This window comes from Candidatus Clostridium stratigraminis (assembly GCF_045310675.1).
In the GTDB taxonomy this organism is placed as follows: domain Bacteria; phylum Bacillota; class Clostridia; order Clostridiales; family Clostridiaceae; genus Clostridium_AT; species Clostridium_AT stratigraminis.
In genome coordinates, this window is the sequence record NZ_JBJHZZ010000001.1 from 461,372 (window position 1) to 576,714 (window position 115,343).

Annotated in this window: 103 protein-coding genes, 2 pseudogenes and 2 other annotated features (2 of these 107 running past the window's edge); of the genes and pseudogenes, 86 read left to right on the forward strand and 19 right to left on the reverse strand. The window is 32.1% G+C overall.

Translation table 11 applies throughout. The annotated features are described in order from the left end of the window. The 15 genes from arcC to ACJDUG_RS02320 form a co-directional block, all read left to right on the forward strand. On the forward strand, positions 1-147 hold the end of the coding sequence (arcC, locus tag ACJDUG_RS02250) for a carbamate kinase (RefSeq protein WP_406768253.1). The gene continues 804 nt to the left of window position 1, outside the view; the window shows 147 of its 951 coding nt (coding positions 805-951); its start codon lies beyond the left edge, outside the window; the stop codon is at positions 145-147. Between the two features lie 34 nt (positions 148-181). Beyond that, complete coding sequence (locus ACJDUG_RS02255; protein WP_406768254.1) at positions 182-1,669, forward strand: pyridoxal-phosphate dependent enzyme; 1,488 nt, start codon at positions 182-184, stop codon at positions 1,667-1,669. Positions 1,670-2,136: 467 nt separating this feature from the next. Beyond that, positions 2,137-3,528 (forward strand): dihydropyrimidinase, encoded by a 1,392-nt coding sequence (gene hydA / locus ACJDUG_RS02260; protein ID WP_406768255.1) that lies wholly within the window; start codon positions 2,137-2,139, stop codon positions 3,526-3,528. A gap of 2 nt (positions 3,529-3,530) precedes the next feature. Next, a complete protein-coding gene (gene xdh / locus ACJDUG_RS02265) occupies positions 3,531-6,143 on the forward strand; it encodes a selenium-dependent xanthine dehydrogenase (RefSeq protein ID WP_406768257.1) in 2,613 nt (870 codons plus the stop codon). A 130-nt stretch (positions 6,144-6,273) separates the two neighbouring features. Beyond that, on the forward strand, positions 6,274-7,557 hold the full coding sequence (gene guaD / locus ACJDUG_RS02270; RefSeq protein ID WP_406768258.1) for a guanine deaminase: 1,284 nt from the start codon (positions 6,274-6,276) through the stop codon (positions 7,555-7,557). 62 nt (positions 7,558-7,619) lie between these two features. Continuing rightward, complete coding sequence (locus ACJDUG_RS02275) at positions 7,620-9,146, forward strand: NCS2 family permease (RefSeq protein WP_406768259.1); 1,527 nt, start codon at positions 7,620-7,622, stop codon at positions 9,144-9,146. Positions 9,147-9,341: 195 nt separating this feature from the next. After that, positions 9,342-10,871: a methyl-accepting chemotaxis protein gene (locus tag ACJDUG_RS02280; RefSeq protein ID WP_406768687.1), complete on the forward strand. Its 1,530-nt coding sequence runs from the start codon at positions 9,342-9,344 to the stop codon at positions 10,869-10,871. Between the two features lie 164 nt (positions 10,872-11,035). Then, positions 11,036-11,611, forward strand: coding sequence for a TetR/AcrR family transcriptional regulator (locus ACJDUG_RS02285; protein ID WP_406768260.1), 576 nt, complete (start codon positions 11,036-11,038; stop codon positions 11,609-11,611). Positions 11,612-11,838: 227 nt separating this feature from the next. Next, on the forward strand, positions 11,839-13,023 hold the full coding sequence (dpaL, locus tag ACJDUG_RS02290) for a diaminopropionate ammonia-lyase (protein ID WP_406768261.1): 1,185 nt from the start codon (positions 11,839-11,841) through the stop codon (positions 13,021-13,023). A 238-nt stretch (positions 13,024-13,261) separates the two neighbouring features. Continuing rightward, positions 13,262-14,104: an FAD binding domain-containing protein gene (locus ACJDUG_RS02295; protein WP_406768262.1), complete on the forward strand. Its 843-nt coding sequence runs from the start codon at positions 13,262-13,264 to the stop codon at positions 14,102-14,104. 36 nt (positions 14,105-14,140) lie between these two features. Continuing rightward, the gene (locus ACJDUG_RS02300) at positions 14,141-14,605 is read left to right on the forward strand and encodes a (2Fe-2S)-binding protein (protein WP_406768263.1); all 465 of its coding nucleotides are present in this window, start codon (positions 14,141-14,143) and stop codon (positions 14,603-14,605) included. 11 nt (positions 14,606-14,616) lie between these two features. After that, on the forward strand, positions 14,617-15,864 hold the full coding sequence (locus ACJDUG_RS02305; RefSeq protein ID WP_406768264.1) for a xanthine dehydrogenase family protein molybdopterin-binding subunit: 1,248 nt from the start codon (positions 14,617-14,619) through the stop codon (positions 15,862-15,864). A gap of 29 nt (positions 15,865-15,893) precedes the next feature. Then, a complete protein-coding gene (locus ACJDUG_RS02310; protein WP_406768265.1) occupies positions 15,894-16,832 on the forward strand; it encodes a xanthine dehydrogenase family protein molybdopterin-binding subunit in 939 nt (312 codons plus the stop codon). A 76-nt stretch (positions 16,833-16,908) separates the two neighbouring features. Then, complete coding sequence (locus tag ACJDUG_RS02315; protein ID WP_406768266.1) at positions 16,909-17,214, forward strand: hypothetical protein; 306 nt, start codon at positions 16,909-16,911, stop codon at positions 17,212-17,214. A 16-nt stretch (positions 17,215-17,230) separates the two neighbouring features. Beyond that, positions 17,231-18,184, forward strand: coding sequence for a substrate-binding domain-containing protein (locus tag ACJDUG_RS02320; RefSeq protein WP_406768267.1), 954 nt, complete (start codon positions 17,231-17,233; stop codon positions 18,182-18,184). A 78-nt stretch (positions 18,185-18,262) separates the two neighbouring features. On the opposite strand, the gene ACJDUG_RS02325 is transcribed toward ACJDUG_RS02320, so the two are convergent. From ACJDUG_RS02325 to modA, 3 genes are all read right to left on the reverse strand, one after another. Further along, on the reverse strand, positions 18,263-19,333 hold the full coding sequence (locus ACJDUG_RS02325) for a sulfate/molybdate ABC transporter ATP-binding protein (RefSeq protein ID WP_406768268.1): 1,071 nt from the start codon (positions 19,331-19,333) through the stop codon (positions 18,263-18,265). Beyond that, complete coding sequence (gene modB / locus ACJDUG_RS02330) at positions 19,333-20,019, reverse strand: molybdate ABC transporter permease subunit (protein WP_406768269.1); 687 nt, start codon at positions 20,017-20,019, stop codon at positions 19,333-19,335. Before modB ends, ACJDUG_RS02325 begins: the two co-directional genes overlap by 1 nt. A gap of 110 nt (positions 20,020-20,129) precedes the next feature. Beyond that, positions 20,130-20,948, reverse strand: coding sequence for a molybdate ABC transporter substrate-binding protein (gene modA / locus ACJDUG_RS02335; RefSeq protein WP_406768270.1), 819 nt, complete (start codon positions 20,946-20,948; stop codon positions 20,130-20,132). Positions 20,949-21,235: 287 nt separating this feature from the next. On the opposite strand from modA, the gene ACJDUG_RS02340 reads away from it, so the two are divergent. From ACJDUG_RS02340 to ACJDUG_RS02375, 8 genes and pseudogenes are all read left to right on the forward strand, one after another. Then, complete coding sequence (locus ACJDUG_RS02340) at positions 21,236-22,117, forward strand: sulfide/dihydroorotate dehydrogenase-like FAD/NAD-binding protein (RefSeq protein WP_406768271.1); 882 nt, start codon at positions 21,236-21,238, stop codon at positions 22,115-22,117. 17 nt (positions 22,118-22,134) lie between these two features. Beyond that, positions 22,135-23,517 (forward strand): NADPH-dependent glutamate synthase, encoded by a 1,383-nt coding sequence (gltA, locus tag ACJDUG_RS02345; protein ID WP_406768272.1) that lies wholly within the window; start codon positions 22,135-22,137, stop codon positions 23,515-23,517. Between the two features lie 96 nt (positions 23,518-23,613). Then, positions 23,614-25,227, forward strand: a complete 1,614-nt coding sequence (locus ACJDUG_RS02350; protein WP_406768273.1) for an N-acyl-D-amino-acid deacylase family protein — start codon at positions 23,614-23,616, stop codon at positions 25,225-25,227. 102 nt (positions 25,228-25,329) lie between these two features. After that, a pseudogene (locus tag ACJDUG_RS02355) lies at positions 25,330-25,656 on the forward strand (DUF1904 family protein). A 163-nt stretch (positions 25,657-25,819) separates the two neighbouring features. Continuing rightward, the gene (locus ACJDUG_RS02360) at positions 25,820-27,733 is read left to right on the forward strand and encodes a sensor domain-containing protein (protein WP_406768274.1); all 1,914 of its coding nucleotides are present in this window, start codon (positions 25,820-25,822) and stop codon (positions 27,731-27,733) included. Between the two features lie 70 nt (positions 27,734-27,803). After that, positions 27,804-28,871, forward strand: coding sequence for a mannose-1-phosphate guanylyltransferase (locus ACJDUG_RS02365; RefSeq protein ID WP_406768275.1), 1,068 nt, complete (start codon positions 27,804-27,806; stop codon positions 28,869-28,871). A 157-nt stretch (positions 28,872-29,028) separates the two neighbouring features. After that, positions 29,029-29,583 (forward strand): GNAT family N-acetyltransferase, encoded by a 555-nt coding sequence (locus ACJDUG_RS02370; RefSeq protein ID WP_406768276.1) that lies wholly within the window; start codon positions 29,029-29,031, stop codon positions 29,581-29,583. A gap of 63 nt (positions 29,584-29,646) precedes the next feature. After that, positions 29,647-30,312, forward strand: coding sequence for a YoaK family protein (locus ACJDUG_RS02375; protein WP_406768277.1), 666 nt, complete (start codon positions 29,647-29,649; stop codon positions 30,310-30,312). A 24-nt stretch (positions 30,313-30,336) separates the two neighbouring features. On the opposite strand, the gene ACJDUG_RS02380 is transcribed toward ACJDUG_RS02375, so the two are convergent. Then, the gene (locus ACJDUG_RS02380) at positions 30,337-30,735 is read right to left on the reverse strand and encodes a DUF6465 family protein (protein WP_406768278.1); all 399 of its coding nucleotides are present in this window, start codon (positions 30,733-30,735) and stop codon (positions 30,337-30,339) included. 268 nt (positions 30,736-31,003) lie between these two features. Further along, positions 31,004-31,252: a binding site (T-box leader), on the forward strand. A 224-nt stretch (positions 31,253-31,476) separates the two neighbouring features. Here ACJDUG_RS02380 and ACJDUG_RS02385 point away from each other — a divergent pair. From ACJDUG_RS02385 to ACJDUG_RS02400, 4 genes are all read left to right on the forward strand, one after another. Next, positions 31,477-32,472: an amino acid ABC transporter substrate-binding protein gene (locus ACJDUG_RS02385; protein ID WP_406768279.1), complete on the forward strand. Its 996-nt coding sequence runs from the start codon at positions 31,477-31,479 to the stop codon at positions 32,470-32,472. 12 nt (positions 32,473-32,484) lie between these two features. Further along, positions 32,485-33,168, forward strand: a complete 684-nt coding sequence (locus tag ACJDUG_RS02390) for an amino acid ABC transporter permease (RefSeq protein WP_406768280.1) — start codon at positions 32,485-32,487, stop codon at positions 33,166-33,168. A gap of 19 nt (positions 33,169-33,187) precedes the next feature. After that, the gene (locus tag ACJDUG_RS02395; RefSeq protein WP_406768281.1) at positions 33,188-33,931 is read left to right on the forward strand and encodes an amino acid ABC transporter ATP-binding protein; all 744 of its coding nucleotides are present in this window, start codon (positions 33,188-33,190) and stop codon (positions 33,929-33,931) included. 330 nt (positions 33,932-34,261) lie between these two features. Further along, the gene (locus ACJDUG_RS02400) at positions 34,262-34,942 is read left to right on the forward strand and encodes a LysE family translocator (protein WP_406768282.1); all 681 of its coding nucleotides are present in this window, start codon (positions 34,262-34,264) and stop codon (positions 34,940-34,942) included. 98 nt (positions 34,943-35,040) lie between these two features. Here ACJDUG_RS02400 and ACJDUG_RS02405 read toward each other — a convergent pair whose 3' ends face one another. Both ACJDUG_RS02405 and ACJDUG_RS02410 read right to left on the reverse strand, forming a co-directional pair. Then, complete coding sequence (locus ACJDUG_RS02405; RefSeq protein WP_406768283.1) at positions 35,041-35,754, reverse strand: SGNH/GDSL hydrolase family protein; 714 nt, start codon at positions 35,752-35,754, stop codon at positions 35,041-35,043. A 209-nt stretch (positions 35,755-35,963) separates the two neighbouring features. Further along, positions 35,964-36,149, reverse strand: a complete 186-nt coding sequence (locus ACJDUG_RS02410; RefSeq protein ID WP_406768284.1) for a hypothetical protein — start codon at positions 36,147-36,149, stop codon at positions 35,964-35,966. Between the two features lie 151 nt (positions 36,150-36,300). Here ACJDUG_RS02410 and larC point away from each other — a divergent pair, with 151 nt between their 5' ends. The 3 genes from larC to ACJDUG_RS02425 all read left to right on the forward strand — a co-directional run bounded on the left by larC (position 36,301) and on the right by ACJDUG_RS02425 (position 39,675). After that, complete coding sequence (gene larC, locus ACJDUG_RS02415) at positions 36,301-37,506, forward strand: nickel pincer cofactor biosynthesis protein LarC (RefSeq protein WP_406768285.1); 1,206 nt, start codon at positions 36,301-36,303, stop codon at positions 37,504-37,506. A 64-nt stretch (positions 37,507-37,570) separates the two neighbouring features. After that, a complete protein-coding gene (gene larB / locus ACJDUG_RS02420) occupies positions 37,571-38,317 on the forward strand; it encodes a nickel pincer cofactor biosynthesis protein LarB (RefSeq protein ID WP_406768286.1) in 747 nt (248 codons plus the stop codon). Between the two features lie 92 nt (positions 38,318-38,409). Next, complete coding sequence (locus ACJDUG_RS02425; protein ID WP_406768287.1) at positions 38,410-39,675, forward strand: ABC transporter substrate-binding protein; 1,266 nt, start codon at positions 38,410-38,412, stop codon at positions 39,673-39,675. Positions 39,676-39,761: 86 nt separating this feature from the next. Here ACJDUG_RS02425 and ACJDUG_RS02430 read toward each other — a convergent pair whose 3' ends face one another. Then, entirely contained in the window at positions 39,762-40,880 is a 1,119-nt protein-coding gene (locus ACJDUG_RS02430; protein ID WP_406768288.1) for a glycosyltransferase family 4 protein, read from the reverse strand. Between the two features lie 191 nt (positions 40,881-41,071). On the opposite strand from ACJDUG_RS02430, the gene ACJDUG_RS02435 reads away from it, so the two are divergent. The 4 genes from ACJDUG_RS02435 to ACJDUG_RS02450 are packed head-to-tail and all read left to right on the forward strand — an operon-like array spanning position 41,072 to position 44,148. Then, the gene (locus ACJDUG_RS02435; RefSeq protein WP_406768289.1) at positions 41,072-42,082 is read left to right on the forward strand and encodes a CotS family spore coat protein; all 1,011 of its coding nucleotides are present in this window, start codon (positions 41,072-41,074) and stop codon (positions 42,080-42,082) included. Between the two features lie 21 nt (positions 42,083-42,103). After that, positions 42,104-42,331, forward strand: a complete 228-nt coding sequence (locus ACJDUG_RS02440; protein ID WP_406768290.1) for a hypothetical protein — start codon at positions 42,104-42,106, stop codon at positions 42,329-42,331. 11 nt (positions 42,332-42,342) lie between these two features. Then, on the forward strand, positions 42,343-43,110 hold the full coding sequence (locus ACJDUG_RS02445; RefSeq protein ID WP_406768291.1) for a spore coat protein: 768 nt from the start codon (positions 42,343-42,345) through the stop codon (positions 43,108-43,110). Between the two features lie 12 nt (positions 43,111-43,122). Further along, the gene (locus ACJDUG_RS02450; RefSeq protein ID WP_406768292.1) at positions 43,123-44,148 is read left to right on the forward strand and encodes a CotS family spore coat protein; all 1,026 of its coding nucleotides are present in this window, start codon (positions 43,123-43,125) and stop codon (positions 44,146-44,148) included. Between the two features lie 49 nt (positions 44,149-44,197). On the opposite strand, the gene ACJDUG_RS02455 is transcribed toward ACJDUG_RS02450, so the two are convergent. Further along, positions 44,198-44,878: a Crp/Fnr family transcriptional regulator gene (locus tag ACJDUG_RS02455; RefSeq protein ID WP_406768293.1), complete on the reverse strand. Its 681-nt coding sequence runs from the start codon at positions 44,876-44,878 to the stop codon at positions 44,198-44,200. Positions 44,879-45,027: 149 nt separating this feature from the next. Between ACJDUG_RS02455 and ACJDUG_RS02460 the strand changes: the two genes are divergently transcribed. Further along, the gene (locus ACJDUG_RS02460) at positions 45,028-45,819 is read left to right on the forward strand and encodes an ATP-binding protein (RefSeq protein WP_406768294.1); all 792 of its coding nucleotides are present in this window, start codon (positions 45,028-45,030) and stop codon (positions 45,817-45,819) included. Between the two features lie 121 nt (positions 45,820-45,940). Here the strand turns inward: ACJDUG_RS02460 and ACJDUG_RS02465 are convergent, their stop codons facing one another. Together ACJDUG_RS02465 and ACJDUG_RS02470 are read right to left on the reverse strand one after the other, a co-directional pair. Further along, positions 45,941-46,684, reverse strand: a complete 744-nt coding sequence (locus ACJDUG_RS02465; RefSeq protein WP_406768295.1) for a TIGR03915 family putative DNA repair protein — start codon at positions 46,682-46,684, stop codon at positions 45,941-45,943. 2 nt (positions 46,685-46,686) lie between these two features. Next, a complete protein-coding gene (locus ACJDUG_RS02470) occupies positions 46,687-47,997 on the reverse strand; it encodes a putative DNA modification/repair radical SAM protein (protein ID WP_406768296.1) in 1,311 nt (436 codons plus the stop codon). 485 nt (positions 47,998-48,482) lie between these two features. Here ACJDUG_RS02470 and ACJDUG_RS02475 point away from each other — a divergent pair, with 485 nt between their 5' ends. Both ACJDUG_RS02475 and ACJDUG_RS02480 read left to right on the forward strand, forming a co-directional pair. Then, positions 48,483-49,259: a YdcF family protein gene (locus ACJDUG_RS02475; protein ID WP_406768297.1), complete on the forward strand. Its 777-nt coding sequence runs from the start codon at positions 48,483-48,485 to the stop codon at positions 49,257-49,259. A 102-nt stretch (positions 49,260-49,361) separates the two neighbouring features. Next, positions 49,362-50,741, forward strand: coding sequence for an MATE family efflux transporter (locus tag ACJDUG_RS02480; protein ID WP_406768298.1), 1,380 nt, complete (start codon positions 49,362-49,364; stop codon positions 50,739-50,741). Between the two features lie 94 nt (positions 50,742-50,835). Here the strand turns inward: ACJDUG_RS02480 and ACJDUG_RS02485 are convergent, their stop codons facing one another. After that, positions 50,836-51,960 carry a glycosyltransferase family 4 protein gene (locus tag ACJDUG_RS02485; RefSeq protein WP_406768299.1) on the reverse strand — a complete coding sequence of 375 codons (1,125 nt, stop codon included), beginning with the start codon at positions 51,958-51,960 and terminating at the stop codon, positions 50,836-50,838. A gap of 147 nt (positions 51,961-52,107) precedes the next feature. Here ACJDUG_RS02485 and ACJDUG_RS02490 point away from each other — a divergent pair, with 147 nt between their 5' ends. The 8 genes from ACJDUG_RS02490 to pepT all read left to right on the forward strand — a co-directional run bounded on the left by ACJDUG_RS02490 (position 52,108) and on the right by pepT (position 66,211). Continuing rightward, positions 52,108-53,112: a CotS family spore coat protein gene (locus tag ACJDUG_RS02490; protein WP_406768300.1), complete on the forward strand. Its 1,005-nt coding sequence runs from the start codon at positions 52,108-52,110 to the stop codon at positions 53,110-53,112. Positions 53,113-53,264: 152 nt separating this feature from the next. Further along, positions 53,265-54,125 (forward strand): sporulation peptidase YabG, encoded by an 861-nt coding sequence (gene yabG / locus ACJDUG_RS02495; RefSeq protein ID WP_406768301.1) that lies wholly within the window; start codon positions 53,265-53,267, stop codon positions 54,123-54,125. A gap of 264 nt (positions 54,126-54,389) precedes the next feature. Continuing rightward, positions 54,390-54,626 (forward strand): Veg family protein, encoded by a 237-nt coding sequence (locus ACJDUG_RS02500; RefSeq protein WP_406763754.1) that lies wholly within the window; start codon positions 54,390-54,392, stop codon positions 54,624-54,626. Between the two features lie 436 nt (positions 54,627-55,062). Continuing rightward, positions 55,063-56,628, forward strand: coding sequence for a DUF3794 and LysM peptidoglycan-binding domain-containing protein (locus ACJDUG_RS02505; RefSeq protein ID WP_406768302.1), 1,566 nt, complete (start codon positions 55,063-55,065; stop codon positions 56,626-56,628). 115 nt (positions 56,629-56,743) lie between these two features. Next, positions 56,744-60,181, forward strand: a complete 3,438-nt coding sequence (addB, locus tag ACJDUG_RS02510) for a helicase-exonuclease AddAB subunit AddB (RefSeq protein WP_406768303.1) — start codon at positions 56,744-56,746, stop codon at positions 60,179-60,181. 1 nt (position 60,182) lies between these two features. After that, complete coding sequence (addA, locus tag ACJDUG_RS02515) at positions 60,183-63,974, forward strand: helicase-exonuclease AddAB subunit AddA (protein WP_406768304.1); 3,792 nt, start codon at positions 60,183-60,185, stop codon at positions 63,972-63,974. A gap of 38 nt (positions 63,975-64,012) precedes the next feature. Then, on the forward strand, positions 64,013-64,963 hold the full coding sequence (locus ACJDUG_RS02520; protein WP_406768305.1) for a 3'-5' exoribonuclease YhaM family protein: 951 nt from the start codon (positions 64,013-64,015) through the stop codon (positions 64,961-64,963). Between the two features lie 30 nt (positions 64,964-64,993). Then, a complete protein-coding gene (gene pepT / locus ACJDUG_RS02525) occupies positions 64,994-66,211 on the forward strand; it encodes a peptidase T (RefSeq protein WP_406768306.1) in 1,218 nt (405 codons plus the stop codon). Positions 66,212-66,243: 32 nt separating this feature from the next. On the opposite strand, the gene ACJDUG_RS02530 is transcribed toward pepT, so the two are convergent. The 4 genes from ACJDUG_RS02530 to ACJDUG_RS02545 form a co-directional block, all read right to left on the reverse strand. Then, positions 66,244-66,537, reverse strand: coding sequence for a DUF7489 domain-containing protein (locus ACJDUG_RS02530; protein ID WP_406768307.1), 294 nt, complete (start codon positions 66,535-66,537; stop codon positions 66,244-66,246). 166 nt (positions 66,538-66,703) lie between these two features. Beyond that, positions 66,704-67,291 (reverse strand): rubrerythrin, encoded by a 588-nt coding sequence (gene rbr / locus ACJDUG_RS02535; protein WP_406768308.1) that lies wholly within the window; start codon positions 67,289-67,291, stop codon positions 66,704-66,706. Between the two features lie 71 nt (positions 67,292-67,362). After that, a complete protein-coding gene (locus ACJDUG_RS02540) occupies positions 67,363-68,028 on the reverse strand; it encodes an adenylate kinase (RefSeq protein ID WP_406768309.1) in 666 nt (221 codons plus the stop codon). A 90-nt stretch (positions 68,029-68,118) separates the two neighbouring features. Continuing rightward, positions 68,119-69,483 carry an MATE family efflux transporter gene (locus ACJDUG_RS02545; RefSeq protein ID WP_406768310.1) on the reverse strand — a complete coding sequence of 455 codons (1,365 nt, stop codon included), beginning with the start codon at positions 69,481-69,483 and terminating at the stop codon, positions 68,119-68,121. Between the two features lie 251 nt (positions 69,484-69,734). On the opposite strand from ACJDUG_RS02545, the gene ACJDUG_RS02550 reads away from it, so the two are divergent. Beyond that, positions 69,735-70,457, forward strand: coding sequence for a polysaccharide deacetylase family protein (locus tag ACJDUG_RS02550; RefSeq protein ID WP_406768311.1), 723 nt, complete (start codon positions 69,735-69,737; stop codon positions 70,455-70,457). Positions 70,458-70,491: 34 nt separating this feature from the next. On the opposite strand, the gene ACJDUG_RS02555 is transcribed toward ACJDUG_RS02550, so the two are convergent. Continuing rightward, the gene (locus ACJDUG_RS02555; protein ID WP_406768312.1) at positions 70,492-71,358 is read right to left on the reverse strand and encodes a radical SAM/SPASM domain-containing protein; all 867 of its coding nucleotides are present in this window, start codon (positions 71,356-71,358) and stop codon (positions 70,492-70,494) included. A 116-nt stretch (positions 71,359-71,474) separates the two neighbouring features. Between ACJDUG_RS02555 and ACJDUG_RS02560 the strand changes: the two genes are divergently transcribed. Both ACJDUG_RS02560 and ACJDUG_RS02565 read left to right on the forward strand, forming a co-directional pair. After that, positions 71,475-72,212, forward strand: coding sequence for a lysoplasmalogenase family protein (locus ACJDUG_RS02560; protein WP_406768313.1), 738 nt, complete (start codon positions 71,475-71,477; stop codon positions 72,210-72,212). A gap of 64 nt (positions 72,213-72,276) precedes the next feature. Continuing rightward, positions 72,277-72,483 (forward strand): heavy-metal-associated domain-containing protein, encoded by a 207-nt coding sequence (locus ACJDUG_RS02565; RefSeq protein WP_406768314.1) that lies wholly within the window; start codon positions 72,277-72,279, stop codon positions 72,481-72,483. Positions 72,484-72,510: 27 nt separating this feature from the next. Here ACJDUG_RS02565 and ACJDUG_RS02570 read toward each other — a convergent pair whose 3' ends face one another. Further along, a complete protein-coding gene (locus ACJDUG_RS02570; RefSeq protein WP_406768315.1) occupies positions 72,511-73,314 on the reverse strand; it encodes a carbon-nitrogen family hydrolase in 804 nt (267 codons plus the stop codon). A gap of 138 nt (positions 73,315-73,452) precedes the next feature. Between ACJDUG_RS02570 and ACJDUG_RS02575 the strand changes: the two genes are divergently transcribed. Further along, positions 73,453-74,658: an exonuclease SbcCD subunit D gene (locus ACJDUG_RS02575; protein ID WP_406768316.1), complete on the forward strand. Its 1,206-nt coding sequence runs from the start codon at positions 73,453-73,455 to the stop codon at positions 74,656-74,658. Beyond that, complete coding sequence (locus ACJDUG_RS02580) at positions 74,655-77,792, forward strand: AAA family ATPase (protein WP_406768317.1); 3,138 nt, start codon at positions 74,655-74,657, stop codon at positions 77,790-77,792. The genes ACJDUG_RS02575 and ACJDUG_RS02580 overlap by 4 nt, the downstream gene beginning before the upstream one ends. Here the strand turns inward: ACJDUG_RS02580 and ACJDUG_RS02585 are convergent. After that, positions 77,785-78,720: an AEC family transporter gene (locus ACJDUG_RS02585; protein ID WP_406768318.1), complete on the reverse strand. Its 936-nt coding sequence runs from the start codon at positions 78,718-78,720 to the stop codon at positions 77,785-77,787. The genes ACJDUG_RS02580 and ACJDUG_RS02585 overlap by 8 nt on opposite strands. A 230-nt stretch (positions 78,721-78,950) precedes the next feature. On the opposite strand from ACJDUG_RS02585, the gene ACJDUG_RS02590 reads away from it, so the two are divergent. From ACJDUG_RS02590 to rho, 17 genes and pseudogenes are all read left to right on the forward strand, one after another. After that, on the forward strand, positions 78,951-79,439 hold the full coding sequence (locus ACJDUG_RS02590; RefSeq protein ID WP_406768319.1) for a thioredoxin family protein: 489 nt from the start codon (positions 78,951-78,953) through the stop codon (positions 79,437-79,439). An 83-nt stretch (positions 79,440-79,522) separates the two neighbouring features. After that, positions 79,523-79,745, forward strand: a binding site (T-box leader). Between the two features lie 170 nt (positions 79,746-79,915). After that, a pseudogene (locus ACJDUG_RS02595) lies at positions 79,916-80,642 on the forward strand (amino acid--tRNA ligase-related protein). 199 nt (positions 80,643-80,841) lie between these two features. Beyond that, positions 80,842-81,681, forward strand: coding sequence for a cyanophycinase (locus tag ACJDUG_RS02600; RefSeq protein ID WP_406768320.1), 840 nt, complete (start codon positions 80,842-80,844; stop codon positions 81,679-81,681). After that, positions 81,662-84,277, forward strand: a complete 2,616-nt coding sequence (cphA, locus tag ACJDUG_RS02605; RefSeq protein WP_406768321.1) for a cyanophycin synthetase — start codon at positions 81,662-81,664, stop codon at positions 84,275-84,277. Before ACJDUG_RS02600 ends, cphA begins: the two co-directional genes overlap by 20 nt. 124 nt (positions 84,278-84,401) lie before the next feature. Then, positions 84,402-85,244 (forward strand): 4-(cytidine 5'-diphospho)-2-C-methyl-D-erythritol kinase, encoded by an 843-nt coding sequence (ispE, locus tag ACJDUG_RS02610; RefSeq protein ID WP_406768322.1) that lies wholly within the window; start codon positions 84,402-84,404, stop codon positions 85,242-85,244. Between the two features lie 119 nt (positions 85,245-85,363). Beyond that, positions 85,364-85,555, forward strand: a complete 192-nt coding sequence (locus ACJDUG_RS02615; RefSeq protein WP_406768323.1) for a CLC_0170 family protein — start codon at positions 85,364-85,366, stop codon at positions 85,553-85,555. A gap of 34 nt (positions 85,556-85,589) precedes the next feature. After that, the gene (locus ACJDUG_RS02620) at positions 85,590-87,050 is read left to right on the forward strand and encodes a spore germination protein (RefSeq protein ID WP_406768324.1); all 1,461 of its coding nucleotides are present in this window, start codon (positions 85,590-85,592) and stop codon (positions 87,048-87,050) included. A 45-nt stretch (positions 87,051-87,095) separates the two neighbouring features. Then, on the forward strand, positions 87,096-88,196 hold the full coding sequence (locus tag ACJDUG_RS02625) for a GerAB/ArcD/ProY family transporter (RefSeq protein WP_406768325.1): 1,101 nt from the start codon (positions 87,096-87,098) through the stop codon (positions 88,194-88,196). Beyond that, positions 88,186-89,364, forward strand: a complete 1,179-nt coding sequence (locus tag ACJDUG_RS02630) for a Ger(x)C family spore germination protein (RefSeq protein WP_406768326.1) — start codon at positions 88,186-88,188, stop codon at positions 89,362-89,364. The genes ACJDUG_RS02625 and ACJDUG_RS02630 overlap by 11 nt, the downstream gene beginning before the upstream one ends. A 67-nt stretch (positions 89,365-89,431) precedes the next feature. Continuing rightward, positions 89,432-90,166: a stage II sporulation protein R gene (spoIIR, locus tag ACJDUG_RS02635; protein ID WP_406768327.1), complete on the forward strand. Its 735-nt coding sequence runs from the start codon at positions 89,432-89,434 to the stop codon at positions 90,164-90,166. A 107-nt stretch (positions 90,167-90,273) separates the two neighbouring features. Next, complete coding sequence (gene ypeB / locus ACJDUG_RS02640) at positions 90,274-91,644, forward strand: germination protein YpeB (protein WP_406768328.1); 1,371 nt, start codon at positions 90,274-90,276, stop codon at positions 91,642-91,644. Positions 91,645-91,756: 112 nt separating this feature from the next. After that, positions 91,757-92,788 (forward strand): D-alanine--D-alanine ligase family protein, encoded by a 1,032-nt coding sequence (locus ACJDUG_RS02645; protein WP_406768329.1) that lies wholly within the window; start codon positions 91,757-91,759, stop codon positions 92,786-92,788. A gap of 21 nt (positions 92,789-92,809) precedes the next feature. Further along, on the forward strand, positions 92,810-93,223 hold the full coding sequence (locus ACJDUG_RS02650; protein ID WP_406768330.1) for a YwiB family protein: 414 nt from the start codon (positions 92,810-92,812) through the stop codon (positions 93,221-93,223). A 43-nt stretch (positions 93,224-93,266) separates the two neighbouring features. After that, positions 93,267-94,217 (forward strand): sigma-54 interaction domain-containing protein, encoded by a 951-nt coding sequence (locus tag ACJDUG_RS02655; RefSeq protein ID WP_406768331.1) that lies wholly within the window; start codon positions 93,267-93,269, stop codon positions 94,215-94,217. Between the two features lie 379 nt (positions 94,218-94,596). Then, positions 94,597-96,207 (forward strand): CTP synthase, encoded by a 1,611-nt coding sequence (locus ACJDUG_RS02660; RefSeq protein ID WP_406768332.1) that lies wholly within the window; start codon positions 94,597-94,599, stop codon positions 96,205-96,207. A 168-nt stretch (positions 96,208-96,375) separates the two neighbouring features. Further along, the gene (locus ACJDUG_RS02665; RefSeq protein ID WP_406768333.1) at positions 96,376-96,720 is read left to right on the forward strand and encodes a hypothetical protein; all 345 of its coding nucleotides are present in this window, start codon (positions 96,376-96,378) and stop codon (positions 96,718-96,720) included. Positions 96,721-96,873: 153 nt separating this feature from the next. Beyond that, positions 96,874-98,373, forward strand: coding sequence for a transcription termination factor Rho (rho, locus tag ACJDUG_RS02670; protein ID WP_406768334.1), 1,500 nt, complete (start codon positions 96,874-96,876; stop codon positions 98,371-98,373). A 16-nt stretch (positions 98,374-98,389) separates the two neighbouring features. Here the strand turns inward: rho and rpmE are convergent, their stop codons facing one another. Next, positions 98,390-98,596: a 50S ribosomal protein L31 gene (gene rpmE, locus ACJDUG_RS02675; RefSeq protein ID WP_406768335.1), complete on the reverse strand. Its 207-nt coding sequence runs from the start codon at positions 98,594-98,596 to the stop codon at positions 98,390-98,392. Between the two features lie 245 nt (positions 98,597-98,841). On the opposite strand from rpmE, the gene ACJDUG_RS02680 reads away from it, so the two are divergent. The 19 genes from ACJDUG_RS02680 to spoIIID all read left to right on the forward strand — a co-directional run. Further along, entirely contained in the window at positions 98,842-99,456 is a 615-nt protein-coding gene (locus tag ACJDUG_RS02680; protein WP_406768336.1) for a thymidine kinase, read from the forward strand. 13 nt (positions 99,457-99,469) lie between these two features. After that, complete coding sequence (locus tag ACJDUG_RS02685) at positions 99,470-100,375, forward strand: DUF1385 domain-containing protein (RefSeq protein WP_406768337.1); 906 nt, start codon at positions 99,470-99,472, stop codon at positions 100,373-100,375. 18 nt (positions 100,376-100,393) lie between these two features. After that, positions 100,394-101,242 (forward strand): peptide chain release factor N(5)-glutamine methyltransferase, encoded by an 849-nt coding sequence (gene prmC / locus ACJDUG_RS02690; protein ID WP_406768338.1) that lies wholly within the window; start codon positions 100,394-100,396, stop codon positions 101,240-101,242. A gap of 80 nt (positions 101,243-101,322) precedes the next feature. Next, positions 101,323-102,399 carry a peptide chain release factor 1 gene (gene prfA, locus ACJDUG_RS02695; RefSeq protein ID WP_406768339.1) on the forward strand — a complete coding sequence of 359 codons (1,077 nt, stop codon included), beginning with the start codon at positions 101,323-101,325 and terminating at the stop codon, positions 102,397-102,399. 31 nt (positions 102,400-102,430) lie between these two features. Continuing rightward, positions 102,431-103,018: a hypothetical protein gene (locus ACJDUG_RS02700; RefSeq protein ID WP_406768340.1), complete on the forward strand. Its 588-nt coding sequence runs from the start codon at positions 102,431-102,433 to the stop codon at positions 103,016-103,018. Between the two features lie 42 nt (positions 103,019-103,060). Then, positions 103,061-103,831, forward strand: a complete 771-nt coding sequence (locus ACJDUG_RS02705) for a ZIP family metal transporter (RefSeq protein ID WP_406768341.1) — start codon at positions 103,061-103,063, stop codon at positions 103,829-103,831. 29 nt (positions 103,832-103,860) lie between these two features. Beyond that, positions 103,861-104,910 (forward strand): L-threonylcarbamoyladenylate synthase, encoded by a 1,050-nt coding sequence (locus ACJDUG_RS02710; RefSeq protein WP_406768342.1) that lies wholly within the window; start codon positions 103,861-103,863, stop codon positions 104,908-104,910. Positions 104,911-104,931: 21 nt separating this feature from the next. Further along, the gene (locus tag ACJDUG_RS02715) at positions 104,932-105,384 is read left to right on the forward strand and encodes a low molecular weight protein arginine phosphatase (protein ID WP_406768343.1); all 453 of its coding nucleotides are present in this window, start codon (positions 104,932-104,934) and stop codon (positions 105,382-105,384) included. A gap of 82 nt (positions 105,385-105,466) precedes the next feature. Beyond that, positions 105,467-105,916 (forward strand): ribose 5-phosphate isomerase B, encoded by a 450-nt coding sequence (gene rpiB / locus ACJDUG_RS02720; protein WP_406768344.1) that lies wholly within the window; start codon positions 105,467-105,469, stop codon positions 105,914-105,916. 11 nt (positions 105,917-105,927) lie between these two features. Further along, positions 105,928-106,557: a uracil phosphoribosyltransferase gene (upp, locus tag ACJDUG_RS02725; protein ID WP_406768345.1), complete on the forward strand. Its 630-nt coding sequence runs from the start codon at positions 105,928-105,930 to the stop codon at positions 106,555-106,557. 232 nt (positions 106,558-106,789) lie between these two features. Beyond that, the gene (locus ACJDUG_RS02730; protein WP_406768346.1) at positions 106,790-107,278 is read left to right on the forward strand and encodes a deoxycytidylate deaminase; all 489 of its coding nucleotides are present in this window, start codon (positions 106,790-106,792) and stop codon (positions 107,276-107,278) included. 59 nt (positions 107,279-107,337) lie between these two features. Further along, on the forward strand, positions 107,338-108,360 hold the full coding sequence (locus ACJDUG_RS02735; protein WP_406768347.1) for a glycosyltransferase family 4 protein: 1,023 nt from the start codon (positions 107,338-107,340) through the stop codon (positions 108,358-108,360). A gap of 23 nt (positions 108,361-108,383) precedes the next feature. Next, on the forward strand, positions 108,384-109,547 hold the full coding sequence (gene wecB / locus ACJDUG_RS02740; RefSeq protein WP_406768348.1) for a non-hydrolyzing UDP-N-acetylglucosamine 2-epimerase: 1,164 nt from the start codon (positions 108,384-108,386) through the stop codon (positions 109,545-109,547). A gap of 137 nt (positions 109,548-109,684) precedes the next feature. Further along, on the forward strand, positions 109,685-110,863 hold the full coding sequence (locus ACJDUG_RS02745) for an acetyl-CoA C-acetyltransferase (protein WP_406768349.1): 1,179 nt from the start codon (positions 109,685-109,687) through the stop codon (positions 110,861-110,863). Positions 110,864-110,995: 132 nt separating this feature from the next. Then, positions 110,996-111,676 (forward strand): YwmB family TATA-box binding protein, encoded by a 681-nt coding sequence (locus tag ACJDUG_RS02750; RefSeq protein ID WP_406768350.1) that lies wholly within the window; start codon positions 110,996-110,998, stop codon positions 111,674-111,676. Positions 111,677-111,695: 19 nt separating this feature from the next. Further along, positions 111,696-112,955 carry a UDP-N-acetylglucosamine 1-carboxyvinyltransferase gene (murA, locus tag ACJDUG_RS02755; RefSeq protein WP_406768351.1) on the forward strand — a complete coding sequence of 420 codons (1,260 nt, stop codon included), beginning with the start codon at positions 111,696-111,698 and terminating at the stop codon, positions 112,953-112,955. A 131-nt stretch (positions 112,956-113,086) separates the two neighbouring features. Beyond that, positions 113,087-114,145, forward strand: coding sequence for a stage II sporulation protein D (gene spoIID / locus ACJDUG_RS02760; protein WP_406768352.1), 1,059 nt, complete (start codon positions 113,087-113,089; stop codon positions 114,143-114,145). Positions 114,146-114,294: 149 nt separating this feature from the next. Further along, positions 114,295-115,020 (forward strand): peptidoglycan DD-metalloendopeptidase family protein, encoded by a 726-nt coding sequence (locus ACJDUG_RS02765; protein ID WP_406768353.1) that lies wholly within the window; start codon positions 114,295-114,297, stop codon positions 115,018-115,020. 252 nt (positions 115,021-115,272) lie between these two features. Beyond that, on the forward strand, positions 115,273-115,343 hold the start of the coding sequence (spoIIID, locus tag ACJDUG_RS02770; RefSeq protein WP_406763808.1) for a sporulation transcriptional regulator SpoIIID. 184 nt of this gene lie beyond the right edge of the window; 71 of the gene's 255 nt are visible here — the first part of the coding sequence; the start codon lies at positions 115,273-115,275; its stop codon lies beyond the right edge, outside the window.

Below are 115,343 nucleotides of genomic sequence, written 5' to 3' on the forward strand. Positions count from 1 at the left end.
GCACCTGGTTCAATGCTTCCTAAAGTAAAAGCTGCAGTTATGTTTGCTAAGGCAAATCCAAAGCATAAGGCAATAATAACTTCACTTTACAATGCAGTGGATGCATTAGAAGGTAAGACTGGAACAGTTATAACTTTAGATAAATAATATTATTTAATAAATATAAAGGGGTGGTTTTTAAGTGCATAACTTAATAGATTTAAAAATCAATGAGGAACAACTTAATAAAACCGTAGAAAGTATTAAAGAGAGGAATATTGTTATTCCTACTTTAGCACAAATGAAGGATCCTAATAAGATTCCTGAAAAAGTAAAAGAAAAATTAAAGCATACTGGCTTAATGGATATCGATCCTATTAATTTGTTCAGAATATCCTGGAAGAATGAAGCTGTAAAAGAAGGAGGTCTATACAACGAACTGCCAAACTATGTTGAAATTCCTTCTGAAATAACAGGGGTAAAGGCTAGAATTTTTGCAATGGCTGGTAAGTTCTTCCCTATTGGGGCACATAAAGTTGGAGCAAGCTTTGCTTGTTTAGTACCTAGACTTGTAACTGGCCAATTTGATCCAAAATATCATGAAGCTGTATGGCCTTCAACAGGCAACTACTGCCGTGGTGGTGCTTACAATTCAACATTACTAGGCTGCAAATCTATAGCTATATTACCTGAAAACATGAGTAAGGAACGTTTTGAATGGCTTAGCAAGGTAGCTGGTGAAGTTATAGCAACTCCAGGCTGTGAAAGTAATGTAAAAGAAATATATGATAAAACTTGGGAACTTAGAAGAACTAGAGATAATGTAGTTATATTCAACCAATTTGGAGAGCTAGGAAACCACTTATGGCATTATGAAGTTACAGGTAATGCCATGAATGAAATATTCAAGGCTGAAGCTGGTCCTAATGGAAAGGTAGCAGGTGTATGCTTAACTTCTGGTTCTGGAGGAACATTAGGAAGCGCTGATTTCATTAAGGATCAGTATCCAAATGCTAAATTTGCGGTAGGAGAAGCTCTTCAATGTCCAACACTTCTTAGCAACGGTTTTGGAGATCATAGAATAGAAGGAATAGGTGATAAGCATGTTCCTTGGATTCACAATGTAAGAAATACAGATATGGTTATTGCAATCGATGATAATGATGCATTAGGTATGTTTAGACTATTTAATGAGCCAGCTGGACAGGAATACTTAAGAAAACTTGGTATTTCTGAAGAAGTTATTGAAAAGCTATCATGGGTTGGAATCTCAGGTGCAGCTAATATTATTTCCTGTATTAAGTTTGCAAAATACTATGAGTTAACAGAAAATGATATGGTAATGACAGTTCTTACTGACTCTGCAGAAATGTACAAGTCAAGGCTTGAAGAAATGGAAGCAGAAAGAGGCAGAAAGTATGAAATGCTTGATGCAGCTATAGATCATAATAGAAATGTTCTAGGAGTAAGAACAGACAGTATGGAAGAACTTACTTATCAAAGTAAAAAGCGTATTCATAATCTTAAGTATTATACTTGGATTGAGCAGCAGATGTATGATTTAGACGAATTAAATGCTCAGTGGTATGATTATGACAATTATTGGGGTAAGCTTCATACAATGGGACCAGAGTTAGATAAGCTTATTGAAGAATTCAATGAAAAAACTGGACTCACGAAAGATCTTTAAAATGTAACAATGTGCAAAGGCATTGCAAAGGGAAGTTTATTCAGTACACATAAATAATAAATGATTAACAATTTATAAAAATTAAATGTAATAATGATAAGGGATAAATGAAATCCAATTAACAATTAACAATTAACAATTAACAATTAACAATTACAATCAATAATGAAGAATGAAGGATGAAGAGTGAACAATGACTATTTTGGCCAAAGTAACAACTCTTCCTTCATCATTCATTGTTGTTCTTTCATGGCTCATTTTTATTAAAACTAAAAGTAAAGTATATTGCCCAAGTAATTTATCAACTTGTATCATTATAATAAGTAGATTATCATATTTTCAATGTAATTATTGTATCTATAATTATATTGAAAATATGATAAATTAATACACTTTGTAAATTTTATCAAAGTTAAGTACCATTAGCAAAGCAAACTACATAAAAGAATAAGGGAGGAATACATTTAATGGGTATAGTAATTAAAGGCGGTAAAATAGTAACAGCATCGGATATCTATGAAGCTGACATAAGAATTGAAGGAGAAAAAATTGTTTCTATAGGTACTAATCTTGAAAATCAAGGTGATGATATTGTAAATGCTAAGGGCTGTATTATTATGCCTGGTGGTATAGATACTCATACCCATTTCGATTTAGATGTAGGTGTAGTAACAGCAGATAACTTTCTAAGCGGAACTAAGGCAGCATTAATGGGCGGAACTACAACAATATTAGATTATGCTTGCCAAAATAAAGGACAAACCTTAGAAGAAGCACTGAAGGATGAACATAAAAAGGCCGACAACCTTTGCTATTGTGATTACGGTATTCATATGGGCATTACTGATTGGAATGAAAAGGTTTCAAATGAAATAGATAATATGATCAAAGAAGGAGTTACTTCTTTTAAATTATATATGGCTTATAAAAAGACACTACAGGTTGAAGATGGAGTTATTTTTAAAGCCTTAAAAAGATGCAAAGAAGTAAATGGACTTATAGGCTTTCATTGTGAAAATGGAGATATTATTGAAAACTTAGTAAATGAAGCGATTGAGTCAGGTAATACTAGTCCGTATTTTCATGCTGCCACACGACCAGCACTAGTTGAAAATGAAGCTATTACTAGAGTACTTCAGCTTGCGGAATTGGCAGAAGCTCCTGTATATGTGGTTCATTTGAGCACTGGAGAGGGACTTAAAACAATTATGGAAGCAAAGAAAAGAGGAGTAAAAGTTTTTACAGAAACCTGCCCTCAATATTTATTACTTGATGATTCATTATATGGTGATAAAGATAGCAAAAGCTTTGAAGGGGCAAAATATGTTATGTCTCCTCCTCTTAGGAAAAAAGAGGATCAGAAAGTTCTATGGGATGGAATTATGTCACATGAAATTTTAACCATAGGCACTGACCACTGCTCATTTAATTTTAAAGGACAAAAAGACTTAGGAAAAGATAACTTTAGTAAAATTCCAAATGGCTCACCTGGAGTTGAAAATAGAATGGCTCTTATGTATACCTATGGAGTTATGGAAGATAAAATTAACTTAAATGAAATGGTTGCCTTAACTTCCACCAATGCAGCAAAAATATTTGGTATGTTCCCACAGAAGGGAACCATAGCAGTCGGCAGTGATGCTGATTTAGTAATATGGGATCCAAGTTATACTACCATAATAACTGCTGAAAAGCAGACTCAAAATGTTGACTATAATCCATATGAAGGCTTTAAACAAATAGGAAGACCTTTACATGTGTTTTTAAGAGGAACTAAGATGGTTTCTAATGGAAAGCTTTTCACGGAAAAACCTGAAGGTAAATATCTATATAGAAAAACATTCAATGGGAGGGAATAGACATGTTTCATGTAAATATTAATGGCAAGGATTATCAATCAGACACTGATAAGGTATTAATGGATTTTTTAAGAGATGATTTAAAAATTACGTCTGTTAAGAATGGTTGTAAAGAAGGTGCCTGTGGAACTTGCAGCGTAATTGTTGATGGAAAGACAGTTCGTGCATGCATTCAAAGACTTTCAAAATTATCTGGTAAAAAAATACAAACTATTGAAGGTTTTACTGATAGAGAAAGAGAAGTATTTGTCTATGCTTTTGCTGCAGCTGGAGCTGTACAATGCGGCTTCTGCATTCCTGGAATGGTTATTTGCGGTAAATGTTTAATTGATCAAAATCCTAATCCAACTAGAGATGATGTCAAACAAGCTATACGTACTAATATATGCCGCTGCACTGGCTATGCTAAAATAGAAGAGGGAATTTTACTAGCTGCAAAAATGCTAAGAGAAAACTTAGAAATACCAGAGCTTAAACAAACAGGAAAAGTAGGAGAGAGAACCTGCAGAGTGGATTCCCCTAAAAAGACCCTTGGAACAGCAAAATATGCAGATGACTTTGAGTTTAGTGGCATGCTATATGGTAAAAATGTATTCAGTAAGTTTGCACGAGCAAAAGTACTCTCTATAGATATAGATGAAGCACTAAATATGCCGGGAGTTATTGCAGTATATACTGCAAAGGATATTCCAGGTAAGAGATATATCGGTCACTTAGCACAAGATTGGCCTGGTATGATTGATACGGGAGAAGAGACGAAATGCATTGGAGATACTCTTGCAATGGTTGTAGCAGAAACAAGAGAACAAGCAGCTGCAGCTGTAGGTAGTGTTAAAGTAGTATATGAAGAACTAGAACCAATAAAAACTCCACAGGAGGCTGCTCAGAATGGAGCGCATCAAGTACATGGTGAAGGCTTTATGCTTTTTGGAAAGTTTAGAATTCCAGAAAATAATTTATTTGACCATGAAGAGGTAAAGCGAGGGGATGCAGAAGCTGCTCTTAAAAATTGTAAATTTGTAGTAGAAGAAACATTCCATTTTCCTCCGACAGAACATGCCTTCATGGAAACAGAAACTGCTATTGGTATCCCAGATGGGGATGGTATTAAGGTTATAACAGGCGGTCAAGGTATTTATGATGAATACCATGAAATTAGTAATTATCTGGGGATTTCTTTAGATAAGGTAAGAATTCAAAGCGCAGTTGTTGGAGGGGGTTTTGGCGGAAAGGAAGATATGAGCGTTCAGCATCAAGCTGCATTGTGTGCATACCTTACGAAGAGGCCTGTTAAAGTATCCTTTACTCGTCAAGAGAGCATAAATTATCATCCAAAACGCCACGCTATGGATATTTACTGCAAAATTGGCTGTGATGAAAATGGTATAATTCAAGGAATTAAGGCTAGAATCACATCAGATACTGGGGCCTATGCCTCACTTGGAGGACCAGTTCTACAAAGAGCTTGTACACATGCCGGCGGTCCTTATAACTATCAAAACGTGGATATTGAAGGTAATGCTTACTATACAAATAACCCTCCGGCTGGGGCTTTTCGTGGATTTGGTGTAACTCAATCCTGCGCTGCTGTAGAATGTCTTATTAATCAGCTTGCAGGAAAATCAGGACTTTCAGGTTGGGAGTTTCGTTATAGAAATGCCATTAGGCCTGGACAGGTTCTTCCAAATGGACAAATAGCAGACAAAGGGACTGCAATGGCAGAGACTTTAGAAGCTGTAAAAGATGATTTTGAAAAATACGAAGCAGATCCAAATTATTATGTAGGAATTGCTTCAGCTATGAAAAATGCAGGTCTTGGAGTGGGTGTTATTGATGTAGGGCGCTGTAACCTAAAAGTAGTAGATGGAAAAGTTCATGCTAGATCCTCAGCTGCAGCTATAGGTCAAGGGGTACAAACTATACTTTTACAAATGGTATGTGAAACTACAGGCTTAAAACCGCAGGAGATAGTGATAGAACATCCTGACACAAACTATACCCCAGACTCTGGAACGACTACTGCTTCCCGTCAAACAGTATTTGCTGGAGAAGCAGCACGTAGATCCTCTAGCGAGTTAAAAGCTGATTTAAACAGCGGCTATACATTAAAGGATTTGGAAGGAAAAGAATATATTGGTGAATATGCACCTCAAACTGACCCTATTGGTTCTCCAAAACCTAATCCAGTAAGCCATGTTGCCTACGGATATGCAACACAACTTTTTATAATGGATAAGGAAGGAAAAGTTGTAAAGGTTATTGCAGCACATGATATAGGAAAAGCTATCAATCCTCTTTCTGCAGAAGGCCAAGTAGAAGGCGGAGTTGCAATGGCTCTTGGATATGCCTTAACTGAAGACTTTCCTCTAAAAAATGGTGTGCCTCAGGTAAAACTTGGAACCTTAGGTATATTTAAAGCACCTCAAATGCCAGAGGTTGATGTAAGGTTAATAGAAAAAAATACTTCTGATATAGCTGCTTATGGTGCTAAGGGGATTGGAGAAATTGTAGTTACAATGGGTGCTCCGGCATGTCAAAATGCATACTATAAAAAAGATGGTATCTTTAGATTAAATTATCCACTTGAAAATACTTACTACCGTAAGAAAAAATAATGAATATACAGAAAATACTAAATTTTGTTGAAATATTCCGTATTATAATATATAATAAAACTAACTGATTAGTTAGTTTTATTATTTTTTTGAATTTTATTAGATAGGTTTATTTAAAGGGGGATTTGTAATGAAAAATATGTTTGCTGTTAAAGGCAATATTATTTTTACAAAGGAATTTGGGGTTTACGAGGTTCTCGAAAACGGTTTCATAGTTGTTGAAGACAAGTATGTTAAGGGTGTCTATTCTAAATTAGGCAAAGAGTACGATAATATCAAAATTATTGATTACGGAAACTCAATTATAATACCTGGCTTTGTTGATATTCATTTACATGCACCGCAATTTGCAAACCTAGGTTTGGGACTAGATAAGGAATTAATGCCTTGGCTTGAATCCTATACTTTTCCTGAAGAGGCTAAATACTCAAATATTACCTATGCAAAAAAGGTCTATTCTAGATTAATAAAGGAACTTTGGAAATTTGGAACAACTAGAGCCTGTGTTTTTGCAACAATACACAAGAATTCAAGCAAACTGCTAATGGACATGTTTCATGAAAGTGGGTTAGGTGCTTTTGTGGGTAAGGTAAACATGGATAGAAATTCCCCAGATTATTTAGTAGAGACAACAGAAGCTTCACTTTTTGATACGGAAGAAATATTGAAGGAGTATTCTTCTAAATATAGCTTAGTCAAGCCAATAATTACCCCTAGATTTGTTCCAACCTGCAGCACTAAGCTGCTTAAAGGACTTGGGGTTTTAGCAGAAAAATATAAGGTTCCAGTGCAATCACACTTATCAGAGAACATTGGAGAAATAAGTTTTGTAAAAGAGCTGCATCCAGAGGCTAAAAATTATGCAAGCATCTATAATGATGCTGGTTTATTTGGTAATACTCAAACAATAATGGCTCACTGTGTTTTAGTTGATGATAATGAAATAGATTTAATGGTTAAAAACAAGGTTTTTGTTGCCCACTGTGCTAATTCAAACTCTAATTTGACAAGCGGCATAGCACCAGTTAGAAAGTTTATCAATAAGGGTATTCCAGTAGGCCTTGCGAGCGACGTATCTGGTGGACACAGCTTATCAATGATGGATGTTATTGTTAGTAGTGCTCAGGTATCAAATTTGAAATATATTGAAAGTGATAGAAATGATAAACCTCTTAATACAGCTGAATTGTTCTACTTAGCTACAAAGGGCGGTGGAAAATTCTTTGGCAAGGTAGGAAGCTTTGAGGAAGGCTATGAATTTGATGCATTAGTAATTGATGATAGCGATCTTCCAATCTTTAAAGCTTTAAGTATAGAAGAAAGATTGCAGAAGTTTATTTATACTGGGGATGACAGGAATATTAAGGAAAGATATGTGGCAGGCGATAATATTAGGGAGCCAAAGTTTATTTAGCCTAGAATTCCTAGAATTAACGGGTTTTAGGGATTAAAATATAATTTATAGGGGGTTATTTTATGAAAACAGACTTAAACGAAAGTCAAAATTCCTTCTTGGAAAAATTTTTCAAGTTAAAGCATTATGGTACTAACGTAAAAACCGAAATCGTAGCTGGTCTTACTACATTCTTTACTATGGCCTACATTATATTCGTAAATCCGAGTATTTTGAAGCTAGCAGGAACAGCAGACAACCCTTTTAACCCAGCAGGTATTTTCGTTGCAACAATTATATCAGCTGCTGTGGGTACACTTGTTATGGCTCTTTTTGCCAACGTACCTTATGCACTTGCACCGGGTATGGGACTAAACGCATTCTTCACATTTACTGTTTGTGGCATTATGGGCTTCAGATGGCAGGAAGCTTTGGCAATGGTATTTATTTGTGGTGTTGTAAACATCATCATAACTGTAACAGGTCTTCGTAAAATGATTATTCGTGCATTGCCACCAGTGCTGCAAAAAGCTATAGGTGGTGGTATTGGGCTTTTCATAGCTTATATTGGTATTAAGGATAGTGGTCTTTTAAAATTTACATCTGATCCTGGCACTTACCTTTTCCTAGGCAAAACTCCTGCAGATGCAACTGTAATTGCAAATTCATCTGCTGTTCCAGCACTTGTTAACTTCTCCAATCCGTCAGTACAATTAGCACTATTAGGAGTTATTATAATTGTTGTACTTATGATTTTAAGAGTTAGAACCGCAATTTTAATGGGTATTATATCTATAACTGTTATCTGTTATATTGAAATTTTAAGTGGTGTTAACCCTACAGTATTTGGTTTCCATGCACAAAACGCTCATGACTTTTTCTCATCAGCAAATATTACACTAAGTGGTATTGGAAATTCTATCGGGGCAGTTAAAGACACAGCTTTTAAAATGGATTTTACCGGATTATTTGCTAATGGCACTAAAACTCTTCTAGCAATAACTGCTATGGTTGCTTTTATACTTACTGATATTTTTGATGCTCTTGGAACATTTATTGGTACAGGCCGTCGTTCAGGTATATTTGATGCAGAAGATGAAAAGCTTATGCTTGAAGGCAAAGGAATTAAATCACGTTTGGATAAAGCTCTGTTTGCCGATCTTAGTGCAACAATTGTAGGTTCACTTTTCGGAACTTCTAATACTACTACTTATGTTGAAAGCTCAGCAGGTATTGCTGCTGGTGGTAGAACAGGCTTAACCTCAGTTGTAACAGCAATTATGTTTGTTGTATGCCTCATTTTGGCTCCTATAGTTGGTATTATTCCAACAGTAGCAACATCTCCTGCATTAATAGTTGTTGGTATTCTAATGATGTCTTCAGTTGGAGAAATTGATTGGAAGGACTTCAGTGTAGCAGCAGTTGCATTCTTAACAATGGCACTAATGCCATTTACTTATAGTATAACAACTGGTATTGCCTTTGGATTTATAAGCTATGTTTTAATAGCTGTCCTTAAAAAAGAAACAAAGGATGTCCATCCTGTCATTTATTTCTTTACTGCTCTGTTTATTTTGAACTTTATATTGTTGGCTGTTAGAAATATATAAAGAATTATTCAAAGACAGATGTAAGAACTGCATCCTATTATATATGTTTTAGCGATGTTGTTTACCTTAAGATTTATTACTATCGCTTGAATAGGTAAGTTCTATATATAATTTAAACTGTGGAGGGAATGCATCTCGCATGTCCCTCTATAGTTGTATCTAGGAAAATTAAAAGGGGGAGTCTACTTGGTAAGAATGCTAATTCTTATTGTATCCTTTGGAGTATCTTTTGCTATCACTTCACTGCTTAATTTAAAAGATACAAATGCTCTGCTAGTGTTTGGTATATTAAATTTTATTTTTTCTTTAATTTTAATGTATGCAAATGATAAAATCCTTAGTAAAACTAAAACTTTAAATGCAAGCAATACAACTCAAGACACTTCTTTCATGGAGGATAAGGAACTTAGAGAGCACTTTAAAATGATACTTCATAATAGTATTGATCTAAATAACGCTATGATAGGTATTAAAGCTGCATCAACTGAAGGTGGCAATGCAGCTGAGCAAATAGCAGAAAACACTTTAAGTATAGCTCATGAAAATAAAGAACAATTGATTATTGCAGATGAAACCTTGGACAATTCTAATAATATAGCGGAAATGATTTTATCTGTATCAGAATTTGCAAGTAATGCCAGCAAAGCTTTCGGCAATTCTACAAAATCTTCAGTTGAAGCTGGGACTTCAATAGAAAGATTAGTTAAAACTATGCAGGAAATTGAAAAAACCTCTAAACAAGCCTCAAATAAAATTAATACATTATCAGAAAAATCTCAAAGGATAGAAAATATTATTTCCTTCATTACAAGTATCGCAAGTCAAACAAACCTTTTATCTTTAAATGCAGCTATTGAAGCAGCAAGAGCAGGTGAACATGGAAAAGGTTTTGCTGTAGTAGCAGATGAGGTTCGTAAATTATCCGAACAATCAAATAAAGCAGCTATAGAAATCAGCGGCATTATTGAAGAGATTAAGAATGATATAAATTCCTCTACTATATCTTTTGAACAGGTTACAGACTATGTTTCAGAAGGAGTGGAGGCTACATATAAAACTGGAAGCTTATTAAAGGAAATGCTGAAAGATTTTAAAGATACTGGAAAACAGACGGAGGAGATGCAAAGCTTATTGCAGAATGCTGTTATGAGTAGTAAAACTGTTCAAGGCATTTCAAAGAAAAACAGAGAAATGGCACATACTACAGCAGAGGCAACCGAACAAATTGCAGCTGCATCAGAGGAACAAAACAGTTCCTTAGAGGAAATTAATAGCAATATTGAAGTCATTACACAATTATCAGAGGAAACAAAGCAGCATATTGCTTCTGCTGTAATGGATAAAATTATGTACAATAAGACTGTAGAATTTATGAAAAGAGTTAAAAATAAAAAGGATTTTGATGACTCGCTTTCAGGAATGCAGAAGCTTGCAGTAGAATTTGGAGTTGATGAAATAGATTACTCTGACACAAAAGGAGTTTTAATCTGTTCCAATCTTGCTTCTGGCGTTGGGCTTGATATCTATGATGTTTTATTAAAATATGAGAACTTTGATTTAGAAAAATATTTATTTAAAGACAGGAATCCCTATTCCGCAAGTGCCTTAAGAATTAGCGCAAATACAGGACAGTTATTTAAGTATATGATGGTTCCAGACTTTGATGAGAAAGTAATTTATCAGGTTGGATTATCCTATGAATCTCTGCTTAAACTTTTAAATTAGTATTAATAAAGTTAATGTATATTATACCAATAATATACATTAACTTTTGTTAAGTATATTGATATTTCTAACCACTTATTTTAAAATAGTTATTGAGACTGACCGATTAGTTAACGAAATGAATACATAGGACAATATAGAGACATATGGAAAAGGAGTTACTTATGCCAAAGGATATTGAGAAAAGAATATTAGATGCTGCTATGAAAGTAGTAGCCACGGAAAAAATAAGTGGTACACGAATGCATATTATTGCAAAAGAGGCTGAAATGAGCCAAGCAAATCTGCATTATCATTTTTCCTCTAAGAATGATATAATGATGGCCCTATTAGAGAACCTACAGGAGAGGTTTTCTGAAGAGCGTAAAAATTATATTGATATTGAGAATAAAACTGCAATTGAGAATATAAGAGGTTTTTTTAATCAAAAGAAAAATGAAATTTTAAATAAAAAAGAACTAGATTATGCACAGTTTGATTACTGGGTACAGGGAACCGTAAATGAGGAAGTAAGGGAAGAGTTTCAAAACACCTTTAATATATGGCGTAAATCTATTAGTGATGTTTTAGTAAAGGGAAATACAAAAGGTGAAATCTTCTTAAAAAATATAGACATGTTACCTTATATTATGTTGTCTTTGATGCTAGGCGCATCACTTCAATATCTTATTGATGAAGGGAAATTTGATTTAGATGAGTATTTTAAACTAGCTGAGAAACTTTTATTAGATGAAAATTAATTTAAAGTCTATTGCACTGAATAAACGTATACCATTATCAGCAAAGGGAGTGTTAAACTTTTATTAACTGATGTGTTATGGGTGTATTCAGTGTTTTTTATTTTTATAAATGTGAAAGGATTTATTGACAAAATAGATGTAAAAACTTAAAATATAATTAGATTAACTAGTCAATCAAATTTTAAGAATAAAGTGACTAGTTATACAAAATTACGGGGGTGGCATTAATGAAGTGGGTAGTAAATAAAAATAAAAGCAACAAAATAGAAAAGCCAATAATAAATGGAAATACTCTATTTGAGGTTAAAAGCTTTCATGAAAGTATTAAGGAATATGAGCAAACACCACTAGTTAGATTAAAGAAAATGGCTGGATATTTAGGCTTAGCTGAAGTGTTTGTTAAAGACGAATCCTTTCGCTTTGGGTTAAACTCTTTTAAGGTGCTTGGCGCATCCTATGCAATAGGGAAGCATTTGGCACAAAAATTAGGAAAAGATATTTTTGAAGTTCCTTTCCCAATATTAAAATCAGATGAAATAAGAGAGGAACTTGGGGAATTAACACTTACAACTACTACAGATGGAAATCACGGCAGAGGAGTTGCTTGGATGGCTAAGCAGCTTGGGTACAAATCAGTTGTTTTTATGCCTAAAGGAAGTACTCAAAACAGAGTAAATCATATAGCTGAAATGGGAGCAGAAGTAAGCATTACTGATTGGAATTATGATGATACTGTTAGATATACCTCAGAAGTTGCTCAAAAAAATGGCTGGGAAGTAATTCAAGATACTGCTTGGGAAGGCTACGAAGATGTTCCAAAGTGGATTATGCAGGGGTATTCTACAATAGCACAAGAAATCATTGAACAGCTACAAGGAGTAAGACCAACACATATATTCTTGCAGGCTGGTGTAGGAGCTTTTGCTTCAGTAATTGCAAGTATATTTATATCAATATTTAGTAAAAATCCACCTAAAATCATTATTGTAGAACCAGAAAAAGCTGATTGTTTCTATAAGTCAGCACTAGCTGGAAAGGTTGAGCCTGTAACTGGTGAACTTACAACCATAATGGCTGGTCTTGCTTGTGGAGAACCTAATCCATTAGGCTGGGAAATTCTAAAGGAATGTACTGATGTTTTTGTATCAGTTCCAGATTGGGTAACTGCAAGAGGAATGCGTATTCTAGGAAATCCTTTAAAAGGTGATGCAAGAATTATCTCAGGAGAATCTGGAGCAGTTACTGCAGGATTATTATCAGTTATTACAATTGATGATAAATATAAGGAGTTAAAAGAAGCAATAAATTTAACTAGTGATTCTAGAGTATTAGTAATAAATACAGAAGGAAACACAGATACAGAAGTATACAGAAGAATTGTATGGGATGGAGACTATCAAAGCATTCTATAATATTAAAATTAGACCTTTCTTAAAATAATAGATTTTGAGAAAGGTTTTTGTATATACATAATATATACAATTTATAAATTTTATAATGTTTAGAATATTGACTAAATTGCCTCATTATTATAGAATTAGATTGACTAGTTAATTAGGTGATAATTAGTGATAATAAAGGATACCGGCACATAATTTATATTAAGATAATAAAGGCTATTTAAAGTTTTTAAAGGGGGTAAGAATTAAGGTGCTTAATTTTTTAAAGCCAAATTCTATTGAAGATGCTAAAGCTATGCTTAATGAATATGCAAATTCTAAGCTTTTAGCAGGGGGCACAGATCTGACACTTGATCTAAAACGAGAAAAGCTTACCACAGAAAATATTATTGACTTAGGTAAGATTACTGAACTTAAGGCAATAACTGAGGATGCAGCTAGTATAACGCTTGGAAGTATGGTTACTTTTACAGAAGTTTTAGAAAGCAGTATTATTAAAAATAATTTTAATTCACTTATTGAATGCGCAAAAAATATGGGATCTCCTCAAATTAGAAATGTGGCAACTATAGGCGGAAATATAAGTAATGCGGGATCTGCTGCTGATGTAGTTCCATGTGTAATATGCCTTAATGGAATACTTGAAATAGAGTCTATAAATGGGACAAGGCGTATAAGCTGTGAAGACTATTTTAAAAATTATAAAACAGAAAAACTAAAGGGAAATGAAATATTAATAGCCATAAAAATTCCTAAAACAAAAGAATTAAGCGGATTTTATAAACTTGGTAAAAGAAACTCCTTAGCCATTGCAAGAGTAAGTGCAGCTTTGAGTTTAAAAATAGAAGAAAATACTATAAAAAACATTTCAATATGTCTTGGTGCGGTTGGAAGATATCCTTTTAGAGCGGCAGAGCTTGAAAGACAAGCTTTAGGGAAAAACAAGGAATGGTTATATTCTGAGGAACCTTTAAGTCTTCTTGAAAACGATGTCTTTGAGAGTATTAAAGGAAGGGCTACAATGCCCTTCAAAAGGGAAGCAATAAAAGGGGTATATAAAGAAGCACTTAGAACAGCACTTGAAAGCAAATAAGTATGCTTTTAATAATCCGAGTGGGGTGAAAATAATATGAAGGTAACTATAAAAGTTAATGGAAAAGATTATACTAGGGAAATTGATCCATTACTAAGGTTAATAGATTTTTTAAGAGATGAAATTAAGCTAAAGGGTACTAAGGAAGGCTGTGGAGAAGGTGAATGCGGAGCTTGTACTGTAATTTTAAACGGTAAAACAATAAATTCTTGTATTATACTAGCAGCAGCATGTGATGGTGCTGAAATTATTACAATTGAAGGAGTAAGTGAGGATGGCATGGATCCTATTCAACAAGCTTTTTTAGAGGTTAACGCTGTTCAATGCGGCTATTGTATTCCAGGAATGGTGCTAAGTACAAAGGCCCTACTGGATAAAAACCTAGATGCTGATGATGAGGAAATTAGAGAAGGTATAGCAGGAAACCTATGTAGATGTACGGGGTATGAGAAGATAGTAGAAGGCATTAAACTTGCCCAATTAAAGATTAAGAATAGTTAGGGGGGATTTCTTTGAGAGCTGTTGGAGAAGGTTTTATAAGGCCGGATGCCTTAGATAAGGTATTAGGAAAAGCTGTTTATCCTGATGATATAGAATTTGAAGATATGCTTTATGCTGGAGTTAAAAGAAGCACTATAGCCTATGGAAAGGTGCTTAGCATAAATATTGAAGAAATAAGAAAGCTACCAGGTGTAGAAGCTGTTATTGATTACAGCATGCTTCCTGGAGCAGATTCTCATGGGGTTATTTTTAAAGACATTCCAATTTTAGTAAAAGATACAGTTAAAAGAGTTGGAGATGCATTGCTCCTTGTTGTTGCAAAGGATAAGCAATCCTTAGCAGCTGCACTTAAAAGTGTGAAGGTTGAATATGAAGAATATAAAGGCATATTTACAATAGAGGATGCATTAAAAGAAGATGCGCCAATTCTTGGTGACGGTAGTAATATACTCTATGACATAAAGGTTAAAACTGGGGATGTTGAAGAAGGCTTTAAAGAAGCAGCATACATTGCTGAAAATTGGTACAGCACACAAATGGTGGAACATGCCTTCCTTCAGCCAGAGGCCTGTGTTGCAAAATATGATGAAGCTGGGGTTATGGAAATTTACGTAGCAACTCAGTATCCTCATTATGACAGAGAGGAAGTTTCTAGATGCCTTAAGCTTACAGAGGATAAGGTTAGAGTAATTAATACTTCTATAGGAGGAGCCTTTGGAGCGAGAGAGGATATTAATCCTCAGTGCCATGCAGCTGTGGCAGCTTACATTACAAAGAAGCCTGTTAAAATAGTTTATTCAAGAGAGGAATCTACAACGTCTCACAGTAAGCGCCACCCAGTTAAAATGTATTATAAAACTGGGGTAAGATCTGATGGAAAGCTTTGTGCCTTAAAGGCCAGAATATATGGAGACACAGGAGCTTATGCTTCCTGGGGCATGAATATATTAAGAAAATCTGCTATGCATGCCACAGGACCATATGTTATTCCTAATGTTGATATAGAAGCTATGGCAATATATACAAATAATCCATTTTGCGGTGCTATGAGAGGTTTTGGCGCAGCACAGGTCCCAATAGCCTATGAAGGCCAAATGGATATACTAGCAGAAAAGCTTGGCATGCACCCGCTTAAATTTAGACACATCAATGCCTTTGAGGTAGGAAGTATTACTGCTTCAGGGCAATGTTTAAAAAGCAGTGTAGCATTAAAGAAGTGTATAGAAAAAGTAGCTGAAATAGACGATATAGATTTGTAAGATATATTAATAAGAAGGGGGCAGTTAAATTGAAGAGAAGAGGAGTTGGATATGCTTCTGCTTTTTATGGAACTGGCTATGGTAATGGCTTTCCAGATGAATCAAGAGCTACAGCCGTTCTTAATAGTGATGGGAAAATAATAATATATGTAGAAGTATCAGATGTAGGTTCAGGCGGTATAAGCGTCATGTGGCAGATTGCAGTCGAAACCTTAAAGATAAGTGAGGACTTAGTTACAATTAAGTATAATGACACTAACTTAATGCATGATTCAGGAACAGCAGCTGCAAGCAGACAAACATATAATACTGGTAATGCAGTTTTAAACGCTTCAAGAAAGTTAAGGGAAAATATGGAGCTAGCTATTAAAGACAGTTCCATAAAGATAGAAAATACAAACTTAGGTTTAATTTACAAAGAAATGACAAAGAAGGGGATAGATACAAGAGCTGAGGGGTACTTTAAAGCAACTACTTCACAGGTAAACCTAGAAACGGGACAAGGTAATCCTTATTGGCCTTATAGCTTCGGAACTCAAAAGGTAGTTGTGGAGGTAGATGACGAAACTGGAAAGGTAGATGTAATAGAAGCTGTTGTTGTTAATGATGTAGGTAAGGTTGTAAATCCGGTATTAGCTGAAGGTCAAGCTATCGGGGGCCTAGCTATGGGTATTGGATATGCAATTATGGAAGAGGTTAATGTAAATAAAGGAGAAATTAAAAACAAGAATTTCTCAGATTACATTATACCTACCAGCAAGGATATTCCTAAAGTTAAATCTTATTTCGTAGAGGAAATAGAAGAAAGTGGACCTTATGGAGCTAAAGGATTAGGAGAACCTGCTATGATACCTACTGCACCTGCAGTTTTAAATGCTATATACGATGCTGTAGGTGTTAGGATATATGACATGCCTGCAACCTGCGATAAGTTATTGCTAGCTATAAAAAATAAAAACAATAAATAATGATGAAAGTGAATTAAAGGTTATGATACAATAGTTTCATAATCTTTATTTTTATTAACTATTATGAGGTAATTATATGTTTAAAATAGAAGATATCCTTATTGGTGATTTTACTTCCTATCCAGAAGAAACCAGAAAAATTATGGAAGAATATACTGAAAAGCTTAGAGAAGCCATTAAAGAAGAATTAACAAGGGATTTAGCCGACAAAATGCTGAAGGATGTAGATAAAAGTAATGAGACCTTTATGAATATTTTAACTGAGATTTTGGAAAAGGGCTGTAAGGGTTATAATAAAATGCCAACTAGAACACTTTTAAATCTGTTCTTAGAAAAGAAAAGCAATGAAGACTTTATGAGGCTTTTAGAAAATATTAATTAATTGGAGGCTGCTTGCTATGTTAGAGAATTCTGCATTAACACCTGTAGAAGTTGCTGAAATATTAAAAATATCAAAGAATACAGTTTATGAACTAATAAAAAGAGGGGAACTTAAGGGTTACAAAGTAGGAAAAAAAGTAAGAGTTGATTTAAAGGATGTAGAAGAATATAAAAACAGCACCAAAAATTCTTCTAGGAATAATACAATAGTCGGCAAGTCAGCTTATTTTCCGGAAAAAATAAATAACTATACCTCTAATGAAAATACAAGCCTTGTAATAAGCGGACAGGATATAATGCTCGATATTCTTGCAAGATACTTAGAAGGACATCCTAATGGATGCCAAGCATTAAGATCCTATGAAGGGAGCTACAACGGCCTATATGCACTTTATAATGGTAAGGTTTCAGCAGCTACTACTCATTTGTGGGATGGGGAAACGGGTATTTATAACATACCCTATGTTAAAAGAATGCTTCCTGGTACACCCGCTGTAATAATTCATTTAGCTGAAAGAATGCAGGGGTTTTATGTAGCAAAAGGAAATAGAAAGAGCATTATTGGCTGGGAAGATATTTCACGGTCTGATATTACAATTATAAATAGAGAAAAGGGCAGCGGAGTGAGAATACTTTTAGATGAGAAATTAAGAAAGCTAGGCATTAGTACTTCTGAGGTAAATGGATATACAAAGGAAGCTTCCTCCCACCTTGCCATCGCAAGTGCTGTATCTAGAGGTGCTGCAGACCTTGGAATAGGCTGCGAAAAAAGTAGTCTTCAGGTAAAGGATATAGATTTTATACCTCTTCAAAGTGAGAGATATGAAATGGTAATTAAAAAAGAAGATTTTATAAAGCCTCATCTTCAAGCTATATATGAAATTTTAAATTCTGCAGAGTTTAAAGCTGAAATAGAAGGTATTGGAGGCTATGACATTAAAGATATGGGGAAAATAGTTGGAGAGACATAAATGAAATCTAAAATTCCATAAATGTAAAAGTACTAATATTTATATGCTTTTTAAACATGTTTTAAATATTGGTACTTTTTAATTTTTTTCATTTATAAATATTATTTTACTTTCATCTAAGTGTATCTTCCATGGTTTAGACATGCTTCTAATATTTTCCCACTTATCTATTGGTACTTCCCACACTAGATGATAGTCACTATTTTCTGAGACCTTTTCATCAAAACTTAAGTATACAAGCACACTAAAAGGTGTTTCAGAAGTATACAAGGGCCAGCTGTAAAAATTATTATAATTCTCACCATTATAAAATTGAATAAGGTTTTCCTTAATTCCAATATGAGTTATGCTTTCATTAATATGATTAGGAACCTTTATTTTAAGGCCCCAATCCAAGGCAGCTATATAATCAGAGGATACTTTCTTTGCAGCTGAAATATTTTTGTAGCCTAATAGTTTTGCTGTCTCGGCACTGGGCGGCTTTTTAAATATTTCTTTCTTATTTCCAATTGCTGCAATAGAGCCTTTAGATATAATCATTATATCCTCACATAGCTGATAGGCCTCATCTAAATTATGAGTAACATATAATGTGACTCCTTTGTATCTTGACAGCGTATTGCTCATCTCCCTAAGCATTACCCCTTTTAAATGATTGTCTAGTGCTGATAAAGGTTCGTCTAGAAAAAGTGCTTCAGGGTTTACTGCTAACGCTCTTGCAATTGCAGCCCTTTGCTGCTGGCCACCAGAGATTTCATGAGGATATCTTTTTCTTAATTCTTCGATGTGCATTAAGCTTAACAGCTTATCTACAATATTATTTTGTTCTTCTTTAGTTTTCTTATATAGTGCATATTTTATATTATTTTCTACAGTCATATGAGGAAAAAGTGCATAGTTCTGAAAAAGGAAGCCTATCTTTCTATCTTTTATAGGAACATTAATGTTATTACTTGAATCAAATAAAGTTCTGCCATTTAGAATTATCCTACCTTCGTCAGGTGTTACAAGTCCAGAAATACATTTAAGAGTCATGCTTTTGCCAGAACCAGATTCCCCTAGTATACCTAATCTAGAATTTTTACATTCAAAATTAACATTGAGTTTAAAATCTGATAAGTTCTTTTTAATATCTACTATAAGTTCCATTAATTTTTAGCTCCTGTATTCATATGAGTTGTTCCATGATTTGACCAGTAGTTGGTAGAAAATATAACAGCCAGTGATAATAGAAAAATAATCAAAACCCAATACATAGCAGTTTTCATATCTCCACCTTCAACTGAAAAAAATATTGCAACAGGTATAGTTTGAGTTTTGCCAGGAATGTTTCCAGCCATCATAAGAGTAGCACCAAATTCCCCTAATGACCTAGCAAAGGAAAGTACAGTTCCAGCTGCTATTCCAGGCCATGCTAGAGGTACTATAATGGTCCAAAATATTCGACCTTCAGAAATTCCAAGAGTTCTAGCTGCATTAGATATATTCTTATCAAGCTGATGAAAGGCTCCTAAGGTGGTTTTATACATTAGAGGGAAAGAAACAACCGTTGCGGCAATAACTGTTGCAGGCCAGGAAAAAATAAGATGTATTCCAATTGAAAATAAAACTTTTCCTATTGGCCCATTTTTTCCAAAAATCAATAGTAAAAAAAAGCCTAGGACCGTGGGAGGAAGAACCATAGGAAGTGTAAAAAGGGCATCAAGAAAAACCTTGAATCCGCCTTTCCTCCTCGACATGAACCATGCTGTGCCAATACCTAAGAAAAAGGTTATTAATGTTGAAGCTACAGCAGTTTTACATGATATCCATAAAGGTGAAAGATCAAAATTCAAGGTTTATCCCCCCAGTATTCCTTAAAAGCACAGAACAATTATTAATTATTCTGCCCCCAGTATTCCTTTTAAGCACTCAAGGATTACCAATCATTGAGCCTCCAGTATTCTTATATGCCTGCTAATTTAAAACCGTATTTTTCAAATACAGCTTTAGCTTTATCATCACTTAAATATTTAAGGAAAGCTTTAGCTGCATCAATATTTTTACTATCTTTAATTACTGCTTCCGGATATACAATTTGAGAATGTAAATCTGAGGCTGCTTTTTCAACTACCTTAACCTTTGTTGAAGCCTTGGCATCAGTTGCATATACTAACCCTGCATCAGCATTTCCTGTTTCAACCCAGGATAGAACTTCTTTTACATCCTTACCGTATACAGTCTTTGCTTTAACTTTATCAAGAATTCCTAGCTTTGTAAATACTTCCTCAGCATATTGGCCAGCAGGTACACTTTTTGGTTCACCAAGTGCTATTTTCTTTACTTTATCTGTTGTTAAGTCCTTAAAGGAAGTAATATCAGTGCTGTCCTTTGGAGCAACTAATACCACATCATTTAATAGTAAGTTTTTCTTAGTATCTTTTAACAATAAATCCTTGCTGTCTAGAGCTTCCATCTGTTTAGTTGCAGCTGATAAAAATATATCTACAACTGCACCTTGTTCAATTTGCTGCTGTAGTGTTCCAGATGATCCATAGTTAATTGTTAATGTAACATTAGGATTTGCAGCAGTATATAGAGTTTTAACTTCATCTAGTGAGTCCTTTAAGCTGGCTGCTGCAGAAATTGTTAAATTTACCTTGGCTGCTTCCTTTGTATCTGCAGCTGGTGTTTTAGTGGTATCTGCATTTTTTGTGCATCCTGAAAATAAGAATATTGAAGCAGCAATAAGTGATGTTGTAATGATTTTTAGTGACTTATTCATATAATCCCCCGAATAGCTTATATTTACAAAACAACACAAAACACAATAAAACATTACATTGTATAACGTTTTATATTGTTATATCTATTTATATTTTCTCATAAATATGATTTTTGTCAATACTCATAATATTTTGTATTTACAATTTAAATATAATAAAAAGCTTTAGTATTATGAATTTGAATTATTGAAATATATATTTTTAATTTGATAAAAAACCATTTTAGCATTATTATATAATTAAGAATATTTCGTTATTTTTGATATTTAAGGGGGTTAATGTAGAAATGTATAAAATTATTGACAAAAGAATATTGGCACCTAATATTTATTTAATGGATGTACAAGCTGAAAGGATCTCCAAGTCTGCGAAGCCAGGACAATTCTTGATAATTAAAATGCATGAGAAAGGTGAGAGAATACCTCTTACAATCTGCGATTATGATGCCTCTCAGGGTACTGTTACTATTGTGTTCCAATCTATGGGAACGTCTACAAAGGAAATGGCGAACTTTGAAGTTGGAGATAGTTTTTCAGATGTTGTGGGACCACTAGGGCAACCATCTGAAATGGTACATGAAGATTTAAATGATTTAAGAAATAAAAGTATAATGTTTATTGCAGGTGGAGTCGGCACGGCTCCAGTATATCCACAAGTTAAATGGCTTCATGAGAGGGGCATAGATGCTGATGTTATTGTTGGAAGCAAAAATAAAGAAATGCTTATATTAGAAGATGAAATGAAATCAGTAGCTGGAAACTTATATGTAGGCACAGATGATGGATCATATGGCTTTAAGGGAATGGTTACTGATCTATTAAGGGATTTAGTTGAAAATAAAGGCAAGCATTATGATCTAGTAGTTGCTATAGGGCCAATGATAATGATGAAGTTTGTAGCAAGGCTTACAAAGGAACTTGGAATACATACTATAGTTAGCTTAAATCCAATAATGGTAGATGGAACTGGGATGTGCGGTGCCTGCAGAGTAACAGTAGAAGGTAAAACTAAGTTTGCCTGTGTTGATGGGCCAGAGTTTGATGGCCATTTAGTTGACTTTGATGAGGCAATGAGAAGACAAACTATGTATAAGACTGAAGAAGCACAAGCGCAATTTAGAGAAGAGCATCGTAATAATGGCGGCGGCTGTTGTGGATGTGAGAAATAACGGGGAGGATTAAACAGATGGATAAAATGAAGAAGACACCGATAGCTGAACAAGATGCGAAAGAAAGATCAAGAAACTTTAAAGAGGTTTGCTTAGGATATACAGCTGAAGAAGCTATGCAAGAGGCAAGCAGATGTTTAAATTGTAAGAAGCCAATGTGTGTTACTGATTGCCCGGTAACTATAGGAATACCAGAATTTATACAGCATGTTAAAAATGGTGAGTTTGAGGAAGCAGCGAAGGTTATAGCAAGGCAAAGTGCACTTCCAGCTGTATGTGGTAGAGTATGTCCACAAGAAACCCAATGTGAAGGAAAATGCATACTAGGAATAAAAGGTGAGAGTGTAGCTATAGGAAAGCTTGAAAGGTTTGTAGCAGATTGGTCTAGAGAAAATAATATAGACCTAACTGAAAGAGAAGAAAGTAAAGGTAAGAAAGTAGCAGTTATAGGAAGCGGCCCTGCAGGGCTTACTTGTGCAGGAGATCTTGCTAAGCTAGGTTACGAGGTAACTATTTTTGAGGCACTGCATGAACCGGGTGGAGTTTTGGTCTATGGGATTCCGGAATTTAGGCTGCCAAAAGACACTGTAGTTAAGCATGAAATTGAAAATGTTAAGAAGCTTGGAGTAAAAATAGAAACCAATGTTATAATAGGAAGAACAGTAACTATTGATGAGCTCTTAAATGATGAAAAATTTGATGCTGTATTCATTGGATCAGGTGCTGGGCTTCCAAAGTTTATGGGGATACCTGGAGAAAACTTTAATGGAGTCTTTTCAGCTAATGAGTTCTTAACAAGGAATAATCTAATGAAGGCTTTCAAGGAAGAATATGATACTCCTATAAAAGTTGGGCAAAAAGTAGCTGTAGTTGGAGGTGGAAACGTGGCTATGGACGCGGCTAGAACTGCACTTAGACTTGGCTCAGAAGTGCATATAGTTTATAGACGTTCTGAGTCTGAGCTTCCAGCTAGAGTTGAAGAAGTGCATCATGCTAAAGAAGAGGGAGTAATATTTGACCTTTTAACTAATCCGACAGAAATCCTTGCAGACGAAAAGGGATGGGTTAAAGGTATGAAGTGCATAAAGATGGAGCTTGGAGAGCCGGATGCCTCAGGAAGAAGAAAACCTGTTGAAATTAAAGACTCAGAATATATCATGGATGTTGATACAGTAATAATGTCATTAGGTACTTCTCCAAATCCATTAATATCTTCAACAACTAAAGGCTTAGAAGTGGATAAGAGAAAGTGTATCATTGCTGATGAAGAAACTGGCCTGACAACTAAGGGAAAAGTGTATGCTGGTGGAGATGCAGTGACAGGAGCTGCTACAGTTATACTTGCAATGGGAGCAGGTAAAAAGGCAGCAAAGGCTATACATGAATTCTTAAATGCCTAATTAAATGCATCAATTTATAAAGGGGTTAAATAGGGTTTTATTTGCTGCTGAAAAGGTTTATGATAGCATTGAGCTATACTTATAACCTATGAAAGGATGATGACCTTGATAGACCTTATAATTAGTAATGGAACAATTGTTGATGGAACGGGAAAGCCTTCTTATAAGGCTGATATAGCTATTTCAGAAGGTAAAATAGCAGCTATTTCAGAAAATATGAAGCTTGAAGCTAGAGAAACCATTGATGCAAGTGGTTTAATTGTAACTCCAGGTTTTATAGATGTTCATAGTCATAATGACCTTGTACCATTTATGGGAGATAGTCTAAAAGTTTTAAAGCTATATCAGGGAGTTACAACTGAGCTTGTAGGACAATGCGGACTTGGAGTTGTTCCTATTGCTGAAAATGAAAACAAAGTTTGGAAGGACTACGTAAGAGGTGTTGTGGGAGATCCTGATATTAAGTGGAATTTTAATAATATGCAGGACTATATGGATAAAATAAGTAATGAAGGACTTAAAAACAATTATGCTGTACTTATTTCCCATGGTGCTATTAGGACTAAAGTTTTAGGCTTTGATAATAGAACGCCTAATGAAGCTGAACTTAATAAGATGTGTTCAATACTTAAGGAAGCTATGGAAGATGGAGCCTATGGAATGTCTATTGGCCTACAGTATATGCCAGCTATTTTCAGCAATAAAGAAGAGTTAATAGCAATGTGCAAGATAGTGAAACAATATGATGGGATTATTATGGTTCACTTAAGAAATCATGATGACTCAATAATAAATGCACTTGATGAAATTATTGAAATTGCAGAGACTTCTTCAGTAAGACTTCATATTTCACATTTAAGGTCTTATGCATCAAAGGCTTTAGGCTGCAGTGCTGACACATTAATTGCAATTGTAAATAAGGCTTTTTACAGAGGTGTAGCTATTACCTATGATGAACATCTTTATCTTTCGGGAAGTACACTTATGACACAGCTTTTGCCTCCTTGGGTAACGAAGGGAGGAACTGAAGTCATGCTTCTTAGGCTTAAAGATAAAAATGTATTGGACAAGCTTAAAAAAGAACTTTTCAGTAGTAAAACCCATTATACTGGCTGGGATAATTACAGTTATATTACAGGCTTTGATGGAGTGCTTATTACCTCAGTAAATAAAAAAGAAAATTACAGATATATTGGCAGAACTGTTGGTGATCTAGCAAAAGAATTATCAATACATCCAGTAGATTTCTTAGCTAAGCTTTTAGTAGAAGAACAAACAGGTGTAGGAATAGTTACCATCAATGTGTTTTCCTATGAAGATACAGTTAAACTAATAAATCATCCTCTTCAAATGGTAGGATCAGACAGTATACCTGCTGGTGTGCCTCATCCTCGTCTTTATGGGAACTTCCCATTATATATAGGGAAATTTGTTAGAGATAGAAAGGCCTTAAGTTTAGAAGAAGCAATATACAAGTGTACGCTGCTTCCAGCTAAAACCTTGGGGCTTAAGGAAACTGGAGAGCTTTCCATATATAAGAAGGCGGATATTACAATATTTAATTACAATGAAATAAAAGCCTATGAAGATTATAATAATCCTACGAAAGCACCCAAGGGGATTAAATATGTTATTATTAATGGCAACATAGCACTTAAAAATGGTGAGGTTTGCAGGGAAAGCTATGGCAAGGTTCTTAAATATAACTAAATTATAAGAGGTTTAAGCCTTAAATGGGCTTAAACGAGTTGTTTGCGAAGGGGAATGAGTACGCTAAACAACTCTGCGTTCCGACTAAAGGAGGATATTTTTATGCCGCAATTAAAATTTAAAGCAATAGAGGCAGAAAAGCTGCGCAGTATAAGTAAGGAACTAATAGATGAATTAGAAGAGCTTCTTCAATGTCCTAGAAGCTACTTTTCACTAGAAATACCGCAAGTACTATTCATTAAGGATGGTGAGTATGATAACGGAAGTCCTGTAGTTGAGGTTTCATAGTTTGATAGGGGGCAGGAAGTTCAAGATAATGCTGCACAAATTATAACTAAGTATGTTAATAATATAGGCTATAGGGATGTTGATGTAATATTTACAAAGCTTAAAGAAAATAGATATTATGAAAATGGAGAGCATTTTTAGTTAAATGAAATAAGAAAAGCTATGTTTTAGTATAGGTATTAAATCTATCTAAACATAGCTTTTTTTATAAAAAATGAGATGTTTTAAAACAAAATAAATAAAGAGTTAAATTGTAAAAACGATAATAAGAACATAGTTGAATATGAGAGGATGTGTAGGTCGATTGAGTAAGATAAACAATTATTGTAATAATAATTACTTAAACAAGGATAATTTGATTGATAGTAACTTATGCAATCCAAAGCCTACTGAAGTTATTTTGAGCTGTGATAATGGGAATGAATTGGTATGTAAAGCTAGACAATTTTCTATAGATTTAGTTGATAATGGAGACCTATTCGTAAATATATGGAAACTAGATGGTACGTTAATAAAATTTAATAACTTTGCTCAAATGAAAACTGGATTTAGAGAAGAAGAAGTTTTAGGAAATAGATGGGTTAATACATTATTACATCAAAGTGATGCAGTGGAACTTTTAGAGATGTTTGATAAAGTGAAAAAAGGCTATATACCACCTTCAATAGAATGTGAGCTTTATTGCAAAACTGGTAATGCTCTAAAAATAATTTGGTCTAACTACATAATGAAGGATAAGTTTAATAAACCATTTCTAGCTGTATCAGTGGGAATGGATGTTACAGAGTTAAAAGAGACAACCAATAAACTAAAAATAAGTAATAGTAAGCTGAAAAATATGAACAATAAATTAGAATTATCACATAAGCAGTTAGAGAGACAACTAGTAGAACAAAAAAAGATTAAAGAATCTATTTATAGAATGGCATACTACGATGAGCTAACTGGCTTATTAAATAGGACTATGTTTTTAAAAGAACTTTCACTGGAGCTAACCTTGGCTAAAAAAAGCGGTGGTAAAGTTGCTTTATTATTTATGGATATTGATAACTTCAAGAATATAAATGATACTCTAGGACATAACAATGGAGATATATTATTAAAAGTTATTGGAGATAATATTGGATCTTTAACTAACGAGGATTTTATAGCTGCTAGATTTGGCGGTGACGAATTTGCTATACTAATTAAGAATATAAAAAGTAAAGAAGACATTCAAAATGCATGTACTAAAGTAATAAAAGAATTTAAGAGGCCCATAAATATTAAAAATAGAGAATTTAATATAACAATAAGTATTGGGGCTGCAATGTATTCTGATGACATTCAAGATGAATATACTTTGCTAAAAAATGCGGATATTGCTATGTATTATTCAAAAGAGCATGGTAGAAATGAATTTGCTTTGTATAATAATGATATGAAACTTCAAGTGTTAGAGAAATTAGAACTAGAAAACGGCCTAAAAAACGCATTAAAAAATAATGAATTTTGTATATATTATCAGCCTCAAATAGCAATAGATAAAAATGAAATTGTTGGAGTAGAGGCATTAGTAAGATGGGTCCACCCAGTGAAAGGGATAATTTCGCCTATAAAATTTATAAAAGTAGCAGAAGAGACAGATATAATAATACAAATGGGTGAGTTAGTACTTCTAAAGGCATGCGAGCAATTTACCGAATGGAAGAGAAATGGTATTGAACTGAAGCGGCTAGCTGTTAATGTTTCTGCAAGGCAGTTTGAACAAAGTAATTTCACAGCAATTATAAAAAAAATAATAGAAGAAACAAATATGAATGGTGAATATCTGGAATTGGAAATTACAGAAAGCATAGCAATGAAAAATTTAGATTACACTATAAATGTTATAAATGAACTCAAAAAACTAAATATTAAAGTATCATTAGATGATTTTGGAACCGGATATTCCTCCCTGAATTATTTAATGAGATTACCTATAAATACATTAAAAATAGATAAGTCCTTTATAGAAAATATTAAACTAAATTCTAATAAGGAGATTATTGCAAAAACAATAATTACTCTTGCAAGAAATATGAACTTAGATGTTATCGCTGAAGGTGTTGAAACTTATGAGCAATTAGAATTTCTCAAAAAAAATAAGTGTGATATTGCTCAGGGATATTTATTTAGCGAACCAATACCAGAAGATAATTTTATTAAAATGATTAAAAATAAGATAATACATTGGTAACAAAGTCTAGTAACCAATAACTCTAAATTTTCATACTATAACATTGTAACACTATTTGGAGTGATAGTTATTGATATATGCCTTAATATTAGCTGGTGGAAAAGGACTGCGATTGTATCCTTTATCTAGAGATAAAAAACCAAAGCAGTTTTTAAAAGTTATTAACAACAAAAGTTTTTTAAGGAACACCGTAGATAGAATTAAGCCTCTGATTAATAAAGAAAATATATATGTTGTTACAAATGAAGAATACTTAGATAAAATCTATGAAGAACTTCCTGAAATCTTGAAAGAAAATATTTTTGTGGAACCTGCAAATAAGGAGACATCTACCTGCATAGGGTTATCTGCTGTAAAACTTCTTAAAATGGACAAAGATGCCGTTATGGTTATACTACCTTCAGATCATTATATTGAGGGTGATAAATTATTTATTGATACACTTTCACAGGCTGTAGAAACTGCTGAGCATAGAAGGGGACTTATAACCATTGGAGTAACCCCAACAAGGCCTGAAACTGGCTATGGCTATATAGAAATGGGTGAAAGAATTAATGGTGATATTGCAACCTTTAAAGTAGAAAGATTTACAGAGAAACCTAACATTGAAGTAGCTAAAGACTTTCTTCTAAAAGGCACTTATCTTTGGAACAGTGGTATGTTTGTGTGGAGAGCAGATGTGTTCCTAAGAGAAATGGAAAAATATCTACCTAAAATGTATAGAAACATGATGAATATTTATCAAAGTATCGGCACAGAAAATGAAGCTATAACTATTAAGGAACAATACGATCTTATAGATGGAATTTCAGTGGATTTTGGAGTTATGCAGAAGACCAGAAGGGCTTATGTTATAAAATGTGAATTTGCCTGGGATGATATAGGTACCTTTGCTTCCATGGGTAGGTTTCTTAATATTTTTAGAGGTAATAATGTTTCAGGAACTACCTATATGGAACAATGTGAAAATTGTTTTGTTTTTGGGAGGGATAAGCTTATAATTGGTTTTGGAATTAAAGACTTAGTAATAGTTGACGCTGGAGATGTAATTTTGGTAATGGATAAAAACAAAGATCAGGAAATAAAACATCTTGTTAATGGCCTTAATGACCAGGAAGGCTTATCCGAATTTCTATAAAGTATTTAAAATTACAGGTGTTTTAATAATGCACCTGTTTTTTTGAATAATTAAGCAATGTAAGTAATTAAAATTATTATGAAAACGGTATGATAAATTGATAATTAAAACAATAATTTGTATAATTAAGTAAATAATATTTTTATAGGAGAATAGTATGGATACAAACTTATTTCATGAATTAAAAGGCCCAAAAGTCTATTTTAAACCATTAAATATTGGAGATGCTCAAGAAATACATAATTATGCTTCAGATGAAGATGTTTCACGCTTCATAGGGTGGAATTTAATGAATACCTTAGATGACACTTGTAAATATATTGAGATCATGTTAAAACGTGAATCAGTAGGTACTCATTTATATGCTTCCGTTGCTCTAAAAACAACTCATGAAATTATTGGCACAGCTATGATTTTTAATTTTGACAAAGAAGCAAACCAAGCAGAAATAGGTTATGTATTTCATAAAGACCATTGGGGTAAGGGTTATGGAAGGGAGTGCGTTGCTTTGATAAGCGATTTCGCCTTTGAATCACTTAAACTGCACAAACTACATGCCACTGTTGTTGATGTAAATATTGGTTCTTCTCGAATATTAGAAAAGAACGGATATTTGCTGGAAGGAAGATTAAAAGATCACTTTTTTATTGAAAATAAATATTATGATGCATTGTTATTTGGTAAAATTCAAAATATGAAGGATAGCAAATAAGAACTCTTTACTTTTAATTTTAGATCTGCATATTTAAATGACAATTGAATGGAGGTACTAGCTATGTTTAGAAGAAAATATGCACAGATGTCAGAATCATATTTCCTAGGAGTATTACTTACAATGGTAGGCGGATTTTTAGATGCTCATACATATATTTCACGAGGAAATGTTTTTGCCAATGCCCAAACTGGAAATATTATTTTGTGGGGCTTAAATCTAGCAGAAAAAAATTGGACTAAGGCATTTCATTATATGATTCCTATATTGGCATTTGTTTTTGGAGTTTTTATTTCAGAAAAGATTAAAAGTAAATTTAAACATAATTCTAGTATACATTGGAGACAAATTGTAGTTGGAATAGAAATTATAGTTTTAGCTATTGTTTCATTTATTCCACCAGGAAATATGAATATTATTGCAAATTCAGCTGTTTCTTTTGTCTGTTCTTTGCAATACGATAGTTTTCGAAGATATACAACAACCTTTTGCACCGGCAATCTTCGTATTGCAACAGAGCAGTTATTTATATACACACATACAAAAAATACTAATGCTAGAACTAAGAGTATACAAACCTATGGTATTATCTTCTTTTTTATTGTTGGAGTTGTTTTAGGAGCCTTTTTAACAAAAGTTTTTATTGAAAAAGCTCTGTTATTTAATTGTGCTTTATTAATTATTATATTTTGCATGATGTTTATTAAAGAAGATAATGTAAAAAAATAAGCCGCGAGTTACCCGCGGCTTTTTTTATAATTCTACTGTATAAGTCTCATTTTCATTAATTACACAATATACCTTATTATCTTCAGGTTTGTAATATAATTTTAAACTTTTAAGCTTTAGCATTTCTACTTTAGTTTCAAGTTCCGTATATATTTTTTCAAGTATTTTTTCGTAAGATACTTGTTTGCCATAAAATTCTATAAACAATTCTGGTTTTAAGGATTTCTTCTTTACTTTTTTAGTTGTTTCTAAAACTATTTTTTCCCCGTTGTCAACAATAGTTACAACCTTGTCTTTTAAGTCCCTTGTAGCTTTACTAACATTTTCCTTTGTAATAGTTTTTGTTACATCCTGGGCAGCTTTTTTAGCTGCGTCAGTAACATCGTTTATTACCTTGTTGATATCCTTTTTTTTACTTACCATTTTCATCCCTCCATATTTTTTATAATGATTATACCATAAATATCCATAATGTTTGGGAGAAGTTTCTAGAGACATCGTTTTCAATTTAAAATTTTTAACTTTCATTTTCATGTGAATAGTAAAAGTTTTGAGAATAACAAGCTATAATAATAAAATTATTATAGCTTGCAAAGGAGTTTCTTAATAATAATTAATAAAAAAGTTGACAGAAATAGTCGGATTATATATAATTAGCTCATCGAGATTGTTTCTTAAGTATTATGAAAATAAAAATGCTGTGATAAGAAATAGTAGCATAGGGTAAGCTGACAGAGAAGAATCCTCTTAGCTGAAAGGGATTCTAAGTGTAACTTGTGTGAATGCGTCTTTGAGCACTGCCTCGAACAAAGTAGACGGCAGCGTGTACGCACGTTAAAGCGTTAAGGTATGTTAGTACCTGATTATAAGATATCATTATATTTTATTTATGTTAATGATAATTAGAGTGGAACCGCGGAATATAACTCCTGCCTCTATGTATATAGAGGCAGGAGTTTTTTGTTTTTAATCCAGAATTTTCATTTTGATATTTGCTTAGGAATAAAATCTTTAAATTAATTTAATTTGGAGGTGTTATTTTGAAAATTGAATCATTATTAATTCATGGAGGAATAGATGGGGATGAGCATACTGGTACTGTTAATGTGCCAATATACCAGACCTCTACTTACAAATAGCCAAAGTTTGGAGTAAACAAGGGCTATGACACATGGCTCCTTACCATATGATTTAAGACAAAAGGTTGGAATTGTAGATAATTTAATAAGGTTATCTGTGGGCATAGAAAGCTCAGAGGATATAATTAAGGATTTGGAAAATGCATTTAAAAATAGTATTTTAAAAGAAACAATAAAAAAATATAATTTTGGAGGAATAGTAATGAAAAAAAGAAATTTATTTATTAGCGCAGCATTAGCATTAGCAGTAGTTTTAGGTGTTACAGGCTGCACAACAAATACACAAAGAAATAACGCAGCATCACAAAAAACACCAAGCAATTTATTAGAAACAATTAAGAGTAATGGTAAAATTCGAATAGGTACTGAAGGTACCTATGCTCCTTTTACTTTCCATGATAAAGATGGCAAGTTAACTGGTTTTGATGTAGATATAGCAAATGAGATTGCAGCTCGACTCGGAGTTAAGGCGGAATTTGTTGAGACAAAATGGGATGGAATGTTTGCTGGTCTTGATGCAAAGAGATTTGATGCGGTAATAAATGAAGTTTCAATTAGACCTGATCGTGAAGCTAAATATGATTTTTCAACTCCATATATAGTTTCAAGAGCAGTACTTGTTGTAAGAAATGATAATACTGATATTACAAAGTTTGAAGATTTAAAGGGTAAGAAATCTGCACAATCTTTAACAAGTAATCTTGCAGATATAGCAAAAAAATATGGTGCTCAAATCGTAACAAGTGATAGCTTTAATCAATCTGTGGACTTATTAACCTCAAAGAGAGTAGATGCTACTATTAATGATAGCTTATCTTACTTAGATCTTAAAAAGCAAAAGCCAGATGCTCCTATAAAGACTGTTGCTGATTACAACAATGCAGAGCAAAGTGCCATTTTATTTAATAAGGGCAACAAGGAACTAGTGGATGCTGTAAATAAGGCCCTTGCTGATATGAAGGCAGATGGAACCTACTTGAAGATATCAAATAAATGGTTTGGTACTGACGTTTCAAAATAAAGTGGTGATAAAATGAATTTCGATGATAATACCTTAAGAATTATAAATATACTAAAAGACTCCTTTTTTCCAATGTTAAAGGCGGGACTGCAGTTTACAGTTCCCCTTACCCTAGTATCTTTTATATTAGGATTAGTTCTTGCACTGCTTACAGCTCTAGCAAGATTATCAAAATTTAAGCCCCTTGCATTAATTGCTAGATTTTATGTTTGGATAATAAGAGGAACTCCATTATTAGTTCAATTATTTATTATATTTTATGGGCTTCCTATGGCTGGCATAACACTTAATGAATTAACAGCTGCTATAATAGGATTCACTCTAAGTGTAGGTGCATATAATTCTGAAGTTATAAGAGCAGCAATTTTATCTATTCCTAAGGGGCAGTGGGAAGCTGCTTATTCTATTGGTATGACAGATAATCAAGCACTTAGAAGAGTAATTTTACCTCAAGCAGCCAGAGTATCAATACCGCCCTTAGCAAATTCTTTTATTAGCCTTGTTAAAGATACCTCACTTGCAGCTGCCATTACTGTTGCTGAAATGTTTCAAATAGCACAGAGAATAACAGCTGCAACCTATGAGCCGCTTTGGATATATTGTGAAGTAGCAGTAATCTATCTTATATTCTGCAGCATATTATCAGCGCTTCAGAATAAATTGGAGAAAAGACTTGCACGTTATGTGACAAAGTAGTGGTAAAGGAGAGAGTTCTATGATAAATATAAAGAATCTGCATAAAAGCTTTGGAAGTAATGAAGTTTTAAAAGGGATAGATTTACAGATAAATAAAGGTGAGACTGCAGTTATAATAGGGCCTTCAGGCTCAGGAAAAACTACACTTCTTCGCTGCATAAATCTATTGGAAATTCCCAGTGAAGGATCCATTTCTATAGGTAAAAGCGAACTTGATTTTAATGGAAGCAAGAGGATACCAAATTCTGAGGTAATAGCACTTAGAAAGCAGACTGGAATGGTATTTCAAGGCTTTTATCTGTTTCCTCACATGACAGTTATTGAAAATATTATGGAGGGACAAGTTTCAGTATTGAAACTATCAAAGAGTGAAGCCTGTGAAAAAGGTTTTAAACTTCTTCAAAAGGTGGGACTAATAGAGAAAAGTGAATATTATCCTCATGAGCTTTCTGGAGGGCAGCAGCAAAGGGTAGCCATTGCTCGTGCCATGGCTATGGAGCCTGAGGTGCTGTTATTTGATGAACCAACCTCTGCCTTAGATCCAGAACTTGCTCAGGAAGTATTAAATGTTATGAAGGAACTTTCTAAAGAAGGAATGACTATGGTAGTAGTTACACATAAAATGAGCTTTGCAAGAGATGTTGCACACAAAGTAGTTTTTATGGAACAGGGAAAAATTGTTGAAAGCGGTGCCCCTAGTTTCGTATTTGAAAATACCAATAATGTTCGGTTAAAGAGCTTTTTAAGCTTGGTTGAGGATTAAAAATATAATATTTTTTATGAGGATAGTTTTTATTATATAAAAAAAGAAAAGCATTCATATTTTATTAAAATGCTCTTTGATTTTGAACTGAACCAGTTTATGTCTAAGAGTATTTTTTATTTTTAAATTATATTAGCAAACTAATTATAATTAGAATACTGTATATACTACCATTAAATAAATTTAACTTTTGTTTTAGTAATAAACGTGGTAATATAAGAGATATGTGTATCCATAGGAGTTTTATGGAAATATAATGGGTTGATTTATAACTTAGTTATCAATCAAATTAAATAGAGATTTTTATAATATGAATTAGAGGTTGTAATAATGAATATAAATTACGTGTTGTTAGTAAGGGCAATATATACAGGATTATTTACTGGAATTGTTATAGCTATTCCAATGGGACCAGCCGGTTTTGAATCTGTACGGTGGACAATTACTAAGGGCCTTAAGTTTGGAGTAGGAGTGGCGGCAGGGTCTTTAATAGCTGATGCTATAGATGTTATGCTAATAAATTTTGGACTCTTAGAGCTAATTGAAACTAATAAGCTTTTAGAAATATTTTTTTGGGAAATTTCAGGAATAATTATATTTTATATAGGTTATAGGGCCTTAAAAAATGGTAAAAAAGACTTAGCTGAGAGGGAAAGAGAAGAGAATAATAGAATCGAAGAGGATATAAAGAAATCTAAAGCCGTATTTACAGGTTTTTTAGTTAACATTTCTAATCCTATGACTCACTTTTTCTGGCTTACCTTAAGCAGCACTGTAATAAGAATATGGAGAAGCTACGGCAGATTAGTTTATTTTGTCTTTGCTGTTCTAATGCTTTGTGGTATGTTTTTAAGTCTCTTTGCAATTAATTATTTAGCTTCCCATGGCAAGAAATTTGCAGCACCAAAGGTATCAGGTAAACTTTCATCTGCCTTAAATTATGTGATATTAGCCTTCGGAATTGGCTTTTTTGCAAAAGGAATTTATACCTTAGTTATGTATTTAAAATAATATAGTAAATTTAATATGAAATTTTAGCTGCAGTGTATAAATAAATATATGCTGCAGCTTTTTATATTCCTTTTTATATATTCTTAGATTAGGATGTTTCATGAATTTATTAAAAATGAATAATTTTTTTCAATATAGGTTAGTATTTTGTCTGCTATGATTTTATGACCCTTTTCATTTGGATGAATCCCATCCTTACATAAATATGTTGTATAATTATCCGTATTTAAAAAGCTGCTGCGTACGTCAATAAGATTTGTCTTTGTTTCCTTAGCCAAGTTAATTATTGCAGTATTATAGCTTTCATGCCAAGAGTAAATTTTATTTACGCTGCCAAGCCAAGTAAGTATGTTTTTAGCATATACATCGCTTTTCTTGCTAATCCATTTATAATATTTTTCAGGATCTAAAGGCGGTAGTGTCATTAAAACAGGAACTATTTTTTTTGCATTTAGATTTTCTATAATATTTTTTAAGGTATTTTCAAAAACAGCTAAATTTGTATTTGGTTCATGTGAAGTATAAGGACTGTCAGCTACTTCTTCCCAATTAAAATCGCAGTCATTTCCGCCAAATTCTATAATTACTATATCCGGAGTAGTTTTAGTTAAATCCTCGTATAGCCTTTTGGAGCCTTTAATTATTGTGCTGCCAAATTTCCCTGCATTATTTACTACTCCCTTTAACTTTTCTCCAACTATATTACAAAAGCTATTTTTAATAATTACATATCTGCCTTTATCCTCGTCGTAAATAACACCTTTAGAAATGGAATCTCCTAATAAGGTAATATTGTATTTTTCTTTAACCATTTTATTCACCATCCTTGCTTATAAAAAATATATTGACAATTATTTTAGTAATATTTATTAAGATAGTTATGTAACGATACATAGTTTTAAAAACTATATTACGTTATATTATTATTTTAGTATATATAGTTTAATATATCAAGAGCATATTAAAAAATTTTTTATAAAAAAGAGGCTATCAAATTAATATAATTTGATAGCCAGCATAATTATCTATTATGGATTTTTTCAGGGTACATATCATGGTAGAAAAATCTTTTTTCTGCAAGCTGAGTCCATTTTGTATTTTCTTTCCCATAATTGCAATATGGATCTATTCTAATAATTATGTCTACTGATAAACCTCCAAGCATGTCAGGAATACCAAACCCACCCATCAGAATATTTCTAAGCATATTGCTTAAGCCTAATGGTAAAATGGCTGTGGTTTACTACAAGTATTATATTTGATAAAATTAAAAATGAATATATGAAAAATTTAAATAGAAGATAAATTTCTAATTTAATGTAACAATGAAAATAATAAGAAAGAAATAGGTGAAACAAATGAAAATTCTTTATTACGATTGCTTTTCCGGAATAAGTGGAGATATGAATTTAGGCGCATTAATAGATTTAGGAGTAAATAAGGATTATATTATAAATGAACTTTCTAAATTAAATATATCTGGATATAAAATTGAAGTTTCCATAGATAATAGGAAAGGTATTACAGGAACAAGGGTAGATGTGATGCTTGATATTGAAGAAGCACATCACCATCATGAACATAGAAATTTAAATGATGTAGAGACTATTATTGATAAAAGTTTTTTAAGTGATAATGTAAAAAGCTTATGTAAAAAAATATTTTTAAAAGTAGCTGCAGCAGAAGCTAAGATTCATGGAAAACCTATAAATGAAGTTCATTTTCATGAAGTAGGTGCCCTTGATTCCATTGTAGATATTGTAGGAGCAGCTATTTGCTTGGATTATTTAAAGGTTGATAAGATTTTATCTTCCCCTGTAGAGCTTGGAGGAGGCTTTGTAAAATGCGCTCATGGGATTTTTCCAGTGCCTGCACCTGCCACTGCAGAAATATTAAAAAACGTTCCTGTAAAAATGGGGGCTGTGAATTTTGAAACAACAACCCCTACAGGAGCAGCAATTTTAGCAGCATCCGTCACCGAATTTAATGAAAAAAAGGAATTTAAAATTAATAAAATAGCCTATGGTATAGGGCATAGAGATACAGAAATTCCGAATGTTTTAAGAGTATATCTTGGTGAAGTTAAAGCTGAAGATATTTCTAAAAAAGAAGAAAATACTTCAAGAGGAAAAGAAATAGAAGATGCAGTAATGATTGAATGTAACATAGATGATATGAATCCGGAACTTTATGATTTTACAATGGAAAGATTATTTAAAGCTGGAGCCATGGATGTATTTTTAACTCCAATCATAATGAAAAAGGGAAGACCTAGCATAAAATTAACGGTGCTTTCAAGCGAAGATTTAGAAGCGGAGCTCACTAGTATTATACTGAGAGAAACAACTACACTTGGGGTTAGAAAATATTTAGTTAAGAAAACAATGCTTAAAAGAGAGAGCTCAATTATTAATACTAGATTTGGAGAGATTAGAATAAAAACTTCCTTTTTAAATGGGGAAATCATTAAAATAAAGCCAGAATATGAAGACTGCAAAAGAATAGCTTATGAGAATAATATCCCAATAAGACTAGTATATGAAGAAGTAAATGATAATTTATAATTTAATTAAGAATGATGAATGAAAATTATAGTAGTTCACATTTAACATTAAAAGGAGCTTAAGCATGAATACTGAAGAATTAAAGAAGCTACTTGAAAATATAAAAAACGGTAAAGTATCAGTTGAGGAAGGCACAGCAAAACTCAGTGATTTGCCTTATAAGGATCTTGGTTTTGCGAAAATAGACAATCACAGAGAATTAAGGGTTGGATATCCTGAAGTAATTTATTGTGAAGGAAAGACGGTAGAGCAAGTTAAAAGTATAGTTGAATTTATGCTTACAAAAAATAATAATATTTTAGGTACAAGGGCAAGCGAGGAGATGTATAAGGCAGTTTTAGAAATATGCCCTGAGGCTGAGTATAACAAGCTTGGAAGAACAATAACTGTTAAGAAAAAAGATGTGCAGTTACCTGATACCTATATTGCAATAGTAACTGCTGGTACTTCAGATATACCTGTGGCTGAAGAAGCTGCAGTCACTTTAGAAGTTTTAGGTAATAAAGTTCTAAGGGTTTTTGATGTTGGAGTTGCAGGTATTCATAGATTATTTAATAGACTTGACATAATTCAAGGTGCAAAGGTAGTTATTGTTATAGCCGGCATGGAGGGTGCCCTTGCAAGTGTAGTTGGAGGCCTTATTGATAAACCAGTTATTGCTGTTCCTACCAGTGTTGGTTATGGAGCAAATTTTGGAGGATTAGCTGCTCTTTTAACAATGTTAAATAGCTGTGCCAGTGGTATAAGCGTTGTTAATATTGATAATGGTTTTGGAGCAGGTTACTTGGCTAGTATGATAAATAAGCTTTAGATACATTAAGTACATAAAGTGGTAAATTTTTTAAAATATGTTATACTAATATAGATAAGTAACAAATGTTTTCCTGAAATGAGGAGATATGGATGAATTTTAGAAAACTTACAGCCCTTGTTTTAAGTTTTTCTATGGTTTTTATAAGTGGATGTACGAATTTGAAAAATGAAGCTAAAAAGCCTGTTGATAATATACAAGGGAAGATTACGGTTTGGACAGATAAGAAAAATATAGAGGGCATGAATCTTTCCATTGGTGGTTTTAAAAAATTACACAATAAGGCAGTTATTCAAATAGTTGAAGTTAGTGACTCAGATTTAAACAAGAAGCTTTCTGATTCATTAAATTTACATTCCGGGGTGCCTGATATAGTTGTTGTGGAGGATGAAAATGCACAGCTATTTCTAAAGAACTTTTCAGCTGCTTTAGAAGATACTAGTGGTGATATTAAAAAGGATAATTATTTGAAATATAAAATTGACAACTTAACGAGAGATGGTAAATTACTAGGTATTCCTTTGAATTCTAAACCTGGAGTGCTCATATATAGGAAGGATTTGTTTCTATCTGCAGGTATTAACACTGAATATATTAAAACTTGGCAGGACTTTATAACAGCTGGAAAAGGTATTATTAGCAAGGATAAGGTTCCTATATTGCTACTACCACTAGAGAACGAAGAAACTTATAGGATTTACTTAAATCAGCTTGGAGGTTCTTATTTTGATAAAACCGGAAAAGCAGCAGTGAACTCTGCCACAGCTATAAAAACCTTTAATATGTTAAAAAATTTATATGCAGATGGGGGTATTGGGAATACTGAAAGCTTTGCAACTGCATTAGAATTGTTTTCTAAGGGTAAGGCAGCTAGTGCATTAGTAAGCATAGAAGATTTAAATAAACTTACTAGTAATCCAGAACTTAAAAATAAATTAGGTATTATGAACTTACCTGCTTTTGAAGAGGGAGGAAACGTGTCTGTCACTACGGGTGGTACTAATTTATGTATTTTAAATTCCAGTTCAAATAAAAGTTTAGCATTAGAGTTTTCAAAATACGAAGCTGAAAACAGAGATAATATAAAGTCCCTTCTAGAAAAAGGAATGATGTTCCCAGCCTATAATAATTTTTATACTGAAAATTGGTTTTTGAAGACTGATGCTGCTTTAGGTAATATTAAGTTATGGAAGTTATTATCTGATGAAGCAGATGATATTTATACCATAAATTACACTGATAAGTTTAATTCTGTAAGTTCGGCAATTATCCCAGTGCAGCAGTCAATCATATTAAAAGGAGCAGATAGTAAAAGCTCATTGGATGATTTACAAAAAAGACTTGAAACTTTAAAATAAATAACGCGAGAAAAGTGAAGTTCACCTGCAATATTTAGATAAAAAACTAAAATCAGAGGTGAACTTCACTTTTATTAAGTCCATTTTTAATTTTCATAAACAGCTTTATAGGCTTCTAAGGTTTTTTCAGCCGTTTTTGACCAGGAAAAATCTTTAGCTCTTATTAAGGCCTTATCACTATATTCTTTTCTTAATTCATCATTATTAACAAGCTTTATAATAGCTTCACTTAGCTCACCTTCAACATAAGGGTTTATGAGTATTCCTGCATCCTTTACTACTTCAGGAATTGAGGTTAAATTAGAAGTAATAACAGGGGCACCGCAGCTCATAGCTTCTAAAGGCGGAAGCCCAAAACCTTCATACAAAGATGGATAAACAAATACTTCACAGGCATTGTATAATAAAGGAAGATGTGCTTCTGGAGCAAATCCTGTAAAAATAATTTTAGAGGCTGCCTGAAGGTTACAGGAAAACTCATTTAATAATTGACCCTCATCTCGTTTCTCGCCTACAATTACTAAGTTTATATCACTATTAAATTCTTTATATATTTTAGAAAAAGTAGTAATTAAGGCCTTTACATTTTTCCTTGCACTAAAGCCTCCTATATATAGTATAAAGGGCTTTGTAATATTATAAACTGATGATAAAAGTTCTTTGCAGTAATTTTTATTTAAGGGCACATATTTACTGTCAGCAGCCAGTGGAGTGACAAAAACCTTTTTTTCATCAATAGGAAAAAATCTCAATATATCTCTTTTCGACCATTCTGAAACTGTTAAAATCCCATTACTCATATCCAAAACCTTTGGGACTTCCTTTAAAAATTTAAGCAGATAGCCTTTTCCTACTGTTTCAGGCATTATATATGGAATTAAATCATGAATGGTAACTATCCTTTTGCAGCTAATATTTTCACTTAAACCTATACCGTTTTGGGGGACATGAAAAATGTCCATTTGCTCCTCCTTAAGATTATGAGGAAAGTAATATTGCTCAAAGAATCTATGATGCTTTTTTGACGCCATTATAACATTTGTATTATTATATTGAAATTCAGAATAATTTTCTCCGGACCAATATATATGATAATAGTTTTCTTTATCTTGTTTTAGCAAATATCTTAATAATTTATCTGTATAAGTACCAATTCCAGTTCCGTTATACCAATTGATACCTCGAGCATCAATTGCAATCCTCATCAAACCCTCTCCCATAAATTGTTTAGAATCTATATAAAAAAGTATATATATTATAAATATTAATCTCCTATAAAAAGAGTTCCAAGTGACATAGCTTAATTTTTATTGAATAAATGAATTAAAAGCAGGTATCACACACTTAAATGTAAGCTCATATAATAAAATTAGAATACTATTTTGGAGGAACTTTTTTGAATATAGAAGAACTCAGGCAAACTATAGAAAATAGCTATGGACTGAGTATTAATGACATTGAAAAAATAAAAAATGTTTATAGAATCAGGACAGCTGACAATGTGTATTGTCTTAAAATGATTAAATACTGCTTCCCTCATTTTTGGTTTATTTTAAGTGCAATTAAACATCTGCAAAAAAATGGTTTTGAGAAAGTTCCAGACATTATTTGTAAGTTAGATGGTACTGATTATATTAGTCTTGATAACTACAATGCCTATTTAACAAAATGGATTAGTGCTAGAGAATGTAATTATGATAATCCCCTTGATGTAGCAAAGGCTTCAAGAAAATTAGCAGAACTTCATGACAAAAGTCAGGGATTTTGTGTAACGGATAAGATGCAGCCAAGAGTGTATTGGTATAAATGGATAGATAATTTTAAAACTAGGAAAAATGAAATACTGGATTTTAAAAAAAGAATTGAAGTTAAAGGAAAGAAAAGTGAGTTTGATTATATATATTTATCAAAAATGGAAAATGAATTAATAAAAGCAGATAGTTCTATAGAAAATTTACTTAAAAGTTCCTACTTTGAAAAGGTAAAGGAAGATGAGACTAAAAAAGGATTTTGTCATCATGATTACGCCCACCATAATTTACTAATTGAAGATTTAGGAGCTATAAATATTATTGATTTTGATTACTGTATATTGGACATTAACCTTCATGACTTATCAAGTCTTCTTTTAAGAAAGATGAAAAACGGAAAGTGGGACATTGCTGAAGCACTTTTTATTCTAGATAACTATAGCGATGTTAAAGAAATAAGTAATAATGACATTCCAATAATGAGTGCCTTTATGGAGTTTCCACAGGATTATTGGCAGACGGGAATCCAATATTATTGGGAAGAACAACCTTGGGGGGAAGACTTTTTTGTTAAGAAATTAAAAAAAATCTATGAGGATGAGGAAGAAAAGCAGGATTTTCTAGATGAGTTTTGTGATTTAAGTTATAATGTATAACACTTAAAATTGGAGGATTTTATGGAGAATGAGATTAGGGAAGAAATAAATAACGTAGATAACCTTATAGATAGAGATATTGATTTGGATGAATATGATTTTAGGCTTGATGAGCTGAAGAATTCAATTAAGAAGCTTAAGAAACTAAAGAAGAAACATGAAAAATATATTAAGCTTGAGGAAGAAAAGGAAAGTATACTGAGAAAACTTGAAAAAGAAAGTAAAAGTAATAAGCATAGACATAAGTAGAGGTGTTTATTTTGATAAGAGATGAGCTTTATAAATCATTTGTAGATTTTCTTTGCGTAAAAGATATTAGTGTATTAGAAAGTGAGAAAAGTGAGTTAAAGACTTTAATTAACATAAAGGAAGAGGAGCTATTAAATCAACTTTTTATAATTAGTGAATTTCATAAGAAAGCTATGGGATATAAGGGTTATATGGGACTTAGACTAGATAACAAAACAGGAAGTCAAGTTGAACAATATAAAGTTAGCACTAAAAGGTTAAAGAGATATCTAAAGAATATACGAATAAATTCTGCAAGCAGTGATTTTGAGAGAAAGCTTTTAAAAGTTGGTTTTGAATATATAAAAAGGTGTGATGGATGTATAAGTGAAATAATGAATGCAGGTTATATGGACCTTATTGAAAGAAGTATGAAACGGACTGAAATTTGTATAGGTAATCCTAATTTCAGTAATTTAAGCAAAAAGGATAATTTTATTGAAATCGTAACCTTAAGTAAATGCAGCTATAATAATGTTGAAATGGATTGCTTTTATCTTCTAAATAAGTTTAGAAAGAGAAATTTAAGTCTTGATTACAAAGCTTTAGTAAAAAAATTTTGCGAATATGAGGACTTAAATGAAAAAAGCTTAAGATTTATTTTAGCCCTTTTATCCTATCCATCTGAATTTATAAGATGTTGTAACAGATACAGGGAAAAGTCAAAGGATTGGAGTGAGGAAGAATATGGAGAAAGGCTTAATGCAGCAATATTAAAGGATGGGGAAGTGCTATTTTAGAGAGGTGTTATAATGCTAGAAACTAGATATAGAGATAAAGGCTTTTTATCAAAATATGATCTTTCCATAGAGCTTTTTAACAAGTTTAATTTAAGTGTAATCGATGTTGTACCCTTAAGAAATGTATATATTATCTCAACAGATAAAGGGGAGAAAGTCTTAAAAAAAATCGATTACTCCCTTGAAGATTTGGTATTTATTCAAGATGCATTAAAGCAAATAAAAAATAATTTCAAAAGAGTTATTGATTTTGATTTAAATAAAGATGGTAAACCCTATACTAGATGGAATAAGGACATATATTGTATAATGGACCTAGTACCAGGAAGGGAATGTGATTTCAACAATCTTATTGATTTAAGTGTTGCTTCAAAGGGACTAGGAGAACTTCATAATGCAGCAGCAGCAGTAGATAAAACTTTTCTTAGAAAAAATGCTGTAGGTAAATTAATAGACACTTTTAAAAGAAAGCTTCTTGAGCTAGAGCTTTTTAATTCAATAGCACAGATGCATGAATACAAAACAGATTTTGACAACACTTTTTTAGATAATTACCTATATTATATTAAACAAATAAAAGAAAGCATAAAGTTTTTAGAGTATTCGCCTTATAAAGAATTGTGCGGAGAAGAAAAAAACATAGTCCTGTGCCATCATGACTTAGCCTATCATAATATTATTATTAATGAAGAAGAGGCTTATTTCATAGATTTTGATTTTGCAGTTGTAGATCTAAAAATCCACGATGTATGTAATCTTATGAATAAAGCTATTAAAAATTTTGCCTTTGATATGGAAAGAGCCGAGTCCATTTTAAAAAATTATAACAATAGTAATTCCTTAGATGAAAAGGAGCTTAAAGTGTTATATGGGATGCTGCTTTTCCCTGAGGACTTTTACAGCATTTCTAAAGATTATTATACAAGGCGTAAGGATTGGGAGGAAGAAGTCTTTCTTGATAGACTTAATAGAAAGGTATCCTATAAAGAAGAAAGAGACGAATTTTTAGAAGAATATAAAGAAAAGTTTGCAATCTAACTAACGTGGCTGGTTCAAAGTATATATTTTGAACCAGCCACCTTCTAATTTAGCTTATTTCTAATAATGTGTCCAAGTTCTCAATAGTAATAATGTTCTTTTGAAAATTTATAATACCTTCTTCTTTCATCTTTATAAGTTCTCTTGATAAAGAGGGTCTTTGAACGCCGATTTTATCTGCCCAATCTTTTTTTGTCATGGTAAGTTTTATGCTTAAGGAATTTTGTTCTTTGTATTGCGAAATAAGATATTCACAAATTTTTTGTCTTATGGTTTTAAGTGTAACTTCTTTAAGCTTTAAGTTAAGAATCATGGCCTTATTAGAAATAATTCTTAAATATTCACTTAAGAAACTTTCACTTTTTTGACATAAGCTTATAACAGAGGCTTTACTTACAAGTAAGACAGTGGATTTAGTTTTAGATATTGCATTTATCGGTGCTGCATTCGAATCTGCAAATATGAGCATTTCTCCAAAAATATCTCCTCTTGTAAATTCAGCGATGGAGAGAACTTTTCCTGAAGCGTCTATTTTTTGAATCTCAATATTGCCTTCAAGTATTAAATTCAAGGTACTGCAGGTATCCTCCTCTGCTAAAATAACATCACCTTTTCCATATTGTTCAAGTTTATAAGGTATTGAGTTAAAGAGCCTTTCTAAGTCCTCCTCAGAAAAAGACTTAAATAAAGTTGCATTTTTTATAACCGCTATATAATCATGTATACTCATAAAATATCATCCTTTAGCAATGTTGTATAATAATTATAAACATAAAAGGATATTGTGGCAAGTATGCGTAACCTTGGTTACCGATTGTTTGTTAAAAATAGTCTATAATTAGATTATTAAATGAAAAAATGTTTTGGAGGGGTTTATTAATGGCAATTAGAAAGATTGTTTCTATAGATGAAAATAAGTGTAATGGCTGCGGGCTTTGCATTCCAAATTGTGCTGAAGGAGCTCTTGCAATAATTGACGGAAAGGCAAAGCTTATGAAAGAAATATATTGCGATGGTCTAGGAGCTTGCCTCGGACATTGTCCTCAAGATGCAATTACAATAATAGAAAGAGAAGCAGATGACTTTAATGAAGAAGCCGTAGAAGAAATGCTTAAGGCACAAGGTAAAACTTTAAATAACTCCCATCAGGATGTAAGCAGTGGGTGTCCAGGAAGTGCAGTAAGACAATTTGGTCATGCTGAGCCCCATAGTCATGAGGGAGGCTGCCCAGGAAGCAGAATGAGAATGATTCAAAGAAAAGAAGTAGTAGAGGATGACATGGTTAAATTGACTTCCAAGTTAAGACAGTGGCCAGTTCAGCTGCAGCTTGTACCAGCTTCAGCTCCATATTTAAAGCATGCTGACCTTTTAGTTACCGCTGATTGTGTTCCTTTTGCTTATGCAAATTATCACAATGATTTTCTTAAGGATAAGGCTGTTGTAGTTGGATGTCCTAAGCTTGATGACTCTATGTATTATGCAAAAAAACTTCAAGATATTATTAGCTTAAATGATTTAGAAAGTATTACAGTACTTAGGATGGAAGTCCCATGCTGCAGTGGAATTGCTCAGGCAACAAAAATAGGCAGAGATAATTCAGGAATAAACATCCCAATTAAGGTTGTAACAATCAGCATTGAAGGAGAAGTTCTTAGAAAAGAGTATATTTAAATTTAAAAAAAAGACAATCTCAAATTTAATTATGTTTGAGATTGTCTTTTATAATTCTAAAGGGAATTATAAAAAGCCAAGTCTAGGATAACTTTAAAAATAATCCATAGATTTTTTAATTCTACTTTTCAAATTCAGTTAAGTGCTTCCAGTATCTCTTTGGCATGTTTCTTTTTTGATAAGCTGGATTTGTTCTGTCAACAATAGCAATAGTATTAAAGAAATCCTTCCAAAGACTTTCATAAAGTTCAGATTCTTCTTTTATTGTTAAAGAATCAATATTTTTTGAAGTAAATGTCGTTAAAATCCACTCCTTTTTATTATAGAAAACTGCTAAATTTCTTTTGAGGTCATGAATAATCCACCTCTCTTTGGGGAGCCTTTCGGAAAAATGCGGTGCTATTAAACCTACAATATTATGATCAGGCTCAATAGAAGAGTAATATATATTGTCTATAAATTTAAATCTAACAAAACCAAGCATTCTATGACATTCATTGGTAACTTTATTGCTTATATTATGAATATTTAGTACAGTATCTTCATGTAAAAAGAGATTGATTTTACTTCCTAATTTAAAACCAAGCCTTACATAATTATAGATTAAACTGCAACAGCCATCTATTTCTGAAAGATAAACATGATATATTAGTTCTAAAGCCTTCGCAGAAATTTTATTCTTAATGGCAGCATATACTTTGGAGCTTTTTACTTCGTTAGTTTCTATATACTTAGGCTCTGTAAGAAGAGTCGGTTGAAACTCACTCGAAGGGACTATTTCTTCGATTCTTTCTTTAGTGTAATAGGCCTCATAAATAGAAGTTAATAGACCTTCAAAGCTTCCATCAAAAACATAACATATCATAACTAAATTTCTCCTGTAATACTAGAAAATGAGTCCTCAGTTTTATATATGGCAGGAACACCTGTAAAAAATGTTAACTGTTCATACTTAGGATTTTCTAAATAATTTAAATCAATCTTTGGAGCAAGTCTCTTTCTTATAAAATCTTCCTTAAAAGCTATATCTCCATAATATTTACCACTACAAGTAATGAAATATTGAGCCCTTTTAAGAACTACTCCTAATTTTCTTAAATCCTCAAAGGTCAAATTATGAACTTTCCTTGCTGCGGCAATCCTTTTTACAGATCTTACACCAATACCTGGTATCCTAAGCAGCAGTCTTTGAGAGGCAGAATTAATTTCTATAGGAAAATGTGATAAGTTATTTATGGCCCAATCAGTTTTTGGATCAAAATTTATATCTAAGTTTGGCTTATTGTCATTTAATAATTCTCCTGCAGAAAAGCCATAAAATCTTAAAAGCCAGTCTGCCTGATATAGCCGGTGCTCTCTTAAAAGTGGAGGATTTATTATGTAAGGAAGTTTTGGATTATTATTTACTGGAACATAAGCTGAATAATACACCCTTTTAAGATTATAATTATTATATAAGTTTTCAGACAGCTTCATTATTTTTAAATCTGAATCCTTAGTTGCACCAATTATAAGCTGAGTACTTTGACCAGCAGGTACAAAGCTTGGAGCATTCCTAAAAAACTTCTTTTCTTCAACATTAGAAATAATCTGGGAATCAATATAAGCCATTGGCTTTAAAATAGAATTGCTGCTTTTTTGTGGAGCTAAAAGCTTTAGACTTTCATTAGAGGGAAGCTCCACATTTACACTTATTCTGTCAGCCAGCTCCCCAGCCCTTTTAATAAGCAGCTCATCAGCACCTGGAATAGCCTTTAAATGTATATAACCATTAAAATTATAAGCTTCCCTTAGAAGGGTTACAGTTCTAACTAAAAGTTCCATTGTATAATTAGGATTTCTAAAAACCGCAGAGCTTAAAAATAAACCTTCAATATAATTTCTTTTATAAAAATTTATTGTTAAATCAGCTACTTCTTCAGGTGTGAAGGCGGCCCTAGAAACATCATTTGACCTTCTGTTAATGCAGTAAGTACAATCATATATACAATAATTTGTTAAAAGTATTTTAAGTAGAGAAATACATCTTCCATCTGCCGCGAAGCTGTGACAAATGCCGCTTTCACTTGCATTTCCTATTCCATTAGCCTTGTTCTTTCTGCTGCTTCCGCTAGAGGAACAGGAGACGTCATATTTAGCTGCTCCAGAAAGTATTTTTAATTTTTCACTAAGCTCCATACTTTTCATCCCTTAAAATTAATATAATACAAATAGTATAACAAACATGTGTTCGTGTGTAAAGATTATTCTATTTATAAATTTCGGTGAAGTAAAATGTAGGGTAAATTTCGGATGTAAGATTAAATTCTATTTAGATAATTAAGTTTCGTATTTAAGATAATTATCACATCTGTAAAAAAATATGGTAGTATTAGAATAAGCTTCATATAACTTTTATATAAATTAAGCTGTATATTAAATTTCACTTAAGAAATTAAATTATCTATGGGGCCAAACAATTGATAAATGTTTGGTTCAGTATAAGAAATGCTAGGGGCTCAAGCATTAATAATGCTTGAGTACAGGTAAAAGTCCTAAATGGACTTTTACGGGCAGTTTGCGAATGGAATGAGCAAGCTCAAACTGACCAGTACAAAAGGAATACAAGGGGCTCAAGCATTAATAATGCTTGAGTACAGTATAAGGAATACAAGGGGGTTAAAATGAAAAAGTTAACTTTTAAAAACATATCTGGTGTTTTATTAATTTTGCTTGGTATTTATAGTATTGTTTACTGCTTTAGTATTATGATTTATAGGGTGAATTTTTCGAAATTTTTCCTTTTACTTGGAGTGGCTCTGGTAATACTTGGATCAATCATAGTATTGTTTAAGGAAATATATTTACCTCAAAAGTTAAAATTCATAATTAAGCCAATTAAAACTTTTATTATATTTGTAATTGCGGTTTTCATCATTATTGAAGGCTTTATAATTTATAATGGAAGTAAAAAAGATACAGCAGCTGTGGATTATTTAGTTGTTTTAGGTGCCGGATTATGGGGAGATACCCCTTCCTTGGCTCTTCAAGAAAGATTAGATGAGAGCATTAAGTTTATTAAGGAAAATCCCAATATTAAGGTCGTCTTATCGGGTGGTAAAGGACCTGGAGAAACTATTACAGAAGCAGAAGGCATGAGAAGATACTTAATAAGAAAAGGCATTGATGATAAGCTTTTGATCAAAGAAGAGAAATCAACAAATACAAAAGAAAATATGCAGTTTACTAAAAGCCTTTTAAAGGAGATTGATGGTAGAGAAAATTTAAGAATTAAAATTGTAACCAATAACTTTCACATGTTCAGAGCAGAGCTTATTGCACGAAATAGCGGATTTACAGCTTTCGGAGAGCCAGCTGAATTATTTGCGCCACTTATTCCTATGTACTATACAAGGGAATGTTTAGCGGTTATTAAAACCTTGATTTTTGATTTAAGGTGAGTATAAATTTAGGAATTAGTTAAACTACTGCTTTCTGTAGTAAAGCATAAAATTCTATTGTATAATTATCTAGTTAAATACTCGGAAGTTGGGAGAACAGCAATGGGGGAAAATACTAATAAGAAAGCCTTGCAGGAAATACGAAAAAAGATTTACACGATGATCTTGCCGATAACTATAGCAAGCGTACTTGAAATGGCAACAGGACTTGTGTCAATGGCCATGATAGGAAGAATTGGATCAAATAGTTCTATTGCAGTAGATGCAATAGGTATTAGCTCAAGAATTACCCAGATTGTTTGGGCACTATTTAAGGGAATAACAACGGGTACGGCTGTATTCGTAGCTCAAGCCTATGGTGCCAATAATCATAGAAAGCTAAAACAGGTTATAAAACAGACAATAATTTCTTCAATTTTTTTAGTTATAATACTTCAGCTAATTATTTATTTTAATGCAAATCTATTATTGGGTATATTTAATCCAGGTGAGAATCTAATGCAAAATGCTGTATTATATTTAAAAACGATCTCTTTCGGATTACCATTTCTAACAATAATGCTTGCAGTAGCTGCAAGTCTTCAAGGGATGGGGAATGCAAAAACCCCAATGATAATAGGTTTTATAGTGAATATTATAAATATTATTCTTAGTTATTTATTAATATTTGGACACTTGGGAATACCTGCCTTAGGACTTAAAGGTGCAGCTATTGCTACTGTTTGTGCTCAAATTTGCGGTGCGTTATTAGGTCTTTATGTACTGCTAGGTAAAAATGGAGTCTTAAACTCTGAGATAAATAAGAATATTTTTATGGTGGACATAAAGCAAGTAATTGAAATTTATAAGGTAGGTATTCCAGCGTCTATGGAATCAATATTTTGGCAGATAGCAGCAATAATACTTACAAAGGCAATATTAACCTTTGGTGAAACCACCTTTGCAGCACATCAGTTTGGACTTCAGGCTGAATCTATATCTTATTTGCCTGCAGCTGGCTTTGGAGTAGCAGCCACCACCTTAATTGGACAGGCATTAGGTGCGAAAAATAAAGAACAAGGGAAATCCTACTTTAAAGAGACTCTTAAAGGAGCTGTTTTGATAACTTGCTTTTGTTCAGCAATTTTAGTTTTCTTTCCAAAAGTTTTAATGTCTATGCTGACACCTAATGAGGAAATTATTAATTTAGGAGCAAAATATCTATTTATAATGGGCTTAGTACAATTGCCTCAGAATATATCTGGTGTTATTAATGGTGCCTTAAGAGGGTCTGGTTATACTAGAATACCTATGTACATTGCAGCAGTAGGACTTTGGGGAATAAGAGTACCATTTACCTTGGCCTTTACTTATATATTTCATCTTTCTATAATAGTAATTTGGATTGTTATGGGCATAGATTTAATTTTTAGGTTTTTGTTAAGCCTAATTTTATATAGAAAGAAGGATATTTATAATAGAGAATTGGTTTTTAAAGAATAAAAGAGAATGCAGGAGTAGATTTTATATACTCCTGCATTCTTTTATATTATTTTATTTTTAATGGGAGAATAGATTAATATTTTGAAATTATAATTTAATTATTTATTATCTTATTATATGCAAGTAAGGTTTTCTCAGCAGTTTTATTCCAGCTTAACTCTGAGCTTCGTACAAGGCCTTTAATAATAAGGCTATCTCGAAGCTTTTCATCATAAAGCACTTTATACATTGAGCTGCATAAATCATCTACATTATAGGGATTAATAAATACTGCAGAGTCTTCTAAAACCTCTGGAATAGAAGTAACATTTGAAGTAATAACAGGTATACCACAAGCCATTGCCTCAACAGGAGGAAGTCCAAAGCCTTCATAAAAAGAAGGATAAGCCAGAAGTTTAGCAGCGTTATAGAGATAGGGAAGATGTTCAATTTCAATAAAGCCTGGGAAGAGTACCTTTTCTTCAAGGCCTAAATCGCTTGCTCTTTTTTTATATATGCTATAGGATTTGCCTTGTTTACCTGCTATAACAAGCTTTATATCCTGTTTATATTTAGTTACGAGCATACTAAAGGCTTCGATTAGTCCAACTATGTTTTTTCTTGGACTAAAGCCTCCTACGTATAATATATAATCACCAGTAATTCCATACTGAGTTTTGATAACATTATTTGATATATTCTTATCTATTGGAAAATATATATCTTCTGCAGCAAGATAGGTTACATAAATTTTCTCTCTAGGGAAGTTAAAGTAATCTGCAATATCATTTTTGGAATATTCAGAAACAGTTATTATTCCATCACATCTTTTGACTATATCAGGCATTTCTTCATTAAAGATCCTTAGATATGTGTCTCCAACAGTTTCAGGCATCTTATAGGGTATAATATCGTGTAAGGTGATAGCAAAAGGCAAAGTCTTTTCTGCTGGTAGTCCAACCCCATTTTGGGGTATATGATAAAGTTCCATATCTTTATCTACAAGTATATTTGGAATATTTACCTCATCCCAAAAGCTATTTTTATTTCCTTCACTTATATTTTTAATATGAAAATTATCTTTAAAAAGAATATCACAATTTGAACTCTTAGGCATAAAAAGCAAATATTCATTTACCTTTTTTAAAGAATTTAAAGCTGAAAGGAGCCTATAAGTATAAGTGCCGATTCCTGTTCCTCTATACCATTTAGCTGCCCTTCCATCTATTCCTATTTTCATATGAGTTTCCTTTCAAAATGATTATATTTTATTATATTAAGAACCTGTAAAAAGTGTTAATAATTGAGTAATAAGCTACATATAAATTATATAGAGGCTTTGATTTGAGATATAAATACAAAATGGAGAAGGAGGGCGGTGAGCAAAATGATGAGAGAATTTGAACTTGAGAGGCAGTTTAATATTGAAATTGAAAGCATTAAACCAAATAAGGGAGTATATTTGCTTAAAACTAATAAGGGAATAAAATGTTTAAAGAAAATAAACTATGGCACTCAAAAATTACTTTTTGTTTATGGTGCAAAAGAACACCTTATTCAAAATGGTTTTCCAAGAGTAGATAGATACTGTTTGAATATAGACGGCAATCCTTATGCCCTGGTTAATGAAGATATATATACTCTGTCAGAATGGATAGAAGGAAGAGAATGTGACTTTTATAATAAGGATGACTTAGTGATTGCTGCCAAAAACTTAGCATTAATGCATATAGCATCAAAAGGCTTCGATCCACCAGAAAATAGTAAGCTTAAAAGTGACTTAGGCAGATGGCCCCATCTAATGGATAAGAGAATAAAATCCTTTGAAAAAATGAGGGATATGGTTAGGAAAAAGAATAATAAAACAAACTTTGATATGAATTATATTAAATCCATGGACTTTTATAAAAATTTAAGTAAAAAGGCTATGAAGGTTCTTGATAATTCTGACTATATGGAATTATGCATAATCGCAGATGATGAAAAAGGCTTTTGTCATCATGATTATACCTACCACAATATAATAATGGATAATGAAAACAGTGTTCATGTTATAGATTTTGATTATTGCAAAAAAGAGATAAGGGTTTATGATCTTTCACTGTTTATAATTAAAGTACTGAAAAGGTTAGATTGGAATATAGAATATGCTCAGCTTATTATTAACGCCTATAATGAAATATACCCATTGAAGGATAATGAATACAGAGTATTATTTGCATTCTTGCTATTCCCTCAAAGGTATTGGAGGCTTGCTAACAGATATTATTATAATGAAGTAAACTGGGCACAAACAACCTTTAATAATAAAATAGAGGAGCTAATTTTAGAGCAGGAAAAGTATATTAATTTTATTGAAGAGTTCAAAGCACTATATGATCAAAAGGATTAATTTGAAAATAAGTACCGCCTAGCTGGACAAAGATTATTTAAGGTAGGTCTTTAGCAGCAGGGCGGTATTTTATGTTTTTATTTTATGCAGTGCACAACTACAGCCAGCATCTCATAATATATAGTATTAAGCTATAAAGTGGAGATGAAAGTATGGAAATAGGCGATACAGTGGTTAGAAAATCCTATGGTAAAGATATTACCTTTAAAATAATAGATATTAAAAAAGATGAAAACCAAATTATTTATACACTTAAGGGTATTAATTTAAGAGTAATTGCAGATGCTCCCTTAGAGGATCTAGAAGAAGTTATGGAAAATACACTAGGTGAAAAAGAAAAAGTTTTAAACCGAAGGGTAAATACTTCTATAAAAAACATAATGATTGGCAGAATGGACATAAGTAAGTCCTACAGAAGCCCCAAAATAGCTGTAAATAAGGAATTGACCTTTGGCAGGCCAGGTAAGATACTCCATATTGATGGTGATGCGGAATACCTAGAAGTCTGCCTTAAGGTTTATAAAAAGTTAGAATTAGAAGCAATCGGGACGGTTATAGCCGAGAAAGATCAGCCTACAGAAGTATTGCAGCTAGTAAAAAAAATAAGACCAGATATTGTAGTTATAACCGGTCATGATGCAATTACTAAGGGAAGTTTGGATTTTTCTGATATAAATAACTATAGAAATTCTAAGTTTTTCGTTGATACCGTAAGTGAACTTAGAAATTATGAACCAAATTATGATGATTTAGTCATTTTCGCTGGGGCTTGTCAAAGTCATTATGAAGCAATTTTGGATGCAGGTGCTAACTTTGCTAGTTCTCCTTCTAGAGTTCTAATCCATTGCCTTGACCCGGTATTCGTTTGTGAAAAGGTGGCCTACACAAATATTGAAAAGGTGGTTTCTATACAAGAGGCATTAGAAAATACAATAACAGGAACTAAGGGAATAGGGGGACTGCAAACTAGAGGAAAATATAGAGAGGGTTTTCCTAAATCTTCATATGCATAAAAAAGAATAAAAATCTTGCATATATCTGTAAATTGCGGAAATAATATTATTGTACTTATGTAATTTATTTTTGTAAAATTTACTTTAAGTCATAAGTACGGATGCTATTTAACTTATAGAATCCTTATGACTTGAAGTATTATTTTTTCTGTTTACAGAAATTTAATATTGACAAAACAGATTGCTAACTGCTAAAATATTTAGTTCATTTGACAAGTAATGTGTTTTACGGTATAATTACAATGTAGAAAGAGGGTGTTTAATGTGGAAAAAAGAAATGTGCTAGCTTCTATAAGAATGGACATTGAAAACCATATTGGCGAACAGGTTACTTTAAGAGCAAATGGCGGTAGAAGAAAGGTTTTAGTCAATAAGGGAACTATTGAAAAAACCTATCCAAACATCTTCGTCATTAGATTAGATCAGGACACCCAAAGGACAGTGACATATAGTTATTCAGATGTTTTGACAAAAACAGTTCAAATAGTGTTTGCAGGATGAGCGGGCTAATTAATTAGTACCGCTTAAATTTTATCTGTTACTTATTCTTTTAACAAATTGTTTTAATTGTGTATATATTTAGTTAATATGTAAGACTTATAATTAGAACATAAAAAAATACGAAATGCTTCCCCTATAGATTAGATATAAGCAGTTGGTTGCTCCCCCTTCCAGCTGCTTATATTTTTTATATGATATAAAAAAAGAAAGATGGTGGGTGCCCATCTTTCAACTATGGTATAAAAGGGTATTGAGAATTTATGAGAGGTTATATGGTCAATAACCAAGTAATATATTATGACAAAATAGATAGCTTGTCAATATTAATGAGTTGGAAAAGCAGGTAATTTATCATTAAATTATTTTTAATTGTCATATTTTTATTCTATAGTTTATATAAATTAATAGTAGGTATTTTATGGGAGGGATAATTTAAATGGCTATAGACCTTGTTAAGGAAAGCATAGAGTGTGAGCAGCTTCTGGGAGAGAATACTGCTGATACAGTCATAAAAGGAGAATATGTAATTCCTGATACGCATCCAGATGTATATCGAATATTAACGCTTGATGCTAATCCAAGCATTGTAACTAAAGAAGTAATGCAGGACAAGATATACCTTGAAGGACAGATGCAATATAATGTGCTTTATCTAGCAAAAGAGGACGAAAATAGAAGCGGTGTCCATAATGTTTCCTATACCTCAAAATTTTCAAACAGCATTGAACTTGATGGTGCAAACAGAGGTATGCCTTGTGAAGCAGAATGCTACATAGAGCATATGGAGCCGGTTATTATTAATGAAAGAAAGATTGGAGTAGAGGGAATAATTAAATTAAAATCATCTGTATACAAGAATTATAACTTTGAAATAGTAAAGGAATTAAGGGGACTTACAGATGTACAGGTATTAAAGGATACAGCTTCTGTGGACAAAATCGTAGGCAGTGTGGATGGCGAAATGGTAGCTAAATCCCACTTACAGATACCTATGGATAAGCCTCAAATTGGAACTGTTTTAAAGTGTGATGTTAACTTGCATAAGAAAGAAACAAAGTTATTAGAAGGAAAAGTTAATTTATCAGCCTTTGCTCGCTTTGAAATTCTATATAGGGGAAAGGATTCAGAGGATATTTTCAGCATTCAAGATGATGTCCTTGCAAGTAAAGAAGTAGAGCTTGAAGCTATAAATTCTTTTATGCAGAGTTTTACCGACTTTAATGTTGATGATATGATTTATGATATTAAAGAAGATGACTTAGGGGAAAAAAGAATAGTAGATATTGAAGCTTTACTAAAAACTAATACAAAGGTTATGAGTAAAGAGCATATGGATACTATTGAGGATGTTTATTCTCCATCCATGGTTATGAATATGGAAAAGAAGAATTACGACCTTAATGTTATGCATGGCCATGCCTCAAATGAAGCTATAGTTAAAGGAAACATAGAAATTCCAGATGACTATCCAAAGCCTGCTTCAATAGTACTAACTACAGGTAATGTGTGTGTAACAGATAAAAAACTGGTGGAAGATAAGGTTATTGTGGAAGGCCTTTTAAATGTGGAAGTACTGTATCGAACAAATGAAGATGAAAAAGCTGTCTTTGTAATAAAGGATGAGATCCCTTTTACCACTTCAGTTGATGTCCCAGGGACTAAAATAGATATGCAGTGCATGGCTAAGGCAGGTCTTGAGAATATTGAATCTCAAATTGAAGCAAATACAATTGGAGTTAAAGCTATAGTTAGTGTTTATGGAAGAGTAAATTACTTAGCTAATAAAGAGTTTCTTGTTAATGTTATTCCAAACGAAGCTGAAAAACCAGTAAAGAGAGCTAGTATTACTATATATGTTATACAAAACGGGGATAACCTTTGGAAAATAGCAAAGAAATATAATACTACCGTTGATGCTCTTATCCAAATAAATGAGCTTGAAAATTTAGATAGTTTAAAGATTGGTATGAAGCTCATTATTCCAGGAAGAGCTCTAATATAAAATTTATAAAACTAGGCTTTAGATATACAATATTATGTTATAATATAGATAAATTATAATAACCTTCTTTGATAAACGAAGAAGGTTATTTATTTTTAAGTAGAGGGTGGAAATTATGAGTCTACAATTTATTTTTGGCCGGTCTGGATATGGCAAGAGTACATATTGTCTTAAAAGCATAAAAGCAAAGCTTGTAAGTTTACCAGAAGATAAAAAATTTATTTACTTAGTTCCAGAGCAATTCACACTAGAAGCAGATAGAGAACTAGTGGAAATAATTGGAGAAAAGGGCTTGCAAAGAATACAGGTACTAAGTTTTACAAGGCTTGCCTATGTGGTATTAAGTGAAGTTGGTGGAATTACTAGACCTCACATGAATGCCTCAGGTAAAAATATGCTTTTATATAAGGTTATTGAAGAGGTAAAAGATGACCTAAATGTGTTATCAAGGGCAAGTAAACAGACAGGCTTCATAAAAATAATTTCAAATCTAATTACTGAGTTTAAAAGATATAATATTAATCCGGATATTTTAAGTGAGGCTTATATCAAAATACATGAGGAGAATATACTTAGTAATAAGCTTCAAGACATTACTTCTATATACAGCAGGTTTGAGACTTATCTGCATAAAAATTATATAGACACAGAAGATCAGCTTTATATGCTCTATGATAAACTAGATGACTATCATAGCCTTAAGAATACGGAAATTTGGATAGACGAATTTTCTACTTTCACTCCAGTACAATATAAAGTTATTGAAAAACTTATGAAAAAGTCAATTAGAGTACATATTGCCTTAACTTCGGATTGTACTATAAGCGGCACAACTATAGACAATATAGATATTTTTTCTCCTATAAAAAATTCAGAGGAAAAATTATTAAAGCTTGCTAAATTAAATAATATTTTATATGAAAAACCTGTTAATTTAAATGACAAGGAAGCTGTGAGATTAAAAGGCGATTCAGAATTAAAGCATCTTGAAAAAAATTTCTTTAGCTATCCTTACAAAACATACCAAGGAAATATAGAAAATATTAAAATATTTAAGTGTTTAAGTGTCTATAGTGAGGTTCAAAATACAGCAAGGGAAATAATAAGGCTGTGCAGGGATGAAAAGCTTAGATTTAAAGATATTGCTGTAATAACTAGAGATCTTATAAGCTATGAAAAGTTAATAGAAGTAATTTTTTCTGAATTTGATATTCCGTATTTTATTGATAGAAGAAGAGATATAAACAGCAATCCATTAATTATATTGCTAAATTCGGTTCTTGAAATATTTACTAAAAACTGGTCCTATGAAGCTATGTTTAGATACTTAAAAACAGGCCTTGTAAATATTGAAAGAGATAGCTTAGATTTAATTGAAAACTATGTACTGGCTAATGGCATTAAAGGTAAGAAGTGGCTTGAGGATAAATGGCAGTATAGTTTAACTTATACCTATGAAAATTCAGATGAAGACGAAAAGTTAGAAAAAATAAATGAAATAAGAAGTATTATAACTAAGCCGCTTATAAATCTATCTAAAAAAATAAAAGGTAAAAAGAAGATAAAAGAAATATGTACAGCTTTATATGAATTTTTAATTGAAATAAACGCTGGAGTAAAAGTAGAACATTGGGTCCTGGATTTTAAAGATAGGGGGGAATTGGATACTTCCAATGAATACAGCCAGGTTTGGAATATTGTAATTGACTTTTTTGATCAGATGGTTGAGGTATTGGGAGAAGAAGAGGTAAAGCTTGAAGAATTCATTAAGCTATTTTCTATTGGGATAGGTGAATTTGAAATAGGTGTCATACCTCCTAGCTTAGATCAGGTTTTAATTGGAGATATAGAAAGATTTAAAAGCCATGAAGTTTCTGCAGTTTTTATTATAGGAGTAAACGATGGCATATTTCCAAAAAGCTCTGATGAAGAGGGAATTTTAAATGATAAAGATAGAGAGCTATTAAAGAATCTAGGAATCGAACTGGCGGAAGATACGAAAGCTAAGGCTTTTGAAGAACAGTATTTAATATATAAAAGCTTAAGCATTGCGGGGAAATATTTAAATTTAAGCTACCCAATTGCAAATTTTGAAGGAAAGAGTCTAAGACCTTCTTTTATAATTTCAAGATTAAAAAAACTTTTTCCTAAGGTAGTAGAAAAAAGTGATATTGCAAATGAAGATGAAGATCTAGGAAAAATCTCCGGCGAAAAATCCAGCTTTAATGAGCTAATAGCTGCTGTCAGAAATAAAGTAGATGGCAAGGAAGTAAGCTCGCTTTGGAAGTATACCTATAATTGGTACATAGAAAAACCAGAGTGGAAAGAAAAGTGCCAAAGAGCTTTTTCAGGAATAAATTTTAATAATCAAACACAAGAAGTAGGTACTGAAAAAATAAAGAACCTCTATGGGATGCCCCTTAAACTTAACATCTCCAGGCTAGAAAAATATGTGGAATGTCCATTTGCGTACTATGTTCAATATGGTTTAAAAGCAAATGATAGAAAAGTTTATGAGTTTAGTATGCCGGAACTAGGTACATTTATTCATGAGGTATTAGATGATTTTTCTACCGTCCTAGAAAAAGAAAAATTAACCTTCAGAGATATAGATAATAATTGGGCAAAGGATGCAGTATCCATATTGGTAGACGAGAAAATAAAGGAGAAAACTGGTTTTGTTTTAAACAGCTCTTCAAGGTACAAATATATGGCAGTAAGGTTAAAGAGAATATTAACTAGAGCTGTGGATATAATAGCTACCCAAATGAAAATGAGTTCTTTTAACCAGGTTGGGCATGAAATTGAATTTGGAGTTAAAGGAGATTACCCTCCTATTACTATAAGTTTACCTTCTGGAGATAAGATTGATTTAATTGGCAGAATAGATAGAATTGATGAACTTGAAACTGAAGAGGGTACATATATAAGGATAATTGACTATAAATCTGGTAACAAAAGCTTTAACCTTACAGATGTTTATTATGGCCTTCAGCTTCAGCTGCTAGTTTACTTAGATGCTATATTAGCGAATAAAGAGAAATACTCAGAAAAGAAAGTATTCCCTGGGGCTATATTCTACTTTAGAGTGGAGGATCCCATAATAAATGGAAATGGAGAGCTTTCAGATGAAATTGTAGAAAAGAAAATATTAAAAGAATTAAAACTTAGAGGGCTTCTGCTTAAGGATATTAAGGTTATAAAAGGGATGGATCGCGAGCTTGATAATGGTTATTCCCTGATAATACCTGCACAAATTGTTAAAGGAAATGAGATAGGTGATAAAACCTCAGGAGCTACTTTAGAGCAATTTGAGCTTTTACGTAAGTATGTAAGAAAGGTTGTTATTGCTCTTTGTGAAGATATGCTTAATGGGAATATAAGCATTGTTCCCTATAAAAAAAAGAAGAATACACCTTGCGAGCATTGCAAGTTTGCGGCAATATGTCAGTTTGATCCAAGTATTAAAGATAATAGTTATAAGTATTTAGAGGATAAAAATAAGGAAGAGGTTTGGAGGCTAATAGAAACAGAAGTGAAAGGAGTTAAGTAGAATGGGAGATACAAAATGGACCAAGGAACAAGAACAGGCTATAACTACAAAAAATTGTAATCTTCTAGTTGCGGCTGCTGCAGGCTCAGGTAAAACTGCTGTTTTAGTTGAAAGAATTATAAGAATAATAACTTCTGAAGAAAGACCTGTAGATATTGATAAGCTTTTAGTAGTTACCTTTACAAATGCTGCAGCAGCAGAAATGAGAGAAAGAATAGGGGAAGCTATTAGTAAGGCAATAGACAGCAATCCAAATTCAAAGGCTCTTCAAAGGCAGCTTATACTATTAAATAAAGCAAACATCACTACTATGCATTCCTTCTGCTTAAATATTATTAAAAACAACTTTCATAATATTGATTTAGATCCAAACTTTCGAATAGCAGATGGAACAGAAGAGATACTTTTAAAAGGTGAAACCCTGCAGGAGCTTTTTGAAGAATGCTATGAGGATAGTGAAAAAAGCCATAATAAGGAATTTCTAGATTTAGTAGAAAGTTATGGCGGCGGAAGAGATGATATAAAGCTTCAAGAGCTAATATTAAACCTTTATGAGTTTGTTATCAGCAGCCCATGGCCTGAAAACTGGCTTAAAGGTATGTGGTCAGAATTTATGGTAAGTGAGGATTTTGATTTTGGAGAATCAAAATGGGGACATGTAATTATAGAAAGCATAAAAATTGAACTAAATGGAATTGCAGCCATTATTAATAAGTGTATTAATACCCTGCATGGAGTTTATGGATTAGAGCCCTATGAGGAAACTTTTAAGCAGGATTTGAAGCTTATTTTGAAATTGCTTTCTGCGAGTGACAGTACATGGAATAACCTCTATGAAGAGTTTATAAATAACAAGTTTACAACTATTGGAAGATTAAATAAAAAATCAGATTATGATAAGGAGCTCTCTGAAAACATAAAAGCCATTAGGGATAACAAGATTAAGAAGGGACTTACTGCTTTAAGAGATGAGATATGTAGATTTAAGCCAGAGCAGATTAGAGAGAATTTAATAAACCTTCATCCATTAATGAAGGAATTAGGTGGGCTTGTAATTAAGTTCATGGATAAATATGAAATTAAAAAGAGAGAGAGAGGAATATTGGATTTTAGTGACTTAGAGCATTTTGCTTTAAATATATTAACTGAGGTTAACGATAAAGGTGAAAGAGTTCCATCTGAGACCGCTGTGAAACTTAGAGAAAATTTTCATGAAGTATTGGTAGATGAATATCAAGACAGCAATATGGTACAAGAAGTAATAATAAATATGGTATCGAAAAAGTATTCAGAAACCCCAAATGTGTTTATGGTAGGAGATATAAAGCAGAGTATTTATAGATTTAGGCAGGCTGAACCTATGCTTTTTTTAGGTAAATACGAAAGCTATTCTTTAAAAGAAGGCTCTCAGGAAAGACTTATAAAGCTTTTTAAAAATTTCAGAAGCCGCGGTGAAATTATAAATGGAGTAAATTATATCTTTAAATGTGTGATGTCTAAAACTGTAGGTGAGCTAGAGTACAATGAAGATGAGGCTCTTAACTTAGGAGCTAGCTATAAGCTGCCAGAGTATGAAGATACTATAGTTGGTGGCCCATTAGAGCTTCATTTAATTGAAAAAGTTGAAGCTTTGAAGGATGATGAGGAGGAAGACGAGACTTACGAAGGGGAGATTTCAAAGGAATCATTTGAAGAGGAGAATATAGATAATATCCAGTTAGAAGCAAGGGTTACAGCTAGACTTATAAAAGATTTAATGGAAACTAAAGAAGGAAAAACATTTAAGGTTTTCGATAAAAACATTGCTTCATATAGAAAATTGGAATATAGGGATATTGTAATACTTATGAGGGCAACCAAAGAATATGCTCCTGCTTTTGTACAGGAACTAGGGAAACAGGATATACCAGTATATGCAGACGTGGTGGGAGGGTATTTTGAAACTATTGAAATTAAAACTATAATGTCCCTGCTTCAGATAATTGATAATCCTTTGCAGGACATTCCAATTCTAGCTGTACTTAGATCACCAATTTTTTCTTTTACCCCTGAAGAATTAATAGACATTAGGCTCATAGATAAAAATATACCTTTTTATGAGGCTATTAAATTATGCAGCGAGAGTAACGAAAATTTAGAAATGAAAACAAAGCTTTTATCCTTTTTAAATTCTTTTGATATCTGGAGAGAAAAATCCTTGCATATGCCTATAGATGAGCTTATTTGGTATTTATACAGTAATACAGGTTATTTTGCTTATGCAGGAGCCATGCCTCAAGGATCCCAAAGACAGGCAAACTTAAGAATTTTATTTGAAAGAGCAAGGCAGTTTGAGCAAACAAGTTATAAAGGACTCTTTAATTTTGTAAACTTTATCAACAGGCTGAAAAGCAGCAGTGGGGATATGGGCAGTGCTAAAATATTAGGAGAAAATGAAAATGTTGTTCGAATAATGAGTATTCATAAGAGCAAGGGGCTTGAATTTCCAGTAGTTATACTTTCCGGAACGGGAAAAAACTTTAACCTCATGGACATTAATAAAAATATTTTATTTCATGAAAGTTTAGGCATAGGACCTGAATTTGTTGATACAAAACGAAGAATATCATACCCTACTATGCTTAAGTTTGCCCTAAAGAAAAAAATTAAATTAGAAACCCTTTCAGAAGAAATGCGTATTTTATACGTTGCCTTTACAAGGGCAAAAGAAAAACTAATTATAACAGGAACAGTAAAAAGTCTAAAGGAAAGCTGCAGGAAATGGTGCGAAGCTATTGAAGATAAAGGAGAAAAGATTCCCGAATATTCAATACTTAAGGGTAAAAATTATCTTGATTGGATTGGACCTGCTGTTGCAAAGCATGTAGATGGTGAAATTATTAGAGATATTTCAGATATAGAAGCCTTTAGTGAGAAAAATATAAATACTGATGCTTCAAATTGGTTTGTTAAAACCTGGACTAAAAATGATGTCATTGATGTTATTATGGATGAAGCTGATTTAACTTATAGTAATATTAATACTATTTTATTTGAAAAGTTAAGTAAGGAAAATCAGGATAGTAAAATGAAAGAGGAAGTAGAAAGAAGGCTTAACTGGAGGTATTTACAAAAGGAGGCTTCTAAAATACCTGCAAAATTAACTGTAACAGAACTTAAAAGATCTCAAAATCAACTATTCTCAGATGAAAATACTGTAAATATATTTACTTCAAGGCTTTTAAAGAAACCCATGTTTCTAGAAGAAAAAAAAGGCCTTTCTGGTGCAGAGAAGGGAACTATAATGCATTTTGTAATGCAGCATATAGATTTTAATAGAGTTAATTCTTATGAGGCAGTAAAAGATCAGCTTTTAGAAATGATTCAAAAGGAACTATTAACAAAAGAACATGCCATGTCAGTAAATGTGAAAAAGATTACTAGTTTTTTCAGTTCAGAAATAGGAAAGAGAATGCTTGCACTTAATAATATAGAAAAAGACATTAAAAAAGAAACTCCGTTTTTTATGAAATTAAAGGCTTCTGAGGTTATAGAAAATCTGTCTGAGAAAGTTTATATGGATGAAGTTATTATTTTGCAGGGTGTTATTGATGTTTACTTTTTGGAAGAGGATGGTATAGTATTATTAGACTATAAAACTGATTTCGCAACTGAAGAAAACATGATGGATATAAAGAATAGATATGAGAGTCAGCTTTATTACTACACTGAAGCTCTTGAAAGAATGACAGGACTTCCTGTAAAAGAAAAATATATTTATCTTTTTAGTAACGGAAAGATAATAAAATATTAGTTGTTAAAGGTAAGCTTTAATTAATTAAGGAGAGACGAATGGAATTTAAAAAAATTAATGAAATTAATGCAGGTGAAAAGATAGAGGGTTTTTTTCTACTAAAATCAATAGATCTTAAGACATCTTCTAATAATAAAAAGTACTTAGATTTAAACTTATGCGACAAAACAGGTGAGATGAATGCAAAACTTTGGGAATACGAAGAAGGGGATGAAACAAAGTTTTCTTCAAGCAGCCTTGTAAAGGTTAGAGGCAGCGTAAGCCTTTGGAATAATACTCTTCAGTTAAAAATAGAAAAAATAAGGGAGAGCAATAATCAAGATAATGTTAACGTAGAAGATTTCGTACCTGTGGCACCGCTTCAAGCGGATTTTATGTATAATGAAATACTTAAATATGCTGATAATATGACAAATATGTCTATTAAAAATATAGTTATAGCAATATTACAGGAAAAACAAAGCAAGCTGATGCACTATCCAGCAGCTAAAAAAAATCATCATGCAATTAAATCAGGGCTTTTATTTCATGTTCTTACAATGCTTCATGCCGGTGAAAAGCTTAGTGAGATTTATTCCTTTTTAAATAAGGATTTACTTTATGCAGGTATAATGCTCCATGACATAGCCAAGCTTGAGGAAATGGAAGCTAACGAGCTTGGCATAGTAAGTGAATATACTGTGGAAGGGCAGCTCCTAGGACATATTACCCAGGGAATAAAAAAGATAGAGCTTGTAGCTGAGGCTGTAGGAGCAGATAAGGAGTCTGTGATGTTATTACAACATATGCTTTTATCCCATCATTATGAGCCAGAATATGGAAGCCCAATAAAACCTATGTTTCCTGAAGCAGAACTTCTTCATCATCTTGACATAATTGATGCTAGGATGTATGATATGAAAAGGGTTACAGGTGAAGTGGAGGCTGGGAGCTTCTCTGAGAAGGTATATTCACTTGATAACAGAAAGATATATAAACCTTCAATTTAACAAAATTTTTATCTTAAAGGAGGACAAAATATGTCTAGTGTAGTTGAAAGATTAATAAAATACGTAAAATTTGACACAAAGGCAGATGAAAATTCAAGCACTGTACCAAGTACAGCCGGTCAATTAGTATTAGCAAAGGAGCTTGGTAAAGAATTAGAGGAACTAGGATTAATAGATATATCCGTTGATTCAAATGGCTATGTTATGGCAACTCTGCCAGCTAATATTGATAAAAAGGTTCCTGTTATGGGTTTAATTGCACATATGGACACAAGTCCAGATATGAGCGGAACAAATGTTAATCCTAAGTTTATTGAAAATTATGATGGAAATGATATAAAACTTAATGATGAGGTAACCCTATCTACAGAAGATTTTCCAGAACTTAAAGATTACATAGGAGAAACTTTAATAACAACAGATGGTACTACTCTTCTTGGAGCTGATGATAAGGCTGGAATAGCAGAGATACTTACAGCAGTTGAATATCTTGTAAATCATCCAGAGATGCCTCATGGAACTATTAAAATAGGTTTTACTCCTGATGAAGAAGTAGGGCGTGGACCAGATCACTTTGATGTTAAAAAATTCAACGCTGATTTCGCCTATACAATGGATGGTGGAGCAGTTGGTGAACTTGAATATGAAAACTTCAATGCTGCAGCGGCAAAGGTTACTATAAGCGGGAGAAATGTTCATCCTGGTTATGCAAAAAATAAGATGGTCAATTCAATGCTTATAGCAAATGAATTTATTTCAATGATGCCAGAAGATGAAACTCCACAAGCAACAGAAGGCTATGAGGGTTTTTATCATCTAAATACTATGGAAGGTAATGTAGAAAAATCAGTACTAAACTATATTATTAGAGATTTTGACATGGACTCTTTTGAAAATAGAAAGAAGTTTGTGAAAGATGCAGCTGAGAAATTAAACAAGAAATATGGCAACAGGGTTACTATTGAAATAAGAGATCAGTATAGAAACATGAAGGAAAAAATAGAGCCTGTTAAATATGTAGTAGACAATGCTATAAAAGCTATGGAAGCAGCTAATGTTAAGCCACTTGTTAGGCCAATAAGAGGAGGAACTGATGGAGCTCAGCTTTCATTTAAGGGACTTCCTACTCCTAATATTTTTGCAGGTGGACTAAATTTCCACGGTAAATACGAATATGTTCCTGTATCTTCAATGGAAAAGGCTGTTGAAGTAATACTGAAGCTAGTAGAATTAAATGTAAATAAGTAAAAATAAAGGAGCGTTTAAGACGCTCCTTTGTATTAAATTAATTTTGATGGATAATAACTTCCCTTTTCCTTAGTAACTCTATCACCGACATTAATACTCTCGTAAACGGTTTCATCAACGTCAAATGTCAATTTCTCACCATCATCCTTAGTTACATAGAGGATATAAACGCTGCTGTGATATCCTTTGTAGAAATAATCTGAGATTGCTTTATTTTCAATGGTTCCCGCCCAAGTGCAATTTTTCTTGCGATTCTCTGTGTAATAAGTTAAAAATGTTAAAAATACCACTAAAATAAGAATTAATAAGAAAGTAAAAGAATGCATTTAAATACCCCCTTCATTATATTTTAGTACTGTTAATGGGGTAAACTCATAAGTTTTCATATGATTGACATCTTTCCCATACATTTATTATAACATAACAATGTTTGATATTATAAATTAATATTTATTAAGTATATAAATATTAATTTTCAAGTAAGACATAATGTTATGGAATATAATCGTAAGCTATTTGAAACCAGCCTTGTGGATATTTACAAGCTGGGCATACTTTAGGGGCTTCAAGACCTTCAAATATAAAACCGCAGTTCATGCATTTCCAATATTGATTATTATTCTTTTTATACAATGTACCATTCTTTAAAGCATTCATTAGATCTAAGTATCTTTTTTCATGCCAGGTTTCTATTGCTACTATTTTTTTTAATGCAAATTCAATATCAGCAAAACCTTCTTCCTTAGCTACAGTAGAAAATTGGGGGTATAAGGTGCCCCATTCTGCTTTTTCTCCTTCTGCTGCATATTGAAGGTTTTGCTCTGTGTTTCCAAGACCAATAGGGTAATCTGCATCTACCTTGATGTCGGTTTTACCAAGCCCCTGTGTTAAAAAGTCAAAGAAAATTTTAGCATGTGCTCTTTCTTCATCTGCAGTTTCTCTAAAGATTTCTGCAATATACTGATGTCCTTCATCTTCTGCAACCATGGCATATATGGTATACCTATTTCTCGCCTGTGATTCACCAGCGAAAGCCTTTGACAGGTTTTCTGCTGTTTTAGTACCCTGTAAACTTCTCATATTTCACGCCTCCAAAATATTATTCAACAAATAATATTATTAACAAAATTTACATGAAATATGTATTAAATTTAAGCTCCTTTTTTAGATGAATCACTTTCTAACAAATTATTAACCACCTTGAAAACACTTTCAATGGCTAAAGTGCCATCAATTGCTGTTAAGAGGTTTTTGCCTCTATAATAATCTATTAGAGGCAGCGTTTCTCTTTTATAAAGCTCTAATCTATTGCTAATTGTCACCTCAGTATCATCAACTCTTTGAGTTAGTGCACCACCGCAGCTGTCGCAGATATTTATAATATGTGGTGGATTATAGCTAATGTGATAGCTAGCACCGCAGCCTAAGCAGATACGTCTGCCGGTTCCCCTTTCAATAATGACCTCTTTAGGCACTTTAAACAAAATAACATTATCAATTGATTTATTATCTGATTCCAATAATTTTTGAAAGGCTTCAGCCTGCTTTAAAGTTCGAGGGAATCCATCTAATAAATAGCATTTTCGGCAATCTATTTCCTTTAGTCTGTCATAAACGATTCTTAAGGTTAGCTCATCTGGTACGAGCATGCCCTTATCCATATATGACTTAGCCTCAATTCCAAGTGAGGTGTTTTCTCTTATGTTTTTTCTAAAAATATCCCCAGTTGAAATATGGGGAATATTGAATTTTTCAGATAAAAGCTTTGCCTGAGTTCCTTTTCCTGCTCCAGGCGGCCCAATTAGTATAACTCTCATAGAAAAAACCTCCATTTAATATATGATATTTAATAAGTGTGCTATACTATATAATTTATTTTATATAATATTATATGAAAAATCAATATGTTAATCTACAAATCTTGTAAAATGCAAATTTATATTTTTAAATCTATTTTCAAACATTATAAACATTAAAATACCATCTATACACCATTGAAGATTTGTTATCCACCAAACATAAACAACTGGCAGTTTAATGATATATATAAAATAAAACATAAGCGGCAGCCTAATGAACCAGCTAGTGATAAAAGATATATAAAATGGTGACTTTGTATCACCTGACCCTTTCATGGCAGCAGCAAATACAAGTGATAATCCTATAAAAGGCTGTTCCACAGCGGCGGTCCTCAAGCATTGAGTAGCATAAATTACAACTTCCACTTCGGTTTTATCTACAAAAAAGCTTATTAAAACTTCTGGAATAACTAAAAAACAAATGGAGCAAATAATCATTGAAATTGCACCAAAAGAAGCACATAAATAGGCATATTTTTTTGCTGTTTTATAATTTCTTTCTCCAACCTTGATGCCTACCAGAGTGGTTGCTGCTACAGAAAAGCCATAACCTAGCATAAAGGATATATTTTCAACTGTGGTAGCAAGTTGATTTGAAGCAAAGGCTATTGTGCCGTTATGCATTATTATAAAAAGAGATAACAGCCTGCTGATGTTAAAGGAGGCATCTTCTAAAGAGGTAGGAATACATAAGGCTAAAAACTCTTTTAATTTATGTATTGAAATAAATAGCATATATTTTAGTCTAATTTTAATTTTCGATTTTTGGATAATGTATGTAAGCAAAAATAAGAAACCAAAGATTTGAGCATAGTTATAAGCAATTCCTGAACCTCTTATTCCAAGCTCCTTAAAGCCAAGTTTTCCAAAAATAAAAAGCCAATCAAAAAATAAGTTTATCATAAGTACAATAAGTGCAGTATATAGAGGTATTATAGTATTTCCATAACCTCTTAAAATGCCGCTTAATATACCAGAAAGCATTTTAAAAAATAACCCTACACTAATAACTCTGATATATATATTTCCTAATGCAATTACATCAGAACTTGCACCTGCAAAATTCAATATTTCTGAATTAAACTTAAATAACATAAAACATACTATTATAGAAACCAAAAAGCCTAAATAAAAACCTATAGCAGCATATTCTTCGGCGGCTTTAATGTTTTTTTCTCCAAGCATTCTTGCAATAAAAGAAGTTACAGCTACTGCAATGCCTACATCTATAATTATACCGCTGATAGAATAAATAATTTCTGAACTTAAACCAACTGTACTAACTGCTATGTGACCACCATATATAGAGACCATTGCTGTGTCTAACAGTAATATAATCATATAAAGAAGCATTTCAGCAATAACAGGCAAAGAAATAGAAAATACTTCTATAATTTCTTTTTTATTAAGCATATTCACCTCATTTAAAGGGTTTTATTTGTTAAACTTAACTTATACATGCCATAAAATAGGCAGCTTAAGCCTTTTTAGGACATGTAAAAGTTATTAGTTGAACTTAAAACCCTATAACCTTGCTTAAGTTTATTTTATGCATTAATTTTTAAAGTAAGAATATATAAAAAATAAAAATTACTTTTTAGGGTAAAATATTAAATAGTTAAATTAAAATTCTCAATAATAAGAAACTGAGGTGAAAAACTTAGATGAGAAAACATAAGATGTTCTTAACATTCTTAGTTGTTTTGTTTTTGTGTTCACTAGAAACAGCTAAAGTAAGTGCAAAAGGTCAATGTAAAATTAATGAAGAAGAAAAAAGTATCTTTCTTACCTTTGACGACGGACCTAGTTTCATTGTTACTAATAAGATACTAGATATATTAAAGGAAAAAGGAGTTAAAGCTACATTTTTTGTTGTGGGAAATAAAATACAAGGAAGAGAAGATATTTTAACAAGAATAGACAGAGAAGGACATTCTATAGGGTTGCATACTTATACACATGTGTATAAAAAAATATACTCAAGTCATGATAGCTTTATAAATGAAATGGATGAAACCCAAAAGGAAGTAAACCGGGTTTTAGGCTATAATCCCAAAGCCATAAGATTTCCCACAGGAAGTAAACCGCATTTAAATAGTTCACTTTTAGAAAAGCTTCATAATAAAAATTATAAGATATATGATTGGAACGCATGCCTTTCAGATGGGTTAAATTACAATACTCCAACCGATAGATTAGTAAGGGAAGCACATAAAATTATTGGCAAAGGGAATTCAAGAATATTTATGCTGCTGCATTGTGATCAGACAAATAAGAATACTGCAAAAGCCCTACCCTTTATTATAGACTATTATAAGGATTTAGGTTATCAATTTAAAACTATTACAGAAGATACTCCTGAATATTACTTTAGATTTAAGAAATAAGCCCTAGGTTATCCTAAGGCTTTTTCTAGTAAAGTTAACTATTAAATTTCCTTCTATAATCACATTTCTTGCACAAATCTTCAATTACCTGCCTATTAGAAAAACCATCATATATGGTTGCTGCTCTAGAGCCTTTAATAATATCTTTAAAGTTTGTAGTGTGAATATTACCTAAGTTTATAATCCCTTCGCCATCAAGGCAACAAGGCACTACTGTTCCATCTGCAAGTATTGCTATTTGATCTCTAAGACCATAACAAAAGCCAGTGGTGTCGCTTTGCTCTAAGTCATTTTGAGGCCAATTAAACCTAGAAGCTGCATTTAAATATACATTTTCTAAGAGTTTAACTCCTCTGCTTTCCAAAAGCTTTTCTTCAATTTTATAATCCAAATGGAAAGCTTCTTCAATAATATTAAGAATGTGTCTGTTCTTTTCAAGGCTTTTAACCTCTTCCTCTAAGTTCCATAATCTATAGGAGACTATAATGTTATTCTTAACAGCCTCCAAGGTAAAGGATATAATAGAGTTAAGATAAGCTTCTAATGTAAAATCCGTTTCATTGGCGTCAAAGCTGTGAAGTGAAAAGTTTATTTGCCTTAGGGCCTTCTTATTAATTATTTTATTTTTAACCTTACCAATTAAGGTACCATTGGTAGTAAGGTTTACCTTAAACCCGTAGGCCTCAGATATTTGCAAAAATTCATCTATTTTAGGATGTAAAAGAGGCTCTCCTTTTACATGTAAATAAATAAAAGTTGAATAGGGTTTAATGTCAATTAGTATTTTTTCAAAGGTTTCAAGGCTCATAAACTCTGGTTTTCTCTCAGTTACTGGACAAAAATCACAGCTTAAGTTACATACATTTGTAATTTCTATATAAATTTTCTTGAATCTCTTCATGCTTATCTCCTTAAGGCTTCTACTTATATATATGGTAGTATTATAGCAGAGAATAATTAATAAAGGAAAGGAATACAATTAGAAAAGAAATTAAAATTGTTGTAGGTGGCGCAATTATGGTTATAGTAAGTAAAAAGAACATAATAAGAATATTAATAGCTATACAAATAGTTATTTTTCTTTTATTTCTATATACAGATCTTTATTTTATAAATAGGTATAATAAAATTTCCGTAAACTTAAAATTTAGCACAATCGTGCTATGCTTTATATTTACGCTTTTAATTGGGAAAGACTGCTATAATAAAAGAGATAGATGCCTAGTTCAACTTGCAAGATTTTTTACAATTATAGCAGATTACTTTCTTTTAATAAAAGAGGATTTTAAATTAGGCGTTATATGCTTTTGTATTGTGCAAATAACATACATAATAAGGCATAGCCTTATGGAAATAGAGGCTTATAAGAATCTAATTTTTTTATTTTTCTTTTTATTAATTTCTATATTTACTTTAACAGTAATTAATATTAATAACTTTGACAGAAAGCTTTTAGCTTTAGGTATTATATATGCAGTTTTTCTTATTACTAGCGTTTACTGCGGAGTAAGTACATTAAAAAGAGGAAAGTTCCCTAAGGAAGGAGCTTTACTTATTTCTATTGGAATAATATTATTTCTTTTTTGTGATATAAATGTAGGGCTATTTAATATAGTTGACTTTATAGGATTTGCCCAATACGAAAAATTAACTGGCTTTTTAATCTGGGTTTTTTACTTTCCCTCCCAGTTATTGCTATCCCTTAGCGGTTTTAATTTAAAATATCTAAAAGAGCTATTTAAAGAATATATATAAGGTATGGATAAAAAATATATTTTCTTTCAATACTATTATTGTATAAAAAGAAAGGGGATATGTCATGAAAACTGTTCATTATAATATTTCAGGAATGGCAAGCCGTAAAAATAAGGCACAGGTTCTAAATGCATTAGATAAAATAAAAGGGGTTCAAGAAGTAGCTGTAGATGTGGCAAGAGGTACTATCGAAGTTCAATATAATGAACCAGCAGAGGAAGCTGCCATAATGGGATGTATCGAAAATACAGGGTTTAAAATTCAGCAGTAGAAAAATGAGCAAAATAGCTTTAGTTTTTTAACTATTTTGCTCCATGCATTTTTTTGCAGTAATATTTTTATATAATTCTTCTCGTCTATCTTTTTTTATTGGAAAGTGGTCTCTAAATCGTAAAACTGTATCTATATCTATTTCTCCAATTAATAACTCTTCTTTTTCTTCTACTTTTGCTATAACCCTTCCTATTGGATCTATAATAAGTGAGTCTCCGGAATATTCATAGCCATTAATCATCCCTACTACATTTACACCAGCCACATAGCATTGGTTTTCAATTGCCCTTGCTTTTAAAAGTGTAATCCAATTATCTCTACGGGATTTTGGCCAATTAGCAGCTACTGTTATTAAGTGGCACTCTTTAGAGGCTATTTGAAAAATCTCTGGGAATCTTAAATCATAGCAAATAAAGGGAGATATCATAAAGCCACTGATTCTAGTTAATAATATAGAATTACCGCCTTTATAATACTTATCTTCAAGGCTGTAGGAAAATGGATGGATTTTAGCATAGCTTAGAATTTCCTTATTATCTGGAGAAACTATTGTAAATCTATTTTCGCACTTTTCGTTCATTCTAACTACATGGCCAAAACCAATATATAGTCCATAATTTATGGCCTTATTTTTAAACCAATCTATAGTATCATTATTATCTTCAGCAATTTCTTTAGTATTCATAGAAAAACCGGTTAGTGTCATCTCAGGAAATATAATTAAATCACAGGCCTTATCTTTAGCCTCTTTTATAAAGCTCCTGCACTTTTCTTTATTTTTTTCTTTATTTTCAAATTCAACGCTCATTTGAGCTAGGGCAATCTTCATTACACACCTCCTAGGAAATCTCTATTTCCATTATATCAATTTATATGGGATATTTATATCACTTTCATTTCCTCTAAAAAGGATTTATGATATAAATAACGAACATATAATCTATAATGGATATGGAGAGTGAGCCTTATGAAAATAATTCACACAGGGGATTGGCATATAGGAAAGATCGTTAATGAATTTAGTATGATAGAGGATCAAAAATTCATATTAAAAGAATTAATTGAAATAGTAAAGCAAGAAAAGCCAGATGCATTAATAATTTCAGGGGATTTATATGATAGAAGTATACCTCCGGTAGAAGCAGTTGAGCTTTTAAATGATGTGCTAAACAGGATATTACTAGAACTTAAAGTACCAATATTAGCTATAGCAGGCAACCATGATAGCTCTGAAAGGCTATCCTTTGCCAGTGAGATACTAAGTAAAAATGGACTATATATTGCTGGATTATTTGATGAGAATATTAAATCCGTAACTATAGAGAAGGAAGATGAAAAAATAAATTTCTTTTTACTGCCCTATGCTGATCCAAAGGCAATCAAGCATATTTACAAGGATGAAGAAATTCAAACTCATGATGATGCAATGAGAAAAGTTATGGAAACTATTAATGAAAAGCTAAATAAGGATGAAAATAATATTCTAGTTGCCCATGGATACGTAACTTTTATGAGTGAGGCAGCATTTGATACAGAAAATTACGAGGAAAATAAAAGAGCTGGCCTAGAAATTTCTAGCTCTGAAAGACCCTTAAGCATAGGAGGAACAGATTTAATAAATGGAAGGCACTTTAACGTCTTTAATTATACTGCTCTTGGACATTTACATGGACCGCAAAAGGTGGGCAGTGATAAAATGCGATATTCTGGCTCTATATTAAAATACTCCTTTTCAGAGGTTAATCATAAAAAAAGTGTAGCTGTTGTGGAAATAAATAAATCTGGTGAGGTTGCAGTAAAAAATAGGGAGCTTAAACCTAGACGAGATATGAGAATTATAAAGGGACCAATTAATGAGTTAATTAATCCAAATGTTTATATGAGAGACAACGTGGAAGATTATATTTATGCTATTTTAACTGATGAAGAAGAATTAATTGACCCTATAGCTAAGCTTAGAGCAGTGTACCCCAATATTATGGGTCTGCATAGAGAAGAAGGAAGAGAAAAGGAAGAGAGTAAAACCTCTGCAGCTATAGGCTTTCAAAATAAATCTAAGGTTAAGCTATTTGAAGAGTTTTATGAATCAATAACAGGAAGAAAGCTAACGGAAAACAAACTGAGCTTAATAATAGAAATTATTGAAGATGCTGATAAGGAGGTAAATAAATGAGACCAATTAAATTAACCTTAAGTGCATTTGGACCCTATTCTGGGGTTCAGGTTATTGACTTTACTAAGCTTCAGTATAAAAATATATTTTTAATTACCGGTCCTACAGGTGCAGGGAAAACAACAATTTTTGATGCAATAAGCTTTGCACTTTTTGGAGAGGCTTCAGGAAGCAGCAGGGATAAGGATAGCCTTAGAAGTGATTTTGCATCTATAGAAACTCCCACCTTTGTAGAGCTTGAATTTGAACTTAGGGGAAAGAGATATACTGTAACCAGATTTCCTTCACAGGAGAGAAAAAAGCAAAAGGGTGAAGGAACAGTATTTAAAAATGCTGAAGCCACACTAATCACTCCAGAAAGAGAGATTATTACTAAGACAAATGCGGTAGATGAAAAAATTAATAATATTATGGGAATAAATAAAAATCAATTTAGACAAATTATAATGCTTCCTCAAGGGGAATTTAGAAAGCTCCTTGAAGCTGAAAGCAAGGAAAGGGAAGTAATCTTTAGAAAAATATTTGGAACTGAAGCTTTTCAGCTAATTCAACAAAAACTTGATAATATGCAAAAGGATTTTTATAAAAAAATAAAGGAAGAGGAAACAAAAAGAGCAGTTCACATAAAAAATATTGATCCAGGCATGGTTGAGGACTTAATAAAATTAGTTAATGCTGATTACTTAAATATTATTGAAATAATAAATAAAACTAAAGAGCTTATTGCACTTGATAATGAGGAAGATAAAAAATTAAATGAGAATATAAATCTCATAAAACAAGAAGAGATTAATTTTCAGCAAAAAATAAATAAAGGAGAGGAAATAAATAATAAATTAAAAGAAAAGCAGGAAGCCTATAATTCCTACATAATTCTTAATTCACAAGAAAAGGATTATAAACTAAAGGAAGTAAAATTAACTAAAGCAAGAAAAGCTTCTCAAGTTAATTTGGTAGAAAACACCTTGTTAGATAGAGAGAATAACTTAAGGATAAGAGAGAATGATTATAGAAAATCAGAAAACAACTTAAAGGAAGCAGAGAAAAAGGCTGCAATATTAGAAGAGAAACTAAAGCTTGAGGAAGACAAACAGAAGGATAGAACAAGTATTAGTGAAGAAATAGTAAAGCTTAATGATAGGGAAGGAAAGGTTAAAGATTATGAAACAAAGTGCTTTAACATTAATAATATAAAAAAAGAATTAGCTTTAAAAGAAGGCACTCTAGACAAGTTTAAGCAGGAATTAAATAAAAATAAGCTGGAATTAGAGAGCTTAAATAAAAATTTATTAGAAATTAATAATTGTGAAATAGAAAAAGCAGAAAGCTCAAAATTAGTAGATGAAAAAAAAGCAGTTATGGATAAACTTAGAGACCTTAGGAATAAAATAAATGAATTTGCATCAAACGAGAAAGAGCATAAAGCTGAAGCAGAAAGCTATAATAGCTTTGAAGCAAAGTTTTTAAAATACAAGGAAAATTATGAAACAATGCAGGATAAGTATTTTAAGGCTCAAGCAGGCATTTTAGCGAAAGACCTTAAGGAAGGTAATGAATGTCCAGTCTGTGGTTCTACTCGACATCCAAGACCAGCTGTACTTATTTCAGAGGTTCCTTCTTCTGAAGGTTTAAAAGAAGTTAAAAGTATTTATGAGAGTAAACAGCAGGAAAAACACGAAAAACTTAAAAAGCTTGCTACCTTATATGGAAAACTTGAGTCCAGCCTAAAAGAATTAAATGAAACTAAGGAGAATCTAAAAAATATTTTTCTTAAGAATATATTTGAATTTACAAATGAGGAAATAAAGAAAGAAATTAATGATAAAGGTCCAAAATTGAAATTTGAAATTGAGAAGCTAGAAAATAGAATTATAGAATTAAAGACCAAAATAGATAAAAAGGCAAAAACTGAAGATAGTATTGCAAAACTAATGGAAGGTGTTAAGCTTAGTGAGAAAAAACTTCCAGAGCTTGAGGAGGATTACAAATTTTTATTTGTAAAAGCTTCAAGTGAACAGGAGCTTATCAATAATCTAGAAAGGGAAATTCCTTCAGAGCTTCGTTCCAGCAAAAGATTAACTATAAAGGTTGATGAATTAAAATTACAATTAGAAAGCTTAGAAAAGTCCTATAAGGCAGCTCAAGAAAGGCTTAATGAATCAAAAAATATATATCATTCATGCAAAGCTGATATGGAAGGAAAAGCAAATAACATAGAGCAAGCTAATGAAGATGTATTAAAATGGAGAAAAATACTTAATGAAAAATTGCTGGAATATGATTTTTCCTCCTATGAAAAATATAAAGAGTATAAAATTTCAGAAAAGGAAATAGATCTATTAGAAAATGATATAAATAATTTTTATAAAAAGTTGCAGTCTGCAGGTGATACATATAAAAATTATGAATTAGTATGTAAGGATCTTCCTGAGGTCGATGTTAATTCCTTAAAGAAAGCATTTAGTGAGCTTACCGAAAAGGAACGTAACATAGCAGATACTGAAAAGAAAATATATGCAAGAATAAAGAATAATAAAGGCGCTCTTATGGAAATCGAAGAAATAACAAATAATATTAGCAAAGACGAAGAAAGATGCAGCATAATAAGTGATGTATCAAGAACTGCCAATGGCTTTAATGAAGAGAGAATTACCTTTGAAAGATATGTACTCGCTGCATATTTCGATGAAATAGTTTCCGCGGCTAATATTAGGCTTAATAAAATGGCTGGTGGAAGATTTATTCTTAAAAGAAAAGAGGAGAAAGGTAAGGGAACTAAGCAAGAAGGACTTGAATTAGAAGTCTTTGATAACTATACTGGTAAGTCACGTCATGTAAAAACTCTTTCGGGAGGTGAAAGCTTTAAGGCTTCCTTGGCACTAGCCTTAGGCCTGGCAGATGTAGTTCAGGCACATGCGGGAGGAATAAGTCTAGATACTATGTTTGTAGATGAAGGCTTTGGAACCTTAGATCCAGAGTCCTTAGATAATGCTATAGAGTGTCTTATAGACCTGCAAAAGGGCGGCAGATTAGTTGGAGTAATATCCCATGTCCCTGAACTGAAGGAAAGAATAGATGTTAGACTAGAAATTACCCCAGCTAAAGAAGGAAGCAAGGCTGAATTTATTATATAAGAACTCTGTAAATTGGTATAAAAATCAGGCTTAAAATAGTTGTAATGGCAATCATAACTGCAGCATATTCATAATCGGCACCATATTCATTTGTGACTATAGCTGCATTTGCCATTACAGGAAGTGCTGCTTGAATTGTAAATACATCCTTCATTATAAGGGGAGCAGAAAAAAGCAGGGTAAAGCCATAAGTAACTATAGGAGAAACTAAAAATCTTCCTAATATTATAAACAGCATATCTTTATCAAATTTAAAGCTTTTAAAACTAATTGAGCTTATAACAATACCAATAAATAGCATGGATAATGGTGTAGTTAAGCTCCCTAGATACTTACAGCTGTCAATTATAAATTTTGGCAGGTGAATATTTAAAATTATAAGTATTAGAGCAGAAATAAATCCAATCAGGGGTGGAGTAAGAATTCTTTTAAGAGTTTCTTTGTTAAAAAGAGACTCTTTCCTAGCTCCTCCATCCTTACTTATTAGATTTACACCTAAAGTCCAGAATATTGTTGTATTGGAGAAGTAATAATAGAGAACATATGGAACACTTTGTTCTCCAAAAAGAGCAAGGTTTACTGGAAGACCAATAAAAATAGTATTAGAAAGAAAGAACATGCATTGAAAGGTGCCTCTTCTTTCAGGCGCTACTCTTAAAAGCTTTGTAAACACAATGCTTATTAGAAAACACACAATCATTGAAACAAAAGGTATAATAAAACCTTTTCCTGCATGAGTTATATTTTCCTTTGTGAAGTTATCCAGCATATTTGAAAGCATAAGCGCTGGTAATGAAAGATTAATTACAATCTTTGAAAAAAGTTTTGAGTCTTCTTCCTTAAACCAGCCTTTTAAGGCTAAAATATAACCAATGCTTATCATTAGTAAAATACTTAAAATACTCTGCATAGCATTTAATAAAACCATGTTAGTTACCCCCTAACATATTAAGTAAAAAGTTTATAAGGATTTCCTTTTTATACGTTGCGTCCACATTCATTATGTCATAGTTTTAGGCTTATTGTACAGTAAAAATAAGGAACTGAATTATAGCTTCATTTATTGGAAGTAGTTAAATTAGATAAAAAAACATTGATAAATTATCTTAATTGTAATACATTTTATATATAGAAATTAAGTTATTGGGAGTGATAAAAATGATAGAATTATCAAATGGTATGGATTTTAATGGATACTTAAATAAAAATTCAAAAGAGGAAAGTGAAAAACTTATTAATAATTTAGATAAAATTGAGCTTTCAAAGGAAGGTTATGAAGCAGCAAAGGAAATTAAGGAAAATGTAAATGTTGTGGTCTTTTCTGAGGGCTACTGTCCTGATTGCATAGCTGCTCTTCCTTTTATAAAGAAACTAAGTGATGCAAATGATAAGATTAAAGTTTTTTATTACGGCTTAAAGGGCAATGAGGGGCTCTTAGAAGAATATACTGGAACCTCTAGAATACCTACAATAATGACTTTTACTGAAAATATGGAACCAAAAGGAGCTTACGTAGAAGTACCAGCAGAACTTTCTGAAAAAATGGCTAGACTTACTAATGAAAAACAAAAGGAAATTGTAACAGAATACAGACAGGGTAAATATAATGATCTTATAGAAAAAGAGCTTATAGGAATTTTAAAATAATATGATAATTAAAAACTAATTTATAATCATAGTTTTATTGACAAATAGTATTTCAGATGATAGAATATTTTAAAAATAACAATAAAGCAATGATGATAGGAAAAGTAGTGTACCAAATCTCAAAAGCGAGCTGATGAGGGTGAAAGATCAGCAGAGGAAGTATAATGAAAGACATCCTTGAGTTGATTATCTGAAAATCCATTGGATAACTAGGATAAAACGGAAATCCACCGTTAAAAGGATTAAAGCGAATCTATTTAATGATTAAGCAGGATGGTACCGTGGGTATTTGCACTCACTCCTACATGGAGTGGGTGCTTTTTAATATTCAATTCTGCTTATAATTAAAGATTAAGAAGGGTGGCACCGCGGATTTATTCGTCCCTAAGCATTATGCTTAGGGACTTTTTTTTATTTCTTCTTGGCCAAGAGTAATAAAAAATAACAGCCTAAAAAAATGAAAGGAAGGATTAATAATGGAAAGAATCTTAATAAAGGAATTAAGAAATTATGATGACAAAATAGTTATGGTATCTGGGTGGGTTCATAGAATAAGAAAATTAGGGAAACTTGCCTTTATTATTATTAGAGATAGAACTGGAATAGTTCAATGTGTTATTGATACTAAAACCATTGATATTAAAAGTTTAAAATTAGAAAGTGTTGTAGGCATAACAGGAGTGGTACAAAAGAAAACCGGAATTGGTGAGGATGTGGAACTTTGGACACATTCCTTAGTGATTTATTCAGAGGTCAAACAAGATTTGCCAATTGAAATAAATAAAGAAAATCTGGAAGCAAATATTGATACCATTTTAAATAATAGGGTCCTAGCTTTAAGAAATTTAAAAGCAAATGCAATATTTAAGGTTCAGGCTGTTTTAGCACAAGCCTTAAAGACCAATGTATGCCATGCCTGCAGAAGAAAACTTAACTCATAGCTTTGACCTTTTATTTAGAGGTCTTGAGATAACCACTGGAGGGCAAAGAATTCACAATTATGAACAACTTAAAGAAAGTATTGCTTCAAGAGGATTAAAGGTAGAGAGTTTTAAAGATTATCTTCAAGTTTTTAAGTTTGGAATGCCGCCTCATGGTGGCCTGGCAATCGGTTTAGAAAGGCTTACAGCACAGCTTTTAGGAATTAAAAATATTAGAGAGGTAACACTTTTTCCTAGAGATAGGGATAGAATTAGACCTTAAAAGATATAAAATTTAAAGTGTTAAATTTAATTACCGTGATATATCTAGTATTTATATATTGGATATATCTTTTTATTTTTTGCATATTTTTTAAAAAAAATATGCAAAATAAATGAGTAATGTAAAAAAAAATAATTTGAATAATGTGTAAATTGGTGGAAAGAATAACAGATACATGTGATTGGGGAAGTGGTTATGTTTGGATGAAGTTATAAAAGGTAATCTAATAATAATCGGAGGAGCTGAAGATAAAAAAGGCGGGAAAAACATTTTAAAAGAAGTTTGCAGCAAGATTGATAAGGAAAAGGATGAATTAGTTATTGCTACCATTGCAACACAATTTCCGATGGAAGTTGGAGCAGAATACAGAAATATCTTTGAGAGTCTTGGAGTAACTAATATTAATATTCTCGATATACAAGACAGAAAAGATGCCTGTGAAAGAAACAATATTGATATTATGCAAAAGGCGTCTCTAGTTTTTTTCACTGGTGGTGATCAGCTTCGTATTACCAGCTTATTAGGGGGTACACCTTTATTTAAGGTAATACATGAAAGACATGAAGATGGTTGTGTATTCGTTGGCACCTCTGCAGGAGCATCTGTAATGAGTGACACTATGATTATTACTGGCGTGGATGAAGAGGCCCCTAAAAAATGTACATTAAAAATGGCACCAGGACTTGGCCTTTTAAAAAATGTTGTTATTGACCAGCATTTTTCACAAAGAGGAAGAACAGGAAGGATTTTGGTTTCTATAGCTGAAAATCCTGAAAGTTTAGGTATTGGTATAGATGAAGATACTGCTATTATGGTAAGCAGTAAAGGCGAATTCCAAGTTATAGGTTCTGGAGCAGTTTATGTTTTCGACGGAAGTTCAATTACATATACCAATGCGTCAGAACAATACCCTGATGAAATACTATCCATGTTTGATGTAAAAATGCATGTTCTTAAAAACGGCGATAAATATATCATAAATGCAAAACAGCCTATTAAGGAGGAAATACAGCGTAAAAATGAAAATAGCAGACGTTAACATTTTTGAAGGGAGAAATATATATTCTCATAAAAAATGTATAAGAATGGATTTGGACTTAGAAGGCTATTGTGAGATTCCCAGTAATAAAATTGAAGGCTTTAATGAAGGCTTGCTAAAACTGCTCCCTGAGCTACTCACTCATAGATGCGGAATCGATGAAGAAGGAGGCTTTGTGAAGAGACTTTATGAAGGAACCTATTTAGCTCATATATGCGAACATTGCATTATTGCTCTTCAAAATAAAGTTGGATTAGATGTGGTTTATGGCAAAGCAAGAGAAATAGAAAAGGATAATTATTATGTAATATATCAATATGAATATAAAAATACAGCCATAGAGGCTGGGAAAATAACTGTAGATATGATTAATTCACTTGTTAAAGGAAAAGACTTTAACTTTGATTTTAGACTTCAATCCTTAACTGATATCCTGTCAAAGGAACAATTAGGACCGAGTACCTTAGCAATTTGTGATGAGGCAAGAAAATTAGGAATACCTGTACTTAGGCTTGGTGAAAAAAGCATGTTTCAACTTGGATATGGTAAGTACAGTAAAATGGTGGAAGCAACTATTTGTAACGAAACTAGTGGTATTGCTATTGATATAGCTTGTGATAAACTTCTTACCAAAGAAATTTTACTGAACCAATGTATTCCTGTAGCTAGAGGTGGTAAAGTTGAAAATACTTTAGATTTGCTTTTAAAAGCAGATATTATTGGTTATCCAATAGTTGTTAAGCCTAGATTTGGAAATCAAGGTAAAGGTGTTTTTGTTAATATTAGAAATGAGAAGCAGGCATTAGAAGCCTATAACTTACTAAGTACAGATTATGAAGATATAATAATTGAAAAACACATTACTGGTAGAGATTACAGAGCCTGTGTTGTTGATGGAGAAGTTGTGGCTGTAGCTGAAAGAATTCCACCATTCATTATTGGAGACGGAATTAGTACTATTAAAAAACTCATTAATGAGATGAATCGAGACGAAAGAAGAGGCATCGGGCATGAAAAACCACTAACAAAAATTAAGATAGATGATGCTCTTATTAGCTATATCTCCAAAGAGAATTATGAATTGGGTTCGGTATTAGAAATAGGCAAAAAGCTTGTTCTTAGGGAAAATGCTAATCTTTCAACTGGTGGTAATTCAATTGATTGTACAGATGCAATATGTGAAGAGAATATTGATATATGTAAAAGGGTAGCTCAGGCTATTGGATTAAATATTTGCGGCATAGATTTATGCTGTAAGGATATTAGTTCACCTCTTACCTTGGAAGATGCTGTAATTGAGGTTAATGCAGCACCTGGCATCAGGATGCATCATTATCCATGCAATGGTGATGGAAAGAATGTTGCTAAAGCAATAGTTGAAATGATGTTTAAGAATAATAAAAGGAGTATTCCAATTATCTCGATTACGGGAACAAATGGGAAAACTACTACAACAAGATTAATTGCACATACACTTTCACTTATAGGAAACAGTGTTGGTATGACCACTACAGGTGGAATATACATAAACAATAAATGTATATATAAAGGTGATACAACAGGATATACAAGTGCAATGACACTTTTAACTAATAAGGAAATTGATGTTGCTGTTTTGGAAACTGCTAGAGGCGGCATTATTAGAAAAGGTCTAGCTTATGATTTGGCAGATGTTGCTGTAATTACAAATATTACAGAGGATCATTTAGGCATTGATGAAATCAATACTTTAGAAGATTTAGCATATGTAAAATCCCTTGTAGGAGAGGCAGTTAAACAAAATGGATATGTTATTCTAAATGCGGATGATGAAATAAGCAAAACTATAGTAAATAGAATGAAAAGTAATATTATTTTTATATCAAAAGATAAAGATAATGAACTTTTAAGAGAGAATATTTCAAAAGGTGGTTATGGTGTATATACACATAATGGATATATTTATATTGAAAAGGATGATAATGCTGTCCCATTAATAAAAATAAACAAAATTAATATAACCATAAATGGCAAGCTGAAGTATAATATTGAAAACTCAATGTGTGCCTGCGCTGCGCTTATTGGTTTAAATGTAAATTATACCACTATTCGAAAGGGGTTATCTACCTTTTATTGTAATGAAGAGCAGAATCCAGGAAGATTCAATATGTATTCTGTTAATGGTGCTACAGTTATTCTTGATTATGGACACAATATAGAAGGCTACAAGGCTGTATTAGAGGGAATAAAGGCAATAAAGCATAATAGACTTATTGGAGTAATTGGAGTACCTGGTGATAGACTTGATAGTAACGTTCTTCAAGTAGGAAATATTTCTGGAAGCTATTTTGACTTCATATACATAAAAGAGGACATAGATAAAAGAGGAAGGAGAAATGGCGAAATTGCTAAGCTCCTTGAAAAGGGTGTGTTAAGTTCCGAGTTTAATCATAAAAATTTAGAGATTATTCTAGACGAAGTAGAGGCATTAGAAAAAGCTATTGATAAATCAAAGCCTGGAGATATTATTATTATCTTCTTTGAAAAATATGAACCATTATTAAATTTAGTAAAAGAAAGAATAAATATAACAGAAAAAGAGGAAAGTGCTAATTAAATTATTTTAGGATAAAGCTAGAAAATACCTAGCTTTATTTTTTTTATTATATTATACTAAATAAGAATATTGAAGTGGGTTACTAAAATATGACCTAAGTTTTGAATTGGAAGGAAGAATATAAATGCTTATTAAGGCTTATGCTAAAATTAATTTATCCTTAGATGTTATAGGCAAAAGAGAGGACGGATATCATTTGTTAGCAATGCTTATGCAGACAATTGATCTTTACGATATTATAAATATTAATAAGGCTTCTAAAGGAATTAATTTAACGTCAAATAAGGCCTATCTTCCTAATGATGATAGAAATCTCTGTTACAAGGCAGCAAAACTATTTATAGAAAAATATGAAATAAAAGAAGGAATTGATATTTATATCAAGAAAAATATACCTGTAGCAGCAGGCCTTGCCGGTGGCAGCACCGATGCGGCGGCTGTACTAAAAGCCATGAATGATATTTATGAGGTTAACGCAAGTAATGAAGAACTAATGGAGCTTGCTTTAAAAATAGGAGCTGATGTACCCTACTGTATTATTGGGGGGACTGCTCTTTGTGAGGGAATAGGAGAAAAAGTTAAAAAGCTTCATAGTTTTAAAAATCATATTATTGTTATAATTAAACCACCTTTTGGGGTTTCTACTAAAGAGGTTTATCAAAACTTAGATTTAAGTAAAGTTTTTAAACATCCTGATACTGAACATCTTATGGCAGCCATAGAAAATGATGATTTGAATTATATTAGCAAAAACATGAAAAATATTTTAGAAAATGTAACTTTAAGAAAACATAATATACTGAAGGATATTAAAAATAGCATGTTAAAATATGGAGCATTAGGTGCAATGATGAGTGGCAGCGGCCCTACCATATTTGCCTTCTTTGAAGATATGCTTAAAGCTCAATATTGTTTTGAAAAATTAAAACTAAAATATAATGAAGTATTCATTACCAGAACAATATAATATTTAATTAGACAGGTTATAATCTCTTATTTAGAGGGTATACCTGTCTTTTTTATATGCATATTTTGACTTATATATGAGAAAAATATGTCAGTAATAAAGAATACTGGAGGCAGATTATGCTTATTGTTGGTTTATTTACAAAGTATTTTTTAATATTGATGTTAGTGGAAGGCTACATAGTTGGTATATTGGATGCAAGATTTTTTTATAAAAACAATATGAAAAAGACTGCCATGAAAGCTAGAATACTGGGTGTTGGTTTTATGGTTTTAGGCATAGCATTATTTGCTTTAAGTGAAATGATGTGAAATATAAGGTGTAGAAGGTAGAAGGTGTTATAATTTGAAGGAAATAATTAGAGACTTAATTTCTCCAAAGGTTGATGAGAATGTTGCCTATATTAAAGATCTATTAAAGGATACATCAGACATAGTTTATAGAGAATTTAATATAGCAGATTGGAAGGCAGCTATTATTTATATAGATGGAATGGCAGACAAGGTTATTTTAGATAATTTTGTGCTTGAATCTGTAATGCTTAAAAGTGAAAGAGTAGAAAATATAATGCAAATAAAAGATAAGATACTTACAGTGTCTGATATGAAGCAGGTAATGAAGCTTTCTGAAGGTCTAAACGCTGTACTTTCAGGTGATTCAATAATGTTTATTGAAGGTTTGTCTGCTTTATATGTTATTTCAACTAGAGCTTGGCCAACTAGAGGAGTAAGTGAACCTTCTGGTGAAAGTGTTATTAGAGGAGGACGAGATGGCTTTACAGAAACTATAAGATTTAATACTGCTTTAATTAGAAGAAGAATAAGGGATACCAGACTTAAGATAGAGTCTAAAACTGTAGGTACTAGATCCAAAACAGATGTGGCCATTCTTTATATAGATGATGTAGTTAACAAAGATGTTCTGGAAAAGGTTAAATCAAGAATTCAAAACATAAAAATTGATGCAATTTTAGATAGCGGATATATTGAGGAATTTATTGAAGACAATAAACTGTCTCCTTTTCCCCAATTACAAAGTACTGAAAAACCAGATGTTATTGCTGCAGGTTTGTATGAAGGCAGAGTAGCTATATTAGTTGACAACTCTCCATTTTGTATACTTGCACCAGCAACTTTGCCTAGTCTTTTTCAAACACCCGATGATTACTATCAAAGATGGATAAATTCATCAATACTAAGACTTGTAAGATTTACTGCAATTGTTTTATCTATGCTTTTGCCATCACTTTATATTGCAGTGACATCTTTTCATACATCTATTATACCTACAAAGCTAGCATATTCCATTGCAGCATCTAGAGAGGGAGTTCCTTTTCCGGCCTTTATTGAAACCATAATCATGGAAATGGCCTTAGCTTTTATATTAGAAGCAGTTGTAAGATTACCAAAGGCAATAGGTTCAACAATTGGTATTGTAGGAGGACTAATATTAGGGCAGGCCGCAGTCAGTGCTGGGATTGTAAGTCCTATAATGATTATTATTGTGTCCATTACTTCTATTTCTAGCTTTATTACACCTAATTATGAGGTTAGCTCAGCTTTAAGATTATCTAGATTTTTTCTTATAATATGTTCATCAATAATTGGTCTGTATGGTATAGCTATTGGTTCAATAATTATAATAGTACATTTAGTAAAACTTAAAAGCTTTGGAATCCCATATTTATCACCACTAGTTCATCCTCATAAAAGAGATATGAAAGATACCTTCATTAGAGCTCCTATAAATCTATTTAAAAGAAGACCTGAATTTATGGAAACTAAAGATAAAATAAGGCAAGAATAATTTATTGCTTATACTAAAGATACAGGAAAGTGAGGACTACTCTATATGAATGAAAAAAGGCTAGTTGGCAAATATGGATTATTTTCAACTATAGTAGTAACGGTAATAGGCGTAGGGGTGTTTTCCTATCCTAGTTCTATGGCTGAAGAAGTTGGAACTGATGGATGGATTGTAACAATAGCTGCAGGTTTTATATGCATGGCTTTGTTATTTATAATTTATAAAATAGTAAATAAAAATGGTTTCATATCTTTTTATGATCTTACTATAAATACACTAGGTAAACTATTTGGAAATGTCATAATATTATTACTTTGTTTTTATTTTATTTTTTCAATCTCAATTGGCATGAGAATATTTGTTGAAGTAATAAAAATGAACTTATTATTAAAAACTCCAACAGAATTTATATTATTGGTAATGATTTTTACTGGGCTCTACATAGTACGTACAGATATTTCTGTATTAGTTAAATTTAATGAAATATCCTTTATAATTATGTTTGTACCAATGATAATCCTTTTATTGTTTTCAACTAAAAATGGTGACATAACTAATGTGCTGCCTATATTGCAGCACTCTCCAAAAGAATATTTAAGTGCACTAATAACTTCCACTTATGCTTTTGGAGGATTTCAAATAGCATTTTTAATTTTGCCATTCATGAAAGATGTAAAGGAAATTAAAAAAACACTCATCAGCAGTATATCATTTATAACAATATTTTATGTTGCGGTTGTAATCTTATGCTTAATGTTTTTTACAAAGGAGCATACTAAAGAGCTTATTTGGCCTACTATTGCATTGGTAAGAGCTATAATGATACCAGGATCATTTATTGAGAGATGGGAAGGCATAGTAATGGCATTGTGGGTTTTTTATTATTATACAACCTTTGTAAACGTATTTTATTTTTCGGCAGAATTAATTAAAAAGAGCTTTAAGCTTGATGAAATAAAATTAACTGCTTTAATACTCTCACCAATTATATATTTAATAGCCTTATATCCTGAAAATATTGCCGAAATTAATGATATATCTAATAAGACCACCTTGTTTTTTGTTGTTTTGAGTTTCATAATTCTACCTTTTGTTTTATTGATATTTAAAGGAGGCAGAAAAAGAGGTGAGAAAAGTGAAGTATAAAAGAATACTGCCTATAATCTTGTGCAGTTTATTCTTAAGCGGATGTTGGGATAAAGTTGAAATTGATAGAAAGTTATTTATAACAACTATAGGAATTGATCCAGGTAAGGATGCGGGCAATAATAAGGAAGCAAAGGAAATTAAGCCAAATGACCCATTTCAAGATAGAATTTCTGAAAGAAAACTTTCAATAACCTATAGTTTTCCTAATATAAGTGCCCTTGGGCCTGGAATAACTAGTACTGCTGAGGACAAATATATTAACGTGGATGCTTCATCTATGGAAGACGGAATAATGGAGGCTACTGGGCGAAGCAGCAGAAGTATATATTTAGGACAGACAAAGCTTATAATGCTAAATAGTGCGATTTTGGAACAGCCAGATATTTTCAAAGAAATATTAGATTATTTGGAAAGACACCCTTATTTGAACAAAATGATGAGGATTGTAGTTTCCGAAGGAAAGGCCGAGGAATTTGTAAAATTTAAACCTACCATGGAAAAAAGTATAGAGAATTATTTAACTGGACTTATGGAAAGCAGTGAAAGTAATGCCTCAATTTTACCAATTACCTTAAATGAAGTAATAATCCTTCTAGACCAGAATGGAAATGCAATTATACCTAAAGTTAGCATGGATAAAGAAAAAGATGATATTGTGCTTTCAGGGGTAGCAGTTATTAAAAATTATAAATTAAAAGGCTTTTTAACACCTGTAGAGGTTGCAGATTTAGAAATAATGAGGGGTAAAATCAAAGGTGGAAAAAGAGTGATTTATATGGATGGCCACCCAATTGATATAGAAATAAGTGATATTCAAAGAAAAATAAAATTAAGTGGTGATAAAAATAAACTTTTCTTTAATATTAATTGTAGGTTGGAAGCTCAGCTTATGGAAGATTTTAAAGGAAAAGAGATACTATCAAAGACAGAACTTAATTCTATTGAAAAAAATTTTAGCGAATCTATTTCTAAAGAATGTAATATTATAGCTAAACTGATGCAGACTGAGTTTCAGGTAGATCCCATAAATTTAAGGGAATATGTGGAGGAATATAAGCCATCTCTTTGGAAGGGAATTAAGGATAATTGGGATGAAGCTTTTAAAAGTGCAGAAATTACAGTTAATGTTGATGTAAAAATTAGAAGAATCGGCATTACTAAATAAATATTTATGTATAATTAGGGAATTAATGGATATAATTACAGACAAATAAACAATCAGGGGGATAAAAATGAAAAAATTTATATGTGTTGTTATTTGTCTATGTATAGGATATTCAATATTCTGGAGTGGTTTTTCGGTTAAAGGTCTGAAAGCTAATAATGTAAATAATATGTCACTCCAAAATTCAATTGAAAATAAAATTATACGATTTCATGTTATAGCAAATAGTGACAATGCTGAAGATCAAGCTTTGAAACTAAAGGTAAGAGACAAAGTGCTTGAATATATTGCTCCAAAGTTAAAGACATCTAAAAGCATAGGTGAATCCAGGCAAATTCTTATGCAAAACGATAAAGATATTCATGAAATAGCTGATAAAGTTATAAAGGATAATGGATACCCTTATAAATCAGTTACAATGTTGTCAAAGGAAAACTTTCCAGTTAAGACTTATGGAAATATAACTCTTCCCCAAGGTGAGTATGAAGCCTATAGAATTATTATTGGGAATGGTTCTGGTCAAAACTGGTGGTGTGTGATGTTTCCACCCCTCTGTTTTATAGATATAACTAAAGGTGAAGTTTCCTACAAGGATACAGAAAAAGCTATGAAAGAGGTACTTACACAAAATGAATTTGAGGAAGTTGACAATACAAATTCACTTTCTAAGTCTGGAAACCTAGGTAAAAAGACAAAAGAAGATTTAGGAAAAGCTACCACTGAAAGTTCAGGAAAAGATAGCACAGAAAAGTTGGAAATAAGATTTAAAATTTTTGATGAACTTAAAAAATTATTTTCATAGGTAATTATAAAACTCGACATTACATGTCGAGTTTTTCTTTTCTTGGATGAATAATAAGAATATAACTACAAATACTATGTGAAGAAATTTATGGGAGGTAAAGCTCTATGCAAATGACAAAAAAAAGAATTATATATACTATTGCTGTAACCCTAATTGTTGTATTCTCTACAACATTTGCTATTTTAATGACCTTAGAGAGGACTGATTATAGAAACTATCTTCAAAGCGAGTATAGTAAGAATATGCATGAATTAATAACTTCAGTAGAGAATATTAGAGTAGATTTAAGTAAAGCAGCTATAACAAATTCCAGGGAAAAAAAAATAATAACCTTTGAAGAAATTTTTAGATATAGTGCTACAGCTAATGATAAGCTGCATTCATTGCCAATTCCACAGCAAAATATTGAGAGTACCAGTAAGTTTTTGTCTCAAGTAGGAGATTTCTGTTACAGTCTAGTTAAGGCTTCCTCTGAGGGAAAAGATTTAAGCGATAAGGATTATAGCAATATTGACAATTTGAAACAAGAGGCCTTAAAACTACAAAATGATTTAAATGTGGTGTTAGCTGATATAAGTGAAGGCAGGGTAAAATGGGGAGAAATTAGGCAAAAGGCAACAGGCGTATTAGCAAGCCAAAATGCAGAAGCAGTTTCCACCCAATTTGCAAATATACAAAAGCAAATTGCTGCATATCCATCATTAATCTACGATGGCCCATTTTCTGATAATATTATGAATATAAAACCTAAAATAACTGCTCAAGCAGAAGTTTCTTTATCAGATGCCACTAATGTTGTTTATAAGGTTATAGGAAAAGAGAATATTGAAAAGATTGATAATGTTTCTAATGAAGGGAAAACAAAGATTCCTTCCTATCGCTTTAATGTTACAATGAAAAATAGAAATGCAAAACAGAATATAGTTATTTGCGAAATTAGTAAAAACGGAGGCAGGGTTGTTTATCTATTAGATAATAGATTAATTAATAATCCAACAATAGATTTAAAAAAAGCTGCAGACATAGGTGCTAAATATTTGCTTAATTTAGGCTATAAGAATATGGTTACTGCTTATACTTTAAAATATGATAACACTGCTATTATAAACTATGTATTCAAACAAAATGATATAGCAATTTATCCAGATCAAATTAAGCTAAAAATTGCTTTAGATAATGGAAATATAATAGGAATTGAATCCGAAAAATATTTAGTTTCTCATGAAGAAAATAGAAAACTTAATACCCCTAAAATTTCTGAGGCAGAAGCTGAAGCTAAAGTTAGCAAAAGATTAAGCATTTCTACCAAAAGGCTTGCAGTAATTCCAACAGAAACTAATACAGAAATTCTTTGTTATGAGTTTACGGGAAGTTATCAAAAAGATAAATTCATAGTATACATAAATGCCCAAACAGGTTATGAACAAAGAATATTACAGATAATTAATACCCCAAACGGAGAACTTGCAATGTGAGATATGATGAGCCACGGGGACGTTTCTCGTGGCTATTTTTATGTAGCAATCTACTTGTATTATGATATAATAATTAATGAATAAATATTAAGACATACAAGGAGCTGAAAATATGAAGAAAAAGATTGCAGTATTATTTGGTGGTCAATCTACTGAACATGAGGTTTCAAGAGTTTCTGCTGCTTCTGTAATTAGAAATATTGATGTGGCTAAATATGATATATATCCAATTGGAATATCAAAAGAAGGAAAATGGTTTGAATATAATGGAAAAGTAGATTATATAGAAAATGGTAAATGGGAAAGCGATGAATTTTACAAAGTCCCAGAAGGACAAAAAATATTATTTAATAATGAAGTTGATGTAGTATTTCCTGTATTGCATGGATTATATGGAGAAGATGGAACTATTCAAGGTATGAGTAAACTGTTAAATATACCATGTGTTGGGCCTGGAGTTATGTCTTCCGCTATTTGCATGGACAAGATTTACACAAAATACCTTTTAGAGGGGTTTGGAGTAAGGCAGGCTGAATATGTTGTTGTGAATGCCTATGAGTATGAGGTAGATAATAAGAAAATATTAAGTAAAATTGAAGATAGACTAAAATTCCCTGTATTTATTAAACCTTCTAACAGTGGATCTTCTGTTGGTATAACAAAGGCACATAGCTTGGAAGAATTAAAGGAAGGTATTATGCTTGCATTAAAACATGATAGGAAGGTTCTAGTTGAAAGAGGGATAAATGCAAGGGAGGTAGAAGTTGCTGTATTGGGTAACGATTACCCTGAAGCGGCTGTTCCTGGAGAAATTATTCCAGCAAAAGAATTTTATGATTATGAGGCAAAATATAATAATGTGGCTTCAAAACTTTTAATACCTGCAGATTTAGAAGAAGCAAAATTAGAAGAAATAAAAACAGCAGCTATAAATATATATAAAATATTAGATTGTGCTGGAATGGCAAGAGTGGATTTTCTTGTGGATAAAGATACAAAGGAAATTTATTTAAATGAAGTTAATACTATACCTGGTTTTACTAGCATTAGTATGTATCCTAAAATGTGGCAGGCTGCTGGTAAAAGCTATAGTAAGCTTATTGATGAATTAATAGAATTAGCAGTAGCTAGGAATAACTGTTAGTAAAAGGGAGGTAGTAAAATATTGAATAAAAAGGCCATAATAACCATTTCAAGTCAGCAAAATAATGTGGAAGACAGTAGAATTGAAGTAGTTTCTCCTGGTGAATTTTATAAAGAAAAGGAAGCTTATTGTGCGGAGTATAATGAAACTGAGATTTCTGGCATGGAGGGCACAAGGACTACTTTAAAAGTTAGTCCTGAAAAATTTACATTATTAAGAGTTGGTACTACAAATGCAGAGATGAATTTTGAAAAGGATGGTAATGCATTAACTATATATAATACTCCATATGGTGTTATTGAAATGAAAATTGAAACTTTAGATTTAAAAGTCAATATAGATGAATTTGGTGGAGATATATTAGTTAATTACAATCTAATTATTGGTGGAGAAAAACCTCAAAGCACAATATTGAAGGTAAATATTAAGGCGTAAAGTTACACAAAGTATTATTTAGAATATGCAAAGGGGGGAGCACATGAGGACAATAACTACTGCCAAATACAATTTTCACCATATTATAGGAAATAGCGAAAATTTAATATGTTGCAAGGATAAGGCAGTAAGAGCCTCTAAAACTTCTTCCCCTATACTTATTTATGGAGAAACAGGTACAGGAAAAGAATTATTTGTACAAGCTATACATAATAATTCATATAGAAGTAATAAGCCCTTTATAGCTCAAAATTGTGCAGCTATTCCTAGCAGTTTACTTGAAGGAATACTTTTTGGAATAACAAAAGGGGCATTTACAGGTGCAGAGGACAAAAAAGGTATATTTGAATTAGCAACTGGCGGTACCTTATATTTAGATGAACTTAATTCAATGCCTATTGAACTTCAAGGAAAACTTTTACGAGTATTACAGGATGGTACTGTTAGAAGATTAGGCAGTTCTATAAATAAAAGCGTAGATACTAGATTAATAGTATCATTAAATGAATGGCCAGAGCTATTAATTGAAGAAGGAAAGCTTAGAAAGGATCTATATTATAGGCTAAACGTAGTAAGAATTGATTTACCCCCCTTAAGATATAGAAAAGAAGATATACCTTTAATTACTGAATACTTTATTAAAAAATTCAACAAAAAATTTCATGCCTCTATTGATGGAATAGATGGATCCTCTTTGGAAAAATTAATCTACTTAGAGTGGCAGGGAAATGTAAGGGAGCTTGAACATGTAATTGAAGGTATTTTTAACCTAAAGCAAAAGGGCAAAATAAATGAAAATGATTTAGAGTATGTTGGACTCAACATAGTAAATAAAAATATATCCCTTAAAAGTAAAATGGAAGAAATAGAAAAATCCTATATTAAAGAAGCACTTATTATTAATAAATATAACATTTCTAGGGCTGCTGATTTTTTACAAGTACCGCGGCAAACCTTACAGAGCAAGATAAAAAAATATAATATTCTTACTTAGGGAAGAAAGCAACTTCCTTTTTTGTTTTTAAATTTTCAATTAATTCGAATTTTAATATTTTCATAGTTTATTGGTGAATAGGGTATATTATTTGATGATAATAAAATGAATAATAAGAAATATTAATAATTCTAGAAACATATAAAGAGCTGTTAAAAGAATTGATAGTAGGCTTTAAAAAAATTTGACGAAAAGCAAAAAAAATATAGCATAAAATGAAAAGATGTGCTATCATATTATAGTGTTTTAAAAAAGAAAACAATAATTCCATTTTATAGGGTAATTTCTATTATAATATGTGAAAAAGAACTTGTCAACAAATTTTTAAAAAATATTAGGGGGTGAATATTACTTCAAAATACATTTGAAGTAATAGCTTATGAAAAATACAAAATATATATTCGTCACTGGTGGAGTAGTTTCATCACTTGGAAAAGGGATAACTGCAGCATCCTTAGGAAGACTTCTTAAAAATAGAGGAATAAAAGTTTCAATTCAAAAGTTTGATCCATATTTAAATGTTGATCCGGGAACCATGAGTCCTTATCAGCATGGTGAGGTTTTTGTAACAGATGATGGAGCTGAAACAGATTTGGATTTAGGGCATTATGAAAGATTTATCGATGAAAATTTAAGTAAAAATAGCAACGTTACAACAGGAAAGGTGTATTGGTCAGTTATTTCTAAGGAAAGAAAAGGAGATTATCTAGGTGGTACAGTACAAGTAATTCCACATATAACAAATGAAATAAAACAAAGGGTGTATAGAGTTGCTAAGGAAAGAGAAATAGATGTAGTTATTACTGAAATTGGTGGAACTGTTGGCGACATAGAATCACTTCCTTTTTTAGAAGCAATTAGACAGATTAAATATGAAGTAGGAAGAGAAAATGTATGCTTTATTCATGTTACTCTTGTTCCATTCTTAGGAAAGGCCGGAGAACTTAAAACTAAACCAACCCAACATTCTGTTAAGGAATTAAGAGGCATAGGTATTCAACCTGATATTATTGTTTGTCGTTCTGAAAAACCTCTATCTGAAGATTTAAAAGGCAAAATAGGATTGTTCTGTAATATTGATGGTAGATCGGTAATTCAAAATCTTGATGCAGAAAATTTGTATGAAGTACCTCTAATGCTTCATGAGGAAGGTTTAGATACTCTCGTTTGTGAAAAGCTTAGTCTTCCATGTGGCGATATAGATAACAATGAATGGACAGCTATGGTAAAGAAGTTAAAGAACCTTTCTAGCACTGTAAATATCGCATTAGTTGGAAAATATGTAGAGCTTCACGATGCTTACATATCAGTTGTAGAAGCACTAAATCACGGCGGATTAAGTAATGATGCAAATGTAAATATAAAATGGATAAATTCAGTAGATTTAGATAAGGAAAATGTAGGTAACTTACTAGCAGATGTAGATGGAATTTTGGTTCCTGGTGGTTTTGGAGATAGAGGCATTGAAGGAAAAATAGAAGCCATAAAGTATGCTCGTGAAAATAAAGTACCTTTTCTTGGGATATGTCTTGGAATGCAGTGTGCAGTAATTGAATTTGCAAGAAATGTATTAGGCTTTAAAGATGCACATAGCTCAGAAATAAATCCAGAGACAAACTACCCAGTTATAGATTTAATGCCAGATCAGAAGGACATAGATGAAATGGGAGGAACTATGAGACTTGGTTTATACCCATGTAAACTATCTAAGGAAAGCTTTGCTTTTGAAGCATATAATGAAGACTTAATTTATGAAAGACATAGACATAGATATGAATTTAATAATGAATATAGAAAACCTCTTACTGAAGCTGGTCTAGTACTTTCAGGAACAAGTCCTGATGGAAGACTTGTGGAAATAGTAGAACTAAAAGATCATCCTTGGTTTGTGGGCGTTCAATTTCACCCTGAACTAAAATCAAGACCAAATAGACCCCACGCACTTTTTAAAGATTTTATAGAAGCTGCTATGAAAACTAAGGTAAAATAATAGGAAAAAGATTCACCTGGGTGAATCTTTTTTTAAAAAATTTCAAAATTACATGTCGAATTAAAAATATGCCTTTTGGAAAAGTGCGGTTTTATTTTTGAAGGAATTCTTTAAGATTTATAGAATAATAATATTAAAATAAATATAAAATATTTGGAGGCGAGAAAGGTGCTGATTAATTCTAAAATAAGCATTGCATTAAAGAACGCCTATGAGCAATATGAAATTAAAGAAATATCTATTTTCGAAATTGAGAAGCTGAAAATGGCTTTCCCGTGCATTCATATTAATTCTAAAGGACATAAGCAATTAAGTTTTACAATTAAGTGCCCATTATGTGGAGAGGTACACTATTATAAATATAATATAAATGATTTTCTTAAAAGAGAAGTTATTATTGGCGGCTGTGAAACTTTAGGAGTACCAATTTTTTATATTGGTAATGAGAGTAAGGTACATGAAAGAGTTAACAAAGTAAATGAGCAAAAAAGTGATTTGATTGTTATGTTTTGAGTGAGTAAATTCACTCTTTTTATTTTAAAATAAAAAAATGGATTAAAATTATAAAATAGTATATAATGTATAAGGTATTACATTTCATGGTAGTTCTTTTTGAAATCCCAATAAATTATTAAATATATAAGTGAATATTTGGAGGTGTATTGTTTGCTTAGCAAAGAATTAGAAGTTAAAACTCTAACGGAGCTTAGAGATATTGCTAAGGAACTTGGTATTAAAAACATATCAAAGTTTAAAAAAGCAGAGCTTATTGAAGAAATTAGCAAGGTTTCTCCTGCGTCCATTGAAACGAATGGAGTAGTTCTTAGAGAAAAGATAACTCCCAAAAAGGATGAAGTTAAAGAAGAATCTGAAAAATCTTATGTAAAGAGTGAAGAAATTAAAGCTGTAACTACGAATTTAAACACAGCTTATGAACCTGCCCCAAAGTCTGAGCCTATCATAGAAAAAGTTTCCTTTGAAGAAAAAAGAGAAAGACTTAAAGAAATGATAGATGAATCTGATACTGCTAGAGGAGTATTAGATGTTATTGAAAATAGTTTTGGCTTTTTAAGAGGACAAAATTATCTTTCTGGACCAAATGACATTTATGTATCTCCTTCACAAATTAGACGCTTCAATTTAAGAACAGGTGATATGGTTGAAGGTAAGGTAAGAACCCCTAAAGAGGGAGAAAAGTTTAAAGCTCTATTATATGTACAAGGTGTAAACGGTGAAAACCCTGAAAGAGCTGTAGGAAGAAAAAAATTTGAAACTTTAACCCCTATTTATCCTGAAGAAAGAATCAAATTAGAAACAAGTACACTAGATTTATCCTCGAGATTAATGGATATTATTTCACCATTAGGTAAAGGACAAAGAGGTATCATAGTTGCACCTCCTAAGGCTGGTAAAACTACTCTTCTTAAAAAAGTTGCCAATAGTATTAGTAAAAATCACCCTGAAATAAAATTAATAGTGCTTTTAATAGATGAAAGACCTGAAGAGGTTACTGATATGCAGCGTTCTATTAATGGTGAAGTTATATTTTCAACCTTTGATGAAGAGCCAGATCATCATACAAAGGTTGCAGAAATGGTACTTGAAAGAGCAAAGAGGATGGTAGAGCAAGGTCAGGATGTGGTTATTTTATTAGACAGTATAACAAGACTTTCAAGGGCCTACAATCTTACAATAACTCCAACTGGGCGTACACTTTCTGGAGGATTAGATCCTGGAGCACTTATAAATCCTAAAAAATTCTTTGGTGCTGCAAGAAACATTGAAGAAGGTGGAAGTCTTACTATTCTTGCCACAGCTCTAGTTGAAACAGGAAGCAGAATGGATGATATGATTTTTGAAGAATTTAAGGGAACAGGAAATATGGAAGTTCACTTAGATAGAAAGCTGCAAGAAAGAAGAATATTTCCTGCTATTGATATTTATAAATCTGGTACAAGAAGAGAAGACTTACTTTTAACTTCTAAAGAGCAAGAGGTTATCTTTAATATCAGAAGGGTTATGTACAAAGAAAATAGTGCAGATCTAGTTACAGAAAAGCTAATAGAACATATGGCTAAAACAAAAAATAATGATGATTTCTTAGAAATCTTTATGAAAAACGATATTTTAAAAAGAGATAATGGAAAAGAAAAATGGGAAAGGTAAATCCTTTCCCATTTTTTTATTCTGTAATATTGAACTTCCTTCTAAATTTCTCAACTCTTCCACCTACGTCAACAATCTTTTGACGTCCAGTGTAGAATGGATGGCATTTAGAGCATATTTCTACTTTTAGTTCTTTCTTAACAGAACCAGTTGTAAATGTGTTTCCACATGCACACTTAACCACAGCGTCTTGGTGGTATTCTGGATGTATGCCTTCTCTCATTTCATTCACCTCTTTCAATTATCGAATATGTTTCCATATTCTCAACTACTAGATTATAGCATGCAAATATTTTGTAGTCAATCTTTAATAAAAGGCTGTTTTTTGATACAATATATTTGTTTAGTTTAATTGCTAGTGTTCCGAATAAAAGGAGGTAAAAGGTCTAAAAGGCCTTTTACGAGTAGTTTTCGAGCGGGAGCGAGTAGGTCAAACTACTCGGTGTTCCGAATAAAAGGAGGAATGACATGAGTAAATTATATTTTAGATATGGAGCAATGAATTGCGGTAAATCAACAAATCTTTTACAAGTTGCATACAACTATGAAGAAAGAGGAATGAATGTAATAATAATAAAACCTAAGACTGATACAAAGGGTGGGCATAAGGTTGTATCAAGGCTTGGGGTTACAAGGGAAGTAGACCTTTTAATAAGTGAAGATATGAATATATGTACTGAGGTGGAAGCCTTACTTAAGAAAAATATCAGGATAGATTGTATTCTAGTGGATGAAGCACAGTTTTTTAAAAGCAGGCATATTGATCAGCTTTTTGAAATAGCTGTTTTAATGGATATTCCAGTTATATGCTACGGCCTTCGCACGGATTTTCAGATGAATGGCTTTGAAGGAAGTTCAAGATTACTACTATTAGCACACAGTATAGAGGAACTAAAGAATATATGCAACTGCGGTAAAAAGGCTCTTTTAAATGGAAGAATGATAAATGGGAAATATGTGTTTGAAGGAAAACAAGTTGCTATTGATAAACAGGATAATGTAGAATATCATGCACTATGTCCTAAATGCTATTTTCAATATAAAAAAGAATATGAAAATGAAAAATTAAAGATAAAGAAATAAAGTGGGGAATTGTATGAATAAAAAGGTTTCTGTTGGTGGACAAGCTGTTATAGAAGGTGTTATGATGAGGGGCAGGAAGGGAGTTTCTACTGCAGTTAGAACTCCTGAGGGTGAAATTGTAATAGAAAGATTAGATTTAGTACCATATTCTAAAAAATATAAGCTTTTAGGGTTGCCTATAATTAGAGGCTTTGTATCCCTTATAGAATCTCTTGTTATAGGAATAAAGACCTTAAACTTTTCAGCTAAATTTTTTGAAGAAGAAGAGGAAGTCTCTAAATTTGATAAGTGGTTTAAAAATAAATTTAAAGATAAAAGTGATGATATTATTGCAGGAATTTCTCTTATATTCTCGTTAGTAGCTGCTGTATTATTATTTTTCTTAATGCCAACCTACGTAGCTAACTTTTTTAAGAAACTTACTTACATAAATACAGTATGGCTCAATGTAATTGAAGGGATAATAAGAGTTATATTATTCTTATTATATATATATTTCATTGGTAAGCTAGAGGATATTAAAAGAGTATTTGAGTATCATGGCGCAGAACACAAGACTATTTTTTGTTATGAAAATGGCATAGAGCTTACACCAGAAAATGCAGAAAAATTTAGAAGATTACATCCAAGATGCGGTACAAATTTTTTGTTTTTGGTTATGATAGTAAGTATAATTATTTTTTCCTTAACAGGATGGAATTCCTTACTTCAAAGACTTCTATATAGAATAATACTACTGCCAGTGATATCAGGAATTACTTATGAACTTATTAGATGGATGGGCAAGAGTAATAGTAAAGCAGCAAATATATTAGCTTTTCCTGGGCTTATGCTTCAAAAGCTTACAACAAGGGAGCCAGATTTATCTGAATTAGAAGTTGCAATAGCCGCATTAAAGTCAGCAGAGGGATTAGAATAAATCATAAGGATGATGGAAATGAAAATACAGCAATTACTAACTAAAGGTTATGAAATTTTAAAGTATAATAATGAAAATTATATTTTAGATTCTCAGCTGATTTTAGGTAAGGTTTTAAATTTGGATAGAGTGTCTATAATTATTAACAGGGACAAAGAAGTCAGTGAGAAAAGTGTAATTGAATATTTTCGATTAATTGATTTACGAAAAAATAAGATGCCTATAAAATATATAATAGAAGAAACCGAATTTATGGGAATATCATTTTTTGTAAAACAGGGAGTTTTAATACCTAGGCCTGATACAGAAATATTGGTAGAAGAGGTTTTAAAGCTTACAAATAAAAAAGACAGTTTGAAAATATGTGATGTCTGCTGCGGCAGCGGAGCAATTGGTCTTTCAATAGCAAAAATCTTAGATAACTCAGAGGTTTATTGCAGTGATATATCCGAAATAGCATGCGAGGTAACCTCTAGAAATATAGAGTTACTTTCATTACAACATAATGCTCATTTTTATAGAAGCGATTTACTTCAGTTTGCTATAGATAATAAGCTTAAGTTTAACATAGTGGTATCAAACCCACCATATATAAGAACATCTGTGATACCAACTTTAATGGAGGATGTAAAGGACTATGAGCCATATATTGCCCTATGGGGAGGCGAGGATGGATTAAATTTTTATAGATCCATTACAAAACAAAGCCTTCAGGTTTTAAATGAACATGGGGTTCTAGCTTATGAAATAGGGTATGACCAAGCTGAAGAAGTTAAGGGAATCCTTGAAGAAAATGGCTTTAGTAATATTAAGATTATTAAAGACCTTGCAGGGCTTAATAGAGTAATAATTGCTACTCTTAATTAATAAAAAAATTCCATCGCTATTTTTTGAGGCTTGTGTTATAATAATAAATTGTGAAAATAATATATGGAGTGATTATATAAATGTTAGATAGACTTAATTTTATAGAAAATAAATATGAAGAGCTTTCTAGAAAAATAAGCGATCCTTCAGTTATGGCTGATCAGAAGGAATGGCAGAAGCTCTGCAAAGAACATGCTGACTTAGAAATAATAGTTAATAAATATAAAGAATATAAAAAAACTATAGAAGATATTGAAGCCAATAAGGAAATGCTTAATGAGGACATTGAGAAAGAACTTAAGGATATGGCTCAAGAAGAGATAAGGGATTTAACTTTAAAATCAGAAGAGCTTCACAAAGAATTAAACATTTTACTTCTTCCAAAGGATCCTAATGATGAAAAGAACGTATTTATTGAGATCAGAGGTGGGGCCGGTGGGGAAGAAGCTGCTCTTTTTGCCTCAAACCTTTTTAGAATGTATACTAGATATGCAGAACGTCACAGATGGAGAATTGAACTAATGAGTGCCAATGAAACTGATATTGGCGGCTTTAAGGAAGTTGTATTTATGGTTAGGGGTCAATCCGCTTATAGTAAGCTTAAATATGAAAGTGGAGTTCACAGAGTACAAAGGGTTCCCGATACTGAATCCAGCGGACGTATCCACACATCCACAGCAACGGTAGCAGTTTTGCCAGAAGTTGATGATGTAGATGTAACTATTAATCCAAATGATATTAGAATTGATGTTTTTAGAGCTTCTGGTCACGGTGGCCAGTGTGTTAACACAACAGATTCAGCAGTAAGAATAACACATATTCCAACAGGTCTTGTAGTGTCTTGTCAGGATGAAAAATCCCAGCTTAAAAATAAAGAAAAAGCTATGAAAGTTTTAATGTCAAGGCTTTATGAAAGAGCTGAAGCTGAAAGACATGCTGGAATAGCTGAAGATAGAAAGAGTCAAGTTGGAACTGGAGATAGAAGTGAAAGAATTAGAACCTATAACTATCCACAAGGTAGAGTTACAGATCATAGAATAGGGCTAACACTCTACAAGTTAGAAGCCTTTCTAGATGGTGATATTGATGAAATGTTAGATGGTTTAATTACAGAAGACCAAGCTAGAAAGATGGAAGCAATGGGAAGTAATGAATAATCAAAATTGCACACAAATTTAGAGGTGAAATATGGACATAAATAAAGCTATTAGGAAGCAAAAAAAATCTAATATTGGGTTTTTGCTATTCTTAAGCTTTATTTTTTTTATGCTGCCATTAATTTTATTTTTAGCACACAAATCAAGCGTTTTCTTTATAGTTTATCTTATAATAATTGAACTGCTTATATTAATAACAATATTAATTAATATAAGCAATAATTATATAAAGTTCAGCAGTGATAGCTACAGATTAAAAATAAAGCTGCTGCATTTTGGCGAGGAAATGAATATTATTTGTGATAAAGTAAAATTTGTACATGCTGAAGGAATAGGTGTGCAGATGTCAATAATCTTTATTATGAATTCTAGATTTAGAAACAAAAAAATTATACCAGTAGACAGTAATTTTATAAGTAAACACCCCTATTTGGCTCAGCAATATTATTGGTTAAAGGTGCAGAACCCGGAAGATAACTATTATTATCTTATTATAACTAAAGGGGGCTTTGAGAAATATAAATTATTAGATATGATTTATAGAAATTGTGTAAAAGCCGAATATACAGAAGAGGCTGTGGAAATTATTAAGGAATATAGAAGAAGTAATAATGTATAAATTTTAGACATATGGTTCTTCACTCCGAATTTCATAAATAAAATGTATAGAGTTAATTTATGGAGTAGGAGTGATAACTTGCTTAGAAATAATATTTATTTAATTGTTGCTTTTGGAAGCATAATATCTTTAATTGGAACTATGCTTGGAGCATCCTTAGGAATAATAGTGAAAAAGCCTTCAAATAGACTCTTAGGTGCTATAATTGGCTTTGCAGGAGGCTTAATGCTTTCCATTGTTGTCTTTGATTTAATACCTGAGGCTATTGACAACTGGAGCTTTACCGGAACTTTGATGTTTTGCATTATAGGGATTCTAGTTATATCTATGTTAGATAGAATTATCAATATTACCAGCAGCTTTGCTAAAAATAAACATATTAAGGTTGCTTTTATGGCTGCAATTGGATTAATGCTGCATAATCTTCCTGAAGGGGTTATTATGGGTGTTGGTTTTCTTGCCGGACAGAGCCTTGGCTTTAAGATGAGTTTAATAATTGCTATACATGATATTCCGGAAGGTATCGCAGTTTCTGCTCCACTGATGGCATCGAAGGTGAGGGTGAGAAAAATTTTATTTTTTGCCTTCTTAACGGCTTTTCCAACAGCCATAGGAACCATTATTGGAGCATACCTTGGAAGCATTTCAGATAATATATTAGGTGCATGCCTTGCACTTGCTTCAGGAATAATGATGTATGTAGTCTGCGGAGAGATGTTTCCCGAATCTTCAAAGCTTTGGGATGGAATAACAAGTACAGCCGGTATCTTGACTGGAATCATTTTAGGGCTTATAATGACTAAAATGCTCTAATGTACATATAAACAAAGGAGAAATTTTTAATGAATACGAAAGTTATATTAATAGATGAAGATAAAATAGATGAAGATAAAATAGTCTTGGCAGGCAAGGTAATAAGTAAGGGTGGACTTGTTGCATTTCCTACTGAAACTGTCTATGGGCTTGGGGCGAACGCGCTTGATTCTAGTGCTGTAAGAAATATATTCGAAGCTAAAGGTAGACCTCAGGATAATCCATTGATAATTCACGTATCAGATTTTAATATTAATTCATACGTTAAACATATTCCTGAAGTAGCTGCAAAATTCATGAAAAGCTTTTGGCCTGGACCTTTAACTCTAATATTTAATAAGACAGAAGTGATTCCAGAAGTGACTAGCGGAGGACTCTCTACTATCGGCATAAGAATGCCTTCTAATGTAATAGCTAGAGAACTAATTAAAGCCTCAAAGGTGCCAATAGCCGCTCCATCTGCAAATATATCAGGCAGACCAAGTCCTACTGAAGTTAATAGATGTATTGAAGATTTAAATGGGAAAGTTGATATAATACTTGGAGGCGGAAGCTGTGAAGTCGGGCTTGAATCCACTATTGTAGATTGTACAGTAATTCCACCTTGTATTTTAAGACCAGGGGGTATAACCTTGGAGATGCTTAAGGAAATAGAGCCATCAATATATATGGACCCAGCAATTATGAAAAAACCAAATGCAGATCTTAAACCAAAGGCGCCTGGAATGAAGTATAGACATTATGCTCCTAATGCGCCAATGAAAATAATACAGGGAGATATAGAAAAAACTATTGCAAAAATTAATGAAATAGTGCAAAATAATATAGGTGAAAAAATAAGCGTAGGAATTTTAGCTACTGATGAAACTAAAGATAAATATGTAGATGGCATAATTATTTCATTAGGAAGCAGAAATGATGTAAGCTCTATTGGAAAGAATTTATTTGAGGCTTTACGAAGCCTAGATGATCAAAAGGTAGACTTAATTCTTGCTGAGGCCTTTGAAGAAGATGAAATAGGGACAGCCATTATGAATAGGATGAGAAAGTCAGCTGGTTTTGATATTATTAATGTTTAAGTTTATTAAGGAGGGTTGAAAATGGAAGTGTTATTTGTATGTACAGGTAATACCTGTAGAAGCTGCATGGCTGAAGCCATTTTTAATAGTCTTTGTACTCTTAAAAATGTAAAAGCTTCATCTGCTGGACTATCTATTGAAAAAAACAGTATAGCTTCCATTTATTCAGCTCAATTAGTTAAGGAAAATTTATCCTTAGATATTAGTAAAAGGTTGGCAATTCAGCTTACTTTAGAAATGTTAGATAATGCTGGCTTGATATTAACTATGACCACTAATATTAAAAATATAATCACTTCAAGATTTCCTAAGCTTAAAGACAAAGTATTCTCTTTGAATGAATATGTCGGCATGAAGGGTGATATAGTTGACCCTTATGGCGGCGATTTTCCTATTTACAGTAAAACTTATAACGCTTTAAATAATAGTATATTATTATTGTTAGACAAAATAAAAGAAGATAAAAGCATTTAAAAAAAGTGCTATTATCTTCTTTTTTGTAATAAAAAATTATAAAAATTCTAAAAATAGTATAAGGAAAACAAGGAGGAAAGATATGAAAATTGCAATAGGCAGCGACCACGCTGGTTTAAGTTTAAAAAATGAAGTAGTAAAACATTTAGAAAAGATAGGTATAGAATTTAAGGATTTTGGAACTTTTTCTGAAGATTCAACTGACTATCCTGATTATGCTCAGGCTGTTGCAGAGGAGGTTACTGCAAAGAATTTTGATTTTGGTATTTTAGTTTGCGGTACAGGAATTGGTATAAGCATTGCTGCAAATAAAGTTCCAGGTATAAGAGCAGCACTGTGCTCCGATACCTTCAGTGCTCACTCAAGTAGAGAGCATAATAATGCAAATATTTTAGCATTAGGAGCAAGAGTATTAGGTACTGGACTTGCACTTGATATTGTTGATAACTTTTTAAATGCTAGCTTTTTAGGAGATAGGCATTTAAAAAGAATAAATAAAATAACAGCAATTGAAAATAAATATATGAAATAGGGGGAAATAAAATGAGTAAAGTTACACAAATTGCACATCCATTGATATTACACAAATTAGCATTTATTAGGGATAAAAACACAGGATCAAAAGATTTTAGAGAACTTGTAGAAGAAGTAGCAATGCTTATGGCTTATGAAGTAACTCGTGACTTACAGCTGGAGGAAGTGGAAATTGAGACTCCTATATGCACAGCTAAATGTAAAATGCTTTCAGGTAAAAAAGTTGCAATAGTCCCAATTTTGAGAGCTGGACTTGGAATGGTAGATGGAATGCTTAAACTTATACCCGCAGCAAAGGTTGGTCATATTGGATTATATAGAGATGAAGCTACACTAAAACCAGTAGAATATTTCTGTAAGCTTCCACAGGATATTGAAGAAAGAGATGTAATTGTAACTGATCCTATGCTAGCTACTGGAGGATCAGCAGTAGATGCAATAGCTTTATTAAAGAGAAAAGGAGCAAAATATATAAAATTGATGTGTTTAATAGCAGCTCCTGAAGGCATAAAAAATGTTATGAATGCTCATCCAGATGTAGATATATATGTGGCAGCTATTGATGAAAAGTTAAATGAACTTGGTTATATTGTACCAGGACTTGGAGATGCAGGAGATCGCCTCTTTGGTACTAAGTAAGACAAAGCTTTAAACTTCAGTAAATTTCATTTTCCTTAATAAGTTAAAAAATAATTATATAAAAAACTGATTTCAGCATAAGCTGGAGTCAGTTTTTTATATTTTATATTAAATTTTTGGCTTTAGAGAGCACTGGAATCAGTGCACAGTAAGGAATGTTTAAAATTAGTTTTGTATTATTAATATAAATGACTTATAATATTAGTGATTAATGTAGAAATGAGGAATACTGATGGAACGAAGAGATAAGAATAATTATTATCTTGACATAGCTGAAACTGTTCTTGAGAGAGGAACTTGTTTAAGGAGAAATTATGGATCAATTATTGTTAAAAATGATGAGATAATATCCAGCGGATATACGGGAGCCCCAAGAGGACGGAAAAATTGTCAGGATATAGGGATTTGCCGTAGAGAACAGTTAAATGTTCCAAGAGGTACCCAGTATGAATTATGCCGTTCAGTACACTCTGAGGCAAATGCAATTATTAGTGCTTCTAGGCGTGATATGATAGGTGCCACTATATACATAGTTGGTAAAGAAACTAGAACCTTAGAGCTTGTTAGGGATGCAAATTCTTGCACAATGTGCAAAAGGTTAATTATAAATGCAGGTATTGAAAAAGTCATTATTAGAGATACAAAAGACAAATATCGTATAATTCAAGTACAGGACTGGATTAATGATGATGATTCATTAAGCAATGAATTCGGGTATTAAATGGTACTTAATATACAGGAAAGGATTCTTACTAATCGATTAAATTAGGAAGGTAACTTATGAATAATTATTTTTTAATTTTAGTATCGGCGGTTATATCTTTATTAGCAACCCCATTAGTAAAAAAGTTTGCAGTTAAAATTGGGGCAATAGACGTTCCAAAGGATGAAAGAAGAGTACATAAAAAGCCAATTCCATTATTAGGTGGTTTAGCAATTTATATTGCATTTATGATAACTATAATTTTAAAAAAGGGCAGCCTTGAAATATCTGAATTAGGAATAATCTTAGGTTCTACAATAATAGTTATAGGCGGGGTAATTGACGATATTAAGGATTTAAAGCCTTTAGTGAAACTTAGCATTCAAATTGTAGCTGCTCTTTGCCTAATTGTAAGTGGAGTAAGTATTACAATACTGACAAATCCTTTTGGAGGCACAAATGGACTTATATACATAAGCTGGTTGTATATACCTTTCACAGTAATTTGGGTTGTAGGCATTACTAATGCGTTAAATCTTATTGATGGCTTAGATGGTTTGGCTGCAGGGGTGGCGCTTATTTCTACAATAACAATTTTTATTATTGCTATAATTCATAATAGATCTGAAGCTGCCGTTCTCACTTCAGTGCTTGGTGGAGCTATTATTGGATTTTTGCCATATAATTTTAATCCTGCAACTATATTTATGGGTGATACTGGAGCACAGCTGCTTGGATTTCTACTAGCGGCAATATCTATGGAAGGTACAATTAAATCAGCTACAGCCTTTGCTGTATCAGTTCCAATTCTAGCTATTGGGCTGCCAATCTATGACACTATTTTTGCTATGATTAGAAGAAAGGTAAATGGGAAGCCAATATCTCAAGCAGATAGAGGGCATTTGCATCATAGATTGTTAGATCTTGGACTTTCACAGAGGCAGGCTGTTATTATAATGTATTTACTTAGTGCAATTCTAGGAGGTATTGCTATTATAGCAATGCAAATAAGTACCGTTCGTTCTTATTTCTTAATGGCTTCAGTGATAACGATTATTGTATTCGTTGCTTGGAAGATGGGCTTTTTTAAACATGACTAGCATATTACTTAGGAGGAAATTAAATGGAGAAAATTAAAGTAATTACCATATTCGGAACTAGACCTGAGGCGGTAAAAATGGCTCCGCTGGTAAATGAATTACAACAAAGAGAAGAGATAGAATCTTTGGTTTGCGTAACAGCACAACATAGACAAATGTTAGATCAAGTCCTTGAACTTTTTAATATAAATCCTAATTACGATTTAAATATTATGCAAGCAAAGCAAAGTTTAACAGGTATAACTACTAAAGTATTAGAAGGGCTTGAAGAAGTTTTTGAAAAAGAGAAACCAAACTTGATTTTAGTTCATGGTGATACAACTACTACCTTTGCTGGATCTCTTGCTGCTTTCTACAAGCAAATAAAGGTTGGTCATGTAGAAGCTGGTCTTAGAACCTTTGATAAATACTTTCCTTTCCCTGAAGAAATGAATAGAAAGCTTACAGGTGCCATTGCTGATCTTCATTTTGCGCCTACTGCAGGAGCAAAAGAAAACCTTTTAAGAGAAGGAATTAAGGAAAGCGACATTTATGTAACAGGAAATACGGTAATAGATGCTATGAATTATACTGTTGAAGATGAGTATGAATTTACTAATAAAGAATTAAATGAAATAGATTATAAGTCTAAAAAGGTAATTATGGTTACAGCTCATCGAAGAGAAAATTGGGGCGAAGGTATAGAAAATATATGCAAGGCTCTAAAAAATATTGTAGAAAACAATAAAGAAGTTGAGCTTGTTTATCTAGTTCATTTAAATCCTATAGTCAAAGATGTTGTTTACAAATATTTAGATGGTGTTGAAAGAGTACATTTGCTGCCGCCGCTTGATACAAAGGAAACACATAATCTGATGAATAAGTGTTATATGATTATGACTGATTCCGGCGGTCTTCAAGAGGAGGCACCACATCTTGGAAAACCAGTCTTGGTACTTAGGGATGTAACTGAAAGACCTGAAGCTGTGGAAGCAGGAACTGTAAAACTTATTGGAACAAACATGGAAGTTATAATAAGTAATGCTAATGAGTTAATAAGAGATAAAGATGAATATGATGTTATGAGAAAAGCCATAAACCCCTATGGCGATGGTAAAGCTTCTAAAAGAATAGTTGATGCTATATTATATAATTTTGGTTATAACAATAAAACCTTAACTGAATTTAATGTAAATGAGAAGCATTAATTATAAAATATTTACAGACACAAACTTTTTAAAAGCTTGTGTCTTTTTCTTATGTAAAAGTTGATAAATGCAAAGTAATCGAATATAATGAAATTGTTTACATGGGTATTTTAAATTTAATAAATGGGGGAATAAGAATGAGAGATGTAGTAATTGTAAGTGCAGTACGAACTGCAATTGGTTCTTTTGGGGGGAGTTTAAAAGATATACCGGCTCCGGAACTTGGAGCAATAGTTATTAACGAAGCTCTTAAAAGAGTTAACTTAAATCCTGAAATGGTAGATGAAGTTATACTAGGAAATGTGCTGCAGGCGGGACTTGGACAGAATACCGCAAGGCAAGCTGTAATAAAAGCAGGACTTCCAGTTGAGGTACCTGCAATGACTATTAATAAGGTATGTGGTTCTGGCCTTAGAGCAGTTGAGCTAGCTGCACAAATTATAAAAGCCGGAGATGCTGATATAATTATTGCAGGCGGTATGGAAAACATGTCTAGGGCACCTTATATTTTAAATGATGCTAGATGGGGATACAGAATGGGCGCAGGTTCCTTAGTAGATTCTATGCTTAGTGAAGGACTTACTGATATTTTTAATGGATATCATATGGGAATAACAGCTGAAAATGTAGCAGAAAAGTGGAATATATCAAGAGAAATGCAGGATGAATTTGCACTTGATTCACAATTAAAAGCAGAAAAAGCAATTGTTGAAGGTAAGTTTAAAGAAGAAATTGTTCCAGTAAGTATCCCACAGAGAAAAGGGGAACCTATTATTTTTGAAGTGGATGAATTTCCGAGAAAAGGCAGCACTATTGAAGCACTAAGAAAATTAAAGCCTGCCTTTAAAAAAGATGGAACTGTTACTGCAGGCAATGCTTCAGGAATAAATGATGGTGCAGCAGCTTTAGTAATAATGAGTTTAGATAAGGCAAAAGAGTTAGGTCTAAGTCCTATGGCAACCATAGTTTCATATGCTCAAGGTGGGGTAGATCCTTCAATTATGGGCTATGGACCTTATAGCGCAGTGAGAAAGGCTTTAGAAAAAGGAAAGCTTGAAATTAAGGACATTGATTTGATTGAAGCTAATGAGGCCTTTGCAGCTCAAAGCTTAGCAGTAGCTAAGGATTTAAAGCTTGATATGAATAAGGTTAACGTAAATGGAGGTGCAATTGCTTTAGGACACCCTATTGGAGCATCTGGAGCACGAATACTTGTTACTCTTATTCATGAAATGCAAAGAAAGAATGTTAAGAATGGATTAGCTACATTATGTATTGGTGGCGGAATGGGAACTGCAATTATAATCCAGAGATAGTGCGAAAACACAAAGAGGCTTAGGCCTCTTTTTTTTCACACTTTTTTAAATTTCTTATATATTAATAGTATATTTATGGAATAAAAGTTAATGGTTTTGTCCATAATCAAAAGAGAAAGGTAGGGGGTCTCTTTGAAAAGCAAAATCATTATATTAGTTTTCTTATTTATTTTATCATTGTCAAACTTAAGTAATTTATCCATTGCAAAAAAAAATACTCATATATTCAATAAAATAATCGAATCAGCTAATGGAAGTATTGTTGAGTATGGTATCAGAGCAAATTTCGAAATTGATGAAAATGGTGAAAAGTATTGTCTTAATTTATTAAAAAAATTAAATTTATCAGATAGCAATATAAAGATTTCAAAGGATGGTAAATATTACTGTGTGGATTTTAAATCAGAAGCAGTAAATGGCTACATAGAATATTCGGATTATGATAATTATAATCTTGTGAGTTTAAATATTGTTAGAACCAATAATGAAAACAGACTAGATGAGTTAATAAACAGAATTGATTCAGCTATTAATAAAAAAGATGTTAAGTATTTTCAGTATTTAAAGGCAAAGGTTCCGGAAAGGGATAATGAAAAATTAAATAATGAAATTATAAATATGTTAATGATAGAAAATACAAGTAATATCTCAACGGTTAAGTTAAAAAATGGTACTAGTACTGTGGCATATACAAAGCAATTTATCCCAATAAAGGATAATGGAAAACTTGTAGATTTAAATTTTGCTGTCTGCAGTTATGGAACAGGAACATATTTAATAATCGGTACACCAATCATTATAGAAGCTTATTAATAAGAAGTGGGGGAATTGTATGGATAAAATAGTCATTAATGGAGGAAGTAAGCTTAATGGAAAAGTTAAGGTAAGTGCTGCAAAGAATTCTGTTTTGCCTATTATAGTTTCAAGCATTTTAAGTGGTGATAAATGTATCATAGAAAATGCACCTATGCTTGAAGATGTTTGTGTTATAGTGGATACCTTAAGGTCCTTGGGAGCTGAAATAAGCATTAACAAAGAAAGCAACAGAATCCTTATTGATACCACTAAACTAGTATATGGTGAGCCTTCAAGTGAACTTGTTAGAAAAATGAGAGCATCTTTTCTTATTATGGGACCTATGATTGCAAAGTTTGGAAGGTTTAAAATATCTCTTCCAGGAGGCTGTAATATAGGAACAAGACCAATCGATCTGCATTTAAAGGGCTTTACTGCCTTAGGCGCAGAGGTTAATGTTGGCCACGGTTATGTTGAGGCTAAGGCAAATAAACTTATTGGTAACAAAATTTATTTGGATTTTCCTTCAGTGGGAGCTACTGAAAATATTATGATGGCGGCAATTTTTGCTGATGGGGAAACTATAATTGAAAATTCTGCAGAAGAACCAGAAATTGAGGACTTAGCAAAATTTCTAAATAGTATGGGAGCCGAAGTTATAGGTGCAGGTAGTGATACAATTAAAATTATAGGAGTAAAAAACTTAAAAGGGACCGTACACAAACCAATTTGTGATCGGATAGAAGCTGGTACCTATATGGCAGCTGCGGCTATAACTAGAAGCAAAATTGTAATTTCAGGAATAAATGAAGAACATATAAAGCCAATAATCGCTAAACTCACCGAAATAGGTGTTTCAATGGAGGTAAACGGAGATGAAATAATTGTAGATGCTAATAGAGATTTAAGACCAGTAGATATAAAAACAATGCCATATCCAGGATTTCCAACTGATATGCAGGCACAAATGATGAGTCTTTTGTGTGTGTTAAAAGGAACAAGTATAGTAACAGAAACCATATTTGAAAACAGATTTATGCATGTTCAGGAACTGAAAAGAATGGGTGCTAATATAAAAATTGATGGTAGAACTGCAGTTATTGAAGGAATAGAAAAATTTAGCGGTTCTGAGGTAAAAGCTACTGATCTTAGAGCTGGAGCAGCATTAATACTTGCTGGCCTAGCAGCAGAGGGAACAACGGAAATAAGTGATGTTTATCATATAGACAGAGGTTATGTAGATATCGAAGGTAAACTTAAGGCTTTAGGTGCTGATATAGAAAGGAAATATTTTTAAAGGGCTGTGAGTGCAGCTCTTTTTTTATGCTTAGAAAGTAATATTCCTATAAATAGCTAAATAAAATAGTATAAAAGCTTTTAGAAAAAGGCAAAGCATAATGCTTAGCTTAACAAATGAGGGGGATTGCATTGCAAAGAGTATTTGTTTCTCTAAGACTTGGAAAGTTAGTGGTTTTTTTTATTTTTTCAATTTTACTACTTATTATATTTTCTATATTAATTATTGGAATTGAAAATAAAGGTATTAATTTTGGTAAAGGCGATGAAGGTATATCTAAGTATGATCTTACTAAAGAAGATATTTTACAAAATGATGACAAAACTCCAATTATTAAGCTCTATTTGTCAAAGGAAAATAAAGTTGTGGATATGAATCTTGAGGAATATGTAAGGGGTGTAGTGGCTGCAGAGATGCCTGCTGAATTTAATTTAGAAGCTCTTAAGGCCCAAGCAGTTGCAGCAAGAACCTATGCCTTAGCACATATGGAACAGTTTGGAGGAAGGAAATGCTCCTATGCTAAAGGCGCTGACATTTGCGATACTGTTAATAGTCAAGCATATATGAGTAAAGAAGAAAGATTTAAATTATGGAAAAGCAGCTCAGCTATAGGCTATTGGAATAAAATTACTGATGCAGTAAATCAAACCGAAGGAGAAATATTAACCTATGATAGTAAACTAGTTCTTGAACCATATTACTTTGCAGTAAGCAGTGGAAAAACTGAAAATGCTGCAGAAGTTTTTGCTTCTAGTGAGCCTTATCTTAAATCTGTGAAAAGTCCTGGGGAAGAGGCATCACGTAATTATAAAACTACTCATAAATACAGTATTAATGAATTTATTAATATTGTTAATTCAAAATATTCTAAGGCAAAGCTTAATTCCAAAAATATTAAAAATCAGATATTTATAGAAGAGAGAACCTCAGCAGGAAGTGTAAAAAAAATAAAACTTGGAAATGCTGTAATATCTGGAGCAGACTTTCGAACAATGCTTAATTTAAATTCTGCAAATTTTAAAATTACTATATCTAAAGATATACAAGTCGACTGTTTTGGTTATGGTCACGGAGTAGGGATGAGTCAATGGGGAGCAGAAGTTATGGCAAAGGCGGGAAGCAGCTTTCAAGAGATTCTTTCTCATTATTATCAAGGAATAAAGATAGATAAAATAAAAGATTTAAAATAAGTATAAATATAAATTCAATGGGATGGTGAAGACCATCTCATTATTTTTGAAAAAAATGTCGAAAAGTAAGGAAAAAAATTCTAGTATAATTTCATAAAATATGTATTTTTTACTAACCTCTGGACAAACTACAAAAAGGAGGTGTTTGTATGGACAAAAAATTATTCAGCAAAACGTCAAATTTTTTTAAGAAGGAAGGCTTCTATGTAATACTGTTTGTATGCTTATGTATTGTTGCAACAGTAGCAGCAGTTACATCGAAAAATGCAAGAACAGTTAAAAAACCACCTGTTGCTAATGAACAAACAACAAGTGAAGCTGATAAGCAAACAGCATTAATAGATGAGCTACCTAAAAATGGCTATCAAAATGCCCTTGAAGTAAAAGGAAATACCAATACTGGAATTACCGTTCCTAGTAATGGAGCAGCTGCAGTGGTAAGTACTGTGGATACGAAATTTGCAAAACCTGTAGAGGGAACTTTAGCAAGAGCATATTCAGAAGATCCTGTTTGGTCAGATACTACAGAAACTTATAGACCTAACTTTGGACTAGATATCAAAGCTGATCTAGGAAAAGATGTCTATGCTGTCCTAGATGGAAAAGTTGAAGAAGTAGGCGAGAGTAAAGAAGGCTATGGTATTCAAGTTGTTATAAATCACCAAAATGGGTTAAAGACAATATATGCAAATCTTGATCCTAATAGTACAGTAGCAAATGGTAAAACAGTTAAGAAGGGTGAAAAAATCGGAAAGGTTGGAAACACAACCCTTAGAACATCCTATGAAAAGTATGGTAGTCACTTACACTTTGCAGTTATGAAGGGTAAGGAATATGTTGATCCAGCAAAACATATAAAATACGACTCTAAATAATGGAAACATATAAACTTACTACATTGAGAGTAACACTTAAAATAATAGGATTTGGCATTACAGGATAAATCATATTTTTCAAGGTTACTATTTGTTAGTATTTGCAGAATAATTCTTATCTGCAAATAAAACAAAACTAATGATGTTTCATTAGCCATTTTGCGAAATTCATATCGGAAAATGGCTAATGAAAGTAATTTAAAGAAATATAAATGCATATTATTAATATAGAAGGGTTAAGGAGGTAGCACTTTGAAAGACTACATTGAGGAGAGAGTTCTTGAAGTCGCAAACTATATTATCGATTCAAAAGCTACAATAAG

Coding starts and splice junctions, on each gene's coding strand:
- hydA (WP_406768255.1), top strand. CDS start 2,137: ATGGGTATAGTAATTAAAGGCGGTAAAATAGTAACAGCATCGGATATC.
- xdh (WP_406768257.1), top strand. CDS start 3,531: ATGTTTCATGTAAATATTAATGGCAAGGATTATCAATCAGACACTGAT.
- guaD (WP_406768258.1), top strand. CDS start 6,274: ATGAAAAATATGTTTGCTGTTAAAGGCAATATTATTTTTACAAAGGAA.
- ACJDUG_RS02275 (WP_406768259.1), top strand. CDS start 7,620: ATGAAAACAGACTTAAACGAAAGTCAAAATTCCTTCTTGGAAAAATTT.
- ACJDUG_RS02280 (WP_406768687.1), top strand. CDS start 9,342: ATGCTAATTCTTATTGTATCCTTTGGAGTATCTTTTGCTATCACTTCA.
- ACJDUG_RS02285 (WP_406768260.1), top strand. CDS start 11,036: ATGCCAAAGGATATTGAGAAAAGAATATTAGATGCTGCTATGAAAGTA.
- dpaL (WP_406768261.1), top strand. CDS start 11,839: ATGAAGTGGGTAGTAAATAAAAATAAAAGCAACAAAATAGAAAAGCCA.
- ACJDUG_RS02300 (WP_406768263.1), top strand. CDS start 14,141: ATGAAGGTAACTATAAAAGTTAATGGAAAAGATTATACTAGGGAAATT.
- ACJDUG_RS02315 (WP_406768266.1), top strand. CDS start 16,909: ATGTTTAAAATAGAAGATATCCTTATTGGTGATTTTACTTCCTATCCA.
- ACJDUG_RS02320 (WP_406768267.1), top strand. CDS start 17,231: ATGTTAGAGAATTCTGCATTAACACCTGTAGAAGTTGCTGAAATATTA.
- ACJDUG_RS02325 (WP_406768268.1), bottom strand. CDS start 19,333: ATGGAACTTATAGTAGATATTAAAAAGAACTTATCAGATTTTAAACTC.
- modA (WP_406768270.1), bottom strand. CDS start 20,948: ATGAATAAGTCACTAAAAATCATTACAACATCACTTATTGCTGCTTCA.
- ACJDUG_RS02340 (WP_406768271.1), top strand. CDS start 21,236: ATGTATAAAATTATTGACAAAAGAATATTGGCACCTAATATTTATTTA.
- gltA (WP_406768272.1), top strand. CDS start 22,135: ATGGATAAAATGAAGAAGACACCGATAGCTGAACAAGATGCGAAAGAA.
- ACJDUG_RS02350 (WP_406768273.1), top strand. CDS start 23,614: ATGATGACCTTGATAGACCTTATAATTAGTAATGGAACAATTGTTGAT.
- ACJDUG_RS02370 (WP_406768276.1), top strand. CDS start 29,029: ATGGATACAAACTTATTTCATGAATTAAAAGGCCCAAAAGTCTATTTT.
- ACJDUG_RS02375 (WP_406768277.1), top strand. CDS start 29,647: ATGTTTAGAAGAAAATATGCACAGATGTCAGAATCATATTTCCTAGGA.
- ACJDUG_RS02380 (WP_406768278.1), bottom strand. CDS start 30,735: ATGGTAAGTAAAAAAAAGGATATCAACAAGGTAATAAACGATGTTACT.
- ACJDUG_RS02385 (WP_406768279.1), top strand. CDS start 31,477: ATGACACATGGCTCCTTACCATATGATTTAAGACAAAAGGTTGGAATT.
- ACJDUG_RS02390 (WP_406768280.1), top strand. CDS start 32,485: ATGAATTTCGATGATAATACCTTAAGAATTATAAATATACTAAAAGAC.
- ACJDUG_RS02395 (WP_406768281.1), top strand. CDS start 33,188: ATGATAAATATAAAGAATCTGCATAAAAGCTTTGGAAGTAATGAAGTT.
- ACJDUG_RS02400 (WP_406768282.1), top strand. CDS start 34,262: ATGAATATAAATTACGTGTTGTTAGTAAGGGCAATATATACAGGATTA.
- ACJDUG_RS02405 (WP_406768283.1), bottom strand. CDS start 35,754: ATGGTTAAAGAAAAATACAATATTACCTTATTAGGAGATTCCATTTCT.
- ACJDUG_RS02410 (WP_406768284.1), bottom strand. CDS start 36,149: ATGCTTAGAAATATTCTGATGGGTGGGTTTGGTATTCCTGACATGCTT.
- larC (WP_406768285.1), top strand. CDS start 36,301: ATGAAAATTCTTTATTACGATTGCTTTTCCGGAATAAGTGGAGATATG.
- larB (WP_406768286.1), top strand. CDS start 37,571: ATGAATACTGAAGAATTAAAGAAGCTACTTGAAAATATAAAAAACGGT.
- ACJDUG_RS02425 (WP_406768287.1), top strand. CDS start 38,410: ATGAATTTTAGAAAACTTACAGCCCTTGTTTTAAGTTTTTCTATGGTT.
- ACJDUG_RS02430 (WP_406768288.1), bottom strand. CDS start 40,880: ATGAGGATTGCAATTGATGCTCGAGGTATCAATTGGTATAACGGAACT.
- ACJDUG_RS02440 (WP_406768290.1), top strand. CDS start 42,104: ATGGAGAATGAGATTAGGGAAGAAATAAATAACGTAGATAACCTTATA.
- ACJDUG_RS02450 (WP_406768292.1), top strand. CDS start 43,123: ATGCTAGAAACTAGATATAGAGATAAAGGCTTTTTATCAAAATATGAT.
- ACJDUG_RS02455 (WP_406768293.1), bottom strand. CDS start 44,878: ATGAGTATACATGATTATATAGCGGTTATAAAAAATGCAACTTTATTT.
- ACJDUG_RS02460 (WP_406768294.1), top strand. CDS start 45,028: ATGGCAATTAGAAAGATTGTTTCTATAGATGAAAATAAGTGTAATGGC.
- ACJDUG_RS02465 (WP_406768295.1), bottom strand. CDS start 46,684: ATGATATGTTATGTTTTTGATGGAAGCTTTGAAGGTCTATTAACTTCT.
- ACJDUG_RS02470 (WP_406768296.1), bottom strand. CDS start 47,997: ATGGAGCTTAGTGAAAAATTAAAAATACTTTCTGGAGCAGCTAAATAT.
- ACJDUG_RS02475 (WP_406768297.1), top strand. CDS start 48,483: ATGAAAAAGTTAACTTTTAAAAACATATCTGGTGTTTTATTAATTTTG.
- ACJDUG_RS02480 (WP_406768298.1), top strand. CDS start 49,362: ATGGGGGAAAATACTAATAAGAAAGCCTTGCAGGAAATACGAAAAAAG.
- ACJDUG_RS02485 (WP_406768299.1), bottom strand. CDS start 51,960: ATGAAAATAGGAATAGATGGAAGGGCAGCTAAATGGTATAGAGGAACA.
- ACJDUG_RS02490 (WP_406768300.1), top strand. CDS start 52,108: ATGATGAGAGAATTTGAACTTGAGAGGCAGTTTAATATTGAAATTGAA.
- yabG (WP_406768301.1), top strand. CDS start 53,265: ATGGAAATAGGCGATACAGTGGTTAGAAAATCCTATGGTAAAGATATT.
- ACJDUG_RS02505 (WP_406768302.1), top strand. CDS start 55,063: ATGGCTATAGACCTTGTTAAGGAAAGCATAGAGTGTGAGCAGCTTCTG.
- addB (WP_406768303.1), top strand. CDS start 56,744: ATGAGTCTACAATTTATTTTTGGCCGGTCTGGATATGGCAAGAGTACA.
- addA (WP_406768304.1), top strand. CDS start 60,183: ATGGGAGATACAAAATGGACCAAGGAACAAGAACAGGCTATAACTACA.
- ACJDUG_RS02520 (WP_406768305.1), top strand. CDS start 64,013: ATGGAATTTAAAAAAATTAATGAAATTAATGCAGGTGAAAAGATAGAG.
- pepT (WP_406768306.1), top strand. CDS start 64,994: ATGTCTAGTGTAGTTGAAAGATTAATAAAATACGTAAAATTTGACACA.
- ACJDUG_RS02530 (WP_406768307.1), bottom strand. CDS start 66,537: ATGCATTCTTTTACTTTCTTATTAATTCTTATTTTAGTGGTATTTTTA.
- rbr (WP_406768308.1), bottom strand. CDS start 67,291: ATGAGAAGTTTACAGGGTACTAAAACAGCAGAAAACCTGTCAAAGGCT.
- ACJDUG_RS02540 (WP_406768309.1), bottom strand. CDS start 68,028: ATGAGAGTTATACTAATTGGGCCGCCTGGAGCAGGAAAAGGAACTCAG.
- ACJDUG_RS02545 (WP_406768310.1), bottom strand. CDS start 69,483: ATGCTTAATAAAAAAGAAATTATAGAAGTATTTTCTATTTCTTTGCCT.
- ACJDUG_RS02550 (WP_406768311.1), top strand. CDS start 69,735: ATGAGAAAACATAAGATGTTCTTAACATTCTTAGTTGTTTTGTTTTTG.
- ACJDUG_RS02555 (WP_406768312.1), bottom strand. CDS start 71,358: ATGAAGAGATTCAAGAAAATTTATATAGAAATTACAAATGTATGTAAC.
- ACJDUG_RS02560 (WP_406768313.1), top strand. CDS start 71,475: ATGGTTATAGTAAGTAAAAAGAACATAATAAGAATATTAATAGCTATA.
- ACJDUG_RS02565 (WP_406768314.1), top strand. CDS start 72,277: ATGAAAACTGTTCATTATAATATTTCAGGAATGGCAAGCCGTAAAAAT.
- ACJDUG_RS02570 (WP_406768315.1), bottom strand. CDS start 73,314: ATGAAGATTGCCCTAGCTCAAATGAGCGTTGAATTTGAAAATAAAGAA.
- ACJDUG_RS02575 (WP_406768316.1), top strand. CDS start 73,453: ATGAAAATAATTCACACAGGGGATTGGCATATAGGAAAGATCGTTAAT.
- ACJDUG_RS02580 (WP_406768317.1), top strand. CDS start 74,655: ATGAGACCAATTAAATTAACCTTAAGTGCATTTGGACCCTATTCTGGG.
- ACJDUG_RS02585 (WP_406768318.1), bottom strand. CDS start 78,720: ATGGTTTTATTAAATGCTATGCAGAGTATTTTAAGTATTTTACTAATG.
- ACJDUG_RS02590 (WP_406768319.1), top strand. CDS start 78,951: ATGATAGAATTATCAAATGGTATGGATTTTAATGGATACTTAAATAAA.
- cphA (WP_406768321.1), top strand. CDS start 81,662: ATGAAAATAGCAGACGTTAACATTTTTGAAGGGAGAAATATATATTCT.
- ispE (WP_406768322.1), top strand. CDS start 84,402: ATGCTTATTAAGGCTTATGCTAAAATTAATTTATCCTTAGATGTTATA.
- ACJDUG_RS02615 (WP_406768323.1), top strand. CDS start 85,364: ATGCTTATTGTTGGTTTATTTACAAAGTATTTTTTAATATTGATGTTA.
- ACJDUG_RS02625 (WP_406768325.1), top strand. CDS start 87,096: ATGAATGAAAAAAGGCTAGTTGGCAAATATGGATTATTTTCAACTATA.
- spoIIR (WP_406768327.1), top strand. CDS start 89,432: ATGAAAAAATTTATATGTGTTGTTATTTGTCTATGTATAGGATATTCA.
- ypeB (WP_406768328.1), top strand. CDS start 90,274: ATGCAAATGACAAAAAAAAGAATTATATATACTATTGCTGTAACCCTA.
- ACJDUG_RS02645 (WP_406768329.1), top strand. CDS start 91,757: ATGAAGAAAAAGATTGCAGTATTATTTGGTGGTCAATCTACTGAACAT.
- ACJDUG_RS02655 (WP_406768331.1), top strand. CDS start 93,267: ATGAGGACAATAACTACTGCCAAATACAATTTTCACCATATTATAGGA.
- ACJDUG_RS02660 (WP_406768332.1), top strand. CDS start 94,597: ATGAAAAATACAAAATATATATTCGTCACTGGTGGAGTAGTTTCATCA.
- rpmE (WP_406768335.1), bottom strand. CDS start 98,596: ATGAGAGAAGGCATACATCCAGAATACCACCAAGACGCTGTGGTTAAG.
- ACJDUG_RS02680 (WP_406768336.1), top strand. CDS start 98,842: ATGAGTAAATTATATTTTAGATATGGAGCAATGAATTGCGGTAAATCA.
- ACJDUG_RS02685 (WP_406768337.1), top strand. CDS start 99,470: ATGAATAAAAAGGTTTCTGTTGGTGGACAAGCTGTTATAGAAGGTGTT.
- prmC (WP_406768338.1), top strand. CDS start 100,394: ATGAAAATACAGCAATTACTAACTAAAGGTTATGAAATTTTAAAGTAT.
- prfA (WP_406768339.1), top strand. CDS start 101,323: ATGTTAGATAGACTTAATTTTATAGAAAATAAATATGAAGAGCTTTCT.
- ACJDUG_RS02700 (WP_406768340.1), top strand. CDS start 102,431: ATGGACATAAATAAAGCTATTAGGAAGCAAAAAAAATCTAATATTGGG.
- ACJDUG_RS02705 (WP_406768341.1), top strand. CDS start 103,061: ATGTATAGAGTTAATTTATGGAGTAGGAGTGATAACTTGCTTAGAAAT.
- ACJDUG_RS02710 (WP_406768342.1), top strand. CDS start 103,861: ATGAATACGAAAGTTATATTAATAGATGAAGATAAAATAGATGAAGAT.
- ACJDUG_RS02715 (WP_406768343.1), top strand. CDS start 104,932: ATGGAAGTGTTATTTGTATGTACAGGTAATACCTGTAGAAGCTGCATG.
- rpiB (WP_406768344.1), top strand. CDS start 105,467: ATGAAAATTGCAATAGGCAGCGACCACGCTGGTTTAAGTTTAAAAAAT.
- upp (WP_406768345.1), top strand. CDS start 105,928: ATGAGTAAAGTTACACAAATTGCACATCCATTGATATTACACAAATTA.
- ACJDUG_RS02730 (WP_406768346.1), top strand. CDS start 106,790: ATGGAACGAAGAGATAAGAATAATTATTATCTTGACATAGCTGAAACT.
- ACJDUG_RS02735 (WP_406768347.1), top strand. CDS start 107,338: ATGAATAATTATTTTTTAATTTTAGTATCGGCGGTTATATCTTTATTA.
- wecB (WP_406768348.1), top strand. CDS start 108,384: ATGGAGAAAATTAAAGTAATTACCATATTCGGAACTAGACCTGAGGCG.
- ACJDUG_RS02745 (WP_406768349.1), top strand. CDS start 109,685: ATGAGAGATGTAGTAATTGTAAGTGCAGTACGAACTGCAATTGGTTCT.
- murA (WP_406768351.1), top strand. CDS start 111,696: ATGGATAAAATAGTCATTAATGGAGGAAGTAAGCTTAATGGAAAAGTT.
- ACJDUG_RS02765 (WP_406768353.1), top strand. CDS start 114,295: ATGGACAAAAAATTATTCAGCAAAACGTCAAATTTTTTTAAGAAGGAA.